This window comes from Clostridium sp. UBA5988 (assembly GCF_002435615.1).
Classification (GTDB): domain Bacteria; phylum Bacillota; class Clostridia; order Clostridiales; family Clostridiaceae; genus Clostridium_J; species Clostridium_J sulfidigenes.
In genome coordinates this window covers 57,672-147,214 of the sequence record NZ_DJBA01000022.1, presented here as the reverse complement: position 1 = coordinate 147,214, position 89,543 = coordinate 57,672, and the positions used below count along the sequence as shown (strand labels likewise).

Annotated in this window: 95 protein-coding genes and 2 riboswitches (1 of these 97 only partly in view); of the genes, 89 read left to right on the top strand and 6 right to left on the bottom strand. The window is 31.1% G+C overall.

Annotated elements, in window-relative coordinates:
* Positions 1-133 precede the first annotated feature (133 nt).
* From B3J31_RS05245 to B3J31_RS05105, 29 genes are all read left to right on the top strand, one after another.
* The gene (locus tag B3J31_RS05245) at positions 134-976 is read left to right on the top strand and encodes a flagellin (RefSeq protein WP_346868442.1); all 843 of its coding nucleotides are present in this window, start codon (positions 134-136) and stop codon (positions 974-976) included.
* Between the two features lie 109 nt (positions 977-1,085).
* Positions 1,086-1,167: riboswitch (cyclic di-GMP riboswitch) on the top strand.
* Between the two features lie 398 nt (positions 1,168-1,565).
* A complete protein-coding gene (gene flgB, locus B3J31_RS05240) occupies positions 1,566-1,946 on the top strand; it encodes a flagellar basal body rod protein FlgB (RefSeq protein ID WP_150845031.1) in 381 nt (126 codons plus the stop codon).
* A gap of 2 nt (positions 1,947-1,948) precedes the next feature.
* A complete protein-coding gene (flgC, locus tag B3J31_RS05235) occupies positions 1,949-2,380 on the top strand; it encodes a flagellar basal body rod protein FlgC (protein WP_084178021.1) in 432 nt (143 codons plus the stop codon).
* Between the two features lie 19 nt (positions 2,381-2,399).
* Positions 2,400-2,720 carry a flagellar hook-basal body complex protein FliE gene (gene fliE, locus B3J31_RS05230; RefSeq protein WP_150845030.1) on the top strand — a complete coding sequence of 107 codons (321 nt, stop codon included), beginning with the start codon at positions 2,400-2,402 and terminating at the stop codon, positions 2,718-2,720.
* 16 nt (positions 2,721-2,736) lie between these two features.
* Positions 2,737-4,305 carry a flagellar basal-body MS-ring/collar protein FliF gene (gene fliF, locus B3J31_RS05225; protein ID WP_346868441.1) on the top strand — a complete coding sequence of 523 codons (1,569 nt, stop codon included), beginning with the start codon at positions 2,737-2,739 and terminating at the stop codon, positions 4,303-4,305.
* Between the two features lie 2 nt (positions 4,306-4,307).
* The gene (fliG, locus tag B3J31_RS05220; RefSeq protein WP_150845028.1) at positions 4,308-5,321 is read left to right on the top strand and encodes a flagellar motor switch protein FliG; all 1,014 of its coding nucleotides are present in this window, start codon (positions 4,308-4,310) and stop codon (positions 5,319-5,321) included.
* Positions 5,305-6,072 (top strand): hypothetical protein, encoded by a 768-nt coding sequence (locus tag B3J31_RS05215; protein WP_346868440.1) that lies wholly within the window; start codon positions 5,305-5,307, stop codon positions 6,070-6,072. The genes fliG and B3J31_RS05215 overlap by 17 nt, the downstream gene beginning before the upstream one ends.
* Before the next feature lie 14 nt (positions 6,073-6,086).
* Positions 6,087-7,394 carry a flagellar protein export ATPase FliI gene (gene fliI / locus B3J31_RS05210; protein WP_150845026.1) on the top strand — a complete coding sequence of 436 codons (1,308 nt, stop codon included), beginning with the start codon at positions 6,087-6,089 and terminating at the stop codon, positions 7,392-7,394.
* 14 nt (positions 7,395-7,408) lie between these two features.
* Complete coding sequence (gene fliJ, locus B3J31_RS05205; RefSeq protein WP_346868439.1) at positions 7,409-7,849, top strand: flagellar export protein FliJ; 441 nt, start codon at positions 7,409-7,411, stop codon at positions 7,847-7,849.
* 5 nt (positions 7,850-7,854) lie between these two features.
* A complete protein-coding gene (locus B3J31_RS05200; protein ID WP_346868450.1) occupies positions 7,855-9,183 on the top strand; it encodes a flagellar hook-length control protein FliK in 1,329 nt (442 codons plus the stop codon).
* An 11-nt stretch (positions 9,184-9,194) separates the two neighbouring features.
* Entirely contained in the window at positions 9,195-9,899 is a 705-nt protein-coding gene (locus B3J31_RS05195) for a flagellar hook capping FlgD N-terminal domain-containing protein (RefSeq protein WP_346868438.1), read from the top strand.
* A 43-nt stretch (positions 9,900-9,942) separates the two neighbouring features.
* A complete protein-coding gene (locus B3J31_RS05190) occupies positions 9,943-10,956 on the top strand; it encodes a flagellar hook-basal body complex protein (protein ID WP_346868437.1) in 1,014 nt (337 codons plus the stop codon).
* Between the two features lie 101 nt (positions 10,957-11,057).
* Positions 11,058-11,273, top strand: coding sequence for a flagellar FlbD family protein (locus tag B3J31_RS05185; RefSeq protein ID WP_150845022.1), 216 nt, complete (start codon positions 11,058-11,060; stop codon positions 11,271-11,273).
* On the top strand, positions 11,260-12,051 hold the full coding sequence (locus tag B3J31_RS05180) for a motility protein A (protein ID WP_346868436.1): 792 nt from the start codon (positions 11,260-11,262) through the stop codon (positions 12,049-12,051). Before B3J31_RS05185 ends, B3J31_RS05180 begins: the two co-directional genes overlap by 14 nt.
* A 10-nt stretch (positions 12,052-12,061) precedes the next feature.
* Entirely contained in the window at positions 12,062-12,778 is a 717-nt protein-coding gene (locus B3J31_RS05175) for an OmpA family protein (RefSeq protein WP_346868435.1), read from the top strand.
* Position 12,779: 1 nt separating this feature from the next.
* Entirely contained in the window at positions 12,780-13,277 is a 498-nt protein-coding gene (locus tag B3J31_RS05170; protein WP_346868434.1) for a flagellar basal body-associated FliL family protein, read from the top strand.
* A gap of 7 nt (positions 13,278-13,284) precedes the next feature.
* Positions 13,285-13,626, top strand: coding sequence for a flagellar biosynthetic protein FliO (locus B3J31_RS05165; protein WP_346868433.1), 342 nt, complete (start codon positions 13,285-13,287; stop codon positions 13,624-13,626).
* A gap of 32 nt (positions 13,627-13,658) precedes the next feature.
* The gene (gene fliP, locus B3J31_RS05160; RefSeq protein ID WP_150845017.1) at positions 13,659-14,480 is read left to right on the top strand and encodes a flagellar type III secretion system pore protein FliP; all 822 of its coding nucleotides are present in this window, start codon (positions 13,659-13,661) and stop codon (positions 14,478-14,480) included.
* Between the two features lie 14 nt (positions 14,481-14,494).
* A complete protein-coding gene (locus B3J31_RS05155; protein WP_035129252.1) occupies positions 14,495-14,764 on the top strand; it encodes a flagellar biosynthetic protein FliQ in 270 nt (89 codons plus the stop codon).
* A gap of 11 nt (positions 14,765-14,775) precedes the next feature.
* Positions 14,776-16,611, top strand: a complete 1,836-nt coding sequence (locus B3J31_RS05150; protein ID WP_346868432.1) for a fused FliR family export protein/FlhB family type III secretion system protein — start codon at positions 14,776-14,778, stop codon at positions 16,609-16,611.
* Between the two features lie 20 nt (positions 16,612-16,631).
* Entirely contained in the window at positions 16,632-18,695 is a 2,064-nt protein-coding gene (gene flhA, locus B3J31_RS05145; RefSeq protein WP_346868431.1) for a flagellar biosynthesis protein FlhA, read from the top strand.
* On the top strand, positions 18,695-19,873 hold the full coding sequence (flhF, locus tag B3J31_RS05140) for a flagellar biosynthesis protein FlhF (RefSeq protein ID WP_346868430.1): 1,179 nt from the start codon (positions 18,695-18,697) through the stop codon (positions 19,871-19,873). The genes flhA and flhF overlap by 1 nt, the downstream gene beginning before the upstream one ends.
* Positions 19,867-20,733: an AAA family ATPase gene (locus B3J31_RS05135; RefSeq protein ID WP_150845014.1), complete on the top strand. Its 867-nt coding sequence runs from the start codon at positions 19,867-19,869 to the stop codon at positions 20,731-20,733. Before flhF ends, B3J31_RS05135 begins: the two co-directional genes overlap by 7 nt.
* 9 nt (positions 20,734-20,742) lie before the next feature.
* On the top strand, positions 20,743-21,402 hold the full coding sequence (locus tag B3J31_RS05130) for a flagellar brake protein (RefSeq protein ID WP_346868429.1): 660 nt from the start codon (positions 20,743-20,745) through the stop codon (positions 21,400-21,402).
* Positions 21,403-21,414: 12 nt separating this feature from the next.
* Complete coding sequence (locus B3J31_RS05125) at positions 21,415-22,149, top strand: FliA/WhiG family RNA polymerase sigma factor (protein ID WP_346868428.1); 735 nt, start codon at positions 21,415-21,417, stop codon at positions 22,147-22,149.
* Positions 22,150-22,164: 15 nt separating this feature from the next.
* Entirely contained in the window at positions 22,165-22,734 is a 570-nt protein-coding gene (locus tag B3J31_RS05120; RefSeq protein WP_346868427.1) for a hypothetical protein, read from the top strand.
* A gap of 195 nt (positions 22,735-22,929) precedes the next feature.
* On the top strand, positions 22,930-23,712 hold the full coding sequence (locus tag B3J31_RS05115; RefSeq protein WP_150845010.1) for a flagellar hook-basal body complex protein: 783 nt from the start codon (positions 22,930-22,932) through the stop codon (positions 23,710-23,712).
* Positions 23,713-23,748: 36 nt separating this feature from the next.
* Positions 23,749-24,537: a flagellar hook-basal body complex protein gene (locus tag B3J31_RS05110; protein WP_150845009.1), complete on the top strand. Its 789-nt coding sequence runs from the start codon at positions 23,749-23,751 to the stop codon at positions 24,535-24,537.
* A gap of 137 nt (positions 24,538-24,674) precedes the next feature.
* Positions 24,675-25,442: a hypothetical protein gene (locus B3J31_RS05105; RefSeq protein WP_150845008.1), complete on the top strand. Its 768-nt coding sequence runs from the start codon at positions 24,675-24,677 to the stop codon at positions 25,440-25,442.
* 47 nt (positions 25,443-25,489) lie between these two features.
* Here B3J31_RS05105 and B3J31_RS05100 read toward each other — a convergent pair whose 3' ends face one another.
* Positions 25,490-27,130 carry a putative manganese-dependent inorganic diphosphatase gene (locus B3J31_RS05100; protein ID WP_150845007.1) on the bottom strand — a complete coding sequence of 547 codons (1,641 nt, stop codon included), beginning with the start codon at positions 27,128-27,130 and terminating at the stop codon, positions 25,490-25,492.
* Positions 27,131-27,295: 165 nt separating this feature from the next.
* Here B3J31_RS05100 and B3J31_RS05095 point away from each other — a divergent pair, with 165 nt between their 5' ends.
* Entirely contained in the window at positions 27,296-29,845 is a 2,550-nt protein-coding gene (locus tag B3J31_RS05095) for a calcium-translocating P-type ATPase, PMCA-type (protein WP_346868424.1), read from the top strand.
* A gap of 214 nt (positions 29,846-30,059) precedes the next feature.
* On the opposite strand, the gene B3J31_RS05090 is transcribed toward B3J31_RS05095, so the two are convergent.
* The 3 genes from B3J31_RS05090 to B3J31_RS05080 all read right to left on the bottom strand — a co-directional run bounded on the left by B3J31_RS05090 (position 30,060) and on the right by B3J31_RS05080 (position 31,692).
* Positions 30,060-30,752 carry an LrgB family protein gene (locus tag B3J31_RS05090; protein WP_346868423.1) on the bottom strand — a complete coding sequence of 231 codons (693 nt, stop codon included), beginning with the start codon at positions 30,750-30,752 and terminating at the stop codon, positions 30,060-30,062.
* The gene (locus B3J31_RS05085) at positions 30,749-31,108 is read right to left on the bottom strand and encodes a CidA/LrgA family protein (protein WP_346868422.1); all 360 of its coding nucleotides are present in this window, start codon (positions 31,106-31,108) and stop codon (positions 30,749-30,751) included. The genes B3J31_RS05090 and B3J31_RS05085 overlap by 4 nt, the downstream gene beginning before the upstream one ends.
* A gap of 152 nt (positions 31,109-31,260) precedes the next feature.
* Positions 31,261-31,692: a hypothetical protein gene (locus B3J31_RS05080; protein WP_150845003.1), complete on the bottom strand. Its 432-nt coding sequence runs from the start codon at positions 31,690-31,692 to the stop codon at positions 31,261-31,263.
* A 243-nt stretch (positions 31,693-31,935) separates the two neighbouring features.
* Here B3J31_RS05080 and B3J31_RS05075 point away from each other — a divergent pair, with 243 nt between their 5' ends.
* Positions 31,936-34,227, top strand: a complete 2,292-nt coding sequence (locus tag B3J31_RS05075) for an AAA family ATPase (protein ID WP_346868421.1) — start codon at positions 31,936-31,938, stop codon at positions 34,225-34,227.
* Positions 34,228-34,494: 267 nt separating this feature from the next.
* Here B3J31_RS05075 and ychF read toward each other — a convergent pair whose 3' ends face one another.
* Positions 34,495-35,592 carry a redox-regulated ATPase YchF gene (ychF, locus tag B3J31_RS05070; protein WP_035129283.1) on the bottom strand — a complete coding sequence of 366 codons (1,098 nt, stop codon included), beginning with the start codon at positions 35,590-35,592 and terminating at the stop codon, positions 34,495-34,497.
* 355 nt (positions 35,593-35,947) lie between these two features.
* Here ychF and rsmH point away from each other — a divergent pair, with 355 nt between their 5' ends.
* The 21 genes from rsmH to B3J31_RS04965 all read left to right on the top strand — a co-directional run bounded on the left by rsmH (position 35,948) and on the right by B3J31_RS04965 (position 55,120).
* Entirely contained in the window at positions 35,948-36,880 is a 933-nt protein-coding gene (gene rsmH, locus B3J31_RS05065; protein ID WP_346868420.1) for a 16S rRNA (cytosine(1402)-N(4))-methyltransferase RsmH, read from the top strand.
* Positions 36,881-36,907: 27 nt separating this feature from the next.
* Positions 36,908-37,405 (top strand): septum formation initiator family protein, encoded by a 498-nt coding sequence (locus B3J31_RS05060; protein WP_346868419.1) that lies wholly within the window; start codon positions 36,908-36,910, stop codon positions 37,403-37,405.
* A gap of 18 nt (positions 37,406-37,423) precedes the next feature.
* On the top strand, positions 37,424-39,619 hold the full coding sequence (locus B3J31_RS05055; protein ID WP_346868418.1) for a stage V sporulation protein D: 2,196 nt from the start codon (positions 37,424-37,426) through the stop codon (positions 39,617-39,619).
* A 119-nt stretch (positions 39,620-39,738) separates the two neighbouring features.
* Complete coding sequence (locus B3J31_RS05050; RefSeq protein WP_346873690.1) at positions 39,739-41,187, top strand: UDP-N-acetylmuramoyl-L-alanyl-D-glutamate--2,6-diaminopimelate ligase; 1,449 nt, start codon at positions 39,739-39,741, stop codon at positions 41,185-41,187.
* On the top strand, positions 41,188-42,561 hold the full coding sequence (locus B3J31_RS05045; RefSeq protein WP_150844858.1) for a UDP-N-acetylmuramoyl-tripeptide--D-alanyl-D-alanine ligase: 1,374 nt from the start codon (positions 41,188-41,190) through the stop codon (positions 42,559-42,561).
* 13 nt (positions 42,562-42,574) lie between these two features.
* Positions 42,575-43,531 carry a phospho-N-acetylmuramoyl-pentapeptide-transferase gene (mraY, locus tag B3J31_RS05040; protein ID WP_346868417.1) on the top strand — a complete coding sequence of 319 codons (957 nt, stop codon included), beginning with the start codon at positions 42,575-42,577 and terminating at the stop codon, positions 43,529-43,531.
* 22 nt (positions 43,532-43,553) lie between these two features.
* The gene (spoVE, locus tag B3J31_RS05035; RefSeq protein ID WP_150844857.1) at positions 43,554-44,663 is read left to right on the top strand and encodes a stage V sporulation protein E; all 1,110 of its coding nucleotides are present in this window, start codon (positions 43,554-43,556) and stop codon (positions 44,661-44,663) included.
* Between the two features lie 184 nt (positions 44,664-44,847).
* A complete protein-coding gene (locus B3J31_RS05030) occupies positions 44,848-45,648 on the top strand; it encodes an FtsQ-type POTRA domain-containing protein (protein ID WP_150844856.1) in 801 nt (266 codons plus the stop codon).
* A gap of 63 nt (positions 45,649-45,711) precedes the next feature.
* The gene (locus B3J31_RS05025) at positions 45,712-46,422 is read left to right on the top strand and encodes a DUF881 domain-containing protein (RefSeq protein ID WP_150844855.1); all 711 of its coding nucleotides are present in this window, start codon (positions 45,712-45,714) and stop codon (positions 46,420-46,422) included.
* 16 nt (positions 46,423-46,438) lie between these two features.
* Positions 46,439-46,780: a small basic family protein gene (locus B3J31_RS05020; RefSeq protein WP_035129303.1), complete on the top strand. Its 342-nt coding sequence runs from the start codon at positions 46,439-46,441 to the stop codon at positions 46,778-46,780.
* Positions 46,781-46,792: 12 nt separating this feature from the next.
* Positions 46,793-47,503 carry a DUF881 domain-containing protein gene (locus B3J31_RS05015; protein ID WP_150844854.1) on the top strand — a complete coding sequence of 237 codons (711 nt, stop codon included), beginning with the start codon at positions 46,793-46,795 and terminating at the stop codon, positions 47,501-47,503.
* A 118-nt stretch (positions 47,504-47,621) separates the two neighbouring features.
* The gene (locus tag B3J31_RS05010; RefSeq protein WP_346868416.1) at positions 47,622-48,290 is read left to right on the top strand and encodes a YggS family pyridoxal phosphate-dependent enzyme; all 669 of its coding nucleotides are present in this window, start codon (positions 47,622-47,624) and stop codon (positions 48,288-48,290) included.
* 15 nt (positions 48,291-48,305) lie between these two features.
* Complete coding sequence (locus B3J31_RS05005) at positions 48,306-48,755, top strand: cell division protein SepF (protein WP_150844852.1); 450 nt, start codon at positions 48,306-48,308, stop codon at positions 48,753-48,755.
* Positions 48,756-48,895: 140 nt separating this feature from the next.
* On the top strand, positions 48,896-49,672 hold the full coding sequence (locus B3J31_RS05000; protein WP_346868415.1) for an RNA-binding protein: 777 nt from the start codon (positions 48,896-48,898) through the stop codon (positions 49,670-49,672).
* 15 nt (positions 49,673-49,687) lie between these two features.
* Entirely contained in the window at positions 49,688-50,281 is a 594-nt protein-coding gene (locus B3J31_RS04995) for a DivIVA domain-containing protein (RefSeq protein WP_035129309.1), read from the top strand.
* A 263-nt stretch (positions 50,282-50,544) separates the two neighbouring features.
* Positions 50,545-51,237, top strand: coding sequence for a 5'-methylthioadenosine/adenosylhomocysteine nucleosidase (locus B3J31_RS04990; protein WP_346868414.1), 693 nt, complete (start codon positions 50,545-50,547; stop codon positions 51,235-51,237).
* A gap of 11 nt (positions 51,238-51,248) precedes the next feature.
* Positions 51,249-52,055 (top strand): 3-deoxy-7-phosphoheptulonate synthase, encoded by an 807-nt coding sequence (gene aroF / locus B3J31_RS04985; protein ID WP_346868413.1) that lies wholly within the window; start codon positions 51,249-51,251, stop codon positions 52,053-52,055.
* Between the two features lie 18 nt (positions 52,056-52,073).
* Positions 52,074-52,526 (top strand): signal peptidase II, encoded by a 453-nt coding sequence (gene lspA, locus B3J31_RS04980; protein WP_150844848.1) that lies wholly within the window; start codon positions 52,074-52,076, stop codon positions 52,524-52,526.
* Positions 52,526-53,440, top strand: coding sequence for an RluA family pseudouridine synthase (locus B3J31_RS04975; protein WP_346868412.1), 915 nt, complete (start codon positions 52,526-52,528; stop codon positions 53,438-53,440). The genes lspA and B3J31_RS04975 overlap by 1 nt, the downstream gene beginning before the upstream one ends.
* A gap of 12 nt (positions 53,441-53,452) precedes the next feature.
* On the top strand, positions 53,453-53,992 hold the full coding sequence (gene pyrR / locus B3J31_RS04970) for a bifunctional pyr operon transcriptional regulator/uracil phosphoribosyltransferase PyrR (protein WP_035129314.1): 540 nt from the start codon (positions 53,453-53,455) through the stop codon (positions 53,990-53,992).
* Positions 53,993-54,004: 12 nt separating this feature from the next.
* Entirely contained in the window at positions 54,005-55,120 is a 1,116-nt protein-coding gene (locus B3J31_RS04965; protein WP_150844846.1) for a THUMP domain-containing protein, read from the top strand.
* 40 nt (positions 55,121-55,160) lie between these two features.
* Here the strand turns inward: B3J31_RS04965 and B3J31_RS04960 are convergent, their stop codons facing one another.
* Positions 55,161-56,906: an Rqc2 family fibronectin-binding protein gene (locus tag B3J31_RS04960; protein WP_346868411.1), complete on the bottom strand. Its 1,746-nt coding sequence runs from the start codon at positions 56,904-56,906 to the stop codon at positions 55,161-55,163.
* Between the two features lie 239 nt (positions 56,907-57,145).
* Here B3J31_RS04960 and B3J31_RS04955 point away from each other — a divergent pair, with 239 nt between their 5' ends.
* The 37 genes from B3J31_RS04955 to spoIVB form a co-directional block, all read left to right on the top strand.
* Positions 57,146-58,420 (top strand): amidohydrolase, encoded by a 1,275-nt coding sequence (locus B3J31_RS04955; protein ID WP_346868410.1) that lies wholly within the window; start codon positions 57,146-57,148, stop codon positions 58,418-58,420.
* Between the two features lie 51 nt (positions 58,421-58,471).
* Positions 58,472-60,946, top strand: coding sequence for a DNA helicase RecQ (recQ, locus tag B3J31_RS04950; protein ID WP_414632090.1), 2,475 nt, complete (start codon positions 58,472-58,474; stop codon positions 60,944-60,946).
* A gap of 12 nt (positions 60,947-60,958) precedes the next feature.
* Positions 60,959-61,786 (top strand): diaminopimelate epimerase, encoded by an 828-nt coding sequence (dapF, locus tag B3J31_RS04945; RefSeq protein WP_346868409.1) that lies wholly within the window; start codon positions 60,959-60,961, stop codon positions 61,784-61,786.
* Between the two features lie 157 nt (positions 61,787-61,943).
* Positions 61,944-63,449 carry a GspE/PulE family protein gene (locus tag B3J31_RS04940; RefSeq protein WP_346868408.1) on the top strand — a complete coding sequence of 502 codons (1,506 nt, stop codon included), beginning with the start codon at positions 61,944-61,946 and terminating at the stop codon, positions 63,447-63,449.
* Positions 63,439-64,635, top strand: a complete 1,197-nt coding sequence (locus B3J31_RS04935) for a type II secretion system F family protein (protein WP_346868407.1) — start codon at positions 63,439-63,441, stop codon at positions 64,633-64,635. Before B3J31_RS04940 ends, B3J31_RS04935 begins: the two co-directional genes overlap by 11 nt.
* Before the next feature lie 21 nt (positions 64,636-64,656).
* Positions 64,657-65,100, top strand: a complete 444-nt coding sequence (locus B3J31_RS04930) for a type II secretion system protein (protein ID WP_346868406.1) — start codon at positions 64,657-64,659, stop codon at positions 65,098-65,100.
* A complete protein-coding gene (locus tag B3J31_RS04925) occupies positions 65,081-65,524 on the top strand; it encodes a prepilin-type N-terminal cleavage/methylation domain-containing protein (RefSeq protein WP_150844839.1) in 444 nt (147 codons plus the stop codon). Before B3J31_RS04930 ends, B3J31_RS04925 begins: the two co-directional genes overlap by 20 nt.
* On the top strand, positions 65,511-65,948 hold the full coding sequence (locus tag B3J31_RS04920) for a hypothetical protein (RefSeq protein ID WP_150844838.1): 438 nt from the start codon (positions 65,511-65,513) through the stop codon (positions 65,946-65,948). Before B3J31_RS04925 ends, B3J31_RS04920 begins: the two co-directional genes overlap by 14 nt.
* Positions 65,935-66,378, top strand: coding sequence for a hypothetical protein (locus tag B3J31_RS04915; RefSeq protein ID WP_150844837.1), 444 nt, complete (start codon positions 65,935-65,937; stop codon positions 66,376-66,378). The genes B3J31_RS04920 and B3J31_RS04915 overlap by 14 nt, the downstream gene beginning before the upstream one ends.
* An 11-nt stretch (positions 66,379-66,389) precedes the next feature.
* Positions 66,390-67,115 (top strand): hypothetical protein, encoded by a 726-nt coding sequence (locus B3J31_RS04910; protein WP_150844836.1) that lies wholly within the window; start codon positions 66,390-66,392, stop codon positions 67,113-67,115.
* Positions 67,116-67,136: 21 nt separating this feature from the next.
* Positions 67,137-67,580: a hypothetical protein gene (locus tag B3J31_RS04905; protein WP_346868405.1), complete on the top strand. Its 444-nt coding sequence runs from the start codon at positions 67,137-67,139 to the stop codon at positions 67,578-67,580.
* A complete protein-coding gene (locus tag B3J31_RS04900) occupies positions 67,570-67,959 on the top strand; it encodes a hypothetical protein (RefSeq protein ID WP_150844834.1) in 390 nt (129 codons plus the stop codon). Before B3J31_RS04905 ends, B3J31_RS04900 begins: the two co-directional genes overlap by 11 nt.
* Positions 67,960-68,032: 73 nt before the next feature.
* A riboswitch (SAM riboswitch) is annotated at positions 68,033-68,163 on the top strand.
* A 128-nt stretch (positions 68,164-68,291) separates the two neighbouring features.
* A complete protein-coding gene (locus tag B3J31_RS04895) occupies positions 68,292-69,251 on the top strand; it encodes an ATP-binding cassette domain-containing protein (RefSeq protein ID WP_150844936.1) in 960 nt (319 codons plus the stop codon).
* A gap of 2 nt (positions 69,252-69,253) precedes the next feature.
* Positions 69,254-69,904, top strand: coding sequence for a methionine ABC transporter permease (locus B3J31_RS04890; RefSeq protein WP_414632089.1), 651 nt, complete (start codon positions 69,254-69,256; stop codon positions 69,902-69,904).
* Between the two features lie 48 nt (positions 69,905-69,952).
* The gene (locus B3J31_RS04885) at positions 69,953-70,780 is read left to right on the top strand and encodes a MetQ/NlpA family ABC transporter substrate-binding protein (RefSeq protein WP_346868404.1); all 828 of its coding nucleotides are present in this window, start codon (positions 69,953-69,955) and stop codon (positions 70,778-70,780) included.
* Between the two features lie 302 nt (positions 70,781-71,082).
* Positions 71,083-71,640 carry an elongation factor P gene (gene efp, locus B3J31_RS04880; protein ID WP_035129348.1) on the top strand — a complete coding sequence of 186 codons (558 nt, stop codon included), beginning with the start codon at positions 71,083-71,085 and terminating at the stop codon, positions 71,638-71,640.
* A gap of 233 nt (positions 71,641-71,873) precedes the next feature.
* Complete coding sequence (spoIIIAA, locus tag B3J31_RS04875) at positions 71,874-72,791, top strand: stage III sporulation protein AA (RefSeq protein ID WP_150844938.1); 918 nt, start codon at positions 71,874-71,876, stop codon at positions 72,789-72,791.
* 3 nt (positions 72,792-72,794) lie between these two features.
* Positions 72,795-73,313, top strand: a complete 519-nt coding sequence (gene spoIIIAB, locus B3J31_RS04870) for a stage III sporulation protein SpoIIIAB (protein WP_346868352.1) — start codon at positions 72,795-72,797, stop codon at positions 73,311-73,313.
* Between the two features lie 15 nt (positions 73,314-73,328).
* Positions 73,329-73,526, top strand: a complete 198-nt coding sequence (spoIIIAC, locus tag B3J31_RS04865) for a stage III sporulation protein AC (RefSeq protein WP_035129354.1) — start codon at positions 73,329-73,331, stop codon at positions 73,524-73,526.
* 9 nt (positions 73,527-73,535) lie between these two features.
* Positions 73,536-73,919 (top strand): stage III sporulation protein AD, encoded by a 384-nt coding sequence (gene spoIIIAD / locus B3J31_RS04860; RefSeq protein ID WP_035129356.1) that lies wholly within the window; start codon positions 73,536-73,538, stop codon positions 73,917-73,919.
* Positions 73,920-73,927: 8 nt separating this feature from the next.
* On the top strand, positions 73,928-75,082 hold the full coding sequence (spoIIIAE, locus tag B3J31_RS04855; protein WP_150844940.1) for a stage III sporulation protein AE: 1,155 nt from the start codon (positions 73,928-73,930) through the stop codon (positions 75,080-75,082).
* A gap of 15 nt (positions 75,083-75,097) precedes the next feature.
* Complete coding sequence (gene spoIIIAF / locus B3J31_RS04850) at positions 75,098-75,715, top strand: stage III sporulation protein AF (RefSeq protein ID WP_346868353.1); 618 nt, start codon at positions 75,098-75,100, stop codon at positions 75,713-75,715.
* Between the two features lie 35 nt (positions 75,716-75,750).
* Positions 75,751-76,455: a stage III sporulation protein AG gene (gene spoIIIAG / locus B3J31_RS04845; RefSeq protein WP_346868354.1), complete on the top strand. Its 705-nt coding sequence runs from the start codon at positions 75,751-75,753 to the stop codon at positions 76,453-76,455.
* A gap of 42 nt (positions 76,456-76,497) precedes the next feature.
* Positions 76,498-76,986 carry a SpoIIIAH-like family protein gene (locus tag B3J31_RS04840; RefSeq protein WP_035129361.1) on the top strand — a complete coding sequence of 163 codons (489 nt, stop codon included), beginning with the start codon at positions 76,498-76,500 and terminating at the stop codon, positions 76,984-76,986.
* Positions 76,987-77,173: 187 nt separating this feature from the next.
* The gene (locus tag B3J31_RS04835) at positions 77,174-77,572 is read left to right on the top strand and encodes an Asp23/Gls24 family envelope stress response protein (protein ID WP_035129363.1); all 399 of its coding nucleotides are present in this window, start codon (positions 77,174-77,176) and stop codon (positions 77,570-77,572) included.
* A 235-nt stretch (positions 77,573-77,807) separates the two neighbouring features.
* On the top strand, positions 77,808-78,209 hold the full coding sequence (nusB, locus tag B3J31_RS04830; protein WP_150844941.1) for a transcription antitermination factor NusB: 402 nt from the start codon (positions 77,808-77,810) through the stop codon (positions 78,207-78,209).
* A gap of 8 nt (positions 78,210-78,217) precedes the next feature.
* The gene (locus B3J31_RS04825; protein WP_150844942.1) at positions 78,218-79,063 is read left to right on the top strand and encodes a tetrahydrofolate dehydrogenase/cyclohydrolase catalytic domain-containing protein; all 846 of its coding nucleotides are present in this window, start codon (positions 78,218-78,220) and stop codon (positions 79,061-79,063) included.
* Positions 79,053-80,255 carry an exodeoxyribonuclease VII large subunit gene (xseA, locus tag B3J31_RS04820; protein WP_150844943.1) on the top strand — a complete coding sequence of 401 codons (1,203 nt, stop codon included), beginning with the start codon at positions 79,053-79,055 and terminating at the stop codon, positions 80,253-80,255. The genes B3J31_RS04825 and xseA overlap by 11 nt, the downstream gene beginning before the upstream one ends.
* A 1-nt stretch (position 80,256) precedes the next feature.
* Positions 80,257-80,475 (top strand): exodeoxyribonuclease VII small subunit, encoded by a 219-nt coding sequence (locus B3J31_RS04815; RefSeq protein WP_150844944.1) that lies wholly within the window; start codon positions 80,257-80,259, stop codon positions 80,473-80,475.
* Positions 80,476-80,498: 23 nt separating this feature from the next.
* Positions 80,499-81,365: a polyprenyl synthetase family protein gene (locus tag B3J31_RS04810; protein WP_346868355.1), complete on the top strand. Its 867-nt coding sequence runs from the start codon at positions 80,499-80,501 to the stop codon at positions 81,363-81,365.
* Between the two features lie 689 nt (positions 81,366-82,054).
* On the top strand, positions 82,055-82,639 hold the full coding sequence (locus tag B3J31_RS04805; RefSeq protein ID WP_150844946.1) for a hypothetical protein: 585 nt from the start codon (positions 82,055-82,057) through the stop codon (positions 82,637-82,639).
* Positions 82,640-82,644: 5 nt separating this feature from the next.
* Positions 82,645-84,522, top strand: coding sequence for a 1-deoxy-D-xylulose-5-phosphate synthase (gene dxs, locus B3J31_RS04800; RefSeq protein ID WP_150844947.1), 1,878 nt, complete (start codon positions 82,645-82,647; stop codon positions 84,520-84,522).
* 2 nt (positions 84,523-84,524) lie between these two features.
* Positions 84,525-85,349: a TlyA family RNA methyltransferase gene (locus B3J31_RS04795; RefSeq protein WP_346868356.1), complete on the top strand. Its 825-nt coding sequence runs from the start codon at positions 84,525-84,527 to the stop codon at positions 85,347-85,349.
* Positions 85,346-86,215 (top strand): NAD(+)/NADH kinase, encoded by an 870-nt coding sequence (locus B3J31_RS04790; RefSeq protein ID WP_150844949.1) that lies wholly within the window; start codon positions 85,346-85,348, stop codon positions 86,213-86,215. Before B3J31_RS04795 ends, B3J31_RS04790 begins: the two co-directional genes overlap by 4 nt.
* Positions 86,196-86,645 carry an arginine repressor gene (locus B3J31_RS04785; RefSeq protein WP_035129382.1) on the top strand — a complete coding sequence of 150 codons (450 nt, stop codon included), beginning with the start codon at positions 86,196-86,198 and terminating at the stop codon, positions 86,643-86,645. Before B3J31_RS04790 ends, B3J31_RS04785 begins: the two co-directional genes overlap by 20 nt.
* Before the next feature lie 16 nt (positions 86,646-86,661).
* A complete protein-coding gene (recN, locus tag B3J31_RS04780) occupies positions 86,662-88,359 on the top strand; it encodes a DNA repair protein RecN (RefSeq protein ID WP_346868357.1) in 1,698 nt (565 codons plus the stop codon).
* A 236-nt stretch (positions 88,360-88,595) separates the two neighbouring features.
* Positions 88,596-89,543, top strand: the 5' portion of a protein-coding gene (spoIVB, locus tag B3J31_RS04775) for a SpoIVB peptidase (RefSeq protein WP_414632086.1). 207 nt of this gene lie beyond the right edge of the window; only the first 948 of its 1,155 coding nucleotides appear in the window; it begins with the start codon at positions 88,596-88,598; its stop codon lies beyond the right edge, outside the window.

Below are 89,543 nucleotides of genomic sequence, written 5' to 3'. Positions count from 1 at the left end.
CAGGTTTAACAATAGAAGAAGTTAAAGCACTTAGAGAGTAGTGACTCCCCACAACACCTAAAGTATATTGGCTACACTTCGATAATATTAATATAAAGTTTGGTGGTTTCAGACAACTATAAGGAGTGAGATAATGAGATTAAGTAGAAATATGGCTTCAATGAGGATATTTAATAGCTATACTAAAAATTTAGCAGCTCAGTCTAAATCATATGGTAATATTAGTTCAGGTAATAAGATACAGACCTATAGAGATGATCCTAATGCTAAGGCTAAAAGTGATAAGTTGAAGTTAGAGATTAGAGGTCTTCAAATGGCCACTAGAAATATTCAAGATAGTGTAAGTCTTATGCAAACCATGGATGGGGGTATGCAAAATATAAGTGAATCCTTGCAAAGGGCTAGAGAACTTATGGTTCAAGCTGGAGGAGCAACTACGCAGGAAGATAGAGCAGTTATTCAAAAGGAAATAGATCAGAATCTAGAACATATAACTTATACTGCTAATAATACGGAGATGAATGGTGTAAAGCTGTTAGCTGATAAAAATAATCCAGGAGATGGGGTTGACTTACTTATTGGAGCAACAAGTGAGGATGTAATAAAAATGCCAGCATACAATTTTACAGCTTCAGGATTAGGACTTATAGATGATACTAAGGGAAAAATAAGTGTAGATAATATAGATGATGGATTAAAGCGATTAGATGATGCAATTAATAAATTGAATTCTGGAAGAGGAAAGTATGGAGCACTAAGTAATAGAATGGAGTCTACCATGGATTATACCAGCGAAGTGGCAGGTAAGGTAGAAGGAGCAGAGGGTGAAATTACTGGTACTGATATAGCACTGGAAATGGTTGAGTATGCCAAAAACTCAATTTTAGTGGAATCAGGTATGGCTATGATGGCTCAAACAAATCAATTTCCACAGGATATTCTACAAATATTGAGCAACGTATATCCTAATAGGTAGAGAAAAGAAATTTCATGTAGCAAATTAGGAATTTTAAGTAAAAAGTAAAAATCTTCAGTTTAAAAGGTTGAATGGAAGAAAAATATAGTATATAATGCAAATATGTAAAAAATTAAATAGGCAAAACTTGCGAAAGTTAGTGACGCAAAGCTAAAGGGGCTAAGCCTAAGGTATGCCAGCCAGTTGCCAAAGAGTTAGTATACTTTTTGTTTTATGCATTATATAGATATTATAGAAGTAAAGAATATTTTTGTTTTAACCTTTGTGCAATAAAAAAGCTACTCTTTTTTTTGAGTAGCCTTTTTGTTTTATAAAATATAAGGAGTTGTAAACAGTTGCTAAGTCTTATGTTTAACAATAGAGTGAATAATATAAAGTTACATAAAATAACATGTAACTATTATTATTCAAGATTTACCATACTATATTTTACTTATAATTAAGTTTATAGAATTATTTCTATTTAACGTAAGACTAATGCATGAAAAATAAAAAAAATTCGTAGGCCTAACAAAAAAAGAAGGGATTTAAGTATTTATGTCTAATTTATAAACAATAAGTATGTTTTTATGGAAAATGGAGGTATAAAATGTCACAAAATGAAGTATATGGATTATTAAAAAAATCTATGAATGTAACTGTTGAGGCTAATAAAGTTATTGCTAATAATATTGCAAATGTAAATATAAAAAACTATAAGAGATATTATGTTCCCTTTGAACAGGTTATGGAACAATCAACAGCAAATGGTAATTTGAAAACTACAAATGAAAGACATATAGGCATTGGGAGCAAAGATGTACAAGTTAAAAGAGATGACAGTGCATCTATGCGAGAAGATGGAAATAACGTGGATATTGAAACAGAAATGACAAGTCAAGCTGCTAATACTATGATGTATGAATCTTTAGTTAGATTTGCCAGTGGAAAGTTAAATAGTACAAGTAGAGTTATAAAAGGAGGGAACTAAAAGTGGAGGCATTTAGAGGAATGAGAATTTCAGCTAGTGGTCTTACTGCAGAAAGATTAAGAATGGATACTATCTCTTCTAATATTGTTAATGCAGGAACTACTAGAGGAAAAGATGGGAAACCTTATGTAAGAAAGATTGCTATGTTTCAAGAGAACCTAAAGGAAGCCTACAATAAAAGCAATGGAAAAGTAGAGGACAAGTTAAATGGGGTTAAAGCAGTTGGCATTGTAGATGATGAATCAGAACTTATTAAAGTATATAATCCAAGTCATCCAGATGCGGATGAAGAAGGATTTGTAACTATGCCAAATGTAAATATCTCCAATGAAATGGTGGAGTTAATAGCATCAAGTAGAGCTTATGAAGCCAATGTCAATGCAATGAATGCACAAAAAAGTATGTTTTTAAAAACTTTAGAAATAGGTAAATAAAAGATGGGAGTAGTACTTTATGATGAACAATTACATACCAAATGCAACAATTTTTCAAAATGAGCTAAGGGAAATTTATGGGGTAAAAGAAAAGGATACTGTAGAGAATAGCGCTTCAAGTGGCACAGGATTTGCAGCTGTTATAAAGGATGAATTGCAAAAGGTCAACGATCTACAAGTTGAAGCAGATAATAATGTAACAGGATATATTGCAGGAGAAAAAAGTATCCATGAAGTAGTATTAGCTACAGAAGAGGCATCTATGTCCCTAGAGCTTGCTATTCAAATAAGAAATAAGCTAGTTGATGCTTATAAGGAATTTAATAATATGCAAGTATAATGGGGGTAAGGATTAGATGAGTAAGCTATCGGAGCTAATGAAGAAGATAAAAGATAAGTGGAATTCCATGTCGAAAACTAGAAAGATAGCTTTAGTGATAATTGCGGTGGTGACTTTTATAGCAATAGGAACACTACTTTATGTATCACTTAAACCAAAGTATACAGTTTTATTTTCAAATATGGATTCCCAAGATTCAGGAAAGGTTATAGCAAATTTAGAGGGCAAAGGGACTAAGTATAAAATAGAAGGAAATTCAATCTTGGTTGAAAAGTCTCAAGTAGATAAACTGAGAATGGAAATGCTATCAGAGGTTCAAATAACAGAAGGAAGTCAAGGTTTTGAACTTTTTGATGAGGGTAGCATAGGAGCTACCGATGAAGAATCAAAAATAATGTATCAAAGAGCACTTTCTGGAGAACTTGAAAGAACTATAAAGGGTTTTGAAGAAGTTGAGGCAGCAAAGGTAAATTTAGTTTTACCAAATAACTCAGCCTTTGTAACTAAACCAACTCCTGCTAGTGCTTCAGTAACTGTAAAGTTAGTACCAGGAAATGAACTTTCACCAGAGCAAGTTAAAGCTATTGTACACTTAGTAACGGGTAGTGTGGAAAACCTAGATAAGGAAGACGTTACAATAGTATCAGACAATCTAAAGTTATTAACGGAGGGGTTGTTTGATAATGAAAAAGGAACCCAGGCTACTAGTACAGAAAATCAAATTGATTCAACTAAAAAAGTTGAGAAAGAATATGAAAAGAAAATCTTAAATGTATTAGAACCAATCTATAAAGATAATGTAAAAGTATCTGTAAATGCACAGCTTAATTTTGACGCTGTAAAGCAAAATAATGTTACATATGATCCAAAGGGATCTGCAGTGGTAAGTGAGCATATTATTAAAGATAATAGTAAGGATACTGAAAATACTTCAGGAAGTACTGTGGATAATAATATGACTAATGAGCAAGATGCAGAAAAAGATACTGAAAAAGCTGGCTATTCGGAAGAAATAAGAAATTATAATAATACTAAGAGTGAAGAAACAGTTGTGAAGGCACCAGGTCAAGTGGAGAGAATTACCACATCTGTTGTTGTAAATGGAGATATAGATAATGCAACTAAGAATACTATAAAAAATTTAGTATCTGATGCCATTGGTTTTGATGAGGCACGAGGTGATGGAATTTCAGTTGAAAGTTTAGCCTTTAATGATGATTATAAAACACAAGCTGAAGAAGAAATTAAGGCTATGAAGGAAGCAGAAGAAAAATCTAGAAGGATTAAGCTTATTGCTTTAGGAGTCGGAGCAGTTATAGCACTTATACTTATTATTGTATTTGTTCTTATACTTAGAAATAAGAGAAAAGAAGATGAAGAAGAGGAAGAGGCTATAGAAGGACTAGATGTAGTTATAGGAGATGAAACTTTAGAAACAGTGGCGGATTTATATAAAGATTTAGATTTGGAAGCAGAAACTGAAAAAGAAAAAATCATGAAAGAAGTTAAAAAATATGCAGAAAAGAAACCTGAACAGGTAGCTGATATTATAAAATCATGGATGACTGATGAAGAAGGGAGATAGTAATGGCTAAAACAGAAAAATTTACAGGTATTCAAAAGGCAGCAATATTATTTATCTCTTTAGGACCAGATGCATCTGCAGCAATAATAAAAAGATTAAATGAAAGAGATATACAAAAGATAACCTATGAGATTGCAAATATGTCATCGGTTAAAGCTGAAGACAGACAAGCTGTTTTAGATGAATTTATGGAATTAAATAAGGCTAAGGATTATATTATTGAAGGTGGAGTAGAGTATGCTAGAAGCGTTTTATCTAAAGCTTTAGGAACTCAAAAGGCCAATGATATTCTAGAGAGAGTTACAGAGTTTTCACAGCAGTTTAGACCTTTTTCTATTGCTAGAAAAGCCGATGCAACTCAGCTTATGAATGTAATTTCAGGAGAACATCCTCAGACTATAGCATTAATACTTTGTCATCTACAGCCGGATAAGGCGGGACAGATAATGTCTGCACTTCCATCTGAATTACAGAGTGAAGTTGCCTATAGAGTTGCTACTATGAGTAATATATATCCGGTGGTAGTGAAGGAAATTGAAGAGGTGTTAAATAGTAAGTTATCTTCGGTGGTTACTAGCGAAAGTACTGTTATAGGAGGAGTTCAATCTTTAGTTAATATACTAAATCAAGTTGATAGGACTACAGAGAAAAACATTACAGAAGGTCTTGAAAGGGAAGATATGGAACTTGCAGATAAAGTTAAGGAATCTATGTTTGTATTTGAGGATATTATTACTATCAATGATGTGGAAATTCAAAGAATTTTACGTGAAGTTGATAATAAGGAACTATGTATGGCTCTAAAGGGTACTTCAGAGCAAGTAATAGAAACTATATCAAGAAACCTTTCAAAACGTGCAGCAGCTACTTTGAAGGAAGATATGGAATTCTTAGGACCTGTAAGACTTATGGATGTTGAAAAAGCTCAACAAAAAATTGTTGCTTTAATTAGAAGACTAGATGAAGCTGGAGAAATAACAATTGTAAGAGGTGGAGACGATGCACTCATCTTATAGGATAATAAAAAGTGTCAATGTATGTGAAAGTGGAACCAAGGCAATAGATACAGACTTTTATATAGAGCCAGCTCCCATAGTAGAGGATACCACTGACCTTGAGGATACTAATCCTAAGAGCATGGAGGAGTATCTAAAACTAAAGAAAAAGGGTGAAGAAATAGTTAAAAATGCCCATAAAGAAGCAGAAGTTATTCTTGGTAATGCAAAGGAAAAAGTAGAAGAGCTCCTATATGAAGCCAAGGAAGATGGATTTAATAAGGGTTATGAAGAAGGCCATAGTATTGGTTATAAAGAAGGCTATGACAAGGCTTATGATGAAGGAGTAAAAAAAGGTGAAGAAATAATTCAAAATGCAAATTTTATTCTTTATCAAGCTAAGGAAGAGTATGATAAATTTCTTAAGTCTAAGGAAATGGGCATTAGAAAAATTATTGTAAATGCCGTAGAAAATATGCTTAAAAAGGAGCTTGAAAGTAAGGAAGCACTAAATGGATTACTTTTCAACATCCTATCTGAAGAGAAAAATGCCAAGATGATAATTATAAGGGTAGCACCTAACTATTTAGAAGAAATAGAGACGAAAATAGAAGAATTCAAGCATAGTATGGGCATCAGAGGAGAAGTAGTGGTTTTACAGGATAATTATTTAGAGTATGGAACCTTAGTTGTGGAAAAGGATGATGGAAAAACCACCTTTACCATTAAGGGGAGCATAGAGAAACTAAAGGAAATTCTCATGGAAGCATAGAGGAAGATGGTATTATGATTAATTTGAATATAGGAGACATTGAAAAAAGTATTAGTAAAACAAATTTTAATCATATGGAAGGCGTAGTTAAAAACATAATAGGTCTTACCATTGAAGTAAAAGGAGTTAAGGGTTTTGTAGGGGAAATTTTCCACATATATAATGAGGAAAATAAAACTATAGTCTGTGAAGTGGTAGGTTTTAAAGATGGGAATTTAATTCTTATGCCCCTTGGAAATCTAATAGGTATATCTCCTGGATGTAGAGTAGAGAGAACAGGAAAGCAACTCAGTATAAAGTGTTCAGATGAACTTTTAGGAAGAGTTTTAGATGGAATTGGAAATCCTTTAGATGAAAAGGAATTGTCCCTTTATAAGAATTATCCCTTGGAAGCTATGCCACCAGACCCATTGAAGAGAAGAAGGATTAAAGAAGTTCTTCCTACAGGGGTAAGAGCCATTGATGGATTTCTTACTTGTGGTGAAGGACAAAGGATTGGTATTTTTGCTGGTTCAGGGGTAGGAAAAAGTACTACTCTTGGAATGATTGCTAGAGAAGCTAAGGCTGATGTAAATGTGATATCCCTAATAGGAGAAAGAGGTAGAGAGGTTTTAGATTTTATAGAAAAAGATCTAGGTCCAGAAGGGTTAAAGAAATCTGTAGTAGTATGTGCAACTTCTGATCAACCAGCCCTTGTTAGGCTAAAGGGTGCATTTACTGCTACAGCCATTGCGGAATACTTTAGAGATAAAGGATTAAAGGTTATTCTTATGATGGATTCAGTAACACGTTTTGCTATGGCACAAAGGGAAATTGGTCTTGCTATAGGAGAGCCTCCAGCTACTAAAGGATATACGCCTTCGGTTTTTGCAATGTTACCTAAACTTCTTGAGCGTAGTGGTATGTCTGACAAAGGATCTATTACAGCTTTTTATACAGTCCTTGTTGATGGAGATGACTTTAATGAACCCATTGCAGATGCAGTAAGAGGTATTTTAGATGGACATATTGTCTTAAGCCGTGAGTTAGCTACTAAAAATCATTATCCAGCTATTGATGTACTTAAAAGTGTATCTAGACTTATGCCAGAAATTGCAGAGGAAATCCATATAAAGGCTGCCTCACTTGCTAGAGATTTAATGGCCTCTTATAAAGAAGCAGAAGATTTAATAAATCTAGGAGCTTATGTAAAGGGAAGTAATTCTAAAATAGATATGGCCATTGAATATATAGATAGTATAAATGGATTTTTAACTCAAGAAATAAAAGAAGGTTGTGAAATTGAAGCTAGTAAAGACATGCTTATTAATATGTTTAAATAAAGGTGGTGTAAATTTTGGGACAAACTTATAAATTTAAATTGCAAAGGTTATTGGAATTAAGAGAAAAAGAAGAAGATGGTAAAAAAATAGTTTTTATGGAGGCCCTAAGGGAAAAGAACAGGGTAGAAGAAGAACTTAAAAGTCTAGAGGATAGCTTCCAAAGGTACTCTACTGTGAATAATAACATGAGTGTAACTGAAAGAAAAATTCAACATCATTATTTAAATCTATTAAATAGTACTATTGATATTACACAAGAAAAGCTTAAAACTGATGAAGAAAGAGTGAAGTTCACTAGGAAAGAATTAGTTACTGCTCAAGTAAATAAAAAGATTGTAGGCATATTAAAAGATAAGGATCAGGCAGCATTTATAAAAGAAGAAAATCGAATAGAACAAATTCAAAATGATGAATTTGCACTTTATGGATTTATACGTGAGTGTGGGAGGCGATAAATTTGATGGAAATGGCACAATTTAGTGTTGGAAATGACCTGTATAAAGGTAGTAGTACTAGTGATAAAGTTAAAAAATCTGAAGGAAATAAAGGCTATTCCAATAAGGAATTTTCAAAGGAACTTAAAAACTACAGTACAGATAATGAAAGCTCTAAAACTAAATCAGTAAATTCTATTAAGGAAGAAAAAGTTAAAGAGCCTTCGAAGGATTACATAGTGAGCTCTGAGGAAATTCATGAAGATGAAAAGTTAATTACCTCAGAAGATATGCAGTCACTAATAAATCTAATAATAGCTCTTTTGAATAAGGAGGATACTCCTAAGGCTGAAACGGTTTCTTCTTATCTTATCAGTGGAAATGAAGGTAAAGTGGAACTACAACCTTTAATAGACCTTTTAGGAAGTGAAAAAAAGGCAAATGGCATATTAGAATTATTAAGGGAAGCATCAATTAATAGTGACATGAAAAATAAACTAACTGAGTTGTTAACTTTAATTAATGAGGATATTACTGAGCTAGACAATAGTAGTGAAAGTCTTATGAAACTATTAACAGCAGAAGAAGGTATAGATAAAGATGATCTAATAAGTCAACTTCAAAAAATAGTTTCAATGAAGGAAGCTAACAAAGAAGAGGAGCCTTTAAATATACCTAGAAGAATAGAACTGGAAACTAATGTTATAGAAAAAAGTAGTGTAGTAACTGGAGTAGAAGGTAATGAAGAAAGTAGTAGTAAAGATAGCAAGTTTTCAAAGGAAACAGCTATTTTGAATAAAGTAATTAATGGCGAAGAGAAGGATTCAAAGGTTACAAGAGCTGCTGATTTTATGTCATACTTTGAAAATAGTGTACAAAAATCAGGAGAAGTATCTAGTGAAAAGCCTATAGCTATTACAAAGAGTGATCTTAATAATGATGTGATAAAAGCTCTATCATACATGGATAAAAATGGGGTTAAGGATTTAACTGTAAAGATTTATCCTAAAGAGTTAGGTGAAATATCCATATCTGTAAGTATGGAACAAGGTGCTTTAAAGGCAATGATTAAGGCTACATCAAAGGAAACTGTAGAGATGTTAGCTTTAGGACTTAAGGACATAAATGAAAAGTTAAATGGAAATAACATAAAAATACAATCAGTAGATATAGGACTTTATGAAGAGGATACTACTTATTTTGCTCATGAAAATAACCAAGGCAAAGCATATGAAAATGGTGGACAAAGAAGCAGTGAAAAGGGTAGACAAGGGTCAGAGGTGAATATGGTTGAAGAGGATGTTATACCTGAAGCTAATGTGAAAGCCTCTAATGAGATAGATTTACTAGTTTAGGAGATGATGAAATGGCAATATCAACTAATAATACAGCAACAACACCTTGGGTTGAAGGAAACAAAACTAAAAATGGTACACCTATTGTAAAGCCAGGGGCAGAACTTGACAAAAATTCCTTCTTTAAAATATTAGCTGCTGAGCTTTCTAATCAGGATCCAACTCAAGCACAAGATACTACTGCCTACATCTCGCAGTTAGCTCAATTTACAACCCTTGAACAGATGAGTTCATTAAATTCTACAATGACTCTTTCTTCTGCACAAGGGTTAACTGGAAAATTTGTAGCTTTAGATGCCTTAGATGCTAATGGAGTACCTCAGTGTGGCGTAGTTAGGGCTGTGTATAAACATAAGGGAGACGTTTATGTTACTGTGGAAGGTGTAGATGGAAAATATACAGATTATGAATATAGTCAAGTTACAGATGTCATTGATTCAGGAGATCCAAATATGGATAACTTAACCTTCTCTAATGCAATAACATTGATGGGTAAGATTGTTGAAATAGCACTACCACTGGAGCCACCGGTAGAAAAGCCTGATGGAGATGGTAAGGAAGAAGAAAAGCCAGTAAAGCCTAAGAGTATTACAGGGAAAGTTCTAGAGGTATATAGGGATGCAGAAGGCATCAAGCTTAAGGTTGAAGTTGAAGTTGATGGAAAAATAGAAATTAGAGATTACTTATTTGACTCTGTAATTGGAGTAAAAGGCTAATAAAATTATGTTAAAAAATAGAGAATCGGAGGGATAGTATAATATGTTAAATTCAATGTATTCAGGGATATCAGGTTTAGGAGCTAATCAAAAAAAGTTAGATGTAATAGGAAATAACGTGGCAAACTCAGGAACTACTTCCTTTAAATCATCTTCAGTTACTTTTCAAGATAGTATGTATCAAAGTTATAAAGGAGCTTCAGGCCCAGGATTAAACTTAGGAGGAGTTAACCCTTCTAGAGTTGGTATGGGAGTTTCTATACAAAGTATAGTTACAAACATGGCTCAAGGAAGTCTGCAACCAACAGGAAGACCCTATGATGTAGCTGTAGATGGAACAGGATATTTCATAGTAGCTAAAGGGCCAGAAGGTGGAACTATAACAGTTAATGCAGATCAAAGTATGACATCTACAACTTTAGAAAGTTTTTATACAAGAGATGGATCTTTTAAAGTAGACACTAAGGGTAATCTTTTAAATTCTAATGGTTATAGGATTATGGGATATGCAATAAGTGATGGGAAAGGTACTTCTCCTGTAGGTGGAGCAGTTAATTATGTAGATGGAGAATCAGCAAGTTTAGATGCAAAGCAAAATGAATTAGTACCTCTTAAAATCCCAGAAGTAGTAAAGAAAGATGGGAAAGAGGTTAGAATTCAAGGTTTTTCTATAGAAAATGATGGGCTTATTAAGGCTGTACTTGCTGATGGTAGTACTACTGTTCTTGGACAAGTTGCCATGGCATCATTTACCAACAATGAAGGCCTTGAACAAAAGGGAAATAATATGTATTCTCCTTCAGCAAACTCAGGGAATCCATTAGCTAGAGTTGGTAAATATTCTAGTGAAGTTAAGCTAGATAGTTATGATGGAGATAGAACTGATAATGGTAAAGCTTATGGACAAATTTTGAATGGATTCTTAGAGATGTCAAATGTTGATTTATCTGCACAATTTACAGATATGATAGTTGCAACTCGTTCTTTCCAGGCTTGCGGTAAAATTATCACCACCGCAGATGAAATATTACAAGAGCTTGTAAATTTAAAAAGATAATTTATTTAAATATGTAAATGTGATTTTCCTTAGGCTAAGCCAGTACTTATATTGGTCTTAGCTTAAGTAAATTTACTATATCATAGGAGGTATAGGAGAATATGATAGAGGTTAACCCCTTAAATGGAAAAAAATTTATTCTTAATAGTAATCACATTGAAAAAATTGAAGAAATCCCAGAGACAGTAATTACCTTAGTCAATGGAAAAAAGTATTTAGTTAAAGAGAGTTCTAAAGAAATAGTTGATAAGGTTATAGAGTTTAGACGAAAATACTGGGCAAATGTACGGTTGGAGGAAAGCAATGAAGAAGAATGATATGTTAACAGCTATAGGTTTTGTGATTGCAATTGTTCTTGTATTTTATGGAATGCTAAATGGAGGATCGTTAAAGTTGTTCTTTGATGTACCATCCTTAGCTATAACAGTAGGAGGGTCCTTTGGTGCACTTTTAATGTCTTATCCAATGAATGAAATAAAAAGATTTATAAAGGTTGCAGCACAAGCTTTCAAAGAAGATGGAACATCTAAGGTAGATAATATTGCACTGTTTGTTAATTTATCTAAAAAAGCTAGAAGAGATGGACTACTTTCTTTAGAAGAGGATATACAAGAGATTAATAACGAGTTTGTTAAAAAAGGCTTAAATATGATAGTTGACGGTATTGAGCCTGAATCTATTAGAGAAATTATGACTTTAGAAATTAAAGAATTAGAAAAAAGACATGAAGATGCAGCATCTATGTTCACAACTTGGGGAGCATATGCTCCAGCCATGGGTATGATTGGAACATTGATTGGACTTATACAAATGCTTGCTAACCTATCAGATGCAGACAACTTAGCATCAGGTATGGGTAAGGCTCTTATTACAACTTTTTATGGTTCAATGCTTGCTAACTTAGTTGTACTTCCTATAGCAGGAAAGCTAAATTATAAAACATCTAAAGAAGTAAACCAAATGGAAATGATGATTGAAGGAGTACTTTCTATACAATCAGGAGTAAACCCAAGGGTAATTGAAGATAAAATGATAGTATATTTATCACCAGAGGATAGAGTAAAGTATTTAAGTAGTGTTAGTCAAGGAGAGTAGGTGAATAATTATGGCCAAGAAAGAGATAAAAACTGATGGATGGTTAGCTACTTATGCAGATACTGTTACTTTGCTATTAACCTTCTTTGTTTTACTTTATTCATTATCATCTATAGACTCACAAAAGTTTCAGCAGATAGCTGTAGCCATGCAAAGTGCTTTTAGTGGTAAGGCTGATAGGTCCATACTTGAATTCAATTCAAGTAGTGGTGATGTACCTATAGTTGGAAAACCACAGCTTACAGTGGAGGATGCTCAAGAAAATGAAAACTTGGAAATTTTAGAGGATGTATTAACTTATATTAAGGAAAATGATTTAGAGAAGGATGTTCAAATATATGAAGATGAAAAAGGTCTTAATATCCAGATGAAGGATTCGGTGCTTTTTGATACTGGAAAAGCAGAACTAAGGTCAGATAGTAAAAACGTATTAGACAAGGTTAGTGACTTAATTGGAAAGGTAGATAACAAGATTATAATTGAAGGTCATACAGATAATGTACCAATTAACACACCAGCTATGCCAAATAACTGGCACCTATCTTCTGCTAGAGCATTAAGCGTACTGGATTATTTTCTAGATAGTAAAAAGATTTTAAATCCTCAAAGGTTTTCAGCTCAGGGATGTGGAGAGTATAGACCAATAGCTAAAAATGATACAGATGAAGGTCGAGCTAAAAATAGAAGAGTTAATATTATTGTTGTAACTAATGTAAAGGAGCAGTAAAATGAACAAAAAAAATAGCAAAGGCAATGAGTTAGAAAAAGAAAAGGGTGGAAGTTCTAAATTAGTTCTAGTTATAGTAACCGCTATAGTAATATTTGCACTTATAAGTGGAGCTGTATTTGTTGGATATACCGTTGCAACAAAACAGGTAGGTAAAAATAGTAATGGCACTAGTGAAAGCAATGTAGTAGAAAAGGAAGCTACCTTAAATTTAGACGAATTTTTAGTAAATTTAAGTGATGAGGGAAAGGCTAAATTTGTAAAGTTGAAAATTTCCTTAGGTTCAAATTTAGAGAATAAGGAGCTGCAAGAAGAACTTACAGCCAAGATTCCACAAATAAGAGATTGTATAAATAAGGTATTAAGAGCTAAGAAATCTACAGATTTCAAAACAGAGGGAGATGCTTTATTAAAAGAAGAGATGATCGTAAAGGTAAATGAGCTCTTAAATAGTGGAAAGATAACCAATATTTACTTCACAGATATAATTGTTCAATAGGTGACCTATGGATAGTCAATTGATTTTAACCTTATTAAAACTTGTAATATTTTTCCCCTTAGTTATAGGATTAATTCTTTGGCTAGGGAAGACCGTTGAGAAATATAGTCACATAAACAGGAAATCTACAATGAGAGTAGTAGAGAGACTAACCATTAGTAAGGATAACTCTCTGCTCATTGTAAAGATAAGAGATAAATTTTATTTAGTAACTTCAGCTCAAGGAAAAATAGAAATTGTAGAAGAAGTTGCAGGGGAAGATTACAAAGAAGTTGAAATGATTAAATTAAAGAATAGTAGTGAGTTAAAACAAATTTTTAAAGACAAGTATCTTAAATGGAGAAAGTAAAATATTATTTTAGGAATAAAGGGATAATACATATGAAAAAATTTGATCTAAAAAAGTTTATAAAACCCATAACGCTAATACTACTGGTGTTTTGTGTTATTTCAATTAGTAGTAAAGTAGCTTATGCTACTGGAGATACCATGCCAATTCCAGATATAAATATATCCTTTGGTGATGGGGATGCAAAAACTCCTACTGAATATGTGGACAATATAAAATTATTATTAGTACTAACAGTACTTACAATACTTCCATCAATCCTTATAATGACCACAGGATTTATAAGAATTGTAACAGTGCTTTCTTTCTTTAAGAGTGCTATAGGAGCTACATCACTGCCAAAACAAATAATTGTTGGTTTGTCCTTATTTTTAACTTTCTTTGTAATGGCACCTACCTTTTCAGAAATTAATGAAAAGGCAGTTCAGCCTTATATGAAGGAAGAAATAACAATGGATGTTGCTATAGATAAAGGGATAAAGCCCATGAGGGAATTTATGTTAAAGCAAACTAGAGTAAAAGATTTAAAGTTGTTTCTTGAAGCTGGAAAGGTAGAGGACGCTGTTAAAGTAGAAAAGGATGCAGAGGGTAAGGAAACTTATAATTATGATGATGTTCCACTTTATACAATCGTACCAGCCTTTGTTATAAGTGAGTTAAGAACAGCCTTTGAAATAGGATTTTTGTTATTTATACCATTTATATTGGTGGACATTGTAACTGCTAGTGTTCTTATGTCTATGGGTATGTTTATGTTACCGCCAGCTATGATTTCTCTGCCATTTAAATTACTTTTATTTGTATTAGTAGATGGATGGAATTTGTTAAGTCAATCCTTAATACTAGGATTTTAGAGGGGTGATGTAATATGACACAGACTATGGTGGTTGCAATATTACAGGATATGGTGAAGACGGCTTTAATGGCAGCTGGACCAATACTACTTACAGCTACGGCAGTAGGTCTTTTGATAAGTATATTTCAAGCCACAACTCAGATACAAGAACAAACTTTAACCTTTGTACCTAAAATAATAGCTGTGGCAATAGTGGGAATAATTACTGCCACTTTTATAGGAAACACAGTGATAGGTTTTACTCAAAGAATTTTTTCAATAATTTCTAATATAGGAGCTTAGGTGGGATAACGTTGGTAGATATTTTAATGTTTATAGCTTTTTTAATGGTGTTTATGAGGATAACATCCCTTATTTTTACAGTGCCAACCTTTTTCCCAACAGGAACACCAAGTATAGCAAAGATTGGTGTAGGACTAATTATATCCATGATTTTATCTCCTATAGTTAGTACTGAAGCATTACCAGAAATAAGTAATATATTTGTTTTAATAGTGCTTATAGGTAAAGAAGTAATCATAGGAATATGTCTAGGATATATAGTAAATTTACTGTTTAGTGTTGTACAGATGGCAGGACAAATTATGGATTTTTCCATGGGCTTTTCTATGATGAGCTTATTTGACCCAGTTGCAGGTGAAAACATATCAGTAATGGGAAGGTTGATGTACTGGATTTGTCTTGCTGTATTTATGTTAGTTGATGGACATCTTATTTTAGTGCAGTGTCTTATAGATAGTTTTACTTCAGTTCCTGTAGGGACTGTAACCTTTAATAAAGAAATTTTAGGATATATTATTCAAGTTGTATTTGAATTTTTTACTATTGGGATTAAGATTGCAGTGCCAATAATGCTTATAATACTTATGACGGAAATTGTATTGGGCTTAGTATCAAGAGTTATGCCTCAGCTTAATGCTATGATACTAGGAATGCCAATCAAGATTTTTGTTGGACTTGCAACCTTTGTAATTTCTATTCCTTTAATTATGAAAATTATAGCTTCAAATTTTGGTGCTATTAAGCATATATTCTCGGAAATCTTCACTATGATGCCCTTTATATTAATTTCCGCATCTAATGATAGTGGAGATAAGACGGAAAAACCTACTCCTAAAAAGCTTCAAGATGCTAAGAAAAAAGGTCAAGTAGCTAAAAGTAAGGAATTATCTTCTGCCTTAACTCTTTTAGCAGCTACTTTAGTCATAGCTATCTTAAGTAGCTTTGTTCTGAAGGTATTAAGCTCCAGTATGACAAAGTATCTAGGGAGCTACTTAAATTTTCAATTAAGTGAGGAGAGTTTAGTAGGACTTTTAATAAAGGTATTCATAGATATCTTTAAAATATTTATACCAGTGGCAGTTCCTATTATGGTTATAGGCGTAATTGGATCAATAATTCAAACGGGTTTTATATATACTGGAGATCCATTAAAACCTAAGTTTAGCAAACTAAATCCTATAAGTGGATTTAAAAGAATGTTTTCTATAAGATCCTTAGTGGATTTAGTGAAAAATTTGGGCATTGTTTCTATTGTAGGATATATAGGATATAAGTTTGTTATAGATAATTACTATACTCTTTTGAACTTTGGAAATCTTAAAACAGGCGCAATACTTACAGAATTGGCTAGTTTAATAATTAATGTTTTTGTTAAAGTTGGTATAGCCTTATTAATAATAGGATGCATAGATTTTTTATTTCAGAAGTTCCAACATAATAAGGATTTAAAAATGACTAAACAAGAGATAAAGGAAGAATATAAACAACAAGAAGGAGACCCTATAGTTAAGGGGAAAAGAAAACAAAAGCAAAGAGAAATGGCTATGAGAAGAATGATGCAATCAGTACCAGATGCTACTGTTGTAATTACAAACCCAACCCACATTGCGGTGGCTTTGAAATATGAAGAGAATAGTGGAAAAGCACCAATAGTTGTGGCAAAGGGCAGTGAGTATGTGGCGTTAAAGATTAAGGAAAAGGCTATTGAAAATAATGTACCAATTATAGAAAATAAACCATTAGCTAGACTCATGTTCAAAGAAGTGGATTTAGATAAGGAAATTCCCTTTGATATGTATAAAGCAGTGGCAGAAATATTAGTATTAGTTTATAAAATGAAGAAATAACGTAAAAAAGGATGATAATTATGCTTAAAGATAAGGGATTTAGTATTAAGAATAACTTAGATATAATAGTAGCATTTGGGGTAATTCTTATTGTACTAATGATAATTATACCATTGCCACCAGAAATACTTGATTTTTTCTTTGCCATTAATATTTCAATATCTATAATTATAATGTTACTTACAATGTTTACTACAAATGTATTGCAATTATCAGTATTTCCAACATTATTACTTGTAACTACTCTATTTAGATTAGCACTAAATGTATCCTCTACTAGACTAATTCTAGGACAAGCAGATGCAGGAAAGATAGTGCAGGCTTTTGGAGAGTTCGTAATTGGTGGTAACTATTTTGTTGGAATAATAATATTTTTAATTATTGTTATTATACAGTTTTTAGTTATAACTAGTGGTGCTGGAAGAGTATCTGAGGTTTCAGCAAGATTCACCTTAGATGCTATGCCAGGAAAACAGATGAGTATAGATGCAGATTTAAATGCAGGAATGATTACAGAAGAAGATGCCAGGAAAAAGAGACTTGACCTTCAAAGAGAAGCAGATTTTTATGGAGCTATGGATGGTGCATCTAAATTTGTTAAAGGTGATGCCATAGCAGGTATTATAATTACTATAATAAATATTTTAGGTGGTATTGTTATAGGGGCAGTAATGATGGATATGAGTATAGGCGAGGCTGCTGCTAAGTTTACACAACTCACCATAGGAGACGGACTTGTAAGTCAATTACCTGCACTGTTAATTTCTACAGCTTCAGGTATATTAGTTACTCGTTCAGGAAGTGATGATAACTTTGGAACACAGGTTTCATCACAATTGACAGCATTCCCAGTAGTTATAGCCATTGCATCTCTAGTACTATTTATTCTTGGATTAATTCCAGGGATGCCTATGCTAGTATTCTTTGCTCTATCTGCAGCAGCTGGAACAAGTGCTTACCTAATGTATAAGGATGAAAAAGAGCAAGCTAAGCAGAAGATAGAAATAGAAGAAAAGGAAATTGTAGAGAGTGAGAGTAGAGAGCCAGAAAATGTGATGAATTTAATTTCTGTTGAGCCATTAGAGGTAGAAATAGGCTATGGGCTTATTCCTATGGCTGATGAATCCTCAGGAGGAGATTTGTTACAGAGAATCTCATCAGTGAGAAGACAATGTGCTATAGAGATGGGAATTGTGGTTCAGCCTATTAGAATTAGAGACAATCTACAAATTAGAAATAATGAATATGTAATAAAGATAAGAGGAACAGTGATAGCTAGAGCGGACATAATGCCAAGCATGTTTTTATGTATGAATCCTTCTGGAGAAGATATTAATATGCAGGGAATAAAGACCATAGAGCCTACCTTTGGAATAGATGCTCTATGGATAAATAAGGATCAAAGAGAAGATGCAGAGATAAAGGGACTTACTGTGGTAGATCCAACTACAGTTATGGTTACTCATCTTACAGAAACTATTAAAGCTCATTCTTATGAACTTCTTGGACGTCAAGAAACTAAAGTTATTTTAGATTCTGTAAAGGAAAAGTATCCTACTGTGGTAGAGGAACTTGTACCAGACCTTATGACCATAGGAGAAATTCAAAAGGTTTTACAAGGACTTTTAAAAGAGAAGGTATCTATAAAAGACATGGTAACTATATTAGAATGTCTTGCTGATAATTCACGAAATACTAAGGATATTGAAATGTTAACGGAATATGTGAGATTTTCACTAAGTAGAACTATTTGCAATGATCTAGTGGATGATGAACATAGAATTACAGCAGTAACCATATCTCCAGATATAGAAAAACTAATAGGAAGTAATATTCAAAAATCTATGCAGGGTTCTTTCCCAGCAATAAATCCAGATATTACAACAGAGATATTTAATAGTATTAAGGTAATGTTAGAAAGTACCCACTTTCCAACTAATATACCTATAATTCTAGTTTCTCCAAGAATTAGACCAGCATTTAGAAAGCTTATAGAAATGGTGTTTCCAAGTATTGTAGTATTATCTTTAAATGAAATACCTAATGATGTAGAGATAAGGACCGAAGGAGTTGTATCTATCTAATGATTATAAAGAAATATGTAGCTTCTACCATGAAGGAAGCATTAAGTAAGATAGGTAAGGAGTTAGGAAAAGATGCTGTAATTATAAGTCAGAGAGCTATAAGAAAGCCTGGTATTAAAGGGTTGTTTTCTCCTAAAGTAGTGGAGATAACCGCAGCTGTTGAATCTAAATCTAATGATTTAAGTTGGGATGATAAAGAAATAAACAGTAAGAGTATTTTACCAGTAGATATAGTGAAAAATGATGAATTGGAGCTAAGACAAGAAGTTGAAACAATGAAGAGTCTTATAAATTCCTATTTTTCTACTGAAAGCAATAATTCTATAAATGAGGAAATTAAATTAGAAGAATCAGATAACAAAAACAAAGAAGAAAGTGAATTGCAACAAGAAAAGGCTAGTAATAGTGAAATTTATTTTAAAGAAGCCAAGGAAAGACTTAGAGAATTAGATATATCTAAAGATATAGTTGAAGAATTATTAGAAACTATAAAAATAAATAAACAAGTATCCTCCATTGATGAAATCATAAGTGGAATTAAAGAGGAACTTGGTGCTACTATAAAAATAGATTCTAGTGAAATAAATGGAACACTAGCTTTAGTGGGTCCTACAGGAGTAGGAAAAACAACAACTATAGCAAAGCTAGCAGGGGAACTAGCTCTTGTAAAAAAGAAAAAGGTAGGTTTAATTACTGTAGACACCTATAGAATAGGAGCAGTAGAACAGTTAAAAACCTATGCAGATATTATGAATATTGATTTTAAGGTGGTATTTTCATTAACTGAAATGGAAGAAGCAATAAACTCAATGAAAGACTGTGATGTGATTTTACTAGATACTACTGGTAGGAGTAGTAAAAATACTATGCAAGTATTAGAACTTAAGGCTTTTCTAGATAGGGCTAAGGTTGATAATGCCTATTTAGTAGTCAGTGCTACTACTAAGAGTGGTGACATGGACATCATAGCTAACGGATTTTCTAATATAAGATACAAGGGACTAATACTAACTAAGTTAGATGAGACTTCAACTTATGGTTCCATACTAAATATATGTAGAAGGACTCAGGTTCCTATTAAATTTATCACTGTAGGCCAGAATGTACCAGATGATATAAAGGTACCATTGGAGGATGAGATAATAAAATTGGTGTTAGGGGAAAATAGTATATGTTAGACCAGGCTTCAAGATTAAGACAAATGGTATTTGAAAAGCAAGATACTATGGAAGAAAGCAATAATAATACTAAAATCTTTACCATAACTTCCGGTAAGGGAGGGGTAGGTAAGAGTAACATGGTAATTAATTTAGCAATCTCTCTTAAAAAACTAGGGAAAAAGGTCTTAGTACTAGATGCAGATTTAGGTATGGGCAATGTAGATGTTTTAATAGGGACTATACCTAGATATACCATTTTTGATATAATATTAAATAATAAATCCGTTAATGAGGTAGTAATAAATGGACCTTTAGGTATAAAAATTTTGTGTGGAGGTACAGGACTTTCTAGATTAGATGACTTAAATAGGTCGCAAAGAGAAGTTTTAATTAATAAGTTAGGAGAAATAAAAGATTTTGACTATATATTAATTGATACAGGAGCAGGCATAAATAGAACAGTTATGGCTTTTATAGAGTGTAGTCATGAAGTGTTTATTGTTACTACTCCGGAACCAACAGCATTAACGGATGCATATAGCTTATTAAAAACCATATGTAATCATAATGTGAAAAATAGAGCAAAAATTATTGTTAATAAGGTTTTAAGTAAGGAAGAAGGAAATGATACTTTTAATAGACTAAATAGCTCGGCAAATAGATTTCTAGGAGCTAATCTAGTGCATTTAGGAAACATAGCTGAAGATAAAAAATTAGTGCAAGCTGTAAGGATGCAAAGACCAGTGGTATTGTCTTTCCCTAAAAGTGAAGTAAGTGAAAACATTGAGGCTATTGCAAAGGAGTTAGAAGGTATATCTTATAATAAGGGCAATAGCATCCAGGGTATATTTAAAAAAATGCTTAATATTTTTTCATAGGAGGAGAGTATGAAAGCTAATAATATGATGGAAATCAATAATAAAATAGAGATTTATACAAAAGATCGAGAATTAGCAAAATCAAAAATTCAAGATATTGATGAAGAAGGTATATATATAGCTATAGCCACACCTATACTAAATGGCATAAGTTATCCCTTAAGTACTGGAGACGCAGTTAAGTGTAATTATAATGATGGAAAAGGTAATATATATAATTTTCAGGCTAAGGTGAAAGGAAGAAAATTTGATAAAATAGCCTTGATTACATTGGAAAGAGAAAGTGAATTGGAAAAGGTACAAAGAAGAGACTATGTAAGATTGCCCTTTATAAATGCGATGAAATATTCACCAATAGATAAGTATAATGAAAATGTTCTTAGGGATATTGAAAACTGTGATTATAGGGAAGGACAAACTTTAGATTTAAGTGGTGGTGGTATTAGAATAAAGGTAAAGGAAAGTCTTAATATAGGACAACTAGTCATGTTGAATACTAAGATCAGTAACGATGATGTATTAGCATTAGGTAAAATAGTTAGAGATGAAACTAAAAATAAAAATGAATATGTATATGGAGTAAAATTTCAATATATTGATGCTAAAGTAAGAGAAAACATAATACAATTTATTTTTAAGAATATGAGAAAGTTAATGAAAACAAAGTAGGAGGGAAATGATGTGTCTGTAGCTTGTGATGTAGATGTTAGAGAAGAAATAATTAAAAAAAATATACCTCTTGTAAAGTATATTGCTTCCAAGATTATCGTAGGAAAAAATAAATATGTTGAATATGAAGACTTAATAAGTTATGGAATGATTGGGCTTATGGATGCTATAAATAAGTATGATGACACTAAGGGTATGAAATTTTCCACCTATGCTGCCATAAGAATAAATGGAAGTATTATAGATGAAATACGAAAAAATAGTCCTATATCAAAAAGAGCCATCGATAAGCTTAATAGATACAATAAGGTAGTGGAAGAATTACAAAATAAGCTTTATAGAGAACCAAAAGATATTGAAGTAGCTGAAAGAATGGAAATAAGTTTAAAGGAGCTTACAGATATACAAGGTTATGTAAACTATATTTCAATGATGTCCTTAGAAACTATTTTATTTGGTGATGATGAGGAAATGTCTTTAATCAATTCTATAGAGGATACTAAAAGTCCTTCTCCACAAAAATCTTTGGAAGAAAAAGAGATGCTAGAATACTTGAGGAGAGGCCTAGATAATCTAAAGGAGAGAGATAGACTTATACTAAATCTATATTACTATGAAAAACTTACACTAAAACAAATAGGGTCAGTATTAGAAGTATCGGAATCAAGAGTTTGTCAACTTCATAGTAGAGCTATTTTAAGTTTAAGAAAAGAAATTGAGAAACTCCAATATGATATTAGATCATAGAAGATAGGTGAGAATATGTATATTTTATTAATTATTATTGGAGTGGCTTTAATTGCTACAAATATAAGGGCTATAATGAAAGAAGAAAATAACTTTAGTAAAGCTATGATAGATGCAGAATCTAATATAGATGAAGTAGATATGAGACTTATTGAAATAAGAAGTGAGTTTGCTAAAACAATTACAGAATTACAAAGAGAAATAAATGATTTAAAAAAAGTAAATCATAATGAATTTATTAAGAATGAATTATTAGGAAAAAGGGATGATTCAGATAAAAATATTAGTAATAATGAGTACATAAATACCTTGGTAGATAAGATTGATTCCTTAGATGATGATATTCTTCTTCAAGGAGAAAATATGGATGAATTAATGGATGATATAATAGAAGAAGAAAAAGACGGTAATCCTAAAAAAGAAAAAGAAGACAGTAATCCTAAAAAAGATATAAAGGGTAATAGCTTAAAAGTAGAAGAGGTAAAAGCCTTATTAGCTGAGGGCTTAAGTGAAGAAGGCATAGCACAACGGCTGAATATAGGAAAGGGTGAGGTCTTATTAATAAAGGAATTATATTTAAAATAAAAAAGTTTATTAAAGTTTTAAGTGATAGAAAAATTTTATTTGGTATAGGCATTGGCATAATACTAGGACTATTTTTTAGTATCCCTGCAAAAATAGATTATAAACTTAGCGATGGTGAAATTGAAATAAGAGCAAAAAAATTAGGAATGACCTATCCAGACCAGATTAAAATTGATATAAAGGCGGGTGCAAACAATGATTAGAGGATTGTATACAGTAGCTTCAGGAATAATTACCAGTGAAAAAAATCAAAGTGCTATTATGAATAATATAGCAAATATAAACACTACAGGATATAAATCACAGATATTGTCCATGAAGAGTTTTGATGAGGTATATATTTCTAACAAAGATGGAAAAAACAATGAAAGAGTAACCATCGGATCTATGAGTAATGGAGTAGAAATAAATGATCGAACCACTAATTTCTCACAAGGAACTATAAAGGACACAGGAGTAACAACTGATTTTGCACTTCAGGGAGAAGGATTTTTTGTAGTTCAAAGACAAACCGCTAATGGGGCTACAAATTACTATACAAGAGATGGTCATTTTGCTGTAGACACTTCAGGATATTTAGTGACCTCTAATGGAGATAGGGTACTTAGTAGGAGTGGGAATGGACTAGCACCCATATATATAGGTGAAGGAAGTATTTCTGCAGACAATATTGGGAATATATCTGTGGATGGACGAGAAGCTGGTAGATTAGCTGTAGTTAATTTTCCAAAGGATAACCAAGGTAAATATGAAAATCTTAATGAATTTACATATAACCTTTATGAAGGAGTTAATCCTACCTTTGTTAATAATCCTTATGTGGTTAATAAGTCTCTTGAAGGATCTAATGTTAGCGTAGTTCAAGAAACTAGTAACATGATGACTGTTATGAGAAACTTTGAAAGTAATGCAACTATTTTAAAGGTTTTAGATTCTACCTTGGATAAGGCTGTCAATGAAATAGGTAAAGCTAGATAGAATTAATAGAGAAAGAAAAATTTGAGGAGTGAGTTTATGTACGGTATGTTTTACACCAATAGAAGTGCAATGGAGGCACAACAGAATAAATTAGACTTAGTATCAAATAATATAGCAAATTCCGGTACTATTGGATATAAAAAAGTAACATCTACATTCCAAGACCTTTATACCAGTTCATTAGAGAGACTTGGAGTGCCATGGTCTAAGAATGCAAATACTGAACTTTATGTTGGTACAGGGGTTAAATCTACTAATGAAGTTAGAATAAAGACTCAAGGAAGCTTAACAAATACAAAGATATCTACAGATTTAGCTATAGATGGAGAAGGATTCTTTAAAGTATATAAGCAAGATGGAAGTGCAGCCTACACTAGAAATGGAAACTTCAAAGTGGATGCTTCAGGAATTTTAGTAGATAATAATGGATATAGATTATCTATAACTGATGCTAATGGTAATGAGATAAATGTGCCAGGTGGTCCAATAAACTTTGCTAAAGATAAGTTTTCTATAGATGCAAATGGAGCTCTATCCTTAGATAATGATGGACAACCTATAAAAGTTGGAGATATTAAAACTTATAACACCATAGGGGATACAGATTTTATTTCTGCAGGACAAAGCTTATTTGTTCCAATAGAAGGAGCTACTGTAATGGAGACTACGGATAGGGATATTTATCAAGGGTTTACTGAAAACTCTAATGTAGATATGTCTACGGAGATGACTGACATGATTGTAGCCCAAAGAGCTTTTCAATTAAGCTCATCTGCATTAAAAACTGCAGATGATATGTGGGGAATGATAAACAATTTAAGATAGTAATGGAAATAGAAAAGAATGAAAGACATAGTTTTTCATTCTTTTTTTATATCTTCAAACATATAATATAACATTAACAAAGGATAAATTTTAAATAGGAGGGGTGATATTATGGGGTAGGATATTTATTTGGATGTTTGCTAAGTATATTATTTTGGAAGTTTGATAGACATAGATTAGCAATAAAGGTCAATGAGAAATTTAGTGCTAAAATAAGAAGCAAAGTAGTTTTACAATGGGTATACTTTATACTTATACCTACCATAGGGGTAATTATAAGTCTTATATCTAATAGGGAGATTATTAATGCTATTGTAGCTTTCTTCGTTATTGAGATAAGCAATAGTGAAAGAAAAACAGTAATTAAAAAATCCACTGAAAAAAAGGAGTTTTACAATACTTTATCCTTAATTAGCAAATCATTGATTTGTGGTTTTTTAGCACCCTTAATTTATATTCTAATCATAGGTAATGGAGGGGGAGTAATATATACATTAATATATTATATCAGTGACGATGAGAGTCTAAAGTTTATTAATGGTATATTAAATGTGTTAAATATTATTCCAACTCTAATAGGTGGAATGTTCTTATATATTGTCTATATTATTAGAAATAAAACCTTTAAAATTAATTTCAAGGGGGATTTTTTAAAAAATCTATTTACTAATCCACTTTTAAACATTTATATTTTTGCTGCATATATAGAATCAGTTAATTTTTACTACATAGAAGATAAGGGGGTACATTATCTAAAAAGTTATGGTGTGTATCAAGGAAAGATTGATGATTTATGTGTTAAGGATTTTTTAACTGTGATATATGGAGTGTGTTTTATTTTCTTTGTTATATTTTGGATTTATATTATTAATAAGGGATCAATTCTCAAATTAGTGGTACAGTAAACAAAAGGAGGCTGTCTTTAGGGACAGCCTCCTTTTGAGCTAAAGAATTACTTAATTTGGTTTATAACCTCTGTAAGAGGTGGAATAACTTGTTTCTTTCTAGAAACTACCTGGTCAATATATGCGGTTCCATTGTTTAATTTAATGTTAAAGGCTCTTGAGAATACTTCTTTGTGTTCGCCACACACAATGAATAAAGAAGAACTTTTAAATATGTCAGTAACCATAAGAATAATTAGGTCAAACTTTCCTTGATTTGCTTTTTCATTCATTACAGTTTTTAAATCATTAATTAGTGGAGTAAATCCATCCATATAAGTAGTTGTTATTTGTCCAACACCTACTTTAAAATTACCCATATTAAAGATTTTGAAATCTTGGTATAAAAGTTCCTTTGAGCTTTTTCCTTCTAATGAAGTTCCGGCTTTAAACATCTCTTGAGCAAATTTTTCTATATCTATACTTGCTATTTCAGCTAATCTCTTTAGGATGATTTCGTCTACAATAGTTGCTGTTGGAGATTTTAATAGTAGAGTATCGGAAATAATAGCGCCACATAATAATCCAGCTACTTTCTTAGATGGTCTAATTCCATTTTCAAAGAAAATATTAGCAACTATGGTAGAAGTACTTCCTACAGGCTCATTTCTAAAGTATATTGGTTGACCTGTTTGAATATCTCCTATTCTATGGTGGTCGATAATTTCTAAAATGTCTGCATCTTCAAGACCGTCTACAGACTGAGTCTTTTCGTTATGATCCACTAAAATTACTTTCTTTCTTTGTTGGGTTATTAAATGATATCTGGAAATGCTTCCAACTACGGAACCATCTTCATCTAAAACTGGATAACTTCTATATCTAGTTTCTAGCATAATATCTTTAATCTCCTCAATGAAGTCACTAGTAGAGAAGGTAATTAAATTATTTTTAGTCATTACGTATTCTATAGGAATACTTTGAGGTATTAATCTAGCAGCAGTAAAAGAGTCATAAGGAGTAGTGATTATAGTGCATCCTTTTTCTTTAGCTAGGTCAATAATTTTTTCAGAGGGAGTTGTATTATTAGTGATTATCATTAATCTAGCATTACAATCTAATACAAATTCTTGAACTAACTCACGGTCTCCACAGATACAAATATCTTCCGCTTCTATTAAATTTCTATCATTTGGTTCCATCATAGAAACTACAACTTTCCCCTTAAGTTCTAAGTTTTCATCTGATAAGTAAACAATTTTAGCGGATAGAGTTTCTAAAATGTTACTTAGACTTGTTTTACTTTTAGCTAAAACGTAATTATCCCAAATGTCTAGATAGCTAGCAGCCAGATTTGATACAGATACAATTCCAGCTAATTTTTCATTAGGATATATAACTGGGAGAGTTTTAATGTTTTTTTGCTTCATTATAGACCAAGCCATTTTTAAGGATATGTCTGAAGCAATAGGAGCTACTGTATCTATTTTTAAATCTATAATTTGAGGTTTTACAGTTTGAACAAGCTGTGGTGGCTGAACTCCAAAGTGATCTAGGATAAATTGAGTTTCTCTACTAATTTCCCCTAGTCTAATTGGAATAGCATTGATTCGTTGGGTTTTATTTTTAAACTCTGAATAAGCAATAGCTGCACAAATAGAATCAGAGTCAGGATTTCTATGACCTGTTATGTATACCTTATTTACCATGAATAACCTTCCTTTATAATATCTATTATTATTTATAATTAGTATTTTAAAGGTTTATTTACCTTATGTAAAGTTAAAGTTTTCATATACTGGTAGGATGGTACATATATTTTAATGATAGATTATTTCTAACTATAAATAAAAAAATTGTAAGGGGGAAAAAATGTGAGTGCTAAAGAATATAGAGGGCTATCTACCAATGAAATAGAAGATAGGCTGAAAGAATACGGACTAAATGAGTTACAGAGTAAGAAAAAAGTGTCACCTATAAAAATATTCTTATCACAATTTAATGATTTGATTATTTGGATACTAATGGTGGCAACTGTTATATCGGGTTTTATGGGGGATAAAGCAGACGCTATAACTATCCTAATAATTATAGTAATGAATGGAATTTTAGGTTTTGTTCAAGAATATAAAACTGAAAAGTCCTTAGAACAGTTAAAAAAATTATCCTCACCTACTGCTAAGGTAATAAGGGATGGAAAAATTGAAGTTATTAATTCCATATATCTAGTACCAGGAGATTTGGTTATATTAGAAAGTGGGGATAGGATACCTGCTGATAGTATTTTAGTTGAAGGAAATAATCTTATGATGGATGAATCTCTTCTAACTGGTGAATCCGTAGGAGTGCACAAGAATCCAGAGGATAGTGATAATAATATATATATGGGAACTATCGTATTGACAGGTAGGGGAAAAGCAAAGGTATATGGAACTGGAATGAATACAGAAATGGGTAGAATAGCTCATATGCTTCACTCTATAGAAGATGAACCATCACCACTAAAGGAAAGATTAAATTCCCTTGGAAAAGTACTTGTAGTTCTTTGCTTAACTATATGTGCAGTAGTAACCTTTTTAGGTATTTATAGAGGTGAAAATGTATATGACATGTTTTTATCTGGAGTTAGTTTAGCCGTTGCTGCTATTCCGGAAGGGTTATCAGCTATAGTAACTGTTGCCCTTGCTTTAGGAGTATCAAGAATGCTTAAGAGAAATGCCCTAGTAAGAAAGTTACCAGCGGTGGAAACTCTAGGATGTACCTCTGTAATATGTAGTGATAAAACAGGAACTTTAACAGAAAATAGAATGACGGTAACAGCACTTCTTCATAATGGAAAAATTCATGATATTGATGAAGACAAAAGTTTTGACCATGACATTTTAAAAAAGATATTTGTATATTGTAATGATTGTAACTATAATTATTCTTCTAATTCCATGGAAAAGGCTTTAATGGGAGACCCAACGGAGACTGCTTTAATAAAAGGCTTCTTTAAAAAGGTTTCTGAAATAGAAGGATTTAATAGTAAAGTAGAGAGGATTTTTGATATCCCCTTTGATTCTACAAGAAAAATGATGACCGTAATTGTGAAGGACGTAACTACTAAGAAGGATGTATGTTATGTTAAAGGAGCTCCAGAGCGAATACTTGATAGATGTTCACATATATTAGTAAATGGAAGGGTAGAACCATTAACTATTCCTTATAGAAGAAGTGTAGAAAAACTTATTGATGATATGTCCTTTAGAGCTCTTAGATGCATTGCAGGTGCATATAAAGAGAATAACTTAATTAAGGGAGACAAGGTGGAGAATGGTTTAATTTTTGTAGGTGTAGCTGGAATTATAGACCCACCAAGAAAAGAAGTAAAGGATGCAGTTTTAAAATGCAGGGTTGCAGGAATAAGACCAGTTATGATTACAGGTGATCACAAAAATACAGCCTTTGCCATAGGAAAAGATCTAAATATATGTAATGAAAGCAAGGAAGTAATTACAGGAGCTGAACTTGATAGAATAAATGATAAGGAACTTGAAAAGTCCATAGATGATTATAGAATATTTGCAAGAGTTAGCCCTAAACATAAATTAAGAATAGTAAAGGCTTTTAAAAGTAGGGGTAATATTGTAGCTATGACTGGGGATGGAGTTAATGATGCCCCTGCTATTAAAGAAGCTGACATTGGAATAGCTATGGGAATTTCAGGAACAGATGTAACTAAGGAAGCTGCATCTATGATATTATTAGATGATAACTTTGCTACTATTGTAACTGCAGTAGAAGAAGGTAGAGTTATATATGATAATATTAGAAAATTTATAAGATATCTATTATCTTGTAACTTAGGTGAAGTATTGACTATGTTCTTAGCTTCATTGTTTTATTTAGAAGTACCACTGCTTCCAATTCAAATTTTATTTGTAAATTTAGTTACTGATGGACTTCCAGCTATAGCTCTTGGAGTAGACCCACCAAATAAAAATATAATGTATGAAAAGCCAAGAAAAAAAGGCGAAAGTGTTTTTGCAAGGGGATTAAAAGAAAAGATATTAATTAGAGGTGCATTAATTGGTGTTTGTACAGTTCTTGCATTCTTAGCGGGTAAGTATTATGGATATGGATTAGGAGTATGTAGAACTTTAGCCCTTGGAACTTTAATTTGCTCACAGTTAATTCACGTATTTGAATGTAGAAGTGAAAAGTATTCTCTCTTTGAAATCAATCCTTTTACCAATATGTATCTACTAGGTTCTGTTATTATTTCAGTGACAGCACTTTTATTAGTAATATATGTTCCTATGTTACAAGGTATATTCCATACCATGTCTATAGGTATTGGACAGTGGGCAATCATTGTATTTTTCTCAGGAATAATATCCTTTATTAATAGCATTGCTACTTTTGTAGGAAACAGAAATTAAGAATATTTTAAGTAAAAAAAATAGCCAAGGTACTTTCTCATATGTTCATCCTTATAATAGACAGTTTTGTTATTTAAATTGTCTGCCATAAGGGAAGCATATCACTGTAGATACCTTGGCTATTTATATGCTTATAGCTTGTTAAAGTCATATATGTTTGAGAGAATTTAATAGCTTGTACAAATATATCACTGTAATTTTAAGCAGAGCCTAATTATAAAAGATTAGCAAAGATGGAGGCACCAATTACTGTGAATAAACCTGCCACTGCTATTGCAAGACCGCTCATAGCACCTTCTATTTCTCCAATTTCCATTGCCTTTGAAGTTCCTATGGCATGGGAAGAGGTTCCTATGGCAATGCCTTTAGCAATTGGTTCATGGATATGAAATACCTTACAAATAACTTCAGCAAGGATATTACCAATAATACCAGTTACAATAATAACAGCTACTGTAATTGTGACAATTCCATTTAGCTCTTCTGAAATTCCCATTCCTATAGCTGTGGTAATGGATTTTGGAAGCAAGGTTACATACTGTTCATGGGTAAACTGAAAAAGCAAAGCCAATAAAAATACACTTATAAGACTGGCTGCTACTCCTGAAAAAATTCCTATTATAATAGCTTTAAAATTGTTTTTTAATAAATCCAGTTGCTCATATAGAGGGATTGCTAGACATACTGTAGCAGGAGTTAGTAAATAACTTAAATATTTTGCTCCATTATTGTAACTTTCAAAATCTACTTTAAAAATAACTAAAGCTACCATTACAAAAAGAATTGAAATAAGTAAGGGATTAAAGATCCCATTATTAAATTTCTTTTTTAAAAACAACCCTATTTCATAGCCTAGAATACTGACCACTACTCCGAAAAATGCTGAATTGCATAATAAATCCTTCAATTTTTATTCATCCTCTCTAGCTTAATGATAAACTGGGTAACTTTACCAGTAACTATCATTACAATAACTGTGGTTAAAATAGTTATTATAATAACAGGAATCCAAATATCCTTTAGTACGTCCCAAGAAACTAATAAACCCACCGCTGCTGGTATAAACATAAGAGGCATAATTTCTATTAAAAAAGTTCCAGTTTCCTTCACTTGTTCAAGGGAAATTATTTTTGTTTTTAAAATTACAAGCATGAGAATTAAACCATATATACTAGCAGGAATAGGTAATGGAATAATATATTTTAATATTTCTCCAATAAAAGTTACTGCCAAAATAATTCCAAATTGACGAAAATACTTCATATAAACATCCCTTTCTAAATTGGTACTACCAATTTAGAATTGTACATCTTTTTTATAGGTATGTCAAAAAAACACAGGATACAAGTAGTATCCTGTGTTAACTAATAAGTTAAGTTTTTACTATTACGCCCCAGCTAAGGGAGCTTCATTACTTATTTAAATCTTCTATCTTGTCTTACTCTCTGTATCTTCTTTTGACCACCTTCAACAGGAACTAAGTCTCTCTTATTAGTAAGGTTCATAACGTTCATTATGCTTATGTAGTCCTTAAATTTCTTTTTCTTCTTTTTCTTTTTAGAATAATCAGGTTTTAAACCTTGGATTAATAAAGAATGACCTTGAGATACAGGAATGAATTCTGGCTTTTTAAACCATCTCTTTTTCTTATAAACACAAGTTGCTATAGTTCTAGCACTGTCTTGTTTTACTACAATAGTAACAATAATAGTATTTAAAATTCCAAGAAAAGATTTTTCCTCTGTTTTAACAGATAAAGCCCTTCCTTGAACTTGCGTTATTCTATCACCATATCTATTTATAAAAGCGTTAGAATAACTTTGTGATAATTTGTCTTTGAATCCCATATGAATAACTCCTTTACATGAAGAATAAATAACTACGTATAATATCTGACTGTATTCAAGTGTATAATATTACACAATATCATTATTATATAATAATTAAGTTGTTATAACAAGTTTATGTTTAATCTTTAAAAATTATATCATGATTTTTTTAAAATTATAATATGAATTTTTATGTTTTTGTTCCAAAAGTCCTTTTATAAGAATATTAATATATTAAATGATTTTATTTGGGAGGACAGTATGAAAAGAGTTTTAAAACCCAGTGAAGTTTTGTACGATTTTGAAATTGTTGAAGATAGAGAAATAGAAGGCGAATTTATATTGCCACAATATAAGGATGCATATAATAAAATAAAAACCTCACTTCTTTTAAATGGTGAAGGGTATAATATTTACTTAGTTGATGAATTTTGTAAGGATAGAGTAAAACATATTATTAGCTATGTAAAACATATATTGACGGGTGGAAAGCCACCAAAGGATATATGTTATGTTATAAAAGGAAATGCAAAGGAGCCTGTTCCTTTGTTTGTTAACAATGGATATGGAAATAAGCTTAAAAAGGTAGTAGACAAAATTCAAGAATTTTATGCAGAAAGTATATTTAAATTTTATAATGGCGTAGATAATAAAGAAAAAGAATACCTTATTAGTACTATTAAAGACAGGCGTAGCAAAATAGTGGGAGATTTAATTAAACTTTCTAAAGACTATGGCTTTGATATAAAAACTAGTGGGGAGGGATTTACATTTATACCCCTAGTTGACGGAAAAGAAATGACAGAGGATGAATTCGATAATCTTAAGGAAGAAGATAAATTTAAAATATTAAATAAGGTTGATGAGTTAAAAATAAATGCTAATGATATATTAGAAAAGTTAAGAAATATGAAAAATGATGAAATAAATAGAATTAGAGAGATAATGGATAACTTTTTTAAAGAAGAAATGGAAGAGTTAAATGTAGTAATAGAAGAAGAATTTAATGATGATAGTGAGGCTAAGGCTTATATTCATTACTTAATTACTGAGATTAAGGGCGAACTTGAGGAAAACTATTCTATAAGTTACGAGGATGATGAAGAAGCTATAAGAGACATTATATATAAATATGATGTAAATGTAATTGTTGATAATTCAGATATTGAGTATCCACCAGTAATCTTTGAAGAAGATCCTAGTGTATCTAACCTTTTTGGGTCTATAGATTATGAAAATCATAATAATATATATGTATCTACTGTAAAATCCATAAGAGCAGGTAGTTATGTAAAAGCTAATGGGGGATGTCTAATTCTCAGAGCCAGTAGTCTACTTAGTAATTCTCAGTCTTATTATTATTTGAAAAGAGCTATAATATCAGAAAAAGTAGACTTAGATTACAACAGAGGATATATAGAACTATTTACTTTAAGTAGTTTAAAACCAGTACCTATGCCAATTAATACTAAAGTAATAATAATTGGGGATTATGATATTTATGACGCATTGTATAACTATGATAAAGAATTCAGAACAATATTTAAGACAAGGGCTGACTATAGGGGAGTATTGAAGGCTGAGAATAAGGTTAAAACTGTATTGTTAAAAGAAATAAATAGATTGTCTAAGGAAAATAATATTAAACCTATAACATCTAGTGGCATAAGAGAAATTGCAAAATTTTTATCTAGAAAGGCAGAAAACAAAAATAAGATACATTTCGACAATGATGAATTATCAAACCTTATAATACAAGCTAATTATAAAGCAGCAGAAGGGGCAAGGGAATTTATTGATGGAGATGATATAGAGAACATTGCTTATAGGAAAGAACCTATAGAAAGAGAATATCTAGAGTTATATGATGAAAAAAAATTGTTGATAGATGTTTCAGGAAGCAAGGTGGGACAAATTAATGGACTTTCTGTCATTGATACAGGATATACAAGTTTTGGTAAGCCTGTTAAAATAACTTGCACCTGTTTTAAGGGAGAAGGAAAAATCATAGATGCTCAAAGGGAATCTAATCTCAGTGGTAAAATTCATACTAAGGGAATTAATATTTTAAAAGGATATATTAATAATATCAATGGAGGATATAAAACTCTACCAGTAGATTTCAATCTTAGCTTTGAGCAGTTATATGGAGTTATAGATGGTGATAGTGCATCAGTAGCTGAAGCGTTAGCTATAATATCTGCTCTTTGCAAGATTCCTATCAAACAAAATATTTCAGTTACTGGATCTATAAATCAATTTGGTCAAGTACAGCCTATAGGTGGTGTAAATGAAAAAATTGAGGGATTCTTTGAAGTGTGTAAAATCATGGATGATACGGAAGGAAAGGGAGTTGTAATTCCTCTATCTAATAAAGATGATTTAGTGCTTTCAAGAGAAGTTGAGAGAGCAATCTTTGAAGGTAAATTTAAAATATATACTATGGAAACTGTAGAAGATGCCATGGAGTTAGTATTTGATGGTGAAGAAATTACTATGGATAATATAATGGAACTAATAAGTAAGCAGTGTATAGAATATGAGAAGAAATGATGGTAAATAAAGGGTGGGAATTCCTTGAAACCCCCATGAATAGAACAAATAGTTAACTATTTATATAGTTAACTATATCCATATATAAATATTTATATATGTAAAAATTAATATAGTAATATAGGTATATAGTGAAATAGGTATATAGTAATATAGTCATATTTATATATATTTATATAGTTATATATGTTTATAATTGTAGGGTTAAAAATAGGTATGAGTGAAATTCACTCATACCTATTTAATTACCTGTAGTAATATAAATAATTATACATTAAATCTAAAGTTTACTACATCTCCATCTTGCATTATATATTCTTTTCCTTCAAGTCTGTAGAATCCTTTTTCTTTAGCTGCAGCTTCAGAACCACATTCAACTAACTTATCAAAGGAAATTACCTCAGCACGGATAAATCCACGCTCAATGTCGGTATGAATTTTACCAGCAGCAGCAGGTGCCTTTGTACCTATTTTAATTGTCCAAGCTCTTACCTCTTGAACACCAGCAGTTAAGTAGCTCATTAGACCAAGAAGTTTATAACTTGCATGGATTAGTTTATCAAGACCTGATTCTTCAAGACCATATTCTGAAAGTAAGTCTTTCTTTTCTTCATCATCTAATGTAGATAATTCTTCTTCTAATTTAGCGCATACTATGATAATTTCAGATTTTTCCTTAGCAGCATAGGCTTCTACTTCTTTTACCATTTCATTTTCTCCGCCACACTCCATTAAGTCTTCTTCACTTACATTGCATGCATATAATACAGGTTTAGAAGTTATTAAGAAAAGAGATTTAACAAATTCTTCTTCTTCATCTGTAAACTCTAAAGTTCTAACTGGCATATTATCTTCTAAATGTTTTTTAATTTTTTCCATAATTGCATATTCAACTTTTGCAGTCTTATCCCCTGAGCGTACTAGTTTTATAGATTTTTCCATTCTTCTTTCTAGCACTTCTAAATCAGAAAAAATTAATTCTAAATTAATAGTTTCAATATCTCTTATAGGTGATACAGATCCTTCTACATGAACAACATTATCATCTTTAAAACATCTAACAGTATGAACAATTGAAGCTACTTCTCTTATATGAGATAAAAATTTGTTTCCAAGTCCTTCACCTTTACTTGCTCCTTTAACTAATCCTGCTATGTCATAGAATTCTATGGCAGTATGTACTTGTTTTTTAGAATTATATAATTTTTGTAATACATCAAGACGGTTGTCAGGTACACTAACAACTCCTACATTTGGCTCTATAGTACAAAATGGATAGTTAGCAGACTCTGCTCCTGCTTTTGTAATGGCATTAAATAATGTACTCTTTCCTACGTTAGGTAAACCTACTATTCCTAATTTCATATAATATTCGTCCTTTCTATGTAAACCATGTGGCTTATTACTTAAAAATTTCATTCTTTTAAATTATACTCTACAGAAAAGGGAATTTCAATAATTCTACAAGTTATATAGAGTAATAGGGAAAAAGCCGTAGAAAAATAAGGAATTATATTATATAAATGTAATATATTTGAAATTAGTTGAAAATTCTTTATATATATTTATAAATTTGTTTAAAAAAAGTTTTTCATTTATGGAATATTTAAAAGGAATTTATGTAAACTTATAGAATTATTTATGGTACAATGAAAAGTGTATAAATGGATTCTATAGTTTATATTATATAAACCATAGACGAAACAAAGGAGAATATATAATGGAATTTAAACACTTTTCAGTAATGTTAGATGAATGCATAGAAATGTTAGATATTAAAGAAGATGGTATATATGTTGATTGCACTTTAGGTGGAGCAGGTCATTCAAAGGAAATTTTAAAGAAACTTTCACCAAAGGGAAGGTTAATAGGAATAGACCAAGATTTAGATGCCCTTAAGGCTGCAAAGGAAAAGCTAAAGGATTATAATAACGTTACCTATGTACACAATAATTTTTATAATATTAAGGACATATTAGAGTCTTTAGGAATAGAAAAAGTTGATGGTATACTAATGGATTTAGGAGTTTCCTCTTATCAGTTGGATCAAGGTGAAAGAGGCTTTAGCTATATGAAGGAAGCAGCTTTAGATATGAGAATGAATAGGGAAGAAGCTTTTTCAGCCTATAATGTAGTGAATGAATATAGTGAGGATGAACTCTTTAGAATTCTTAGAGATTTTGGGGAGGAGAAGTTTTCAAGAAGAATTGCCAGCAGGATAGTAGAAAAAAGAAAAGTAAAACCTGTTGAAACTACCCTTGAACTTGTAAAAATTATAGATGAGTGCATACCTGCCAAGTTTAAAAGGGAAGGTGGACACCCTGCTAAAAGAACATTTCAAGGTATTAGAATAGAAGTAAACAGTGAATTGAGTATTTTAGATAGGGCTATAGGCGATGGCATAGAAGCTTTAAATAAGGATGGAATTATGGCAATAATTACATTCCATTCGTTAGAAGATAGGATTGTAAAAAATAAGTTTAGAGATTTAGTAGATCCATGTAAGTGTCCTAAGGATCTTCCTATGTGTGTGTGTGGGAAAAAGCCAATAATTAAATTAATTAACAAAAAGCCTATAGAAGCTACTAAGGAAGAACTTGATAATAATTCAAGAAGTAAAAGTGCCAAGTTAAGGGGATGTAAAAAGATTTAGTTCTAAAAACTAGATGGGGGTAGTAAAATGGTAGTAGAAAATAGAAAGAATAGGGTAAGTGGGAATACAGCTTTAGCTTCTCAGGTAAATCCGTTACCTAGAGAAAGGGTAAAAAATCCTACTAAACAAGGGCCAAGTAAAGAAGAATTAAGAAAAATTAGGAAGCAAAAGATAGCAAAATTTTTAAAGCTTAATGGAAGTATAGTAGCAGCGGGATTAGTTGGGGCTATTATTGTATCTAGATACAGTGCTATATATAATAATCAAAAGGAAATAATAGTTCTTCAAGAGCAGATACAAACGCTAGCAGAAGAGAGTGAAGATTTGAGAATAAAATTACTTAAGTTTAACAATTTTTCCTACATAGAAGAAGTTGCCACTAAAGAATTAAAAATGGTTGAACCAAAGAGTACTAATGCAATCTATTGTGATATTAATGCAATTAAAGAGATAGCTACAAGTAGCACTAATGAAGAAAAAGGGGTTAGTTTATTAAGTAAAATTAAAAACTTATTATTTAATTAGTTAGTGAGGTAATTGTAGGTGGCAAAGAAATATTTTGTTGATAAGGTATTAATGAAAAAGAGAATGATGTTAGCTATGCTATTAGCCTTCTTAGTTTTTCTAGGATTAAGTATAAGATTAGGTTATGTTATGTTTGTTGAAGAATCAACCTATAAGTCTTTAGCGAAACAGCAATGGACCAGTGATGTTAGGATAAATGCTAAAAGAGGTAAGATATTAGATAGAAATGGTAATGAGCTAGCAATAAGTGCTAATGTTTATAGAGCGGACTTAGATTTGAACACTTTAAGAAAAGATATAGAAAATAATGGAATGACCATGGAGCAAGTTGCAACAACTCTAAGTGGAATAATTGGAGAAGAACAGGCTGATGTATTACACATATTAACTAATCCTCTTCCCAATGGAAAACCTAGAGGCTCTGCAATATTAAAGAGAAGAATAGAAAAGGATGCAACAGATGCCATAAGAGAGTTTTGTAAAAATAATAACATAAATGGTATAGTAATATCACCTGATACCAAAAGGTATTATCCAAATGGTAATTTTGCTGCCCATATATTAGGTCATACTAATTCAGATGGAGAAGGACTTACAGGGTTAGAGCTTTATTATAATAAGTATCTATCTGGAGTTCCAGGAATTAAAGTTGCTGAAATTGACCAAAAGAGTGAGGGATTACCATATACAATCTCAGAATTTACAGAACCTATCGATGGAAGAAACGTAGTTACTACCATTGATGAAAATATACAAAACTTTGCAGAAAAACTAGCTGAAGAGGCCTTGGCAGATAATGAGGCTAAAGCAGTATCAATTATGGTTATGGACCCTAATACAGGAGAAATATTGGCTTTAGCAAATAAGCCAGATTATGATCCTAATAATCCATGGGTTGGTGGAACATCAGATGATGACATTCAGCAGATGTGGAGAAATAGATTAGTCAGTGATGCCTATGAGCCAGGTTCTATTTTTAAGGTAGTTACAGCTACGGCGGCTATAGAAAAAGGGATTCTTACAGAGGGAGAAGCTTTTAATTGTGGAGGCTCCCTTAATATTGGAGGAAGAAATATTCACTGTTGGAAGACTTCAGGTCATGGTCCTCAAACCTTTGAAGAAATATTAAAAAATTCTTGTAACGTTGGATTTATGATTTTAGGAGAGAGATTAGGTGCTGCGAACCTTAACGAATATATTGAAAAATTTGGGCTAGGACATAAAACAGGAATTGATTTACCAGGTGAATCAGCAGGTATAGTTAAAGCCACAAAAGATATATCTGTAACAGACTTAGCTACTATATCCTTTGGACAAAGCAATACAACTACAGGGGTTCAATTTATGAGAGCTTTCAATGCAATTGCCAATGGTGGATATTTGATAACACCTCATTTAATGAAGGAAATAAATCATTATGATGATAAGGAAGAGCTAGTAGTTGATGAAACCTATAAAATAGAAAAACAACAACAGTTTACTCCAGAGGCTATGACTGAAATGAGGTCTCATTTAGAACAAGTAGTTGGTGCTGGCGGAGGATCAAAGGCTAAAATCGATGGATATAGAATTGCTGGTAAAACAGGTACAGCACAAAAGGTAGACACTGTTAATGGTGGATATGCAAATGGTAAATATCTTTCATCCTTTGCAGGGATGGCACCTGCTGATAATCCCAAATATACAGTATTTGTATCTATTGATGAACCAAATCCATCTTGGTACTATGCAGGACAAATTGCTGCCCCAGTTGGACAAAAGTTATTTAATGATTTGTTTAATTATACAGAAATGAAGCCTAATGGAAGCTATATGGAGGTTGATGAAAGTTTAAAAGCAGATGTAATTGTTCCTGAGGTTAGAGGATTATCAGTTGCAGATGCTAAAAAGGTAATAACTGATGCAGGGTTAACTATTAGAGTAGAAGGTAGTGGAGGCACTATAACAGATATAAATCCAAAGCCAGGGTTTACTCTTAAGGAAGGTAAAGAAATAATCCTATATGCAGGAGGCAGTAATGGAAACACAGATACAGTTATAATTCCTGATTTAAAAGGATTTACAAAGGAAAGTATCATAAGGCTTTTCGATGATTTAGGATTAAAGAGTGAATTTATAGGTGAAGGTCTAGTGGTAGAACAAAGTGTTGCAGGAAACCAAGAAATTAAAAAAGGAACCACGGTAACCTTCCATCTTGGCACCTTAGTAGATTAGATTATCCGGTAGTTACAGGTTGACTTGTGCTACCGGATTTTATATGCTATAAGGTATAAAAATTAAATTTTGGACAATGTTTTAATTAGAAAGAAAAGTATTTTAAGGATGTGAGCAGGGTGAAAATAGAAGAGATATTAAAGGGATTAACCTATACAGTATTAAGTGGAGATAAGAGTATAGAAATTAATAATCCTCAATATGATAGTAGAAAGATAAAATGTGGAGATATGTTTTTTGCCATAGGAGGATTTAATGTAGATGGACACAATTTTATATCAAAGGCTATAGAAAATGGTGCTAAAACTGTGGTGGTTGAAAAAGATGTGACTCTTGTTGAAGGCATAACATTTATAAAAGTTGAAAATGGTAGAAGGGCATTAGCTATAGCAGCTTCAAACTTTTATAACAATCCAAGTAAAAAGATGAAAATAATAGGTATAACTGGTACCAATGGTAAGACTACTTCTGCCTTTATGCTAAAAGGAATATTAGAGGCTAAAGGGTATAAAGTTGGACTAATAGGTACCATAGCTAACTATATAGGGAATAAGGAGATTCATACAGAAAAAACTACTCCAGAATCTTTGGAATTGCAACAGCTTTTTAAGGATATGGTGGACAGTGATATAGATTATTGTGTTATGGAAGTTTCATCTCACTCTTTAGACTTAGATAGAGTTTATGGAATTGAATTTTCACAAGGGATATTCACAAATCTAACTCAAGATCATTTAGATTTCCATAAAACCTTTGAAAACTACTTTAATGCAAAAAGCAAATTGTTTAAAATCTGTAAACATTCTGTGGTAAATGTAGATGATAGTTATGGAATTAAGCTTCTTGAAAAAATAAATTCAAGAGTAACTACTTATTCTATTGAAAAAGAAAGTGATTTAAAGGGAACAGACATTAATTTAGAATCTACAGGAATTATATTTAATTTAAAAGGAAATGAAAAAACATATAAAGTTCAGTTGCCTATACCTGGTAGGTATAATGTTTATAATGCACTAGGTTGTATTGGGGCTGCCTTAGATGAAGGTATAGATATGGATACTATTATTGAAGGCCTTTCTAAGGTTACAGTGCCTGGAAGATGTGAGAACTTAACTTTAGGGATGAACTTGGGTTTTCAAGTAATTAGAGATTATTCTCATACTCCAGATAGCTTAAAAAATATCTTAGAAAATCTTAGAGAACTTACTAAAGGGAAGTTGATTTGTATCTTTGGGTGTGGAGGTGATAGAGATAGAACCAAAAGACCTATCATGGGTGAAATAGGAACAGAACTCAGTGATATAGCCATAATAACCTCTGATAATCCAAGAAGCGAAGATCCTTATATGATATTAGAAGATATTAAGGCTGGGGTTGAGAAATCTAACTATAAACTTATTGAAAATAGAAGAGAAGCCATAAAAACAGCCTTACTCCTCGGGGAAAAAGATGATATTATAGTAATTGCAGGAAAAGGACATGAAACTTACCAAATCCTTAAAAATGAAACTATTCATTTTGATGAAAAGGAAGTTGTATTAGAATTGATAGAGGAGTTGGAGCTTTAGATGGAAACTATAAGGTTAAAGGAAATAGCTGAGGCTATATCCGGAGAAATATTAATTAGTGGAGCTACAGAAGAGTTTTCTAATGTAACCATAGATAGTAGAAATGTCTCTTTGGGAGATATTTTTATAGCAATCAAGGGAGAAAACTTTGATGGTCATAAATTTGTAAAGGGAGCTATAGATAGTGGAGCAAAACTTTGTATAGTACATGAAAAAGAACAATATGAAGATTTAGATGAAAAAGATTTATCTATAATTTTAGTTAAGGACACTAAGAGGGCCCTTCTTGATTTAGCATCCTACTATATTAGCACTTTAGATATAAAGGTTGTAGGAATTACTGGTTCTACAGGTAAGACATCCACAAAGGATTTAATGGCAGCAGCTCTTAGCAAAAAATATAAGGTGTTTAAAACCCAAGGGAATTTTAATAATGATATTGGCCTTCCTTTGATGATATTTAAATTAGATAAAACTTACCAGGTTGCAATTTTAGAGATGGGGATGAGTGATTTGGGAGAAATTGATACCTTGGCAAAAGTATCAAAACCATCTATAGGGGTCATAACTAACATAGGTACATCTCACCTAGAAAACTTAAAGACTAGAGAAAATATTTTAAAAGCTAAACTAGAAATAGCAAATAATTTTACAGAAGAAAATGTGTTAATTATAAATGGAGATAATGATATGCTTCACAATTATTACACAGATAAATATAAAATTGTAAAAATTGGTATAGATAGTGATTATAATTTTAAAGGTTGTAGAATAATTATAAATAAGGACAGTATAGAGTTTGGTGTTAAGGAAAATGGTGAGGATGTAAATGCTACTATAAAAGTACCAGTACCAGGAAAACATAATGTGCTTAATTCATTATTGGCAATAGCTGTAGCTAGAGAGCTTAAGGTTACCTATGAAGAAATCCAAGGAGGAATAGAAAATTTAGAGGCTACATCTATGAGATTGGATGTTGTAAATTTAGATAACTATACTATAATAAATGATGCTTATAATGCAAGTCCAGATTCTATGGAGGCTGCTCTAGAGGTTTTAAAACAATATAATGGAAGAAAAATTGCTGTCCTTGGAACTATGAAGGAACTAGGTGAGGATTCTGCTAGAGCGCATGAGCAGGTAGGAGCTTATGCAAAGGCAAGGGGCATAGATTTATTATTTACCCTAGGAGAGTTTAATGAGAACTTTAAAAAGGGCTATGGCAGTGAAAATTTTATGGCTTTTAATTCCATGGAGGAGCTAATAACAGAATTAAAGAAAACTATTGAAAGTGATGATATTTTATTAATAAAGGCATCTAGATCTATGAAATTTGAAAATATAATTAAAGAATTACAAAAGAAAAATATATAGGGAGGGATGGAATATGAATAAGTTAATATATTCTATTTTAGTAGCATTTATAATATCTTTTGCAGTAGCACCATTTATAATACCAGCATTACACAAGTTGAAATTTGGCCAAAACATTAGAGAAGATGGACCACAAAGTCATTTGAAAAAACAGGGAACTCCAACCATGGGAGGAATAATATTTATTATTTCTACTTGTATTACTATGATATTAATGGTTAGAAATCCTCATGATGAAGCAATGCTTGCTCTTTATGCTCTTATTGCCTTTGGAGCTATTGGATTTTTAGATGATGGTCTAAAGATAATCAAGAAGAAGAATGAAGGCTTAAAAAGTTATCAAAAAATGTTGCTTTTAGTAATAGTATCTATAGTCTTTGGATATTATGCTAAGGATAAAATAGGAACGGATATTATGATACCTTTCCTAGGTACAGTAACTTGGGATTTAAAAGTGCTATTTATACCTTTTATAGTAGTATACTTTGCAGCAGTAACTAATGCGGTTAATCTTACAGATGGATTAGATGGGCTTTGTAGTTCTATTACCCTTTTAATTATGACTTTCTTTGCTCTTGTAAGTTTTGGCATGGCATATTATACTTTAGCAATTTTCTGTGGAATTCTAGCTGGAGCTATTCTTGGATTCTTAAAGTACAACTCTTATCCAGCACAAATTTTCATGGGAGATGGTGGTTCATTAGCTCTTGGAGGAGCTGTTGCAGCCATTGCTATGATATTAAAGCTAGAGCTAATAGTAATAATTGTAGGTGGAGTTTATTTATTAGAAACTCTTTCAGTAATTATTCAGGTTGCTTCCTTTAAACTTACTGGAAAGAGAGTATTTAAGATGGCACCTCTACATCATCACTTTGAATTAAAGGGATGGCATGAAAGTAAGATAGTAGCAGTATTTTCCATAATAACAGTTATACTATGTTTAATAGGATTCCTTGCACTAACTTATTAAAATGGCGTAGGAGGAATTTAATATGAAAAAACCCAAAATGAAATTGGGAGATGTGGACTTTCTACTTTTTGCTGTAATTATTATGTTAGTTACAGTGGGAGTTGTCATGGTATATAGTGCTAGTTCATATTTTTCAGCCTTTAAATATGATGATGCAGAATACTTTCTATGGAAACAACTTCAGTGGGCTGGACTTGGACTTGTTGGAATGATGATCACATTAAATATCGATTACCATAAGTATAAAAAGTATACAAGAATTTTAATAATCTTTACATTTATAGCCCTTTGCTTAGTATTTTTATTTCCACCAGTAAAGGGAGCTCAGCGTTGGATTAGACTTGGACCATTATCCTTCCAACCATCGGAGATTGCAAAGTACGTGGTAGTGCTTTTTGTAGCAAAATATATATCAAGCAATCCTCAAAATATAAAAAAGTTTTGGAAGGGCGTAGTGCCTAACCTTTTATTTGCAGGTTTTATAGCAGGGATGATTCTTCTTGAAAAGAATCTTAGTATTGCCACAGTTACCATGGTGGTTAGTCTTATAATGTTATTTGTAGCTGGAACTAAAGTTATTCACATGGGAGGATTAATAGGAACTGTAGGAGTTTTAGGGGCTGTTTTTATTTTAACAGAGGAATATAGACTTAGAAGACTTTTAAGTTTTACTAATCCATGGAGTGATTCTCAAGGAGATGGGTATCAATTAGTACAATCTCTCTTAGCATTAGGTTCTGGAGGACTTATTGGTGTTGGAATAGGTCAATCAAGACAAAAGTGTTTTTATATTCCTGAACCTCATAATGATTTTATATTGTCAGTTATAGGTGAAGAACTAGGTTTTATAGGCTGTGCCTTTATAATTATATTGTTTATACTGTTTCTATGGAGGGGAGTTATTGCAGCATCTAAGGCAAAGGATATGTACGGTTCCCTATTAGCTACAGGAATAACTTCTGTAGTAGTTATTCAAAGCTTAATCAATATTGCTGTTGTTACAGGCTCTATGCCAGTAACAGGGGTTCCTCTACCATTCATAAGCTATGGAGGGTCTTCCTTAGTAATTAATATGTTATTTATGGGAATACTTCTTAATATAACTCGGCAGAACAATAAAAAAACTTCATAGAAATAATAGGACTGAAGATGCTTTGTATTCTTCAGTCCTATTATTTTTTGAAGGTTCTGTAGTTAATTAAACATATGCCGTAATATTTAATATTTTTGTAATGAATTTGTAATATAAAAATGGTATGATATAAGGTGTATTAATTTACTTTCATGTTCATATATTGTAATTTGGTGGTGAAAATGTGGCAAAAAAAACTAAACAGAGTTATGGTAATTATATAATAGATAATAAACAAGAGATATTAAAGCGAAAGAAAAAAATAATTAAATTAAAAAAGACCATGTTACTACTTGTAGTAATGATTTCTATTCTAATAACTTTGGCTTTAACTTTACCTACTTTTAATTTATCAGAGATTTTAGTTAGTGGGTTGGTAAATTTATCTGAAGACGGTGTCAAAACAACTACAAAACTTCAAAATGGTACCAATATATTTAAGATAAAAACAAAAAAAATAGAAAAAGAGCTAGAGAAAAACCCTTACATATTAGAAGCAACCATTATTAGAAAATATCCTAACAAACTCTCTATTGCTATTAATGAGAGAAAGATTGCTTTCTATACAGAAATATCAGGAGGTTTCTATGTGATTGATGATAAGGGTGTGGTTTTGGAAAAGAAGGAGTCCATTGAAGGCATAGAAGCTTTAAGGATTGAAGGAATTGATGAAACATGTTTAAAAATAGGTGAACAGATTAAAAATATAGACGAAGATAAAATAAAGGGAATTTGCAATATTCATAAATTTTTAAATGAAAATAGTTTGTTTAAAAAATATAACATAATAAAATTAGAAGTTAATGACTTTGTAGACTTAAAATTATACGTAAATAATTTATACATGAAACTTGGAACTGTTGATAAAGTTAATAGTAAAGTTGCTAGGGGGTTTAGCATAATAGAAAGTGGGACCCTTGGAGAGATGAAGGGATATGTGGATGTAAGTTTTGAAGGTAATCCAGTTATTTATAAGGAAAAATAGTTCAAAAGATTAAATGGTAAAAGCATCATAGTTCAAGAAAGATTTTATTGGGAGGTAGGGTAAGTGAAAAGTATTATTTCCAAGCTATGTACCGGACTTATATTTTTAATGTTTGGATTTGTTATAATTACTCAACTTAATACTATAGGAGAGCAAAGTACAGATAAAGTTGAGGGTTCACAAAATCCAGAAATATACTTAGAAAATGAACAATTGAAAAAGCAAAAGGAAGAATTGGAAAAGGCTGTTGAGGAACTAGAGGTGAAGGCGGCTGAATACGAAAAAGAAGCAACAGAAGATACAAAGAATCAAAGGCTCCTTGAAGAGCTAAATAATACTAGACTTAGAGCTGGATTAACTAATGTTGAGGGGCCAGGTATTACAATATATATTGATCCTAAAACTAGTTTATTCACTCCACAAGTAGAAGATGATCCTATACAAGATTATGAATTACTGTATATTGTTAATGAATTATATGCTGCAGGTGCTGAAGCTGTATCTATAAATGATATAAGACTTATTGGAAACAGCAGTATAAGGATAGCAGGAAATAGTATTAGAATTAATGGTGAAAGAATTTCACAACAGGAGCGTATAGTTATAAAAGCTATAGGAAATAGGACCATATTAGAAGGGGCTATGGGATGGTTCATTCCTAATAGAGTAAAAAGAATCTGTGAGGTTACATCGGAAACAAAGGATAATATTAAAATTAAAAAGGCAAGTATACCAGTAAACTATGAACACATAAAAGAAGTACAAGAAAACTAAAAGTAGGAGTGATGAAATGATTGCATTAATAGGACTTATAATAGGAATTATATTAGGAATAGCTTTTAACATAAATTTTCCACTTAAATTATCACCATATATATCTGTTGCAATATTTGCTTGTATAGACTCCACTTTTGGTGCTATTAGAGCTACCTTAAATAAGGATTTTAGACCAGATATATTTATATCAGGATTCTTTGGAAATGCATTTTTAGCAGCAGGAATGGTTTATCTAGGTGATAAGTTAGGTATACCTGTATATATTGCAGCAATTATAATATTTGGACAGAGGATATTTACAAACTTTGCTGTTATAAGAAGGTTATTGATGGATAGAATAAAAACACATCATTAAGGAGATAATTAAATGCGAGTTAATGAAGCTAATATATTTTTACTTATAGCTACCATTATAATTGGTATTTTAATAGCTATGAATGTAAATTTAGGAGGAAAAGCTAAATTTTTAGATGTAGAGCAGTATCAAAAGGCATATGATAGTAGGACAAAGTTACAAAATGAAATAAGTAATTTAGAAGACCAATATGTTGAAATTAATGATAAAATTAATAAATATGAAAGAAGTAGTATATCTGAGGATGAAGTTAGAAAAGAGATGATTGAAGAGATAAACAAAAATAAACTTGCATTAGGTTTGCTTCCAGTGGTGGGAAATGGTATAAAGATTACTCTAAATGATGCACCGGAAGCTACAATTTTAGGGCAAGATGTACCCCTTTATATGTTAATTCATGATACGGATTTAACAATGGTTGTTAATGATTTAAGAGCTGCAGGAGCAGAGGCAATAGCTATTAATGGATATAGAATAATAGGTTCAACAGCTGAACTTTGTGCTGGAGCAACCATAGAGTTAGATGGTATAAAAGTAATAGCTCCTTTTTATATCACAGCTATTGGAAATCAGGATGTAATAAAAAGTTTTCTTGAAAATCAACAAAATCATCTTAAGAGTTTAAAGGTAAGAAGTTGTTATGTAGATATTGAATCAGTTTATGATGAGAAGTTGCCAGCCTATAATGGACAGTTAAAAAGTGAGTATCTAAAATTAAAATAAAAAAACTAGAAAAAATTAATAATATTAAAGGTTTTTTAGATTATATCGAGAATAAAATATATGGGCATATATTTTCCATTATAAGCTAGAGTTTGTATATGAGACGGGAGGAATAAAATTGTCTATTGAAGAAAATTTTATAAAATTGAAGAATGAGTTGCCAGAAGAAGTGACATTAATTTCAGTATCAAAAACTAGATCTATAGCTGAAATACAAAAAGTATATGACTTAGGGGAAAGAAATTTTGGAGAGAATAAAGTTCAAGAGTTAATGGAAAAGCAAGAGATCTTACCTAAGGATATTAGATGGCACTTAATAGGTCATCTTCAAAGAAATAAGGTTAAATATTTAGTTGGACGAGTTTATTTAATACATTCTTTAGATAGTGTTAGACTTTTACAGGAGATTGAAAAACAATTTTCAAGTAAAGAACTTATTGCAAATGTATTAATTCAAATTAATATAGGTAGAGAAGAGTCTAAAACTGGGATTATGATGGAAGATTTAGATGAACTTATAAATGCTTGTGAACAGTGTAAAAACGTCAAGGTGAAAGGTATTATGGCTACTATTCCAAAAGGAGATACTGAAAGTTGTAATTACTATTTTACTAAGACTAAAGAAGTATTTGATACCCTGAAAACTAAAAGCTATAAAAATATTACCATGGAGATTTTATCTATGGGAATGAGTGGAGATTATAAAGAAGCTTTAAAAGTAGGATCAAATATGATTCGAATTGGTGAAGGGGTTTTTGGAAAAAGAGATTATAACAAATTAAAGTAGGAGGAAGGTTTTATTATGGAATTTTTCAAAGGAATAAGTAGAATGATGGGATTTGATGAAGAAGATGATGAAGAATTATTAGAGAATAGGGAAGAAAACTATGATGAAGGTGAAGAGGAGATTGAAATTGAACCTTTCGTAAGCAAAAAGCAAAATAAAATAGTTAATATTCATACTGCATCATCCTCAAAGGTTGTAATTAGTAAACCTTCAAATTATGATGAGGGGAAAATTATTGTAGACAATTTAAAGTCTAGAAGAATTGTTATTGTTAACTTAAATGGAGTAGAGTCTAAGGAAGGTCAAAGAATACTTGATTTCCTAATAGGAGCTATTTACGCATTAGAGGGAGGACTTCAACCTGTAGAAAAGGGAGTATTTATATTAACTCCATCTAATATTGAAGTTAGTAATGAATTAAAAAATGAGCTTACAAACAAAGGAATTTTTAGTTCCTTCAAATAAGTCTAGTACTCGAACTTAGTAAAGTATTACGTGGTTAATTTTTTATATATTTGAGTGGTAGAATATAGCTTGAAAAACATGAACAGTATAAAGAGGAATTATAATTAATATAATAATATATAATGAATTAGAGGAAAGCTATGGATAAGAAGGCATTTTTAGATATATTTAAAGACCACGATAAAAATTATATTTCAAGTATATATGAGGATATAGAACTATGTAAGAATATAGGAATTCCTATATATACAAAGGAGTTTGTGACTCCGGATATCTATGTGAATATAAAGAAAAGCCAAAGTAAACTTGGGGTTTTTGTTCATGGTACTGGTGTGTTTGCGGATTGCGAGAGAAAGATGTTATGTTTTTCTACTAATACATATGAAACTCTGGACTATGATATTCATGTTGTTAAGATAAAAAATAAATCAAAGTTTAAAGATCTTAAGCATAAAGATTATTTAGGCTCTATGATGGCTTTGGGAGTTAAGAGAAGCTTATTTGGAGACTTAGTAGTAAAAGGAGATGCATGCTTTGTTCCAATGACAAGGTCAGTTTCTCAATATGTTCAAGATAATTTAACTACTATTGGAAGTTGTCCGTGCACTATTGATAGAATAGATATAAATAGTGAAGATATCCCAAAGATTGAATTTGAAGAAAAAATTATAATGGTTACATCCCTTAGACTAGATAATGTGGTACCTAGTATTTGCAATATGTCTAGGGCTAAGGGCACAGATCTTATAAGTAATGGTTCTGTATTATTAAATTATCTTAAATGTAATAGAAAGGATAAATTAATAGAAATGAAGGATACTATTACCATAAGGGGATTTGGAAAGTATAAAATTAATTCAATTGAAGGAGAAACTAGTAAGGGACGAATTAAATTATTAATAGGTAAATATATTTAATGCGGGGTGAAGGATATGAAGATGACAGCTATGGACATTATGAACAAAGATTTTAAAAAAGCCATGAGAGGATATAACATGGATGAGGTGGATGAATTTTTAGAACAAATTTCTGAGGATTATGAAACCGTGTATAAGGAAAATGCTATTTTAAAGGAAAAATTAGATGTTTTTCAAGATAAATTAGATCATTATGCAAAGATGGAAACTACTATTCAAAGCACTTTGTTATTAGCACAAAATGCAGCAGAACAGGCAAAGCAAAGTTCTCAATCAGAAGCTGAACTTATAATTAAAAATGCAAATGAAAGTGCTAAAAGAATTTTAGATAAAGCTCACACTGATGTTTTAAATATCAATGATGAATTCGATAGAACAAAGCAGGAATTTGCTAAGTTTAGGAGCAAGTTTAGAAACTTTATAGTTACACAAATGGAAATGTTTGAAGCTCTAGAAAAAGATTTTGATAAAAATTATAATATTTCAACTGTAATGGAAGAGAAGGTACATGAGCCAGCACTAGAAGTTGCTTCAGAAAAAGATGTAGAAAGCTTTGAATATAATACAGCTGAATTAGAAGATATAAAAAGCTTTTTTGTAGATAAGTAATACTGAAATTTTATTTACATATATTATGTAATTTTTGGTGAATATGATTGGTAGGTAAGAAATCTCACTTTAGGGTGAGATTTTTTTATCTACTGAAAGCTATTGACATATCCCGGAACATGTATATTATAATAGATGTAGTTATACCCAATTAATGTGAAAATTTATACTTGAACATGTATTAACATAATTGGCGACTTAAATTATATTAAAGAAAAGTACCTAGAATTATTTATACCTAGGAAGAAAGAGGAGATTTTAGCATGAGAATAGGAATTATAGGAGCTATGGAAGAGGAAGTAAGCTCTCTAATAGCTGATATGGAAATAAAGAAAAAAGTTACAAGAGCAATGATGACATTTAATCATGGAAATATTTATGGTAAGGATGTTGTAATAGTTAGAAGTGGAATAGGTAAGGTAAATGCAGCAGTGTGTACACAAATTTTAGTTGACGACTTCAATGTGGATGCAGTTATAAATGTTGGTATAGCTGGTGGTATTGGAGAAGATATATATCCAGGAGATGTGGTTATTGCTACAGATTTAGTGGAGCATGATATGGACACAACTAAATTTGGAGATAGACCAGGTCAAGTTCCTAATATGGAAGTCTTTGACTTTAAATGTGATAAGGGATTAGTAGAAAAAGCCCAAAGTGCTTGTGAAGGTATAAAAGATATAAATATTTTCACTGGTAGAATAGTATCTGGAGATCAATTTATAGCTGATATAGAGAAGATAAGATGGTTAAAAAGTGAGTTTAATGCCCTATCTTGCGAGATGGAAGGAGCAAGTATAGCTCATGCTGCTTATCTTAATAACAAACCTTTTGTTATAATACGATCAATTTCTGACAATGCTAATAATGGAGCACATATGGATTATGAAAAATTCAAAGCAATATCAGTTAAAAATTCAAATACTATATTGCGTTCTATGTTAAAAACTTTATAAGGTGATATTATATGAAAAGAATACTTGCAGAAAAAAATAGTGGAGAAAAAATTACAGTACAGGTTAAGGATGTGATCATAGGTGGAGATGACTTAGTGTTCATATCTGGACCATGTGCAGTGGAAAACTATGATAAAATGATAAAGATAGGAAGAGCCTTGAAGGACCAGGGAGCACATATGATGAGAGCAGGTGCCTTCAAGCCTAGAACATCTCCCTATGATTTTCAAGGTCTCGGTATAGAGGGACTAAAAATACTTAAAGAAGTGGGAAATGAATTTGGCTTGCCAGTAGTATCTGAGGTAATGGATGCTAGAGATATAGAAATTTCTCTTCCTTATGTAGATATGATACAGGTTGGTTCTAGAAATATGTATAACTATACATTTTTGAAGGAATTAGGAAAGCTTAAAGTACCTGTACTTCTAAAGAGAGGGATAAGTGCTACTGTAGCTGAATGGATTTATGCAGCTGAATATATTTTAAAGGAAGGTAATGATCAAGTAGTGCTTTGTGAAAGGGGAGTAAGAACCTTTGAGACTACTACTAGAAATACCTTGGATTTAAACTCTGTAGCAGTGATTAAGGAAAATTATAGACTTCCTGTTATTGTGGACCCTAGTCATGGAACTGGGAGACGCGAGTTAGTTGAAGCTATGAGTTTAGCTGCTATGGCAGCTGGTGCAGACGGATTAATTATAGAAAGTCATGTAAATCCTGATAATTCTGTATCAGATGCAAGACAAACTATTAATGTAGAAAATTTAAAAAGAATTATAAATAAGTCTAATGCCATTAAAAATATTTTATCCGAGTAAAGATAAGGGGGAGTGGTTTTGACTTTAGGAATAATAATAGTAGTTTTAGGTCTAATAATAGATAGAGGAACAAAATGGTGGGCTATAGGTACCTTAAAGGGTTCAGAAGGATTAACTGTAATTAAGGATTTCTTTACTCTTGATTATTTAGAAAACCGTGGAGCTGCCTTTGGAATGCTTCAAAATAAGCAGTGGTTATTTATTGTTATTACTATAGTTGTAGTTATAGGAATGATATTCTATTTATTGAAGTATAAGCCTAAGTTTAAATTAGTATATGTATCTATTGCTATGATAATTGCAGGAGCAGTAGGTAATCTTATAGATAGAATAAGTTATAAATATGTGGTGGATTTTATTATGGTTCATTATAGGGATGTATATTATTTTCCAACCTTTAATGTGGCTGATATGCTAGTTTGTATAGGAACATTTTTTCTATTAATATGTATACTGAAGGATGAGATTTAATGGATTTTAAAAATTATACTATAGAAGAAGAAAATGTAGGGAAGAGACTTGACTTATTTATAAGTGAAAATGATGTAGATATGTCTAGATCTTTTGTCCAGGGAATTATTGAAAAACAACAAGTGAAAGTTAATGGACAGATAAGGAAAAGTAATTACAAATTAAAAGTAGGGGATCGGGTTCAAGTAGAACTAGCTGAGCCAGTGGAGCTTCAAGTAGAGGCTGAAGATATCCCTTTAGATATAATTTATGAGGACAGTGATGTTATAGTAATAAATAAGCCACAGGACATGGTAGTCCATCCAGCCCCAGGAAATTATACTGGAACCCTTGTTAATGGTCTTCTTCATCATTGTAAGGACTTATCAGGTATAAACGGAGTTATAAGACCTGGTATTGTACACAGAATTGATAAAGATACTTCAGGGGTATTAGTAGTTGCTAAAAATGATAAATCTCATAATTCATTAGCTATGCAGCTAAAGGATCACTCCATGAAGAGAACTTACTATGCCATAGTAGAAGGTATAGTAAAGGAGGAAGAAGGTACTGTTAGAACCAATATAGGAAGACATCCTATAGAGAGAATAAAGATGGCTGTAGTTAAGGATGGAAAAGAAGCCATTACTAATTATAAAGTGTTGGAGCGATTTAAAAGTAATACCTTGGTGGAATGTAGATTAGAAACAGGTAGAACACATCAAATTAGAGTTCATATGGCTCATTTACATCATCCACTAATTGGAGATCAAGTATATGGATATAAAAAACAGAAGTTTAAATTGCAAGGTCAAGCACTTCATGCAAAAAATTTAGGCTTTATACATCCTACCACAGGAGAGTATATGGAATTTGATTCACAACTTCCAGAATATTTTCAGGATATATTAGATAAATTAAGAAAAGAAGTTTAGGGAGGTATTGTTATGGAACTGAAATCAGTACTTATGGACGATAAAGCAATTAAGAGAACTCTCACGAGAATTTCTCATGAAATTATAGAAAAAAACAAGGGTACAGAAAACTTAGTTATATTAGGAATTAAAAGTAGAGGAGTGCCACTAGCTAATAGAATTGCTGAACTGATCAACATGTTTGAAGGTGAAGAGGTAGAAGTAGGTAGTGTAGATATAACTAAATATAGAGACGACCTAAAAAAACCCGAAAACTTAAAGGAACATAATAGTATAGAATTAGGTGTAGACATAACTGGTAAGAGAATAATTTTAGTGGATGATGTTTTATTTACAGGAAGAAGTGTAAGAGCGGCAATAGATGCAATCATAGATAGAGGAAGACCTGAAATGATTCAGCTAGCTGTACTTGTAGATAGAGGTCATAGAGAGCTACCAATAAGAGCTGATTATGTGGGGAAAAACATACCAACTTCAAGAAAAGAGGATATATCTGTTGAACTAGTAGAAAAAGATGGAGTGGACTCTGTAAGTCTATACGAGAATAATTAGGAGAAAAAATTTATGTATAAAATAATTGTAACCACTACCTTTGGTATAGAGGCTATTACAGGCAAGGAGCTAAAGAATTTAGGATATGAAGACTTAAAAATAGAAAATGGAAAGATAACCTTTGAAGGAGATGAAATGGATGTTGCTATCTGTAATATTCATTTAAGAACTGCAGAGAGAGTTTTTCTAGAAATGGCAGAATTTGAAGCTACCTCCTTTGAAGAATTATTTCAAGGAACTAAAAAAGTTGATTGGGGTAGCTTAATACCTATAGATGGTAAAATGCATGTTATAGGAAAATCTGTTAAATCTACCTTGCATAGTGTACCTGACTGTCAAGGTATAGTAAAAAAAGCTGTAGTAGAAAAAATGAAAGAAAAATATGATACCAATTGGTTTAGTGAAGATGGACCAGTATATAAGATAGAAGTTGGAATTCTAAAGGATAAGGTAACCCTTGCAGTAGATACCTCTGGAGTAGGACTTCATAAGAGGGGATATAGGGAAAATGCAGGAATGGCTCCTTTGAAGGAGACCTTAGCAGCAGCCTTAGTTTTGATAGCCAAATTCAATGGAGATGAGCTTTTAATAGACCCATTTTGTGGATCAGGAACTATACCTATAGAAGCTGCACTGATAGCTAAAAACATAGCACCAGGAGTTAATAGACACTTTGTAAGTGAAACTTGGCCTACTTTTGACAAAGAAATTTGGGAGCAGGTACGTGAAGGAGCAAAAAGAAGTGTTAATAAAAAGGACTTCGTTATTCAAGGCTCCGATATAGATGGAAGAGTCCTTAGAACTGCCATGGATAATGCTAAAAAAGCAGGTGTAGAGAAGTATGTTAACTTCCAAAGACTTGATATGAAGGATGTAAGAAATAGAAAAAAAGGTGGTATGATAATAACTAATCCACCTTATGGAGAGAGACTTTTAGATGAAGATGAGGTTAAGTATCTCTACAAAACTTTTTCTAATGTGTATGCAGGACTAGAGGATTGGTCTTGCTATGTACTAACATCCTATGATGACTTTCAAAAAGTATTTGGAAAAAAAGCTGATAAAAACAGGAAACTTTATAATGGAAGAATTCAGTGTTATTACTATCAATATAATCCGAAGAAATAAATTAAAGACTATCTCAAAAAGTTTTGAGATAGTCTTTGTTTTAAACTTGCTTTAAATCAAGTTTTATAGGATCTACATAGATGGTTTTGTTTGTGGAGTAGGTTACCATACCAGGCTTTCCTTTAGCCATTTTTTTAACATTTCTAATTTCTGTGTAGTCTATAGGTACCTTTGTAGAGTTTTTACCCTTGCTATAGAAGGCGGCTAAGGTAGCAGCTTCAAGAAGGGTGGAATCAGGTACATCTCCATGGTTTTTAATGATTACATGGGAACCTGGGATATTTTTTATGTGAAGCCAAATATCATTGTTATGAGCAAACTTCAGAGTTAAATAATCATTTTCTAGATTGTTTTTACCTACATATATATCAATGCCATCACTAGATATGAAGTGGAGTGGTTTTGAAGCCTTAGTCTTTTTACTTTTCATAGACTTTTTGAAAGCAATATAGCCAGTTTCCACTAACTCATTTTTTATATCTTCTAAATCTTTATAGTTATCAGCATTTTCAATATTACTAAGTACTGATTGAAGATATTCATCCTCTTCTTCAGCTAATTCTATTTGGATATATGCATTTTCTTCTGCAGCTTTTAATTTATTATATTTTTTAAAATACTTTTGAGCATTTTCAGAAGGGGTTTTATTTATATCTAAAGGAATTTTAATATATTCTTCTTCCTCACAATAGTAATTTAATGCTTCAACCTCTTTATCACCTTTTTTAATATTATAAATATTTGCAGTTATAAGCTCTCCATATAGATTATATTTTTGCTTTTCTTCACATTCAATTAAAGTTTTCTTTAAAATGTTTAATTTTTTTTCAACTCTGTCTATGTTATTTATAACTAGCTTTTGCATATCATGACTTTTACTTTGAAGTCTATTTATTTTATCCTTTGCATGATAGAAGCTTTCTAGAAGACTACTAGGAGAAGAATATTCTTCACATTGTCCACCATCATCTAAAATATGCTCTAGCTTTATACAGTGGAAATCTTTTAGTTCATCATTTATGGAATAGCTATAAAGGTCATAATTATTATCTTTGGTTTTAGCGAAAAACTCTATTAAGAATTCATAGATTTCCTTTAGGTTATTTTTACTTAAAGGAATATTTCTTATATTTAGCCTAAAAGAAATCTCTTTAGCTATAGGATTACTTACTCCATCTAAAACTCTAGTAAAGAATTTTTCATTTAGTTCTTCATCCTCATAGAGACTTAAAGTTTTTTCTTGAAATGATTCAAAGGTAGTGTTGAATATATCAAGTTTATTACTTTCAGGAGGATATACATATTCAATACCAGGATAGAGTACTCTATAGCTATTTATATCTGGTGTAATATGTTTTATGGAATCCATGATGAGTCCATCTCTTTTTCTTATCAAAGTAATATTACTGTGTCTACCCATGATTTCAATTATCAGGGTATATATACTGTTAAAGCCTAATTCATCACTACTTTCAAAATCTAAAAGTAGAATTCTGTCATTATTTAATTGAGTAACATTTTTTAAAACTGCAGTATTTAGATATTTTCTTAAAACCATACAAAATACAGGTGCCTTAAGTGGACTCTCCTTAGAGTAATCTATAAAGTTTATTCTAGGATAAGAAGCGTTAGCATTTAGCAGTAGTCTAACGGGTTTCCTATTTATTTTAAAGCTCAGTACTATTTCATCCTTTTCAGGTTGGGTTATTTTATCTATTCTACTGCTTATTAGAGTATTTTTTATTTCATTGGCTAGAGAGCGCAAATATAATCCATCTAGTGCCATATAAATCATCCTTTCATTTAAGCATATATTTTACAGTATATCACTATTATTTTATAAATAAAATACAAAATAAGTTAGGACAAGGATAATTTCCTTAATTGAAGATGATATAATAAAAGTAATATGGCATTTGAGGAGTATTTAAGTTAAAGGAACTGTAGTTGCTTAAGAAGTAATAAGAATGAATTTACATAAGAGTTGAATATATAGAAAAAATTACAAAGGCAGGGTGGATACAAATGGAATTAAGTGGAAGTATCATTAACTTAAGAAGGGAATTTCATAGATGTGCAGAAGCTGGGTGGTTAGAATTTGAAACCACCATAAAAATAATGGATTACTTGAAAAAACTTGGGTATAATCTACAATATGGTAAGGAAATACATAGTAATCCAATGGGGATGGCTGATGAGGAAATACTTACTAATCATAGGCTAGGGTGTAGTGAAGTAATTAAAAACAAGTCCTTTAATGTAGATGAAATTCTAGAAGGCTATACTGGGGTAGTAGCAACTATGGATACAGGAGTTCCGGGTCCTACCATGGCCTTTAGATTTGATATAGATGGTCTTAAGGTTGAAGAAGCCAAGGAGAATCATAGACCTTTTAAAGAAGGATTTTCTTCTAAAAATCCAGGAGTATGTCATTGTTGTGGCCACGATGCTCATATAGCTATGGGCCTTCAGCTTGCAAATACTATTGTAGAAATGAAAGAAAAATTAACAGGAAAAATTAAGCTCATATTTCAACCGGCAGAGGAAGAGGTTAGAGGGGCTAAATCTATGGTAGAAGCTGGAGTTTTAAAAGATGTAGATTATTTATTTTCTGGTCACATTGGTTTTATTAATAAAAATAATGCCATAGCTGTTAAAGTTAAAAATTTGCTTGCCACTAATAAAGTGGAGGTAGAGTTCTTAGGTAAATCTGCCCATGCAGGTCTTTGTCCAGAAGAGGGAAGAAATGCTCTTTTAGCAGGAGCCAGCTGTATTTTAAATCTTCATAGTCAAGTGCAATTTGGAAAAGGAGTAGGAAGACTTAATGTGGGAACTTTTCATGGAGGAACTGGAAAAAATGTTATAGCAGATAAAGCAGTTTTAGAGCTTGAAACTAGAGGAGATACTAATGAAATTAATGATAGAATAATGGATATGGTTTGTCGTGTAGTTAAGGGTGCAGCAATTTCTTACAATGTAGAATATAATATAAGAGTAGTTGGTTCTGCAAGGGCATATAATAGCCTCGATAATGAATTTTCTAAGATAGTAATAAAAAATCTTAGAAGTTTACCTATAGAAATTATCGAAGAATTTTCCTTTGGAGCCTCTGAGGATATAACTTATATGTTAGAAGAGGTGGAAAAGCAAGGGGGAAAGGGAATGTATTTTATAATTCCATCTTCTATTGTGGCACCACATCATAATCCTCATTTTGATTTTAATGAAGAATCACTTATAATAGGTCATGATGCTTATGTATGTATGATAAAAACCTTTTTACAAAAGGATATGATTTAATTAAACTTGAGATAAATTTACTAAATTAAACAAGCTAAGGGATGTGTAGTTTTGAAAGAAGCAATGAAAGAAATTTTAGAAAAATATTATGGATATAAAAGCTTTAGACCAGGTCAACAGCCAGTTATAGAATCTATTTTAAAGGGAGAGGATGCACTTACTATAATGTCTACAGGTAGTGGTAAGTCTATATGTTATCAAGTGCCTGCTTTAATCCTTCAGGGATTAACTATAGTAATTTCACCTTTAATTTCCCTTATGAAGGATCAAGTAGATGCACTTAAGGACATGGGTATACCTTGTAGCTATATTAATAGCTCCTTAAGCAGTAAAGATTTCAAGGAAGTTTTAGATGGAATAAAGGAAGAAAAATATAAAATACTTTATATAGCCCCTGAGAGATTAGATAATATAGAATTTTACAATGTAATTTCTAGGATACCTATTAGTCAGATAGCTATAGATGAGGCCCATTGTGTATCTCAATGGGGTCATGATTTTAGAGCTAGCTATAAAAGAATTGCAGGTTTTATAGAAAGGCTTATGGTGAGACCTATAGTTACAGCTTTTACTGCTACAGCTTCTAAAGAAGTAAGGCAAGATATAGTAAAGCTTCTAAGACTTCAAAGTCCTAAAATATTTATTACTGGCTTTGATAGAGAAAACTTGTCTATAAATATAGTTAAGTCTGAGAATAAGAAGAAATATCTTCTTAAATTTATGGAAGACAATAAAGAAAACTCTGGTATTATATATGGAGCAACTAGAAAGGAAGTAGATAATATTTATAGGGACCTTTCTACTAAAGGTTATAATATAGCTAGATATCATGCGGGTTTATCTGACGAGGAAAGAAAAGAGAATCAAGAAGATTTTATTTATGATAGAGTTAAGATTATGGTGGCAACTAATGCCTTTGGTATGGGAATAGATAAGTCTAATATAAGATATGTGGTTCACTATAATATGCCTAAAAATATAGAAGGTTATTACCAAGAGATTGGAAGAGCTGGTAGAGATGGTGAGAAGAGTCAGTGTATATTATTATTTTCTCCTGGAGATATCCATGTTCAAAAGTATTTAATAGAGATGAGTATAGAAAATCCAGAGAGAAAAAACAATCAGTATAAAGCACTTCAGCAGATGGTGGATTTTGTTTATAGTAATGATTGTTATAGAAAATATATTTTAAATTACTTTGGAGAAAGTTATGAAGATGACTGTAAAAATTGTAGTAATTGTTTAAATCAGGGAGAGATAGTTGATAAAACTGTAGATGCTCAAAAGGTACTATCTTGTATATATAGGATGAAACGAAACTATGGTGCAACTATGCTTATAGATGTACTTAGAGGTTCAAAAAATAAAAAGGTTACACAGTTTAATTTTCAAGAGCTATCTACCTATGGAATAATGAAGGATTATTCAAGTGAAAACCTAAAAACTTTTATAAACACATTAATTTCTCATGGGTATATAAATCAAGTTGAAGGAACTTATCCTGTCCTTGCATTAAATAATAAGTCTATGGAAGTACTTAGGGGTCAGGAAGTAGTTCACTTTAAAGAATTTAAAGTGAAAGTTAATGCAGAGGTAAGAAATGAACTCTTTGATATATTAAGAGAACTTAGATATAACATGGCAAAGGCTGCTGGAATTCCTCCATATATAATTTTTAGTGATGGAACCCTTAGGGAAATGAGTGTTAAGCACCCTACAAATAAGGAGGAGTTTTTAGAGATATCTGGAGTGGGAGAAACTAAGTATAGTAAGTATGGAAAGGAATTTCAAGGTGCTATTATAGAGTATGTTGAAGCTAACAATCTAACTGTTAAGGAAAAGGGTAACTCTGACAAAAGCTATGAAGAAGTTAGTGTAACTAAATCAGAGGAAGTTAGCAGTATTAATGAGGAATCAGGGGATTTTTATGTAAATACTGATAAAAAGCTATTTGAAAGGTTAGTTTTAGTGCGAAGGGAGTTAGGCAGGATAGAAGGTGCTATGGAACAGAATATCATAGCAAAAAATACTCTAAAAGAGATAAGTGGAAGGTATCCTAAAACCTTAGAAGAGTTAAAGGATATAGGAGGTATGGGGCCTAAGAAGATAGAAAAATATGGAGTGACTTTAATAGAAGCAGTAAATACATATATAGAAGAAGAAGGAATAACTCCTATATGGGAAGAAAAAAAGAAAAAAAGATTAGTTATAGATGGAGATGAAAGAAAGAATAAGGAAATAGCTTTAGACATGTTAAATGAAGACTTTGCAATTGAGGATATTGCTGAAGAGATTGAGGTATCAATTTCAACTATACTTGGATATGTTACAGAGTATATAGAGGAGTATGGAAGACCTAAGTTTACTATTCCTTTAAATAAGTTTTTTAACCAAGATGAAGAAAAAATTATCATGGAAGTTTGTGAAAGAGTTGGCTATGATAAGGTCAGCAAGGTAAAGGCAGAGTTACCTAAGACAATTAATTATGAATCTATAAGAGCTGTTATACTTAAGAATTATTTTTAAAAGGAGAATATTATGGAAGTTTTAAAATTTACAAAGATGCAGGGGGCTGGAAATAATTTTGTTGTTTTTGAAGATATAGAAATAAAACACAATGATTTAGGTACTTTAGCTAAAAAGTTGTGTGATAGAAATTTTGGCATAGGAGGAGATGGGATATTAGTAGTAAGAAGGAGTAAAATTGCTGATATTCAAATGATAATAATAAATAGTGATGGTTCCTATGCTGGTATGTGTGGAAATGGAATAAGATGCTTTGCAAAATACGTATATGAAAATAACATAGTAAGAAAAAGTGAGTTTACCGTAGAAACAGGAGATGGTATAAAGGTTTGTCATCTATTCATAGAAGATAATAAGGTAAAAGCTGTTAAGATAAATATGGGAAGAGAGAGTTTTAATCCAAAGTTTATTCCTGCCTTAGGAGAGGAAGAAATTATTAAAAAAGATATCAGTGCCAATGGAAAAAGCTATAATATAACTTCATTATTACTTGGAGTTCCTCATACTGTTTTATTAACTGAAGAGGGAGGGTTTAAGGTTGAAGAAGGTGCAGCCATAGAAACCCATGAATTATTTCCACAGGGGACCAATGTTAACTTTTGTAGAGTTGTGAATAGAGGGGAAATAAAGGTTAATACCTGGGAAAGAGGAGCAGGGCCAACCCTTGCCTGTGGAACAGGATGTTGTTCATCGGTGGTGGTTTGCAATAAATTAAATTTAGTAGATAAATCTGTGAAGGTTATGGCTCCAGGAGGTATTTTAACTATAGAAATAACTGAGGATGGAATAATGATGACGGGGCCAGCGGAGAATGTATTTAAGGGTGAAATAGCAGTATAAGTGAACCATTAAGGGTTTATATTGAAACAATTTATAAATTTGTTTTAATATAAACCCTTTTTTATTTATTTATAGAATTATATTTGAAATAAATGGTAATAATCATAGTTGTGATAAAAGAAGATTATATTTTTAATATGTTTAAGGAGATAAACTGGTGATCAACAAAATAGATTTAGATTCAATAGCAATAAATACGAAGGCTATGTCAATGCTTTCCAAGGAAGTGTGTGAAGAGTATAGCATTTTACCTTATGACATAAAAAATAATGAGATTTATTTAGCTACCTTTACGGAGCATTCCAATGAAGAAATTAATAGATTAAGATTTATTTTAAAGAAAAAAGTTATATTTAACTTATGTACTATAGATCAATTTAAGATTTATTTAGATAAATATTATGAAGAAATTTATAGAAAGCAAATAGTTAAGGGACTTAAAGGTGAAGAGTATCCTAAAAAGGAGCTTGATAAAGAAGTAAAAGGACCCATTATTTCTTTAGTGGATTCGATTTTTAGAGAAGGTATCGAAAAAGGTGCAAGTGATATCCATATAGAACCATGGAAGGATACAATTACTGTAAGATATAGAATAGATGGAGTTTTAAATGTTTTTAGTACTTTACCTAAGAGTCTTTATGAGGTTATAGCCACAAGAATAAAGGTTATGGCAAATATGGATATTACTAATAAATACACTCCAGAAGATGGAGAGATAAATCTTAAAGTAAAGGAACATATTTATGATTTAAGAATATCTACAATGCCTACTGTTCACGGAGAAAAATTTGTAATAAGAATATTACAAAGAAATGCACCTTTGTTAAATATAAATAAGCTGGGTTTTACACCTAAAGATTATCGAATCTTAAAAAATATATTAAAGTTTAAACAAGGTTTAATTATAATTACAGGTCCTACAGGAAGTGGTAAAACTACTACTTTATATTCTATGATAAATGAGTTGAACGAAGAAACTAGGAATATAGTCACTGTAGAAAAGCCGGTGGAGTGTGAAGTTGAGGGGATTAATCAAGTTTCCATAGGAGAAGGTAGTGCTACCTATGGAAATATATTAAAGGCAGTGTTAAGACAGGATCCTGATGTAATAATGGTGGGTGAAATTATAGATAGGGAAACTGCTGAAGTAGCTATAAGAGCATCTTTAACAGGTCACTTAGTTTTAACTACCTTGCATACTAACGATGCTAGCAGTGCTATAAATAGACTAACTAACATGGGGATAGATGGAGATATAATTAAAAGTTCTCTTGTTCTTGTAATTGCTCAAAGGTTAACAAGATTAATATGTGAAAAGTGTAAGGTGAAATATAAATTATCCAAGGAAGAAAAGAAGCTTCTAGCCACGGATAGGGTTGAAGAAGGCTATAGAGGAACTGGATGTATTAAATGTAATAGCACTGGATACAGAGGAAGAACTGTAGCCTATGAGATTATGATTATGGGAAAGAGATTAAAGGATTCTATGGATAGTGGGGATAGTGATATATTAAGAAACATAGCTATTGAAGAGGGAATGATTACTATGAATGAATATTTTAAGGAATTAGTTGTAGAGGGAAGTACTTCTGTGGAAGAGTATTATGGAAATATGCAGGTTTATAATATTGAAAAAGCCTTAGGAGTGGATTATGGAGTATAAGTATAAGGGGATAAATGTAAAGGGGAAAATTGTATCAGGAAAAGTTATAGTAGAAGATCATTGGAGTTTAATGGAGAGATTAGAAGAGGAAGAAATATATTGTATTAAATATAAAGAGTTGCATAAAGAAAATACATATTTGTTTAAAAGAAGGATTTCAGAAAAAAATTTATCTACTTTTTGCAGAAATTTAAAGAATAATTTAAAGGCGGGAATTCCTTTAGTTAATGCTTTGAAATTATTAGAAGAGCATTTAGGGGATAAAAGGTTATGTGAAATTCTAAATAAAGTTATAAACAATATAAAAAGTGGTTTATCTTTTTCAGAAAGCTTAGAGAAATTTAAAAATGTATTTCCCGAATTTTTTATAACACTAATTCATTTTGGGGAAGAAAGTGGTAGATTGCAGCAGATTCTAACTTTCATGGAAAAGTACTATATGAAGGAATATAAAAGGCGAAAGAAAATTATTAGCGTAAGTATTTATCCTATAGGATTATTTATATTTGTATTAATTATGGGGTTAATTGCTATTTACAAGTTAGTACCTGCATTTTTTAATTCTATGGATATAGAAAATATGAAACTCCCTTATATAACTAGATTTTATTTAGGATTATCTAGAGTTATAAATAGTCTAGGTATACTTGTACTACCAATGGGCATAGGGATTTTTATTGGCATAAGCTTTATACATATTTATCTAAAGGGGAAAGGGATAACCTATAATTTAAAATATAAAAATCCACTAACGAAAAATTTAGAGAAAAATAGATTTTGTTGTAAATTTACTATGGCTCTTTCAATGATGATAGGTAGTGGTATTGATATAAAATCTTCTTTAATTTTACTGAGAAATTGTGAAAATGCCATTTATATTAAGGAGAGGTTAAATAGATGTATAGAAGGATTAGAAAGAGGTGATAGCCTTTATGAGGGCCTTAAGCGGTGTGATATTTTTTCGAATTATTTTTTATCAACAATATATATAGGAGAAATTAATGGAAGTATTGAAGAGGTGTTGCAATGTTGTAATGAAGTTTTCGAAGAAGAACTTGAAGGAAAATTAGATAGTATCACATCTTTAATAGAGCCGCTACTGATAGTCTTTGTAGGTCTATTTATAGGGTCTATCATAATTGCAATTATGATTCCATTGTTTAATATGTACAATACAAAGTTTTAAAAGGTATTAAGGTAGAAAGCTATGAAGAAAAATGGATTTACTCTAATAGAACTAATAGTGGTATTAGGTATATTATCTATATGTTCATTTATAATATATCCTCATTTAAACTCCTATGAGGAAAAGAAGTTAGCCATGGAAATGGAACAGGGGGTTAATGGCACAATTGAGTTTATAAATAGCTGTAAGATGTATGCAAGAAATAATTATGATAATAGGATACTCTTTAGATTAGTTATCCAAAGTAGAGAATTAAAACTATATCATGGAACTACAAAAGTACACAGTTATCTATTACCAGATTCACTACGGATACATATATCTAATGATGCTAGTATAACTATACCATTAGATATTGACGGAAATACATCTATGGGAAGGTCTATAAATATATATGATTCAGAGGGACATAGAGAAGTTATAACCATAAAGGTAGGAACAGATTATGTTAGTAAGCAAAAATAAAGGAATTACACTGTTAGAAACTATAATTAGCATGTTAATTATATCTACCATTCTCATAGGAGCACTTACTTTTTATGGTGTAATGGGAAGATGTGAAGAAGAAGAGCAAAAGGAAATGAAGGCCACTTTCCAGATAGATGCAGTTAAAAAACTGATTTTATGTAATATGGATTATGGTGATATTAAAGAAGCTATAGTTGGAAAAACTAGATTCATAAATACTAGTGATTTATCAGAAGAAGCTTTAGGTAGTATAAATATAAAATATATTATAAAGGATGAAGTAAAGCAATACCCAATTATAATGTTAATGGGAACTGAAGAAACTGGTAAAGAAATTATAAAAATAGAGGTTTTATATAGGTTTCAAGATGGAAAGGAAATAAATTATGTATTCTACAAGGGTAATTATGAGAAAAGCTAAAGGTGTTACTATATTAGAATTAATAGCGGCTTTAAGCATTTCCTCCTTAATAATTACAGTTATTATTAGCAGTTATAGTATTTGGATGAAAAGCTATAAGGAAAACGTATATTATTCTAGTGAAATTACTGGGATTTATGAAGCACTTATGTATATAGAGAATTATGTTAATTATAGAGGTGAAGGATGTTTTTTAAGAGAAGGGGATATAATTATACCTACAACTGTAGGAGAAAGTTATATTTCTTTAGATGGGAATGAACTTAGGTTCTTTTTCAAGAATAAACATGGAGTAGGCCATACCAATCAGCCTCTTTTATATGATGTGAGAGAATTTAAAGTTAGGCAAAATGGTAAGGTTCTATTCATTAAAATAGTTACGGATAAAGGAATTAGTGGAGAGAGAGCAATTGGTAAAATATAAAATATGGTTAAACAAATATAGAAAAATTCATAGGGGATGGATATTAACTTATGTAGTAATTGTAGGAATGATTATTTCCCTTACTATATGTTATTCTATGAAATCCTTTATTAATAGAAATTCGTATATTAAAAATTATGTGGAATATAACTTGAAAGAAAATAAGGATCATAGCTATAAGGAGCACTTAATAGCTAGTTTTAATAGTTATGTATTAGAAAATATAGAAACTATAAATACAGAGACTCCAGAGAAATACTTTGAAAGGAAAGCTGGTGAAAAACTAATCACCTATGATAATAGTTATATAACCTATGATTTAAGCAATAAGTATTTTCAGATTAATGGGTTAAATAGAGTTTATAGGTTCAGTATAGATATTAATGGTAGTAAAATTAAATATATTTTTAAGGGGAATTTAGTACAGTAGAAGGGAAAGTTATGAAGAAAAGGTGCATAATTGAAATAAATGAAGAAGAAATAAAGTTTGTAAAAGAAAAGATTAAATATTTAAAAAAGGATAAGAATTTTTACTGCACATATTGCAGTAAGAAAAATTATAAAGACAGTGATGTTGCAGCTGAGGAAAATTTAAGAAAGCTTAATTTGGACATAATTTTAGAAGGAGAAGAGATATTTGTACATAATATTTTTGTGCCTAAAGTAAATAAAATTAAACTAGATTTAATTGTTAAAAACCAGGTAATAAAAATTTTTTATGATATAGAAAATATAATCTTTAATTATGAAATTATTAGGAATAAAAGAGGAAAATTAGAGGTAGCCATATTCTGCATAAATGTAAAGGATTCGCTTTTAATGAATCGAGAATTGTTCTTAGGGGCAAATATAAACTCTGTAATACCGATACAACAGTTATATACAAATAAATACAACAAAAAGATAAAAAATGGAGAATTCACTTTAATAATATATAGAAATAGGTATGTTTATATCATTGAAGTAGAAAATGGAACTATAAGAGCAAATAGAGTTATAAATGGAAGCAAAGAAAATGTAAATATAGAAATCTTAGCATTTTTGAGAGAGATTAATGGGGAAGAACATAACAATAAGGGAATTTACATCATTACAAATGAGAAAAAGGAAAAGGTTAAGGTCGCTAATTTATATGAGATGAAAAGGAGTTTTCCTGTAAATTCTTAATTTATGAAAGGGAGGGAGACAATGAAAGAAGGATATTATCCTCAATGGTATATAGAGAGTTTAAGGTACATCTATAAGAAAAATATAATAAGGACTTTGATATATTTCTCTATATTATTTATAATTATTTCCATGGGAATATTAGGGAATCATTATAAGAGATTAAATATTGTAGGTAAAGTGCAGTATAACAAAAACATAGAATTAAATAATGACAGAAAAAGTATCACAACCTTTGCATATAACTATATTTATGAAATAATTTCAAAGGAAGATCTTAAGATAAATTCTATGAATATAGATGACAATAATATAGGATTTAATATAAAGATTAAAGATAAGGAAGATTATTCAATGTGTATTAAAATTTTAGAAGAAAAGTTTTCAATAGTTGAAGTTTCATCTATTCTTCAAGAGAAGGAAGAGCTATATTTTACAGCTAAGGTAAAGATTAATGGATACTAGAAAATACAAATTAATTAATATTACTATAGTTGTAGCAACTATAATACTCTTAATAGCTTATGGTAAAACACAAATAAATTTAAATAATGCTAAAAATCATAGAAATTTAGTTGTAAGTAACATTGTAGAAGAAAATAAAAAGGAAGAGTTTAAACTTGGAGAATTTTTAAATAGATTAAGAAGTTATAATGATATTTCTTTAAATAACATTGTTGTTTATGACTCTTGGGGTGAAGTAACTATCAAGTGTAAGGGGGATTTTACTACTTTTAAAAATTTACTTAGTGATTTAGGTAAGATGGATGAAATAAAAGAAATTAACTCTTTGGTGGTTGAAGAAGATATTTGTACCTTTATTCTTGTATTCAAAAAAATCTAAAAATTTTGGTGTTTTTATGTTGACTATTTATTTATTGTTATGTATAATTAGTGCCAAGGTAAAAGTAAATATTGTCTTATCACGAGCGGTGGAGGGACTGGCCCTTTGAAACCCAGCAACCTGTGTATATATATTGAATCATATATCTTTATATGTGCGTCATGGTGCTAAATCCTGCAGCTTTTTTGAGCTGAAAGATAAGAGAATGAATTGGCATGCATGAAGTTTTATGCACTAGAGATTTATTCTCTAGTGCTTTTATTTTTACTCAAAATAATTAAATCTAGATTTAAAGTAAATAGGATATCTACAGTAAAGGACGGTGCTAGATGATGATAGAGGTATCACATATCAATAAGAGTTTTGAGAGTTTAAAAGTTCTAAAGAATGTATCATTTACCATAGAAGAGGGACAAGTATATGGAATTATAGGTCACAGTGGAGCAGGAAAATCTACCATGTTAAGATGTATAAATGGATTAGAAGGTTATGATGAAGGCAGTTTGAAAGTTATGGGAAAAGAAGTTTCCTCTATGACAGAAAGAGATATTAGAGAGTTTAGAAAAAATGTTGGAATGATATTTCAAAATTTTAACTTACTTAAAAGGTCTAATGTATATAATAACGTAGCATTACCATTACAACTATGGGGATATGATAAAGAGCATATAGAAAAAAAGGTAGAAGAATTGTTGAAAATTGTTGGATTATCCCACAAGATAAAGTCTATGCCTAAAGAGTTAAGTGGCGGAGAAAAGCAAAGAGTAGCAATTGCAAGAGCTTTAGCTTTAGAACCTAAAATATTACTCTGTGATGAAGCAACCTCAGCACTGGATCCTAAAACTACAAAGGACATATTAGAGCTGTTATCTAAAATTAATAAAGAAATGGGGATTACCATAGTAATGGTTACCCATCAGATGGAAGTAGTAAAGTCTATATGCCAGCGAATAGTGCTTGTAGAAGGCGGAGAAGTTAAAGTTGAAGGAAATGTAGATGAACTGTTCTTAAGACCAGGATATTCTCTAAGAAAATTCTTAGGAGAAGAAGAAGAAATTTTATTTCAAGATGGAGTCAATATTAAGATATATTTTCCGGCAAATAAAAGTGAAAATTCATTTATAACTAACATGGCTAGAGATTTGAATGTAAATTTTTCTATTGTATGGGGCAAGCTAGAAAGATTTAGAGATAATGTATTGGGATCATTAGTCATAAGAGTTGATGAACAGTGGAAGGAAGTTGTTACTAGTTACTTAGAAAAGAATAAATTCCAATGGGAGGTGTTATAGTTATGACAGCAGAAGCAATTATAGGGATCCTTAGTAGTGCACTAATAGAAACTTTAATAATGGTAGTGATATCTACGATCTTTGCAGTAATTATTGGTATGGTTTTAGCCATAGCTTTAATACTAACAACCAAAGAAGGTCCTATGGAAAATAAATACTTATATAAAATATTAGATGGGGTTATAAATACTTTAAGAAGTTTACCTTTCGTAATATTGATGGTGGTAGTAGTTCCTGTTACTAGAGTTATTGTAGGTAAATCCATAGGAACTACAGCGGCCATAGTACCTTTAACTATAGCTGCAGCGCCTTTTGTTGCAAGAATTATTGAAACTTCTTTAAAGGAAGTAGATAAAGGAGTTATAGAAGCAGCTCAATCCTTAGGAGCTACTAAGACTCAAATAATATTTAAAATAATGATAAAAGAAGCCTTACCATCTATTGCTTCAGGTCTTACTTTAACTATTATAAGCATTATAGGATATTCTGCCATGGCTGGTTCTATTGGTGGAGGCGGTCTTGGAGCAGCAGCTATAACCTATGGATATAATAGATTTAATACTCCAATTATGATATTTACAGTGGTAGTTTTAATTATATTTGTTCAATTTATTCAAAGCTTAGGAAACTACATATATAAGAAACTAAGCTAGTATTCAAAATTTAAGTTTAGAAATTTATAATCAAGGAGGAATATATACATGAAAAGATCAGTAAAGAAATTATTAAGTTTAACGTTAACATTAGCTTTAGGGGTGACTTTAGTAGGCTGTGGTTCTAAGGGAAAAGCAGGCTCAGAGGCTAAGGGTGAAGATAAGGCTATAGCTATAGGAGTATCTCCAGAGCCGCATAAAGCTATAGTGGAAAATGCTATAAAGCCAATATTGGAGAATCAAGGATATAAAGTAGAAGTAGTAGAATTTTCAGATTATGTACTACCTAATACTGCCCTTGAAGAAGGTGAAATAGATGCAAATTATTTTCAGCATGTACCTTTTTTAGAAGCTACAGTAAAAGAAAAATCTTACGATCTTTCTTATACAACAAAGGTACACCTAGAACCAATGGGAGTATATTCAGAAAAATTAGATGATATAGGGGCTATTAAAGATGGTGCGGAAATAGCAATTCCTAACGATCCATCTAATGGGGCAAGAGCCTTAAAACTTTTAGCTAAAAATGGAGTAATTGAAATTTCAGAGGGGGATCTAGTAACTGCAAAAGATATTACTTCAAATCCTAAAAATGTTAAGATAACAGAGCTAGATGCAGAACAGTTACCAAGGGTTCTACAAGATGTAGAATTAGCAGTAATAAATACTAACTACGCTTTAGAGGGAGGACTTAACCCTTTAAAAGATGCCTTAGTAATTGAAGGTACAGATAGTCCATATGCAAATATAATTGCTGTTAGAACTGAAGATAAAGAAAAGGATAAAATAAGAGCTTTAACAAAGGCAGCCACTTCTGAAGAAGTAAAAAAATACATCGAAGATAATTATAAAGGAGCTATTGTTCCTGGGTTTTAAATCTATCAAAATGTATATAATAGATATGAATATATGGATATAATATGTATTTTTAATAATATATTTAAACTTTTATTGCAAGTTTCTTAATATGAAGGTATAATTTGTTTGCAAAGAATACATAGTTTTGATAAAATATCATTGTTAATGTAAATGTAAGTAATTATAATTATTAAATTAGGTAATTAATTTATTACTAAAATTTAGTATGCATATTAATAACTACATAAGGTATTAAAGTGCTTTAAATAGGTTATAATAATTTTATTAACAAAGGCTATTATATATTGGGAGGTTACATTATGATATCAGCTGGAGATTTAAGAAAAGGAACAACTTTTGAAGATGGTGGACAAGTTTACACTGTTGTAGAATTTTTACATGTTAAACCAGGTAAGGGTGCTGCCTTCGTTAGAACTAAATTAAAAAATGCTATAACTGGAGCGGTTACAGAAACAACTTTCAACCCAACTGCTAAATTCCAAGAAGCAGTAATAGAGAGAAAAGAAATGCAGTATCTTTATTCTGATGGAGAGTTATACTACTTCATGGATCAAGAAACTTTCGAGCAAATTCCTTTAAACTACGATAAAGTAGAAGAAGCTATAAAGTTCTTAAAAGAAAACATGTTTGCAATAATTAAATTCTACAAGGGTGAAGCTTTCTCAGTAGAAGCTCCAAACTTCGTTGAACTATTAATTACAAACACTGAACCAGCAGTTAAAGGAAATACTGCAACTAACGTGTTAAAACCAGCTACAGTAGAAACAGGGGCAATAGTTCCAGTTCCTCTATTTGTAAATGAAGGAGACACAATCAGAGTTGATACTAGATCAGGAGAATATATGGAAAGAGTTTAGTCCATATTGAGCTAGCTTTCATAATTGAAGGCTAGTTTTTGTTTGCTCTATGAATACATATTTAATAGGTTGCAGAGACATATGAAAACATACTGTTTTTAATAAGTGCTTCATATAATGAANNTTCATTATATGAAGCACTTATTTTTTGCAAAAAATAAAAAAAATAAAAATATTATAGTAATAATTATCTATGAAAGGTAATAACAATTAAGTAAGAAAGGGTGAGTTGCATGATTACTAAAGATGTTTTGGATATACTATCTCCTTCTATTAGAACTGAAGTTATAAACTGTGACCATGGTGGAAAACTACAAGAAATTAGATTAAAGGTTAACAAACCGCTTATATTTATAAGCAATAATAAGGAGATAAGAACAAGTTATAATACAAAACTAGAGGACATAAAGATAATTATTCAAAAGATAAGTAGCTACTCCATATACGCCTTTGAGGAAGAAATCAAACAAGGATATATAACTATTCAAGGTGGTCACAGAGTTGGAATTTGTGGTACCTGTGTTTTAGAAGAAAACTCTCTTAAGACTATAAAACACATATCTTCAATTAATATACGTATTGCTAGAGAGGTAAAGGGATGTAGTGATGGAATCTTACCTTTTATCATTAAAGATAATTCTATATTAAACACTATAATAATATCTCCACCTAAATGTGGGAAAACAACTATATTGCGAGATTTATCAAGGGAGATATCTAATGGATTATCAAGATATGGGTTAAGTGGCAAAAATGTAGCTATTATTGATGAAAGAAGTGAAATTGGAGCATGTTATAGAGGGGTTCCTCAAATGGATGTAGGCATTAGGACAGATATATTGGATAACTGCCCGAAAAGTCAAGGAATAATCATGGCCATTAGAAGTATGGCTCCTCATCTTATAGTATGTGACGAAATAGGTACCTATAAAGATATGGAGAGTATTGTGGCAGCATTAAATTCAGGTGTAAATGTAATAACTACTATCCACGGGTTTAGTGAAAAGGATCTCTATAATAGACCAGTATTTAAAGAAATTTTAGAAAATAAAGTTTTTCAAAGAGCTGTAATTTTAAGTAATAAGTGTGGCATTGCAACCATAGAATATATATATGATTTTACAAAAGGTGAGAAAGTAAGGGGGTGGTAATAAATGATAAAAGTAATAGGTTTTATTCTCATAGTAGTTTCATCTACTATTTTAGGATTTTCCTATGGAGAAAAATTTAAAAAAAGAGTTAGGGAGTTAAAGGAATTTCAGCGAGGCGTATATGTATTAAAGAATGAAATAAATTTTACCCATGCATTACTTCCAGAGGCTCTTAATAAGGTCTATGAAAAATGTGAAGAACCCATAGCTGGAATTTTTAAGGAGGCATCAGAATTAATTATTAGCAGCGAAGAATGTGATGTAAATAGTTGTTTTATTCATAGCCTAGATAAAAGAGTGGACAAATTATCCTTAACAAAAGATGACATAGGTATATTTTTAGATTTTACTAAAAGTTTAGGTGAAATGGATATAGAAGGACATAATGATATGTTTGCACTAACTCTAGAAAATTTGGGAAAAGCAATTAAGAATGCCGAATATAACATTGATAAAAACGTGAAGATGTATAGATACCTGGGGTTTTCCTTCGGTGCCATGATAGGAATTATTTTAATGTAAGGAGGCGTGTGGATTTTGTTAGATATAAGTATAATAGTAAAAATCGGTATAGTTGGAATAGTAATGATAGTTTTAGATAAGGTTTTAGATAGTGGAGGGAAAAAGGAATACGCAGTTATTAGTAATTTAGCAGGAATAGTAATAATACTAATATTAGTGATTAGTTTGGTTTCAAAGCTATTCAATGCAATACAAACTTTATTTTACTTTTAGGAGGAAACTATGGATATTATCAAAATAGTATCCTTTGCACTAATAACTCTTCTTATTGTGATAATGGTAAAAAGGGAAAGACCGGATATTGCACTTTTAATTAGCTTAATAGCAGGCATAATAGTATTTATGTTTTTAGTTAGCAAGCTAACCATAATAGTAAATTTCCTTCAAACCTTATCAAATAAAGCTAATATAGACATAGTGTACTTGGATACAGTATTTAAAATTTTAGGTATTGCATATTTATCATCCTTTTGTAGTGAAATTTGTAGGGATGCTGGTGAGAGTAGTATTGCATCAAAGGTTGAGTTTGCTGGTAAAATATTAATTCTTACTCTTGCAATACCAATACTAATGGCTGTAATGCAAACAATATTAAAGATAATGTAGGTGTAAATATGAAGAAAAGTATATTTGTTTTAATAGTTATGATCATATTTTTAATTCCTATAAAAGCTTATGGTAATGATGAAGTAAATATAGATGATGAGCAAATGAGCAAAATAAATGGACTATATGATTATATAAGTAATCTGGATACTGGAACTGAATTACTAAAAGATATGTCTCCTAAGGAATTTGTACAAAGCTATATGAAAGATGGACAAGGCTCCTTAGAAAGAAAAGAGATATTAAAAATGGCTTTAGGATACTTATTTAAAGAAATAGTAGTATCTTTTAAAATAATAGGACAACTTATCATAATAGCTATAGTTTGCGCATTATTAAATAATCTTCAAAATGCCTTTAGCAATGAAAAGTTGTGTAATGTAGCATATTTTGCTTGTTTCTCAGTGATGATTATACTGATTGCTCGAGGATTTTATATAGGAGTGGAATTAACCCAACAGGTTATAAATAGTATAAGTGATTTTATGGTAGCGTTAATGCCGGTGCTTATAATGTTACTGGCAAGTGTAGGAAGTGTAAGTCAAGCTGTGGTAATGGACCCAATTATTATGGGTGTATGCACCTTAGGAACTAAGCTTTATTCTTCTATAATCATACCTATAATTTGTATGAGTTTTGTCCTAGACTTTGTAAATAACATATCTAATGAATATAATGTTAAGAATTTGACTAGTTTACTTAAAAAGTTTGCTCTATGGGTTCAAGGTATTTTTCTGACAATTTTCGTTGGGATTATAACAATTAGGGGAATTGTAGGAAATAGTTTTGATGTGGTGACCACAAAAACAGCTAAATTTGCCATGGACAGTTTTATACCTGTAGTAGGTAAAACTTTATCTGATGCCTTTGCAACAGTAGCTAGCTACACCTTACTTTTGAAAAACTCAGTTAGTCTATTAGGGGTAGTAATTCTTATATCTATAATTTTACTTCCTATAATAAAGATTTTTGTTATGGGATTCATGTATAAACTAACTTCTGCATTATTGCAACCAGTAAGTGATAATAAAGTAACTAATATTATAGATGCTGCAGGAGGATCTTTGATGCTACTTGGTTCTTGCATTATATGTGTCAGTGTAATGTTTTTTATAATGATTACTATAATAGCTGCTACAGGTAAAGGATTTATTCTAATGTAGATATTAGATTAATTTATGTTAAAAGTAGGTGATGGAATGATAGAAGCTTTAGGAAAGTGGATAATAACCATATGTGTGGCAATATTTTTTTCTACAGCAGTACAAATGATATTACCAGATAATTCATTAAAAAAGTATTGTAATTTTATTCTTGGATTAATTGTTTTTGTAGTTATATTAAGTCCTATTTTAAAAATATTTAATGAAGAGCTACAAGTGAACAAAATAATTGAAGAATCTGCAGACTTAGTATTCAATGATAAAGGTGAGAGAAATTATGAAGAATATAGACAGGCTAATATAAATAGTACGTTAGAAAGGTTTAAAAACAATTTAGAAAAACAATGTGTAGCTGATTTAGAGAAAAATTTTAAGGGAGATGGGTATAGTGCCAAGGTAGATGCAGCTTATGACAATGAAAACAGCATTTTTCTTATTGAAAGAATTGAGATAGGAATTAATGATGGTTCAGTGGAAAGGGTGAAAAAGGTACAAATCGGTGATGAGTCAGTTCAAGTAGACAATCAAGATTCTTCAACAGATAAAAAATCAATGGAGGTTAGAAATTTTATTAGCTCTACTTACGATATAGATGAGGAAAATATATATGTATACAAACTTAATAATAATTAAACATAAATTTTATATAGAAGTTTGGGGGGATAAAAGTGTCAAACAATCTTAAAAAAATATTTGAAGATATTTTTAAGGGAAAAGGAGGTGAGAGCAAACAGCAAGATAAAGATTCTAAAAATACTATAGGAGAAAGTGGTAAAAAGCCAAAGGTGATAAATTCTAATTTATTAACAAATTTAGCCATAGTATTTTTAGTTGGAGTTTTATTATTAATAGTAGGAAGTATGTTTACAAAGGACAATAGTCCAAAGGGAAGTGACAGTGGAACTGCTAATGTAGTGGCAATAGGTGGTGATGAAATACAAAAGAATACAGATACTACATCTTCAGCTGTAGATAAGGCTTATAAGGAGAAGATGCAACAAGAATTAATTAGTTTATTAGAGAAAATAGAAGGTGTAGGTAAAGTCCATTCTATGATTTACTTCGAAAGTGGACAAGAACAGGTACCAGTATTTAATGAAGAAACTTCAACTAGTGTTACTAGTGAAAAGGACAATGGTGGGGGACAAAGGGAGATAACACAAGAAAATGGTGGGAGTACAGTAGTTATGGAAAATAAGGAAAATCAACAACAACCCTTTATAACAAAAACTTATAATCCTACCATTACAGGTATTTGTGTAGTAGCTGAAGGAGCTGGGGATTCAGTGACAGAATTAAGGATACGCCAAGCTGTAATTAAATTATTTGGTCTTTCAGATGATAAAGTACAGGTATATCCTATGAAAAAGTAGCATATAAATGTGATATAAATAAAAAATTCGGGGGGAACTATAATGAATAAAAAACAAACTATAATTATTTCTTCACTAGTAGTATTAATTTTATTTGCAGGTTATTTAGCGACTCAAGTAAATGGACCACTTTATGTAAGTGATACAAAGGGAAATGATGGAACTACAATTAGTGCATCAACTAATGCAAATTATTTTACAGAAGCAAGATTACAACGTGATAACAATGCAACTAAAACTCTTCAAACTTTAAAGGCTTTATTAGATGATGAAAATACTCCACAAGATCAAAAGGCAGAGGCTGCTGACGAATATAAGAATTTAGCACTTCAATCTGATAAAGAAGTTAAAATTGAATTAGCGCTTAAAGCTCAAGGATTTGAAGAAGCTCTTTGTACTTTAGATAAGGAAAAGGCTACAGTGGTAGTTAAACATGAAGGAGAGCTTTCAGACCAACAAGTTAGACAAATTAAAGATGTAGTTATGAGTAAAGCTGATATAAAAGATATAGAAATAAAAGTAGCTGAATAACTAAACATATTTTGTTTTAAAAACAGTAGAGTAAAAATCTGCTGTTTTTAATATATTTATAGGGTAATATTTTTAAAAGTGGGTAATATAAAAATAATGAGTATTTCTATTATAAAATTTGTAAAAGAAATTGTTATCTGATATAATATGAATATTATTAATCACACTGGTAAGGGGGTAGTGAATTATGGAAGAAAATATATTAAATGAAGTTCCTACAGAGGAAGAAGTTGGTATAGTAAGAATATCTGACGAAGTTATTGGTGTAATAGCTAGTCTTGCAGCATCAGAAATAGAAGGTGTTGCAGGTATGAGTGCTGGATTAGTAGAAGATATAAGTAAAAAGCTCACTGGTAAAAAGAATATATCAAAGGGCGTTAAAGTAACTATGGATAATGATTCTGCAGTAATAGATTTACATATGTCCGTGGAGTATGGTATAAAGATACCGGATATGTGTTTAAAGGTGCAGAAAAATGTTAAGAACACTGTTGAAACTATGACAGGTTTAAATGTATCATTAGTTAATATTAACGTGCAGAATATTATATTTCCTAAGATGAACAAAGAAGAGGAAATAGAGTAATTTTAAACACCCTCTAGTGAAGAGGGTGTTTCCATGTGTAAAATTAACTTATCCATGTCATGATGTGGAGTTTAATTTCAATTTTAAAAACATAATATTAATAAGAAGATATAAGGAGCTTATACATAAGAAACTCCCATTTAAGTGGTTTTATATAGATAATTTATTTATAAAAAGTTACAAAAAACTTATTAGGAAAAATAACAAACAAGAGATATTTTATGGAGGTATATATATGAATAGAAGAAAAAGTAGAGAGATAGCAACTAGGTTAATATTTGAAATGTCAATTAACAAGGAGAGTTATGTAGACATTATTGAAAATTTCCGCGAAAATACAGAGGAAAAAATAGAGGATATAGACTTTGAATATGTAATAAGAGCATTGAAGGGAGTATCTGAAAATGAAGCTCAAATTAATGAAACTATTACTAAGTATCTAGTAAAATGGAAATTAGAAAGATTACCAAAGATGAACTTAGCTATATTGAAAATGGCAACTTATGAAATCTTATTTGATGAAGATATTCCAAACAAAGTTACTATTAATGAAGCTATAGAACTTGCAAAGAGGTATGGAGATGATAATGCACCATCATTTATAAATGGGGTGTTAAATAATTTAATTAAAAAGTAGGTGTATTTATGGGAACAAAATTAAGTGGAAAAGACTTGGCAGTTCAACATAAAAGCGAAATTAAAGAATTAATTGCAAACAGAGTAGGAAAAGGGAAAAGACCTCCAAGGCTAGTATCAATAATTGTTGGTGAAGATGGAGGATCAATTTCATATACTCGAGGACAAAAAAAGGTAAGTGAGGAGCTAGGAATATTGTATGAAACAAAAATGTTTTCAGAAAATATTTCTGAAGATAAGCTTATTGATGAAATTAAAGAGTTAAATGAAGATAATTCTGTTGATGGAATAATAATTCAATTACCGCTTCCCAAAGCATTAAATGAAGAAAGAGTTTTAGATGCTGTTGATGTAGAAAAGGATGTAGATGGACTTACAGATTTTAATCTAGGAAAGATGTATAAAGATAAAAAATCTTTCATGCCATGTACAGCTAGGAGTGTTCTTGAACTTATTAAATCCCAAGTAGATATAAAGGGAAAAGAAGCCGTAATAATTGGACGAAGCAACATAGTTGGAAAGCCAGCAGCTTTTTTACTTCTTAAAGAAAATGCTACTATTACTATATGTCATTCAAAAACTATAGATATAGGGAGTGTTTGTAAAAAAGCAGATATCTTAGTTTCGGCCATAGGAAAACCAGGTTTTGTAACTAAAGATTTTGTTAAAGAGGGTGCCATAGTTATAGATGTAGGAACTACTATGGTGGAAGGTAAGGTCAAAGGTGATGTAAACTTTGAAGAAGTATTAGAAGTGGCTAGTTTAGTAACTCCAGTACCTGGTGGGGTAGGCGCTATGACAACAACTATGCTCATGAAGAATACCTGTGAGGCATGGTTAAAAAATGTACAGTAAAATTTTAACGGTGACAGCAGTAAATAGCTATATAAAGAAAGTAATAGATAATGATTTTATCCTTAAAAATTCTAATATCAAAGGAGAATTGTCTAATGTAAAAATTCATAGCAGTGGTCATATATACTTTTCATTAAAGGATAGTTTTACAAAGCTTAAATGTGTAATGTTCAAGACAAGAGCCATGGATTTAACATTTATACCTAAGGATGGTATGAATGTAGTAGTATCTGGGAATATATCTATCTATGAGAAAGAAGGAACCTACCAACTTTACTGTAACACTATGGAGGTAGAAGGGGAAGGAGAACTCTTTATTGCATTTAATTTATTAAAAGAAAAGTTAGAGAAAGAAGGACTTTTTGATAATAATATAAAAAAGGCAATTCCATCTATGCCAAGAAGAATAGGAGTAATTACTTCACCTACTGGTGCAGCAGTAAGGGATATAATTAAAGTAGCAACTAGACGAAACCCAAACATTGATATTTTAATATATCCATCCTTAGTTCAAGGAATCAATGCTAGTAGAGATATAGCTGCTGGTATAAAAGCTCTTAATAATATTGAGGATGTAGATGTGATACTTTTAGCTAGAGGTGGTGGCTCAATGGAAGAGTTATGGGCCTTTAACGAGGAAGAGGTAGCTAGGGCTATTAAAGCCTCTAAAATTCCTATTATTACAGGAGTAGGACACGAAACAGATTTTACAATAGCTGACTTTGCAGCTGATTTAAGGGCAGCCACTCCTTCCCATGCTGCTGAAATTGCAGTATACAGCTTAGAGGGTTTTAAGGAAAAATTAAATGGATTAAGAGAAGAAATAAAATATGCTATAAATAAAAATATTAATGAGAAGCTTAATATTATTAATAATATGTTTAATAGATTATTGTTATATAGCCCTGAGAATTATGTGGTAAATCAATATGATAAGTTAGATAATCTAAAAAGTAAACTAATGTTTACTATGGAATTAAGGCTTCAAGAGGAAAGAAATAGATTAAAGGTTATAAGCCATAGATTAATTGGAAATAACCCATTAAACATATTAGATAAGGGGTATAGCATTATAAAAAGTCCAGAGAATCAGCCTATAGAATCTTTAGAAAAATTGAAAAAGTATGAAGTTGTAGGGATTACCATGAAAGATGGTCATGGACTATTTAAAATAGAACAGGTGGAGGAATAACATGGCTAAGAAAAAAGAAACTTATGAGAGTAAGGTCCTTAAGTTAGAGGAAATATTGCTTCAAATGGAAAATAGAGAAGTTACTTTAGATGAGGCTATTTGTAAATATGAAGAGGGAATGAAGCTTTATAGTGATTTATATAAGACTCTTCAAGAAGCAGAAGGAAAAATAAAGATATTGACAGATAAAGGTGAAGAAGATTTTCATCAGGAAGATTAATTGTATTTTGTGAGGGATTAAATATGAATATTAATATCTATAAGGAAAAAATAGAAAGTTGGATGGAAAACTATTTTAAAACTAAAGATGTTGGTGATAGTTCCATGTTAGAACCTATAATATATAGCTTAAGGGTTGGGGGTAAAAGAATAAGACCTATTATTATGATTTGTACTTATAATATGTATAATAATATTATAGATGAAATCCTTCCTTTTGCTGCGTCTATGGAGATGATACACACCTATTCATTAATACATGATGATCTTCCATGTATGGATGATGATGATTTAAGAAGAGGCAAACCAACAAACCATAAGGTTTATGGAGAAGCTATGGCTACCTTAGCTGGAGATAGTTTACTAAATGAGGCTATGAATGTAATGTTTTCACAATGTCTAAGTGGGGAAATGAAAAAAATTAGAGCAGCAGCGGTTATTTCAAAGTCATCAGGTATAGATGGTATGATAAAGGGTCAAATTATAGATATAAGAAGTGAAGGTCAAAAAATAAATGAAGAAATTCTTTTAGAGATGCACAAAAATAAAACAGGCCAGCTAATATCAGCTTCCATTATTGCAGGGGCTATAATGGGAGAGGCTCCAGAAAAAGATTTGGAAACTCTTAAATCCTTTGGAGAAAAACTAGGTCTTGCATTTCAGATTAAAGATGATATTTTAGATGTTGAAGGAGATTCGAAATTACTAGGTAAAACTCAAAGTGATGGAGAAAATAATAAAACAAATTTTATTACCATGTATGGAATTCATAAGTGTAAAGAGTTTTGTAATAATATAACTCAAGAATGCTATGAGCTTTTAAATAGCATAGAAAGAGATACAAAAGAACTAGAAGAGATAACTAAGTTTTTGTTAGAGAGAGAATATTAATCTACTAAAACAAATGTTTCTAAGTGCATTTAACTTTATAAAAAAGTAATGTCAATTAATTATAGTTATGCTATAATTAATTTAATGAGGTGGTGCAGTATTCTAGTCAGGTAAGTACTTTTGAGGACGGGGCTAAAAATCCGTTGAAGGGCACATCGATGAAGTTCCTTGTGCTGGCCTGTAACGCCCAGTTGTGGGCTTGTGCTGGGAGTAAGGTTGTGGGGCGACCGCAAAGGCATGCGACATCGACCCTACAATCGTGGAGACCAATGTTTGTGCTTTGGGAGAGATACCCACGGTACGGCACTGGATTAAACCTGCATTGTGGTAAACGAGCTATGTGCAGAGTAGCCTGCCTTGAGTGAGGTGGGTAGAGGTGAGAACAAATCTTATTACCCCGGCCAGGGTAATGGGGCTATTGCTTGCTAAAACCCATGTTGCAAAAGAGGATAAGAGAGTACCTAACTGTCGAGGAAATCTCCTAGACTGTTCCATGTGAAGCATATTAAGGATTGCAGTGTGGACTAAGTGGTAATCTAGCCCTGTAGTTGGAAACACTATAGATAGAGCATTAAAGGGAAACCGTCAAGATGGCGACATCTTGATTACTCTATGGGAAATCCTGCTAGACCTAAGCCGCAAATTTTACTTAGTATGCTACCACCTTTATCTATTTTTGGAGGGTAAAATTGGAAAGCGATAGTAGTAGGCGGAATAAAAAAGTCAAAAACAAAGAATGTAAGAAAAAAAATACAAAAGAAGCATTATGGATAACTAAAATTACAATTTATACTATAATTATTAGTGGAACTGCTTCACTTTTATCAGAATCTACACTTCCAAGGGTTAATGCTTCCTTAGCGTTTACCATATTAGTGTTGATTATTTTTTTAGGCGTAATTTTTGATGTGATAGGTACAGCGGTTACAGCAGCAAATGAAATTCCATTTCATGCCATGGCTGCAAAGAAGATAAAAGAAGCAAAAATAGCAGTGAAGATGATAAGAAATGCAAGTAAAGTTTCAAACTTTTGTAACGACGTGGTAGGAGATGTGTGTGGTATTATAAGCGGAGCTGTAGGTGTAGTAATAGTAGCAAAAATATTGCAGCTTTACCCTTATGGTTCTGAAATATTAATAGCATCTGGTATTAGTGCAATGATAGCAGGAGCCACTGTTGGTGGAAAAGCAATAGGAAAAAAATTCGCAATTACAAATAGTAATAATATATTATATGCAGTTGCAAAAGTAATATATTTTATAAAACGAGGTTAAGGTAAATGTCAAAGTATTTAGATAGATATGAAGATTTTAATGAAATAAGAAACATGAAAATAAATGAATTGGAAGAATTTGCAGAAGAAATACGTCAATTTCTCATTACTCAAGTCTCCAAGACGGGAGGACACTTATCATCTAATTTAGGTGTAGTTGAATTGACTATGAGTTTATTTAACGTATTTGATTTTAACAAGGATAAGATAATTTGGGATGTAGGACATCAATCTTATGTTCATAAAATATTAACAGGACGTAAAGAAAAATTTGATACCCTTAGACAATATAAAGGTCTTAGTGGATTTCCCAAAACAGAAGAAAGTAAGTATGATATGTTCAATACAGGACATAGTAGTACATCTATATCGGCAGCGGCAGGGATGGCAAGGGCTAGAGACATAAAAAATGAGAAACACGATGTGGTAGCTGTAATTGGAGATGGAGCCCTTACTGGCGGAATGGCTATGGAGGCTTTAAATGATATAGGATACAATAAAACTAAGATGATAGTAGTATTAAATGATAATCAAATGTCTATTTCACCAAATGTTGGAGGAATATCCACATATCTAAATGATTTAAGAATGGGAAATGCTTACAATAGAGTTAAGAGTGATGTAAATGCTACTTTGGAAAAGATACCAAAGGTAGGAAAAAGCATGATTAATTCTATAAATAAGATGAAGGATTCTGTAAAGCAACTTATGGTTCCCGGAATGCTTTTTGAAAATATGGGATTAAAATATTATGGACCAATAGATGGCCATGATATTAAAGAAATGAGTAAGGTCCTAAAAAAAGCTCAACAGGTAGAAGGCCCAGTAATTATTCATGTAATAACTAAAAAAGGTAAAGGCTATGAGTATGCAGAGGAGTTCCCAGATAAGTTTCATGGAGTAGGACCTTTTAATTGTGAAAATGGACAGCAACCTTCAAAGGCTAGCAAATCCTATTCAGAAATTTTTGGTGAGACTATGGTAAAGTTAGCAGAAAAAAACAGAAAGTTAGTAGCTATAACTGCAGCTATGCCAGAGGGAACAGGACTTGAGGGATTTTCTAAGGAATTCCCAAAGAGATTTTTTGACGTAGGTATAGCAGAACAGCATGCGGTAACCATGGCAGCGGGTATGGCATCACAAGGATTAAAGCCTGTATTTGCAGTGTATTCTACTTTTCTTCAAAGAGCCTATGATCAAGTTATTCATGATGTAGCAATACAAAAATTACCGGTGGTAATTGCTATAGATAGAGCGGGTATTGTAGGTCAAGATGGAGAAACTCACCAAGGGGTATTTGATCTATCTTACTTAACACACATACCAGATATGACGATAATGAGTCCTAAATGTACTGAAGAGTTAAGGTATATGCTACAGTTTGCAGTTACACAAAACTATCCTATAGCTATAAGATATCCAAGGGGTGGAGACTTATCTAATATTAAACTTTCACCTATGACTTTCTTTAGAAAAGGTAAGTGGGAAGTTTTAGGTAATAAATCTGGAAAAGTGGCAATAATAGCAGTAGGTAAAATGGTTCAAAATGTAATTATTGCTAAAGAATTGTTAAAGAAGAAAAACATAGATTGTACTATAGTAAATAGCTGTTTTGTAAAACCTATAGACAGTGAATTAATAAAAGAACTAGTACAGTCAGGATATGATTTAGTAACCGTAGAAGATAATATGATATCTGGTGGTCTTGGAAGTGAGATATTAGAGTATTTAAATAGGGAAGGATTACTTAAGAATAATATTTTAACATTAGGATTTAAGGATAAATTTATACAGCATGGAGATGTTAATATATTATATAATCTTAACAAATTAGACCCAGAAGGAATTTGTAGTAGTATAGAGGAATTTTTAACTAAGGAGTAAGCATGTTAAAGGAAAGAGTTAGATTAGATTTATTAGTAGTAAAAAAGCAATTAGCAATTTCTCGTGAAAAAGCTAGAGAGTATATTTTATCTGGAAAAATATATGTCAATGGAAAAGAAGAAAGAAAATGCGGGCTAAAAGTTGAAGAAACTGCTGAAGTTGAAATGCGTGGGGAAGTAATTCCTTATGTAAGTAGAGGTGGACTTAAATTAGAAAAAGCCCTTAAAGATTTTAATATAAATCTTAAAGGGCTTAAATGTTTAGATATAGGAGCATCTACTGGAGGATTTACAGAATGTATGCTTACTAGTGGAGCCATTAAGGTATATGCAATAGATGTAGGTAAAGATCAATTGGCAGATAAACTTAAAGAGGATAAAAGAGTTGTTTCTATGGAAAGCACAAATGTAAGAAATCTTACAATGGAACAAATTGGTGAATACTGTGATTTTGCATCTATAGATGTATCTTTCATTTCATTAGATAAAGTAATACCTCATGTTATTCCACTTTTGAAGGGCGTGGGAGAAGTGGTAGCACTTATAAAACCTCAGTTTGAAGCTGGTAGAGGAAAAGTTTCTAAAAAAGGGGTAGTAAAGGATAGTAAAATCCATGAAGAGGTTATTTTAAACGTAGTAACTTTTTTGAAGGAGCGTCACATTAATATATTAAATTTAACTTATTCAGGCATTAAGGGTCCTAATGGAAATATAGAATATCTGATTAATTTTACTAAAGATTTTAATAGAATAGGAAATTTTAACAGCAATAGTATAGGAAGCGTTGTAAAAAATGCTCATGAAAAACTTACTGTGGAGGATATATGAAGAATATAGGTATTAACATCAATTCATCTAAAGATAAGGAGAATACAATACTAAACTATGTTCATGATCTAATAAAGGAAGAATTTCCTGAAAGTGAATTACATATATTTAAAGATGCTGAGGGATTGGAGCTAGAAGAAAACAAAAAATTAGATTTACTTGTTACCTTAGGTGGGGATGGAACTATCTTAAGAGCAGCAAGAAAGATATATAAATATGGAGTACCAATTCTTGGAGTTAATATAGGCCATTTAGGTTTTTTAACTAGTGTAGAACTAACAGAAGTTAGTGAAGCTATTAAAAAACTTAAAAATAATGAATTTCAAATCATGGAAAGAATGATGATAAAGGTTACTATTCCTAAAAAAGATGGTGAAAATGTCCATGTAGCTTTAAATGATATTGTTATAACCAAGGGGATTTTAAGCAGAATGTTGACTTATAATATATTTGTAGATGGAAGTTTTTATAGTAGCTATAAAGCTGATGGGTTAATAGTATCTACCCCTACAGGCTCTACAGCCTATTCTTTATCAGCGGGAGGGCCAATAATCTATCCAACTATGGAGCTAATAAGTTTAACTCCTATTTGTCCTATATCTAATGGAGTAAAGACAATTATTTTAGATCCTCATAATAAGATAAAAATAATATTAAATACTAATGAAGATAACGTATTCTTAACCTGTGATGGGCATTTAGAATTAGAATCAGATAAATACAATGAGATGATAATTGAAACAATTGAAGATAAGTGTAAGATTGTTCAATTTAAGGATTATGATTATTTCAAAATATTAAGAACAAAAATAATTTCAAGATCTATGGATTGTGAGGAGAAAATATATGAAAGAAAATCGCCATAGTATAATATTGGATATAATAAAAAATGAAGATATTGAAACCCAAGAAGATTTAGCTGATAGATTAAGAGCTAAAAATATAAATGTGACTCAGGCAACTGTATCTAGAGATATAAAGGAATTAAACTTAATTAAAACTTTATCTCATACCGGAAGATACAAGTATGCACAAGTAAATACAAATAACAACTCAACTATTAGTGCATTGGCATACATATTTTCAAATACAGCTATATCTGTTGAAAAAGTAGATAAAATTTTGGTTGTTAGAACAATTACAGCATCAGCTCAAGTTGCAGCTGAAGCAATTGACTCTTTTAAATTAGAAGGAATTGCAGGAACAATAGCTGGAGATAATACTATTTTTATCTTGGTAAGGACTGACGAAAAAGCCGAGGAACTTAAATTAGAAATAGAAAAATTAATAAAGTAAATGAGGAATGGTATAAATGCTTTTACAACTTAATATTATGAACTTTGCTCTTATAGAAAAACTATCCATAGATTTTTCTAAGGGATTTAATGTTTTATCAGGAGAAACAGGAGCAGGTAAATCTATATTAATTGATGCTATTAGTTTTGTTCTTGGAGGTAAATTTAATAAGAATTTAATAAGGGTAGGAGAAGATAAAACTGTAGTAGAAGCAGTTTTTTCTATTGAAAATCAAAGAACTAGGACTATTTTAGAAGAATTAGATATAAGTGATGAGGGAATAGTAATACTCAGTAGGGAAAGCTTTCACTCAGGTAAAACCATAGCAAAAGTAAATAATAAAACCTTATTGCTATCTAAGATAAAGCAGATTAGTGAAACTTTAATTGATATTCATGGTCAACATGAAAACCAAAATTTATTAGATAGTTCAAAGCACATAAATTATGTAGACTCATTTGGACAAGATTTATTGGTGAATAAGCTTGAAGAATACGATAAATTTTATTTAAAATATGGTGAAGTTGAAGAAAAAATAAATAGACTTCAAGGAAACCATGGAGAAAGAGAGAAAAAAATAGATTTTCTAAAGTTTCAAATAGATGAAATTAATAGTATAAAACCTAAAATAGGTGAAGATGAAGAATTATCAAAGAAATTTAATATGTTATCTAATGGAGAAAAAATCAAAAAAGCTTTAGAAAAAAGTTATATGATACTTAAAGAGAATGATGAAAGTAGGATTTCTATTATAGATTCCTTAATGTATGCTATTAGAGAACTTAAGTCTATTGAAGCTCATCATGAAGAAGTTAAATCCATAGTAGATTCTCTGGAGGAATCATATTACTTGTTAGAGGATAATACTAGAACCCTTAGTGACTTAAAGGATAATACAGACTATGATATAGGAGAATTGGAATTTGTAAATTCTAGAATGTATCAATTATCTGCTTGTAAAAAGAAATATGGACCTACTTTAGAAGATGTGATGGTGTATAAAAATAATATAGAAGAACAATATTTCGAATTAATAAACAGTGGAGAGATTATAGAAGAACTGTTAAAACAAAAGAAAAAGTTATATGAAAAATTAGAAGGAATAGCACTGGAATTACATAATTTAAGATTAGAAATAAGTGAAGTACTAGAAAAAGAAATAAAAAAAGAATTAGATTATGTAGGTCTTGAAAAAAGTAGATTTAAAATAGAGGTAGCATATACAGATAATCTTAATTCTAAAGGTAGAGACAAGATACAGTTCAACATTTCCGCTAACCCTGGACAGCCATTACAGCCTTTAGAAGAAGTGGTTTCGGGTGGAGAATTATCAAGGATTATGCTAGCACTTAAAACTGTGTTTGTAGATAAAGACCAAATTCCATCTGTAATATTTGACGAGGTAGATACTGGAATAAGTGGTAGAATAGCTCAAAGAGTAGGAGAAAAAATGGTGCTTATTTCTGAAGCTCATCAAGTATTTTGTATAACTCATTTACCTCAAATTGCGGCACTAGCAGATGTGAATTATTTAATTGAAAAAAACAGCGATGAAGTAAATACGTTTACAAAAGTTAAGAAGCTGAAGGATGATGAAGTGGAACAAGAAGTAGCTAGAATAATTGGTGGTAGCGAAGTTACGGCTATAACTATTGAAAATGCACGAGAGATGATTTCAAAAGCAAAAGAAATAAAAGATGATTTAAGACACTAAAAGAATGTCTTAGATTTTATTATAAATTTTAAAAAATAAAAATTAAAATGTGAATATATACTATAAAAATGTTTAACACTATAAACTAAGTATAACTTTAGTTTATAGTGTTTTATTTTCATGTTCTAAAAAATTCAATTAGGAAATCTTTTTGGGTTTAAAAGAAAAAGAACTCTAACATAAAAATTTCTCATAGGGGAAAATTAAAGTTAAACATTCTTTACAGGAGGTAAAGCATTATGAAAAAATTTAGTAATATTTTATTCTTGATATTTACTACAACCTTCATACTAATATCTATAAATTTCTATACTAATATAATTGATAGATATTTTAATGAAGCAGTGCCTTCAATAAATAATTATTCAAGTGCTATGGACTATAAATTAAATTTTTCAGAAGCTACTAGTCTAAAAAAGGTTAATTATGCTAAAACCTCCGACATAATGGTTTATCCAGGAGGAAAACCTTTAGGAATTAAAATTAATACAAAAGGAGCCCTTGTTATTGCTTTGTCAGATATTGAGGTAGATGGTAATAAGGTTCAAAGCCCAGCTGCTATTTCTGGAATAGCTATAGGAGATAGTATTACAAAAATTAATAATGAAACAATAAAAAGTGCCGAAGATATAGCTACTTATGTAAACAGAGCCAAGGGAGAGCAGGTTAAAATTACAGTAAATAGAAAAGGTGAAGAAATGAATTTTGTAGTTAATCCAGTGGTCAGTAAGAAGGATGAAAACTATAAAATTGGATTATGGGTTAGGGATTCTGTGGCAGGTGTGGGAACTTTAACATTTTATCATAAAGAAAGTGGGAAGTTTGGAGCACTAGGACATCCTATAACAGATATGGATACTAATACTATTATGAGTGTTGGGAAAGGTGAAATTGTAGATTCTAATATAGTGTCAGTGAGGAAAGGAGCTAAAGGTAGTCCAGGTGAACTTAGGGGGATTTTTACAGATAGTGATAAAACCTTAGGAATAATTAGATTAAATACCCCTGTTGGAGTATTTGGAGAAGGTAATGATAATTTAATATGCAATAATTATAATAAGCCTATGAAGGTAGGATTTAAAGATGAAGTTAAGGTAGGAAAAGCACAAATTCTTACAACTATAGATGGAGAAGAGCCTGAATTATTTGACATAGTAATAGAAAAATTATTAAATCAACAAGAA

Coding starts and splice junctions, on each gene's coding strand:
- B3J31_RS05085 (WP_346868422.1), bottom strand. CDS start 31,108: ATGAAGTATTTTCGTCAATTTGGAATTATTTTGGCAGTAACTTTTATT.
- B3J31_RS05000 (WP_346868415.1), top strand. CDS start 48,896: ATGGATAAGAAGGCATTTTTAGATATATTTAAAGACCACGATAAAAAT.
- B3J31_RS04925 (WP_150844839.1), top strand. CDS start 65,081: ATGTTAGTAAGCAAAAATAAAGGAATTACACTGTTAGAAACTATAATT.
- B3J31_RS05015 (WP_150844854.1), top strand. CDS start 46,793: ATGCGAGTTAATGAAGCTAATATATTTTTACTTATAGCTACCATTATA.
- B3J31_RS04920 (WP_150844838.1), top strand. CDS start 65,511: ATGAGAAAAGCTAAAGGTGTTACTATATTAGAATTAATAGCGGCTTTA.
- B3J31_RS04885 (WP_346868404.1), top strand. CDS start 69,953: ATGAAAAGATCAGTAAAGAAATTATTAAGTTTAACGTTAACATTAGCT.
- B3J31_RS04890 (WP_414632089.1), top strand. CDS start 69,254: ATGACAGCAGAAGCAATTATAGGGATCCTTAGTAGTGCACTAATAGAA.
- B3J31_RS05110 (WP_150845009.1), top strand. CDS start 23,749: ATGTACGGTATGTTTTACACCAATAGAAGTGCAATGGAGGCACAACAG.
- spoIIIAB (WP_346868352.1), top strand. CDS start 72,795: ATGATAAAAGTAATAGGTTTTATTCTCATAGTAGTTTCATCTACTATT.
- B3J31_RS05020 (WP_035129303.1), top strand. CDS start 46,439: ATGATTGCATTAATAGGACTTATAATAGGAATTATATTAGGAATAGCT.
- dapF (WP_346868409.1), top strand. CDS start 60,959: ATGGAAGTTTTAAAATTTACAAAGATGCAGGGGGCTGGAAATAATTTT.
- B3J31_RS04990 (WP_346868414.1), top strand. CDS start 50,545: ATGAGAATAGGAATTATAGGAGCTATGGAAGAGGAAGTAAGCTCTCTA.
- fliI (WP_150845026.1), top strand. CDS start 6,087: ATGATTAATTTGAATATAGGAGACATTGAAAAAAGTATTAGTAAAACA.
- B3J31_RS04900 (WP_150844834.1), top strand. CDS start 67,570: ATGGATACTAGAAAATACAAATTAATTAATATTACTATAGTTGTAGCA.
- B3J31_RS04930 (WP_346868406.1), top strand. CDS start 64,657: ATGAAGAAAAATGGATTTACTCTAATAGAACTAATAGTGGTATTAGGT.
- fliE (WP_150845030.1), top strand. CDS start 2,400: ATGATGAACAATTACATACCAAATGCAACAATTTTTCAAAATGAGCTA.
- dxs (WP_150844947.1), top strand. CDS start 82,645: ATGTCAAAGTATTTAGATAGATATGAAGATTTTAATGAAATAAGAAAC.
- B3J31_RS04960 (WP_346868411.1), bottom strand. CDS start 56,906: ATGGCACTAGATGGATTATATTTGCGCTCTCTAGCCAATGAAATAAAA.
- B3J31_RS04790 (WP_150844949.1), top strand. CDS start 85,346: ATGAAGAATATAGGTATTAACATCAATTCATCTAAAGATAAGGAGAAT.
- spoIIIAE (WP_150844940.1), top strand. CDS start 73,928: ATGAAGAAAAGTATATTTGTTTTAATAGTTATGATCATATTTTTAATT.
- B3J31_RS04975 (WP_346868412.1), top strand. CDS start 52,526: ATGGATTTTAAAAATTATACTATAGAAGAAGAAAATGTAGGGAAGAGA.
- B3J31_RS04965 (WP_150844846.1), top strand. CDS start 54,005: ATGTATAAAATAATTGTAACCACTACCTTTGGTATAGAGGCTATTACA.
- fliF (WP_346868441.1), top strand. CDS start 2,737: ATGAGTAAGCTATCGGAGCTAATGAAGAAGATAAAAGATAAGTGGAAT.
- flgB (WP_150845031.1), top strand. CDS start 1,566: ATGTCACAAAATGAAGTATATGGATTATTAAAAAAATCTATGAATGTA.
- fliG (WP_150845028.1), top strand. CDS start 4,308: ATGGCTAAAACAGAAAAATTTACAGGTATTCAAAAGGCAGCAATATTA.
- B3J31_RS05180 (WP_346868436.1), top strand. CDS start 11,260: ATGAAGAAGAATGATATGTTAACAGCTATAGGTTTTGTGATTGCAATT.
- B3J31_RS05100 (WP_150845007.1), bottom strand. CDS start 27,130: ATGGTAAATAAGGTATACATAACAGGTCATAGAAATCCTGACTCTGAT.
- B3J31_RS05170 (WP_346868434.1), top strand. CDS start 12,780: ATGAACAAAAAAAATAGCAAAGGCAATGAGTTAGAAAAAGAAAAGGGT.
- B3J31_RS05190 (WP_346868437.1), top strand. CDS start 9,943: ATGTTAAATTCAATGTATTCAGGGATATCAGGTTTAGGAGCTAATCAA.
- B3J31_RS05175 (WP_346868435.1), top strand. CDS start 12,062: ATGGCCAAGAAAGAGATAAAAACTGATGGATGGTTAGCTACTTATGCA.
- spoIIIAF (WP_346868353.1), top strand. CDS start 75,098: ATGTTAAAAGTAGGTGATGGAATGATAGAAGCTTTAGGAAAGTGGATA.
- flhA (WP_346868431.1), top strand. CDS start 16,632: ATGCTTAAAGATAAGGGATTTAGTATTAAGAATAACTTAGATATAATA.
- B3J31_RS04935 (WP_346868407.1), top strand. CDS start 63,439: ATGGAGTATAAGTATAAGGGGATAAATGTAAAGGGGAAAATTGTATCA.
- B3J31_RS04995 (WP_035129309.1), top strand. CDS start 49,688: ATGAAGATGACAGCTATGGACATTATGAACAAAGATTTTAAAAAAGCC.
- B3J31_RS04955 (WP_346868410.1), top strand. CDS start 57,146: ATGGAATTAAGTGGAAGTATCATTAACTTAAGAAGGGAATTTCATAGA.
- B3J31_RS05005 (WP_150844852.1), top strand. CDS start 48,306: ATGGAATTTTTCAAAGGAATAAGTAGAATGATGGGATTTGATGAAGAA.
- spoIIIAA (WP_150844938.1), top strand. CDS start 71,874: ATGATTACTAAAGATGTTTTGGATATACTATCTCCTTCTATTAGAACT.
- B3J31_RS04825 (WP_150844942.1), top strand. CDS start 78,218: ATGGGAACAAAATTAAGTGGAAAAGACTTGGCAGTTCAACATAAAAGC.
- xseA (WP_150844943.1), top strand. CDS start 79,053: ATGTACAGTAAAATTTTAACGGTGACAGCAGTAAATAGCTATATAAAG.
- B3J31_RS05120 (WP_346868427.1), top strand. CDS start 22,165: ATGTATATTTTATTAATTATTATTGGAGTGGCTTTAATTGCTACAAAT.
- B3J31_RS05200 (WP_346868450.1), top strand. CDS start 7,855: ATGGAAATGGCACAATTTAGTGTTGGAAATGACCTGTATAAAGGTAGT.
- mraY (WP_346868417.1), top strand. CDS start 42,575: ATGAATAAGTTAATATATTCTATTTTAGTAGCATTTATAATATCTTTT.
- B3J31_RS05045 (WP_150844858.1), top strand. CDS start 41,188: ATGGAAACTATAAGGTTAAAGGAAATAGCTGAGGCTATATCCGGAGAA.
- B3J31_RS04815 (WP_150844944.1), top strand. CDS start 80,257: ATGGCTAAGAAAAAAGAAACTTATGAGAGTAAGGTCCTTAAGTTAGAG.
- B3J31_RS05245 (WP_346868442.1), top strand. CDS start 134: ATGAGATTAAGTAGAAATATGGCTTCAATGAGGATATTTAATAGCTAT.
- aroF (WP_346868413.1), top strand. CDS start 51,249: ATGAAAAGAATACTTGCAGAAAAAAATAGTGGAGAAAAAATTACAGTA.
- B3J31_RS04905 (WP_346868405.1), top strand. CDS start 67,137: ATGAAAGAAGGATATTATCCTCAATGGTATATAGAGAGTTTAAGGTAC.
- B3J31_RS04785 (WP_035129382.1), top strand. CDS start 86,196: ATGAAAGAAAATCGCCATAGTATAATATTGGATATAATAAAAAATGAA.
- B3J31_RS04840 (WP_035129361.1), top strand. CDS start 76,498: ATGAATAAAAAACAAACTATAATTATTTCTTCACTAGTAGTATTAATT.
- pyrR (WP_035129314.1), top strand. CDS start 53,453: ATGGAACTGAAATCAGTACTTATGGACGATAAAGCAATTAAGAGAACT.
- B3J31_RS05060 (WP_346868419.1), top strand. CDS start 36,908: ATGGTAGTAGAAAATAGAAAGAATAGGGTAAGTGGGAATACAGCTTTA.
- B3J31_RS05185 (WP_150845022.1), top strand. CDS start 11,058: ATGATAGAGGTTAACCCCTTAAATGGAAAAAAATTTATTCTTAATAGT.
- B3J31_RS05130 (WP_346868429.1), top strand. CDS start 20,743: ATGAAAGCTAATAATATGATGGAAATCAATAATAAAATAGAGATTTAT.
- B3J31_RS04910 (WP_150844836.1), top strand. CDS start 66,390: ATGAAGAAAAGGTGCATAATTGAAATAAATGAAGAAGAAATAAAGTTT.
- fliP (WP_150845017.1), top strand. CDS start 13,659: ATGAAAAAATTTGATCTAAAAAAGTTTATAAAACCCATAACGCTAATA.
- rsmH (WP_346868420.1), top strand. CDS start 35,948: ATGGAATTTAAACACTTTTCAGTAATGTTAGATGAATGCATAGAAATG.
- B3J31_RS05165 (WP_346868433.1), top strand. CDS start 13,285: ATGGATAGTCAATTGATTTTAACCTTATTAAAACTTGTAATATTTTTC.
- nusB (WP_150844941.1), top strand. CDS start 77,808: ATGAATAGAAGAAAAAGTAGAGAGATAGCAACTAGGTTAATATTTGAA.
- efp (WP_035129348.1), top strand. CDS start 71,083: ATGATATCAGCTGGAGATTTAAGAAAAGGAACAACTTTTGAAGATGGT.
- recN (WP_346868357.1), top strand. CDS start 86,662: ATGCTTTTACAACTTAATATTATGAACTTTGCTCTTATAGAAAAACTA.
- B3J31_RS05155 (WP_035129252.1), top strand. CDS start 14,495: ATGACACAGACTATGGTGGTTGCAATATTACAGGATATGGTGAAGACG.
- B3J31_RS04835 (WP_035129363.1), top strand. CDS start 77,174: ATGGAAGAAAATATATTAAATGAAGTTCCTACAGAGGAAGAAGTTGGT.
- spoVE (WP_150844857.1), top strand. CDS start 43,554: ATGAAAAAACCCAAAATGAAATTGGGAGATGTGGACTTTCTACTTTTT.
- flhF (WP_346868430.1), top strand. CDS start 18,695: ATGATTATAAAGAAATATGTAGCTTCTACCATGAAGGAAGCATTAAGT.
- B3J31_RS05075 (WP_346868421.1), top strand. CDS start 31,936: ATGAAAAGAGTTTTAAAACCCAGTGAAGTTTTGTACGATTTTGAAATT.
- B3J31_RS05215 (WP_346868440.1), top strand. CDS start 5,305: ATGCACTCATCTTATAGGATAATAAAAAGTGTCAATGTATGTGAAAGT.
- B3J31_RS04895 (WP_150844936.1), top strand. CDS start 68,292: ATGATAGAGGTATCACATATCAATAAGAGTTTTGAGAGTTTAAAAGTT.
- B3J31_RS04795 (WP_346868356.1), top strand. CDS start 84,525: ATGTTAAAGGAAAGAGTTAGATTAGATTTATTAGTAGTAAAAAAGCAA.
- B3J31_RS04810 (WP_346868355.1), top strand. CDS start 80,499: ATGAATATTAATATCTATAAGGAAAAAATAGAAAGTTGGATGGAAAAC.
- B3J31_RS05195 (WP_346868438.1), top strand. CDS start 9,195: ATGGCAATATCAACTAATAATACAGCAACAACACCTTGGGTTGAAGGA.
- B3J31_RS05080 (WP_150845003.1), bottom strand. CDS start 31,692: ATGGGATTCAAAGACAAATTATCACAAAGTTATTCTAACGCTTTTATA.
- ychF (WP_035129283.1), bottom strand. CDS start 35,592: ATGAAATTAGGAATAGTAGGTTTACCTAACGTAGGAAAGAGTACATTA.
- B3J31_RS05135 (WP_150845014.1), top strand. CDS start 19,867: ATGTTAGACCAGGCTTCAAGATTAAGACAAATGGTATTTGAAAAGCAA.
- B3J31_RS05115 (WP_150845010.1), top strand. CDS start 22,930: ATGATTAGAGGATTGTATACAGTAGCTTCAGGAATAATTACCAGTGAA.
- spoIIIAD (WP_035129356.1), top strand. CDS start 73,536: ATGGATATTATCAAAATAGTATCCTTTGCACTAATAACTCTTCTTATT.